We start from the raw sequence: 115,343 nt of genomic DNA on the forward strand, positions 1-115,343 counted from the left end.
GGCCGCCGACCGGCAACACCAATTACTTTGGACATAATCTATAAAGTCGCAGGAGTATACCGGTATTATCCTGTTATTGAAGCCTCATCACACCATAAATGCTAATCACAGGTCTAGGATTAAACGTGCCATTATCAGTGAAACGGTTATTTTCTTTAGTGGTGTTGGCCCTTAAGGTCAGATTTTTAGCTGTTTAGCGAATAAAGGATAAATTGACTTATAAAATATAGGGTTATTAAATTGCACTACCGGGCAACAAAAGGTAAATCTTTGTTTCCTGTTAGTTATCAGAGGTCACCTTGGCAGCCTGGTGCGGGTATTTCCCCATCATTGAGATATCACAATCAACGCAGAGTAATGTGGGGAAATAGCAAACATCATACTATATGTTTAGACATCGACTTAGATAAGTGCGATCAGGGAAGATGGCCGTAGGGTAGACCCGATCCCGCTTGATTGCGGATATGGTCGATGAATTCTTGGCTAAGCGCTACAACATCATAGGCATAGGGTGGGACCCAGCCGATATCAGCGTCAAACCCACAATTGTTGAGTTCAGCAAGGCTATGGTTAAAAGTCGAGCTGTCATCATTAACTTTATCGCCGCCATTAAACGCCTTCATTACCCGACATTCAGCCGTAAGGTCATTAACCAAAAATATATTTTTCTCTGATAAAATACTAGACTGATAACCCAAGCCATAGCTGTATTCGTAGGGATATATAGGATCTGATTTATCTTGCTCAAATAAATTATTATAGAGATGTATGCTGCCGAAACGAACTCGAGGAGTACGCTGGATTATCCGCGTAAAGTAATTATTAAAGAATGTAACGTGCATGGTTCCTGCATCTTGCTCAGCATTACTATCGCTATGACCAATCAAAATAGTTTTGTCATGTAATTCAAAACGGCAGTGAGAAATCGTGACATAGTCAGAGCCGCGTTTAATATCTAACGCGCCATCATGCTGAACAAACTTCCAGCCATCCTTCTCGGTGTATTGATCAATCGTAAAACGGCCATCACTAAACGTGACATGGTCGATCCAGACATGGTGTGAATTAATGATATTTAAACCATCCCATTCAGCATTCCACCCATCACCTTCTTCAAACTGGGGATCGACATCTACTGGGTTCTCAATATAGATGTTATGAACGATAACATTACTGGCATCTTGGATAATGATTGAACCTTCGATAAATTTCGCATTCTCGGTGACACCAATTAACGTGGTATTGGCATTGAGATAAACAATACCACGCTGTTTCTGGTCTGCTTGGTCCTGATAAGGAAGACCTTCACTCACATCAATCAGACCATATACTTGAATTATCTTCGGCCGCTCTCCTGATTCCGATAATGCCCGTCTAAGTTCTGATACCGAAAAAACCAGATAAATATCATCACTGGTGGCTTCGCTGCCTCCGGTAGTTCCTCCGGCTTCAGCGGCCCAGCCTCCGACAGGAGAAATGTTTCTTGCAGCTTGATGAATGACACGTGAATTGATTCTGCTGGTCATAATAACTCCTTTTACATTTGAATATCTTAACAATCCTTCATTGAAATAGAACATAATTTTATTTTAAATAAAACGACGTCTCTGTTGTTTTTGTTAAATCGATAATATGTATTATGAAGTGTTGAATCTTCAGTGTGTTGAGCTTATTTTTTATTGTTATATGGAATGGATGGCTATTTTGCGTTAAAGAAAACGATGAGTTAGGGGGGCAACGACAAAAAGATCTGAATCTATGTTCAATCTTATTAATGTATGAAGGCCAATGTGCATGATGTCGGGTTTCGTCTGATGGTATTGGCATATTCTGCTGTCAGAAATGACGATACCGAGCAAATCAACGGATATTTTGCTCGCCAAATGCAAGAAGGAAAATGAGCTGCGAGGCGGCTCGAAAAAAGCACATTCAATGCGTTATCTGCCGTAATAGCACTCGCTCTCACCTAGGTTTTTTTTACAATTGTGATACATTAAAAAGCTATCTGAGTCTGAGGCTAATGGGCTGACAGCAATGTTCTGGTCGCCGTGATACTGGCCTTATACGACTATTAATACAGACCTGATAATCATATTCACTGATGACGTCAAAAGGGTTCCTATGACACAACAGCCGCAAGCTAAATACCGTCACGATTATAAATCGCCGGATTACACCATTACCGATATCGATTTGGACTTCGCACTGGATGCGCAAAAAACGACGGTAACGGCGGTCAGTAAAGTAAAACGTCAGGTAGCAGATGTGACGCCGTTGATTCTAAATGGTGAGGATCTCACGCTCGTCAGTATCAGTGTTGATGGGCAAGTTTGGCCTCATTATCAGCTACAGGATAACTCGCTGGTCATTGAGCAATTACCCGCACATTTCACACTGACAATCGTCAATGATATTCATCCTGCGACCAACAGTGCACTTGAGGGATTATATCTTTCCGGTGACGCGCTGTGCACCCAGTGTGAAGCTGAAGGTTTCCGCCATATTACTTACTATTTAGACCGTCCTGATGTTTTGGCCCGCTTTACGACCCGCATCGTGGCTGACAAATCTCGTTATCCTTATTTGCTTTCCAATGGTAACCCTGTGGGGCAGGGGGCACTGGAAGATGGTCGTCATTGGATAAAATGGCAAGATCCATTCCCTAAGCCTTGTTATCTGTTTGCTCTGGTTGCCGGTGATTTTGATGTCTTGCGCGATAAGTTCATTACCCGCTCCGGGCGTGAAGTCGCATTAGAGCTTTTTGTTGACCGCGGTAATTTAGATCGTGCCGACTGGGCGATGACGTCGTTGAAGAACTCCATGAAATGGGATGAGACTCGTTTTGGTCTGGAATACGATCTCGACATCTATATGATTGTCGCGGTTGATTTCTTCAATATGGGTGCGATGGAAAATAAAGGCCTGAATGTATTCAACTCTAAATATGTTCTGGCAAAAGCTGAAACAGCAACAGATAAAGATTATCTGAATATTGAAGCGGTTATCGGACATGAATATTTTCATAATTGGACAGGTAATCGAGTCACGTGCCGTGATTGGTTCCAGTTAAGCCTGAAAGAGGGCTTGACGGTATTCCGTGATCAAGAGTTCAGCTCTGATTTAGGTTCACGTTCAGTTAATCGAATTGAGAACGTACGCGTAATGCGTGCCGCACAGTTTGCCGAAGATGCCAGCCCAATGGCCCATGCTATTCGACCAGACAAAGTTATCGAGATGAACAACTTTTACACCCTTACCGTGTATGAGAAGGGTTCAGAAGTTATCCGCATGATGCATACCCTACTGGGTGAACAACAATTCCAGGCCGGTATGCAGCTCTATTTTGAACGCCATGATGGTAGTGCCGCAACGTGCGATGATTTTGTACAAGCAATGGAAGATGCATCGAATGTCGATCTCTCTTTATTCCGTCGCTGGTATAGCCAGTCCGGCACTCCGATTCTGACCATTCGTGATGACTATGATGCTGAGAAGCAGCAGTACCATCTGCACGTCAGCCAGAAAACCTTACCAACCGCTGACCAGCCGGAAAAACTGCCGCTGCATATTCCATTAGATATTGAACTATATGACAGTAACGGTAATGTGATTGCGCTACAGAAAAACGGCTTGCCCGTCCATCATGTCCTGAATGTGACGGAGTCTGAGCAGACATTTACCTTTGATAATGTTGAACATACGCCGATCCCCTCTTTGCTGCGCGAATTCTCCGCCCCAGTCAAACTGGATTATACCTACAGTGATCAGCAGCTCACTTTCCTGATGCAGCATGCGCGTAATGAATTCTCTCGTTGGGATGCTGCCCAGAGCTTGCTGGCAACCTATATCAAACTTAATGTTGCCAAGTATCAGCAGAAACAGCCGCTGAGTTTACCCACTCACGTTGCGGATGCTTTCCGGGCAGTATTACTCGATGAAAATCTTGATCCGGCTCTGGCAGCGCAGATCTTGACCTTACCGTCAGAAAATGAAATAGCAGAGCTGTTTACTACCATTGATCCGCTGGCGATCAGTGCGGTTCATGAGGCTATTACTCGTTGTTTGGCTCAGGCATTGTCTGATGAACTGTTAGCCGTATATGTTGCGAATATGACACCTGTGTATCGTATTGAACACAGTGATATTGCCAAGCGTGCATTGCGTAATACCTGCCTGAATTATCTGGCTTTTGCTGATGAAGATTTTGCTAACAAGCTGGTCTCGTCACAATACCACCAGGCGGATAATATGACTGATTCGCTGGCCGCATTGGCGGCGGCAGTCTCTGCACAATTACCTTGCCGTGATGAGTTGCTTACAGCCTTCGATATGCGTTGGAATCATGATGGTTTGGTTATGGATAAATGGTTTGCACTGCAAGCGACGAGTCCGGCGGCTGATGTTTTGACACAGGTGCGGGCTTTGCTTAAGCATCCGGCATTCAGTTTGAGCAATCCAAATCGCACTCGTGCGTTAGTCGGTAGTTTTGCTTCGGGTAATCCGGCGGCATTCCATGCCAGCGATGGCAGTGGTTATCAATTCCTAGTCGAAATTCTCAGTGATTTGAATACCCGTAACCCGCAGGTGGCTGCACGGCTGATTGAGCCGTTGATTCGCTTGAAACGTTATGATGCTGGCCGTCAGGCTCTAATGCGCCAGGCGCTGGAGCAACTTAAAACGCTAGATAATCTGTCCGGTGATTTATACGAGAAGATAACTAAAGCACTGGCCGCATAATGGCTGAATCAGCCAATAGCGCTGCCCACTAACGTTACCTTCACAGCACAGAGGGCAGCAATGCCCTCTTTTTTATGGTTCTTGACCTACAAATAGTTAACACCTTGTTATCAATATAGTTAAACAAAGAGATTCTTTGCGTGGCTTTACTGAGCAATCGTTTACTTTCCTGATAGATAAATTTACCATTCCCGCGTCTATCCATAGGTTGAAAGCCGGTCAGGAGATCACATGTACTACCCACTCGTCAAAAAAGCACTATTTCAGCTTGATCCAGAACGTGCCCATGAATTCACTTTCCGGCAGTTAAAACGTGTTACTGGCACACCACTCGAATTCCTGGTTCGCCAGTCGGTACCAACCAAACCAGTGAGCTGTATGGGATTGTCATTCAAAAATCCATTAGGTTTGGCGGCGGGGCTGGATAAAGACGGTGAGTGTATTGATGCGCTGGGCGCGATGGGGTTCGGTTTTATCGAAGTGGGTACGGTGACACCCCGGCCACAGTCAGGTAATGATAAGCCAAGGTTGTTTAGGATCGTTGAAGCTGAAGGCTTGATCAACCGGATGGGATTTAATAATCACGGAGTTGATAACTTAATTGAAAATGTCAAAAAATCACATTTTGGCGGAATATTAGGTATTAATATCGGGAAAAATAAAGACACCCCGGTAGAGCAAGGTAAAGAAGATTACTTGATTTGTATGGATAAAATTTATCCTTACGCGGGATATATTGCGATTAATATCTCCTCACCTAATACCCCAGGGTTACGATCTTTGCAGTATGGTGAAGCGTTAGATGATTTGTTGGCAGCAATTAAAAATAAACAAACTGAATTACATCAGCGCCATCATAAATATGTTCCTGTGGCAGTAAAGATCGCGCCGGATCTTACCGAGGAAGAGTTGATCCAAATAGCTGACAGTTTAGTTCGCCATAATATAGATGGCGTTATTGCCACTAATACAACGTTAGATCGCTCTCTCATTCAGGGATTAAATTATTGCGAACAAGCCGGTGGTTTAAGTGGCCGACCATTACAATTACGCAGCACGGAAGTCATTCGTCGCTTATCACAAGAGCTGCAAGGGCGTCTGCCAATTATCGGGGTAGGTGGAATTGATTCGGTTACTGCCGCTCGCGAAAAAATGGCGGCAGGTGCTTCATTGATTCAAATTTATTCCGGCTTTATCTTCCGTGGGCCTGGTTTGATTAAGAATATCATCACTCATATCTAATTATTTAACTTCATTACTGGCCGGGGGGTTTATTTCTTCCTCCGGCTCGTCTATATTTTACTCCGGTAGATTAAATATACAGCGAAAGCCCTATACCTAAATAATGTGAGTTACAGGTAGCCGGTAATCGAATAACAAAGTGGTCGTGAACTGATTTGAACGCGACTTATAGTGGTCTCGTAGAGGCGAGCTCCATGGATGGGCTGAGTAACGAGAGCCGCCAACGCACATGCTGTTTGAAGTATGATGCGGATATATGAAATTAATCCCATTTGATGGGCGAAGAACTCAGTTATTGAGTCAATGATGTTAGCAGCATGGCGGGAAGGAAAAATATGCGAATTAAACCAGATGATAAATGGCGTTGGTATTTTGATACCGAACACGACCGACTGATGTTGGATTTAGCTAATGGTATGATATTTCGCTCGCGTTTCCCGTCTAAAATGCTAACCCCAGATGCTTTCGATGAATCCGCATTCTGTGTCGACGATGCCGCTCTCTATTTTGAATTCGAAGATCAATGTCGCCAAATTAAATTGAGCCATGAACAACGTTCAGAATTAGTGTTAAATGCATTGGTCGCATTTCGTTTCCTAAAACCACTAATGCCTAAAAGTTGGTATTTTGTACAATACCCTAAAGCGCTGATGCCAAAAAATGGTGAGTTGGCGTTAGTTAAAGTATTGGATAGTGGTGAAGATGTTCGCTTGTTAGTGGTTGAGTCGGGTGATTCGGCAAGTTTGTGTTTATTAGCACAATCACAAGTGGTATTAGCTGGACGGCAGATGGTATTAGGTGATGCCATTAAGATAATGAATGACCGTTTGTTGCCCCTTATCATTGCAGAGGTTTATACCGCCCCAGCTTTCGACCGAGCGGTATAATTCCCCTTCATACCGCAGTAAAGTGGTTAGCTGCGTGCAGAGAGTAAGTTTATCGGGATTATCTTATTTACCGCTGAGGGTAATATCCCCTGTGGGAATACAGCTACAACAAAGAATAGTTCCGTCGTTGCCAATGGCACTCTGTTTTAAAGGTGCAACATCGCCATTCACTAATGTAATTCTACAACTGCCACATATCCCAGCCCGGCATGAATAAGGAATGCGGATATTTTGTTGTTCCAATTGTTCCAGCAATACCTGCTGATTATTACCATTAAAGCGAATGCCGTTATATTCAATCGATACCGCTTTGGATTGATCAAGTGGTGCCGCCAGGCTTTCAACTATGGCACCTGCACTGTATGGCCGAGGTGGTTTGGTTGACAGAATTTCTACTTCATCACCTATCCGAATAATACCGCTGTTCCTGGCCACCATATTCTGGCCAAAATCGATATCGCCATTTTCCGCAGTTCGGAATGTCTGTAGTGTTCGTAATGGCTCACCGGCTGGGTGTTTCCGCCCGCGTTCTACGCTGACGGTGGTTAATACACAACGGCTGCATGGCTTAACCAAATCAAAGGTGATATCTCCAACGCGAATCACCTGCCAACTGTCTTCGGCAAATGCACTGGCACCGGTTACGACTAAATTCGGGCGAAACTGTTCTAATTTAATACTGCCAGGGCAGCGTTGCTGTAGTTCTTTAAATGATGCTTCGTTAACGAGCAGGTAAGGGAAGCCATCAGCAAAAGACAGTGGAATCTCTGGCATCGGCTTCACCCTGCGGGTTAACTGTGCACCGAGCCAGCGTAATTGCACTTCACGCTGAAAATAGCCACTGAGCCAGTTGTTGATGGTCTCAGGGGCAATTAGCGCCGTAAAATGATTTCCCCAGACTTCCGTCGGTTCAGCATTGGCTAAAAAATCATTAAAGCGGATACTGGCACTCTCGCCATCGGGCGCCGTGAGATATAAACCGTCCGGCATTAATGCCGGGGTGAACAACACCATCTGCGGATTTTGGCGCGCAGTAATAAAAGTGCCATCCGGTTCGGTAATCATAAATACGCGGTCAAAGGCCAGCCCACTGCTGCTGACTTGAGCATGAGAAAGCTGCAAGCCGCGCATGGATTTCACCGGATGAACGTAGAGTCGGGAGAGGGTAATCACCATTGCCTCCGTGCGAGTATTAAATAAGAAGGAGCAACTTTATGACAAGCTGCTGGGATTAGCTATAATGCGCAACAATTTTCTTTTTGGTGATAGTGCGATATGAACTCTCTGTTTGCCAGCACGGCGCGTGGACTGGAAGAACTGTTAAAAAGCGAACTCGAAGCGCTGGGCGCTCACGACTGTAAAATAGTACAGGGTGGGGTACATTTTCAGGGTGACGATCGACTCATGTACCAAAGCCTGCTGTGGAGCCGCCTGGCTTCGCGCATCTTGTTACCGCTTAACGAATTTAAAGTTTACAGCGATTTGGACTTGTACCTCGGGGTGCAGGCGATCGACTGGCCGTCAATTTTTGGTGTGGATAAAACCTTTGCTGTGCACTTTAGCGGCGTGAATGATGAAATCCGCAACAGCCAGTACGGTGCATTGAAAGTAAAAGATGCCATTGTTGACAGCTTTACCCGTAAGTTGGAGCAGCGCCCAACGGTTGCCAAGCAGCAACCGGATATTCGGGTGAATGTTTTCCTACAACGGGATATGGCCAGTGTGGCATTGGATCTCAGTGGTGAAGGGCTGCATCAGCGCGGCTACCGTGATCTGACCGGTCAGGCTCCCCTGAAAGAAAACCTGGCAGCGGCAATTATCCAGCGTTCTGGCTGGCAGTCAGGTACACCGATGGTCGATCCGATGTGTGGTTCCGGTACATTGCTGATTGAAGCGGCAATGATAGCCTCTGATCGCGCCCCTGGTTTGCATCGCGCCCATTGGGGCTTTACCGCCTGGAGTGCCTTCAACGAAGTGCTATGGCGTGAATTGACCACCGAGGCGCAAGTGCGTGCCCGCAATGGTTTGCAGGAAACCACTTCTCGCTTCTTCGGTTCAGACATCGACAGACGAGTTATCGAAATGGCGCGTGCTAATGCCCGCCGCGCTGGGGTATCAGAGCTGATTAGCTTCAATGCCAATGATGTCAGTAAGTTAGTGAACCCCCTGCCGGAAGGGCCGGTAGGCACGGTTATCAGTAACCCGCCTTACGGTGAGCGGTTGGAAAGCGAGCCGGCATTGATTGCATTGCATAATATGCTCGGTCGCATCATGAAATCGGCATTTGGTGGCTGGCGTTTATCGCTGTTCAGTGCATCACCGGAATTGCTGAGTTGCCTGCAACTGCGGGCGGAACGTGAATTTAAAGCGAAAAATGGCCCGCTGGATTGCGTGCAGAAAAACTATCAGTTAGCGGCGAATCCACAGGGTGCTGCGGGTGTTCAGGTGGCAGAAGATTATGCCAACCGTCTACGTAAAAACGTGAAAAAGCTGGATAAGTGGGCCAAACAGCAGGGTATCGAATGCTACCGTCTGTATGATGCCGATTTGCCTGATTATAATGTGGCCGTCGATCGTTACGGCAGCAAAGTGGTGGTACAGGAATATGCGCCGCCGAAAACGATTGATGCGCAAAAGGCCCGCCAGCGCTTATTTGATGTGATTAATGCCACCCTTGCGGTACTGGATCTCCCATCCAATCAATTGGTATTAAAAACCCGTGAGCGCCAGAAGGGCAAAAACCAATACGAAAAGCTGGCACAAAAAGGTGAATTCCTGCTGGTGAGTGAATATAACGCCAAGCTATGGGTTAACCTGACCGATTACCTCGATACCGGTCTGTTCCTTGATCACCGTATCGCTCGCCAGATGCTAGGTAAAATGAGCCAGGGTAAAGACTTCCTTAACCTGTTTGCCTATACCGGTACGGCCAGTGTTCATGCCGGCTTGGGTGGTGCGCGCAGTACCACGACGGTTGATATGTCGCGTACCTATCTGGAGTGGGCCGAGAAGAATTTGCGGGTGAATGGCTTAACTGGCCAACAACACCGCTTGATTCAGGCTGATTGCCTTTCATGGCTCAGTAACACCGATGAGCAGTTCGATGTGATCTTCATTGATCCACCGACTTTCTCCAACTCCAAGCGTATGGAGACCACCTTTGATGTTCAGCGCGATCACTTAGTGCTGATGAAAGAACTTAAACGGTTACTGCGCCGTAAGGGAACAATCATGTTCTCGAACAATAAGCGCGGTTTCCAGATGGATTTGGACGGGATAAAGGCGTTAGGGCTGGAAGCGAAAGAGATAACAGCTCAGACACAATCAGAAGACTTTGCCCGTAATCGTCAAATCCACAACTGTTGGCTGGTCACCCACAGCCACGAGGAAAAGTAGAAACTATGTCGTTAATTAGCATGTCCGGTGCCTGGCTGTCGTTCAGCGATGCACCTTTATTGGATAATACTGAATTGCATATTGAGGCAAACGAGCGCGTTTGTCTGGTGGGCCGTAATGGCGCAGGTAAATCCACCTTATTGAAAATTTTGAGCAAAGAAGTCGCACTGGATGATGGCCGCATCATTTATGAGCAAGATTTGATTGTGGCGCGTCTGCAACAAGACCCACCACGCAATGTGGCCGGTACCGTGTTTGACTTTGTGGCTGAAGGCGTGCAAGAACAGGCTGAACATTTAAAAGCCTACCACGCAAGCTTGCATCAGGTTGAGTTAGACCCAAGTGAGAAGAACCTCAATCGTCTGGCGGCATTGCAGGAGATTCTGGACCATCAAGGTTTGTGGCAATTAGACAGCCGCATTCAGGAAGTGCTGGTTCAACTTGGTTTATCTGCTGATGCCGAACTTTCATCACTGTCAGGTGGTTGGTTGCGTAAAGCAGCACTAGGCCGTGCGCTGGTAAGCTCGCCGAAAGTGCTGCTGCTGGATGAACCGACCAACCATTTGGACATCGAAACCATTAATTGGCTGGAAGGCTTCCTGAAAGAATTCCAGGGCAGCATCGTGTTTATCTCTCATGACCGTTCCTTTATCCGCGCGATGGCGACCCGTATTGTCGACCTTGATCGTGGCAAATTGGTGTCATGGCCAGGGAATTACGAACTGTATCTTGCCAGCAAAGAAGAAGCACTGCGGGTTGAAGAGCTGCAAAACGCTGAATTTGACCGCAAACTGGCGCAGGAAGAAGTGTGGATACGCCAAGGTATCAAAGCGCGCCGCACCCGTAACGAGGGCCGTGTGCGCGCGCTGAAAGCGCTGCGCATGGAGCGTTCTGAACGCCGTGAAGTGATGGGCACAGCCAAGATGCAAGTCGAAGAGACTGTGCGTTCAGGCAAAATTGTCTTTGATCTGGAGAATGTTAACTATCAGATTGATGGCAAAGTATTAGTGAAAGATTTTACCGCACAAGTACAGCGTGGCGATAAAATCGCGCTGGTGGGCCCAAATGGTTGCGGTAAAACGACATTACTGAAACTGATGCTCGGTCAGCTTAAAGCGGACAGCGGCAAAGTACATTGTGGCACCAAGTTGGAAGTGGCTTATTTTGACCAGCATCGGGCAGAACTTGATCCCGAACGTACGGTGATGGATAACCTGGCAGAAGGTAAGCAAGAAGTGATGGTAAATGGCCGCTCGCGCCATGTACTCGGTTACCTGCAAGACTTCTTGTTCCACCCTAAACGCGCAATGACACCGGTGAAAGCGCTGTCTGGTGGTGAGCGTAATCGCCTGTTATTGGCTAAATTATTCCTTAAGCCTAGCAACTTACTGATTCTCGATGAACCGACCAACGATCTGGATGTGGAAACACTGGAGTTGTTGGAAGAGATGGTTGATAGCTATCAGGGCACAGTGCTGTTGGTAAGCCATGACCGTCAATTCGTTGATAACTCAGTGACTGAATGTTGGATCTTTGAAGGTAATGGCCAGATCAATAGTTTTGTTGGCGGCTATTATGACGCGCATCAGCAACGTGCTGAGGCAAAACCTATCCGTCAGGTAGCGGCTAAAGTTGAAGAAACCAAAACTGCGACACCGGTTAAGAGTAATGCTCCCGCCGCTAAGCGCCCGGGTAAGTTGAGCTATAACTTACAACGTGAGTTGGATCAGTTACCGCAACAGCTAGAAAAACTGGAAAATGAAATCAGTGAGTTACAGGCTGAAGTTGGTCACGCAGATTTTTTCTCCCGCCCGCATGAAGAGACACAACAGGTCTTGAAAGCATTAGCTGATGCTGAACAGGCGTTAGAAGTAGCATTTGGTCGTTGGGAAGAGCTGGAAGCTCAGAAAAACGGTTAAAAATGTGTAACCGCCGTTCTACCAGATGACGTGCAATACGATATTATGTCTATTGTTATAGTAAGTCTCTTGATAGAACGGTGTTCAACAATACCCAATAGATTTCAACGTGCAGGAAGGTAGCTTGCAGCGGCCTGATAGAGGCGAGAACCATGGATGGCGGAGTAACGGAACAGCCAACCATCTGCATGTTGAAAGATGAAGGGATATACAGGCCAGCCGTAAGGACATAGATATTGTATTCTGTTATTGAGCCTAAACACGGCGGGCAGTCAGGGAATGTCATCCTGTGCCGGCAGTGCGACATGTCAGTGGCCTTACCCTCCCTGCCTTATGGCACTAAAGCGGTATGTCCGCGTTGCAAAACCACACTGACTACCAGGTGGGATGAGCCACGCAAGCGCCCTGTGGGGTACGCGGTTAGCGCATTATTTATGCTATTACTGGCTAATATGTTTCCGTTCGTCAACATGCGTGTGGCCGGGATCACCAGCGAAATTACCTTACTCCAAATACCCAGAGTCATGGTGTCAGATAACTATGCCAGCATGGCAACGTTATTTATGGTACTGGTTCAGTTGATACCGGCATTCTGTATGGTAGCCATCATCCTGCTTTGCCTGCGGGTGCGGATGCCAGCCCACTTGAAAGCCGCAATAGCGAAAGCGTTATTCCAATTTAAAAGCTGGTGCATGGTTGAGATCTTCCTCGCCGGTGTGCTGGTGAGCTTTGTCAAACTGATGGCGTATGGCGACATCGGTATTGGCAGCAGTTTTATCCCCTATTGCCTATTTTGTCTGTTACAAGTCCGCGCCTTCCAATGTGTCGATCGTCATTGGATGTGGCAGGATATTGCCCCGGCTCCTGAACTGAAGCTCCCGTTGGTTGCGGGCCGTACTGGTTTGCGTCAGGGGTTGCGATCCTGTTCTTGTTGTACCGCAATTTTGCCGCAATCCCAGGTGCAATGCCCGCGCTGCCATACTCATGGCTATGTTCGTCGTCGCCATAGCTTGCAGTGGACAATGGCCCTATTGATCACCTCGATTCTGCTCTATATTCCGGCTAATTTGATGCCGATTATGATTACCGAAAGTTTGGGGAGTCAAATGGGTTCTACCATTATGGCGGGGGTCATTTTCTTGTGGAGCGAAGGTTCTTATCCGGTGGCGATGGTGATTTTTATCGCCAGTATCATGGTGCCATCGTTAAAAATGTTAGCGATTGCCTGGCTGTGTTGGGATGCAAAAGGTAAAGGTAATAGCGATACTGAACGGATGCATTTCATCTATGAAATCGTGGAATTTGTTGGCCGTTGGTCAATGATCGATGTCTTTGTTATTGCTGTGCTCTCTTCATTAGTCCGTATTGGGCAACTGATGAGTATTTATCCAGCGATTGGTGCACTGCTATTTGCCATGGTAGTGGTTCTGACAATGTTTGCTGCATTAACCTTTGATCCTCGTTTAACCTGGGATCGAATCAGTGAATCAACCCAAAAGGAGCCGCAAGGTGACGGACAATAATCCCAGCCAGAATGTGGCGGAAATTGAAAAAATCAAGCGATGGTCGCCGGTGTGGATCATCCCGATTGTCACTGTGCTGATTGGCGCATGGATTTTGTTTTATCATTTCAGCCACCAGGGGCCACAGGTGGTATTGACCACACTGAATGCCGAAGGTATTGAAGCAGGTAAAACAAAAATAAAAAGTCGTAGTGTGGATGTCGGTATCGTAGAGCAGGTCACGCTGAGTGAGGATCTGAACCATGTTATCGTGCAGGCACGGCTCAGCTCAGGCATGAATACCCTGTTACATGGCGATACCGTCTTCTGGGTGGTGAAGCCGCAGATTGGCCGTGAGGGTGTATCTGGCCTGGGAACACTACTTTCCGGTGCTTACATTGAGCTGCAACCGGGTAGCAAAGGTAAATCATTAAGTGAATTCACCTTATTGGATTCCCCACCGCTGGCCTCACCTGATGCTAAAGGGGTGCGTATCATTCTGGACAGCGAACAGGCTGGGCAGTTGAATGCTGGCGACCCGGTATTGTTCCGTGGCTACCGGGTCGGATCGGTAGAAACCAGCACCTTCGATGCCAAGTCACGCTTAATGCGTTATCAGTTATTTATTGGTGCGCCTTATGACAGTCTGGTCACCAGTAATGTCCGTTTCTGGAAGGACAGTGGTGTAGCGGTCGATCTATCATCACAAGGAATGCGAGTTGAAATGGCATCGCTGGCAACCCTTTTCAGTGGTGGCGTAAGTTTCGATGTGCCTGATGGTTTGGATCTGGGCAAACCGGTCACGGCAGATAAAGCTGAATTCAAACTGTTTGATAATCGCAGCAGCATTCAAAATTCTCTGTTCACTGAACATGAAGATTTCTTGTTGTTCTTCTCCGACTCTGTACGTGGTTTGCAGTCTGGTGCGCCGGTAGAGTTCCGTGGTATTCGTGTGGGTACTGTGGCCGATGTGCCGTTCTTCACCGAAGGTATGAGGCAGCGAGTTGATAATGATTTCCGTATTCCGGTGCTTATTCGCATTGAGCCAGGCCGTTTCCGCGATGATTTAGGCTCGGATACCAACTTTGCGCAAATATTGAAAACAGCCAAAGAACGCGGGCTACGTGCCTCATTGAAATCAGGTAACTTGCTGACGGGGGCGCTGTTTATTGATCTGGATTTCTACCCAGATGCCAAACCGTGGAAAGGGCCGTTGGAAGTGGCGGGCTATCCATTGCTGCCCACAGTCAGTGGTGGTTTAGCGCAAATTCAGCAGAAATTGATGCAAACACTGGATAAGATTAATAGTCTACCTCTGGATCCAATGGTGAATGAAGTCACGAAGACACTGGCTGAAAGTCAGAAAACGATGCGTGAAACTCAGAAAACCTTGGCGGCATTGACCGCAATCACCTCAAGCCCGGCGATGCAGGATCTCCCCAAAGATCTGCAAAAAACCCTGAATGAGTTGAATCGCAGCATGAAAGGCTTCCAGCCAGGTTCACCGGCCTACAACAAGATGGTGGGTGATATGCAACGGTTAGATCAGGTCTTGCGTGAATTACAGCCAGTATTGCGTACGCTGAATGAGAAGAGTAACGCGCTGGTATTTGAAGCGGCAGGAAGTCAGGATCCTCAGCCTAAGAAGGCCAAAAAATGATGAAATGGATGGCAGTTCTCGCAGCGCTGTTACTTAGCGCTTGCAGTAGCGAACCCGGCAAAACCTACTATCAGTTACCGGCACTCAGCGCACCTGCTACGGTCAGTAGTAGTGTTGCTTCAAGGCAATTATGGATTGAACATGTTGGTGTTGCTGATTATCTGGCTGCGACGGGAGTGGTATACCAAACCAATGATGTACAGTATGTCATTGCCAGCAACAACTTGTGGGCCAGTCCACTGGATCAACAGTTGCAGCAAACCTTGGTAACCAATCTGAGTAATGCGCTGCCGGGTTGGTTGGTCTCTTCACAACCACTGGATAGCGATCAGGATGTCCTCAATGTGACTGTAACCGGCTTCCATGGCCGCTATGATGGTCGCGCCGTCATTCGTGGTGTGTGGATACTGAAACATCAGGGACAGTTGATTAAGCAGCCATTCGATCTCGAGCTTAAACAGAGTGAAGACGGCTACGATGCTCTGATCCGAACCTTGGCGCAGGGCTGGCAGCAGGAAGCCAAGGTTATTGCTGCTCAGTTACAAAACGTTAAGTAATATTTTGTTCTAATTTAGTCTAATATCAGTCAAACCCTCTTTCGTTGCTAATGAAAAATTACTGCGAAAGAGGGTTTTTTGTTTAATATCAATATATTGCTTTCAGTTATCCCAAATCAATCACTTAGCAAATTCAGCGGACATAGCTCACAAATATGACATTGGCGTGAATTTTGCGCATTGCTTTTCTGTTTCCTAAGGTCTATCACTTAATTGTGACTGCACATAAAGTGGTCACTGTTTTCTTTCCACCAGACCGAAAGATGAGGGAAACGAGGCATGAAGAGACAGAAAAGAGATCGCCTGGAAAGGGCGTTGTCACGCGGGTATCAAGCAGGTATTTCAGGGCGTTCAAGGGAAATTTGTCCCTATCAAGCTTTAGACGCCAGATCGCATTGGTTAGGAGGTTGGCGACAAGCCATGGAGGACAGGGCTGTGACCGCTTAAGCGGCTCTCTGTCAGACTAAGGGATCACCTCCGCTTTATGCGCATATTGCGGAGGTTTTCATTTTTACTCTTCGTACTTGGTGCCGCAGCGTTGTTGGCTGCATTCGCTCACCCGAATCATTGACTAGTGTCAACTCATCGGGATTCACTCATTTGCCGCCTAGCTGCAACACCAATTACTTTGAGTAATACAGGTGGTACTTGTCGCTGCAGCATTGTTGGCTGCATTCGCTCACCCGAATCATTGACTAGTGTCAACTCATCGGGATTCACTCATTTGCCGCCTAGCTGCAACACCAATTACTTTGAGTAATACAGGTGGTACTTGTCGCTGCAGCATTGTTGGCTGCATTCACTCACCCGAATCATTGACTAGTGTCCAACTCATCGGGATTCACTCATTTGCCGCCTAGCTGCAACACCAATTACTTTGAGTAATACCGGTGGTACTTGTCGCTGCAGCATTGTTGTCTGAATTCGCTCACCCGAATCATTGACTGGCGTCAACTCATCGAGGTCTGACCAAATTATTCAGCCCAGCGTTTTAGCAAGATACTCGCGTTAACCCCGCCAAAACCGAAGCCATTTGACAGTGCATAGGTTATCTCATGGGGGAGAGCTTTACCTGCCACAATATTCAACCCCTTGGCCGCGGCATCCAGATTCTCCAAATTTAGAGTGGCAGGCACGATTTGATCACGCAGTGCCAGTACCGTGAAGATGGTTTCCAATCCGCCAGCCGCCCCCAGCAAATGCCCGGTGGCTGACTTGGTTGAGGTAATGGCTAAGGTATTACCTTCACCAAATAAGTGTTTAATCGCATTGATTTCGCCAAGATCCCCCACCGGAGTTGAGGTTGCATGCGCATTAAGATGCTGAACTTGTTCTGGCTTAATTTTAGCCTGACGCAATGCGATCTTCATTGCGCGATATGCGCCATCACCATCTTCAGCTCCAGAGGTCATATGGTAGGCATCAGCACTGGTACCGTAGCCGACAATCTCAGCTAACGGTTGTGCGCCACGGGCGAGAGCATGTTCCAATTCTTCAATAATCAGTAAACCGGCACCTTCCCCCATCACAAAACCATCGCGAGCACTGTCGAAGGGACGGGAGGCTTTCTCAGGTGTGCTATTAAAACCGGTTGATAGAGCACGAGCTGCAGCAAAACCAGCCAAACTGACCTTATCAATCGCGGCTTCAGCGCCACCACATAAGGCAACATCCGCTTCATCGTTGCGGATCATCCGCACCGCATCACCAATAGCTTGCACTCCCGCCGCACAAGCGGTGACGGGCGCGCCAATTGGCCCTTTAAAATGATGTTTAATAGAAACATGACCCGCAGCCAAATTCACCAAAAATGAAGGTATTGTGAAAGGGGAGAGGCGTTTTGGCCCGCGAGTGTCGGTGGTGCGTACGGCATGGGCAATTGCAGGGAAACCGCCAATACCAGAACCAATCACGGTAGCGGTACGTTCCTGTTTTTCTACATCGTCAGCATGCCAGTCGGCTTGGGTAATAGCTTCATCTGCCGCCGCCATCGCAAACGCAATGAAACGATCCATTTTCTTCTGATCTTTTGGCGCAACAGCTTTATCAGGATCAAAGCCTGCTTCTGAGTCTGCATCAAGTGTAGGCACTTGCCCACCAATCTTAGCTGACAAATCACCGACAATCTCATCCGGCAGAATACGGATGCCGGATTGCCCTGCCAGCAAACGTTGCCAAACAGTTTCGCTACCACAGCCTAACGGGGAAACCACACCCATACCTGTAATTACTACACGGCGCGTATTCATTGTTTTTCCTTTTGAGACTTAATTGAGTGAGACTGTTACCTGGTATCTATTGACTGTTTGCCATGCATCAGTGCCAACCGTTTATTAATTATATCGCTCTTGACGGAGCCTGCCGCAAGAGTGACATCTTGTGCACAAATAGGTTGCCCGGTATTTCTGTCCAGTAAGATAGTTTCTACCGGATTACCTGTACGGCGATCTGCGAGAACTACCGCAGGACCAAGTGGTGCAAAATGCTGATTACCCCACTGGAATAGTGCCGCCATCACTGGGAAAAAATCATTGCCACGCTCAGTCAGTAAATACTCATAGCGGGCAGGACGCGGATTATAGAGCCGCTTTTCAAGGATTCCACTTTCCACCAGATACTTTAGGCGGCGGGTGAGGATAGTGGGTGATAGCTGCAAACTTTGCTGAAATTCATCAAACCGCGTTAACCCCTGAAAGGCATCGCGGATGATTAATATGCTCCACCATTCGCCGACGCGTTCAAGAGAGCGGGCAACCGGGCAAGGCATGTCTTCAAGGCGGGTTCTTTGCATTCCATTCCTCACATCATTATTGTGGCTTTGGCTGAGCGTGGGCTGAAAATTAACATTCAACAGGTGACTACATTTATTGTAGTCACTTGGGTTAAAAAAAATGCCTCGTGGCATCATTATTATGGTGCAGGGGAGTAACTGCCCCTGCACAGGGATAACAGATATTAGAAAGTATTGGTGTCTTTAAACAGACCGACTTTCAAGTCGGTGGCAGTGTAAATCACTTTGCCATCAACCAAAACTTCACCGTCCGCGACACCCATAATTAATTTACGCATAATAACGCGTTTAAAATTAATACGATATGTTACTTTCTTGGCTTCAGGCAGTACCTGACCGGTGAATTTAACTTCACCGACACCCAGCGCGCGACCTTTGCCTTCGCCACCTAACCAGCCAAGATAGAACCCAACCAATTGCCACATAGCATCAAGGCCCAGGCAGCCTGGCATTACAGGATCACCGATAAAGTGGCAACCGAAGAACCATAGATCTGGATTGATATCCAGTTCCGCTTCCACATAACCTTTGCCATAGGTACCGCCGTCTTCTGTCATCTTGACGACACGGTCCATCATTAACATATTGCCTGCTGGCAATGGTGGTCCGCCAGCGCCAAACAGTTCGCCACGGCCTGATGCTTCAAGGTCTTCTTTTGTATAGGATTCGCGTTTATCTACCATGTTCTCAGTAAGCCTTATTTTAGTGAAGTGCGCAGAATAGCGTACACCTGTACGCTGAGCAAGTCCGATCAGCCCTGGTTGAACCAGTTTAGCCAGCGTAATGGCCAAGGCCAACGGTGTCTGTCCTGCGGATTAACCTGTGAGATTCGCTCTTGAATTATACCTAACAGGCTTGGTTGCTGCTCGTCGGCATACACCATGCCTGTCAATAACGGCAGTGCTTCAGCGGCGCTATCAACCGCCCAGAGATGGAACTGACCATTTTGTACCGCCTCAATCACTGCCTGATTCAGGCATAAATGACGGACATTGGTCGTCGGTAGAATCACCCCTTGAGTGCCCGTCAACCCGCGACGCTGACAAGCTTCGAAGAAGCCTTCGATCTTTTCATTTACGCCGCCAATAGGCTGCACATTACCAAACTGATCAACAGAGCCTGTGACCGCAATTTGCTGGTTGATCGGCTGCTGCGAAAGGGCACTGATCAAGGCGCAAAGCTCGGCCAGTGATGCGCTATCACCATCGACCTCACCATAGGATTGCTCAAAAACAATCGAAGCCGAGAAGGGTAGCGGCTGATCAAGTTCCAATTCTGAGATCAAGAATGCTTGCATAATCATCATGCCTTTAGCATGTAGATTACCGCCCAGTTCCGCTTTACGTTCAACGTCAACAAACTCGCCATCACCCAAGTGAACCACACAACTGATACGTGCAGGTTCGCCAAAAGCATAAGGGTGACCTGGGTATTCCAGTACCGACAAACCATTAATCTGACCGACGACTAACCCTTCGGTATCAACCAAAATTTGCCCTAGTTCAATCTCATCTTGCATCCGCTCAGCAAGATAACTATTGCGCCAATCACGGGCATTCAAGGCAATGTCCAGCGCATTGGCTGTAATTGACTCTTCTTCAGCATACAGCGCTGCTTCTGCCAACTGGCCAGTTAGCCATACTGGGCACAGCGGCAGACTGCCCTGATCACCGCTGTAGCGCACTGCCTGACGAAACAGAACTGGCCAGGCATCGGCAGATAAAGATGGCAACTGCTTTTCCTGCAATAACGCATTGATATAGCCACACCATAGGGTCATGCCATCGATATCGACCAGCGGCAGCTCGACTTCGAACTCGCCATAGATAGCCAATTCACCTAACTCGGGTTCCATATCGTGGAAATCGCCAAGGCCCAGACGGTCGCCAACGAGAATCAGGCGCAGATCCAGTGGCATCGAGGGAATGTGTACTGGCAGAGGGCGAGTTTCATCAGGTGACAACCAATCGAAGCGCTGCTGGACAATCATCTGTTTCAGACGCAGCCACATCAGTGGTTGAGCTTGTAATGCCCGTACTGACAGGATCAATATGCCGCCATTAGCCTGATGAACCAAGCCGGGTTGCAGACTGATTTGATCTTTATGCCATCTAACACAACCAAACAGTTGTTCTGGTTCTATCCATTCCTGATAGAGACAGCGTGAATGTGCCGCAAAAGGCTCGTCACCACGTTGTGCCGGCTGCCAGGTCACTAGATTGGTATCAATCTGATAATCGCCACCAAACACGGCAGAGGCTTCAGGTTGCAGCTCTTTAACTGCCTGCGCGATCAATGCCAGATACTCAGTACTCTCCTGTGCTTTAATCAGCATAAAACGCGGTTGAGATTGTGGATGACAAAATAGCGTCATGCCATTCTCTAACCGGGGCTGAATCGCCGAGAAAGAAACCGGCTCCAACTGGGAGGCAGTAGTAAATAACGCTTCATAGGGCGTTGCGTTCGGCAGCATTGACTGCCATTCAAGTCGGTTATTGGTCAAAGTAATAGATGCAATCGTCAAAAAGGGAAAGGGCGATTATACAAGAATAAAGCAGGCTGCATATACGTAGAGTGGCAGTTGGTAGCAAGGAGTAAGACATCGGCAGTATTCCGTACAAAAAACAAACTAATCATAGGCTTTTAGTAGGGTGAAATTCTGCGTAAAACTGTTATGCTTGACTTAAGTTACACGGTCACTAAAGAGCTCACGATGAAATATCAACAACTGGAAAATCTGGAAAGTGGTTGGAAATGGGCGTATTTGGTAAAAAAACACCGTGAAGGTGAAGCCATTACCCGCCACATTGAAAACAGTGCAGCTACAGACGCAGTAGAGCAATTGATGAAACTGGAAAGTGAACCAGTAAAGGTGCTGGAGTGGATTGACACTCATATGAACGTACAACTGGCGACGCGGATGAAGCAGACTATCCGCGCCAGACGTAAGCGCCATTTTAATGCTGAGCATCAGCATACGCGCAAAAAGTCGATCGATCTGGAATTTCTGGTTTGGCAGCGTTTGGCAGCTCTAGCCCGGCGCCGTGGCAATACTCTGTCAGATACAGTGGTGCAGTTAATTGAAGATGCTGAGCGTAAAGAGAAATATGCCAACCAGATGTCATCTTTGAAACAGGACTTACAGGATATTCTCGGTAAAGAGATTTAACCTGTCTTGGTATGAATTAGATAAAAGTTGATATTGATATAGAGCCATTAAGAAAAGAGATGTGGCTTGGTTTGTTATCATTGATGATAAAAAAAACCCCGCAATGCGGGGTTTTTTACGAAAGGAGTAAACTTAAGCCTGTGGCTGAGTTACAACTTCTTTGTAGCCTTTAACTTCGATCTCTACGCGACGATCTGGTGCCAGGCAATTGATCAGAGCAGCACGTGGTTTCACGTTGTCACAGGTGTTACCAGTAACTGGGTTTGCTTGACCTTCACCGCGAGCGGTGATTTTGTCAGCAGGGATACCTTTAGAAACCAGGTAATCACGCACGCTGTCAGCACGACGCTGAGACAGAACTAAGTTCGGTGCTGGTTGACCGATACGGTCAGCGAAGCCCAGAACAACTACAGAACCGTCTTTAGGATCGATAGAGCTCAGTTGTGCATACAGTTGGTCCAGAGCTTGCTGGCCTTCTGGTTTCAGAGTTGCTTTGTTGAAAGCGAACAGCACGTCAGATTTCAGTGTGAAACGCTTAGTGTCAACAACTGGAGCTGGAGCTGGAGCTGGAGCAACTACTGGCGCTACTGCATCTTCCTGACCGAAACGGTAAGAAACACCCAGGCTCAGCATGCCATTGTCTGGACGAGCACCAACGGTAGCTTTATCACCGATGTTGCTAACCCATTGGTATTCCATACGGGTTGCCCAGTTTTTGGTCCATGCATATTCTGCACCCAGCGCTACCAGTGGAGAAACACCGGTGTCATGGTTGCTAGCACGGCTATCAGTAGGAGCATCGTAAGCGCTAGAATCTACGCGCCAAACCAGACCACCCAGACGGGTGTACAGGTCCAAGTCCTGAGCAATTGGGTAGCTCAGTTTAGCAGCCAGCTGTACGCCTTGTGCTTTGAATGCGCCGTTATTTACGTCGCCTTTGTAAGGCATACGGCCAAGCCAGTCGTATCCCATTTCAAAGCCCAGGTATTGGTTTGCTTGGTAACCCAAGAACGCACCAGCACCCAGTTGGTCTTTATGGGTAGGACCGTCGTTGCCAACGTTGCCATAGATACCGCCAGTGCCAGTATCTTGATACTGGGACCAACCCAGTTTACCACCGGTGTACCAGGTGTTATCTTTCGGTGCGGCTTGCGCTACTGTAGCGAAACCAGCCAGTGCCACTGCTAATGCGATAGCTGTCTTTTTCATTTTACGCCTCGTTATCATCCAAATAGGCAATGAGCTTTAAAAAGCTAAGCCCTTGGTTAAAATTCTTCGCCAAGGTTTTAACGCTCCCGTTAATCACGCTGCCAGTATAATTTGGCGTTTTAGAGCAACCTTGGCGATGTAAAGTCTACAACGTGGCGAGAAAGTTACAAGTGTGATGTGATAAACCGCCTGAAAAAAAAGCGAAATAGTGCATTATCTTTAACGATTTAGCGGTAAAAACCCGCGTTTTCTAGACGTTATTTTCTGCTGCAAGCCGCATTCCGACTCGCTTTATGCCGGTTTTACAGGAGTAAGCGCTAAATATTGTAATAATTCATGGGATAAATCCTAAATTTACTTAATGATACAAAGAAGAATGAATTTTTAACGTTGCGCACTGTCCTTGGTTCAGTTTTATGTCATTCAACGGACGCATAACAAACCCATAAGCATTCCCTAACTTTGCTGCCAAACGTAATCTGATTCGATCATTTTCTGACAACTCCGGTAGCCAACCAAGAACGACACTGTAATTTCCCGTCAATAATGCCTTCTCCATTGCATCAACAGTCGACAATGGATTGATTTGCCGTAACTGAACGACTTTATCTATTGGTAAGCCTGAATGCTGTAACCATAAACGACTTAATTTCTGTTGTGGGGCCAGCCATAAAAGCCACCGAGACTGCTTACCAAGTTGTTGCAATAAAGGAAGCAATAACTGAGTTACCGCAGGCTGGTTTTCACTGTACACAAGTTCACTGATAAGGCCACTATCTGTTGGAGCATCAATTCTTTCCGGTGTTTCACGGCTAATAAGAGAATGATAATTAGCATTATAAGGTTTTAGTGATTGAGTACGCATTATGAACCTCGCCTGTAGTGTGCTGTATGCATATACAGTAGTCACTGTTTGTTCGAAGATCAACTAAATTTTTACAAGACGCTTCGCATAATTGTGATGTAAATCCGTGCAAATTCATTTTGTGTTTGGCTAGGTAATCCATATTGCGTATTTTTTAATTGGTTGTTCCTCTTACACTTATTGCAACTGGATAGGGACGTTGGATTGGATTTTTACTAAAGGAGTAGTTATGGAAAACGCATCAGAAAACAAAATCATGCAAGCACAGGATCGTTTCGATTTTTTAGGCAAGATCACAGTTCGTTCGCAATTTGGCGGCTATGGCCTATTGGCGAACGGCATTATGTTTGCGGTGATTTCGGACGGCGAACTGTATTTACGCGCTAATAATAAGATAGAAACGCTATTCCGCAGTCGGGGGATGAGTAACTTTGTCTACGCTAAACGCGGGTTACCGGTATTGCTGCGTTATTATTGGGTAGACTCTGCATTATGGAGTGATGAGTGCACACTGAGTCATTTTGCTACACGCGCTTATCAAGGGGCGAAAGCTGAGATTTTAAGCAAAAAAGGGTCAACAGTTCGTCTGAAAGATTTGCCGAATCTCAGTGCCAGCCTTGAACGACTATTGTGGAAAGCCGGCATCAAGAATGCGGCGGAACTGCGGCGTGAAGGGGCCAAATGCTGTTATCTGAAGTTACGTGCATTAAGGCGCTCACTCGGGGTTAATGTATTATTGGCGCTTGCTGGGGCGATAAGTGGCCACCATTATGCTGTGCTGCCTTTATTGATGCGTAGTGAACTTATTGAATGGTTTGAGATACACATCCGTTCGCCCAACATTACGCAGTTTGAAACAGCATAGCGGGGCCATCGGGAATGGCCCCAATCTTAATTAGTCTGGCTGATGTGCCTATTCAGTTCACTGAGTTCAGGTAACAGTTCAAGCAATAAACCTATTTGTTGTAAAACCAATTGGTCTTTGCTCTCCGGCTCAGGATTACAGTTCTGTAGCCGGGTAGATAAGCTGGCTAGCACCTGGGCCATTTTCGCGCTGTCAGGCTGCTCTTGCTCAAGTGTACCCTCGACATAACAAATCGCATCATTAAGCAGATTCAGGGTGGCGGTGTTGCTCAGTTTCTCTCGATGAGCACCCAGCGCGGATATATAGCTCAGCATCGTGTGATTCAGACAGAGCAATCGGAATGCTGCCTCCTGAGTTTCTTTGTCATTTTTGGGTTCGGCAGACATATTTGAGATCACTGAGGCTAACTCCGCGTCGCAATTATGTGCATCACGGCGGGCTATACGGTAGGGCAGGCTATTATCTTTGCCTTGATAGTATTGCACCAGAATTGCATCCAAATAGCGGCAGTTGGCATTCAGCGTTTTATGAACCACCGCAGGGAGGTGGCGGAACTTCCAATCCGGCCAGATAAAACTCACCGCTACCCAGGCGATGGCACAGCCTAGCAGGGTATCAAATACCCGAGGTGCGGCAACCTCAAATCCTTCCCCTAATAGGTTAAAACAGAGCAAAACCAGCAGGGTAATAAACATCGTTGCATGAGCATACTGAACATTACGGAAAGCAAAAAATAGCACCCCGGTAATGACAATAAGGATGAGTTGCCCCTCAATGGAAGGCACAAAATACAGGATAGGCAAACCAATAAGAATACCCGCTAGCGTGCCAATTATACGCAATGCAAGGCGGCGGCGCGTCGCATTATAGTTAGGTTGGCAGACAAAAAGACTGGTCAGTAGGATCCAATAGCCGTGGCGCATGCCTGTTAGTTGAATAAACGCATAACCGAGACATAGCACCACTGACATGCGAACTGCGTGGCGAAATAGTGCAGATTGTGGGGTGAGATGGCGGCTGATACGCAGCTTGATATCACTCCATCCGGTAATGTGGTCGTCAGACAAACGGCTCTCGGGCTGAGGGCCTTCGGCTAATACTTGTTCGGATTCAATTCCCGCCAATTGGGCATCAATAGCCCGTAAATTTCTCAGTAAGTGGGAAAGGGCTTTAACTTGCGGGATATTCTCGTTTTGCGCGAGTTCTCTGGCCAGTGCCGCATCTAAAAACGTAAAGGCTCGCTCGAAGCGAGGATCATGCTGATACTTTTGTCTCATCAGAATGGATTGCGAAAGTTGCAGGCAGGCTCTGGCTTGCATACTCAGTAAGCGCTGAAAGCGGAATAGCACGTCGCTGTAACGGAATTTCTCTCGTAGAACCTGATATTGGACATGTGACGAGCTGGCGCGTTCATGAATATCTTGTGCGACAAAATAGTAGTGAAGTGTCCGTCTGGTCCCACGCTGGCCCCGATCACCTTTCAAGCGAGTCACCAGTGAGGCTTTGGCCTGATTTAAGGTTGATACCAGTGTGCCGTTGGCCATCGCCACATCAATAAGAGGCTGGTCGACATCAGATTCGATATCAGGATCGAAGAGATTAGCTTTTGCTTCCAAATAGTGAGCAAGCTGCTGGTAGCAACGAGCTAGATTATCCTGCAAGGGGCGGATAGGGAAAATAAGGTGTCCGCACAAGGTCAGTACGTTATACCAAACAGCTCCGAGCAGCAGCAGTAGCGGCTGTTGGTACCAGATATGGTACATCGAGGTACCCAACATGGTGTAGATAGCAATTAGCAATGCGCCAAAGGCAATGGTTGCATAGCGTTGCCCCAAAGCCCCCAGCAGAATAAAACCACAGGTTGAAAAGGTCAGACCGAGGGCAAAAAACCAGGGATAAGGAAATAACAACTCTATCGATGCGGAGGCGACAAAAAAACAGATCAGCGTAATGAATAAATTGCGTAATCGCCCTGTCAGGCGGTCATCAAGATCAGTAAGTGCTGCCGCGACGACACCGAGTGTTAACGGAATTGTCAGTTTGGGCTGACCAATCCACCACGGAACCGCCGTTACTCCCGCCAACGCGATAAAAATACGGGCATGATAAAGCAGGCTACTATTGTAGACATAACGGCGTAAACCAGTGACGAAAGTGAGCACAAAAAACCTCTAAAACTGAAAATTCAGCGTTGCTGATATTGGCGTTGAGCGTTAGCCATTCTCGCTTGCTGTGCCATTTCGACTGAAACGACACGGCGGCCCACGGGCCACAAAGCAATAGCAGCAATTTTAAAATTGGCAATACCGACCGGGATACCAATGATGGTTATGCATTGCACAATCCCTGTGGCGATATGGGATAAACACAGCCACCAACCAAATAAAATGAACCAGACAATATTCAGTAACGAGCCGCCTGCAGTTATCAGAGCATTACTTTTTTCTGGGTATAATTCATTGACATGGATCGCCTCATTGCCATAAGGAAGAAATGATAATTTGGTAATTTCCCAGCAAGAGCGCGTTAATGGTAAGGTAAAAATCAGAACGACACTGACGACTGTGGCGAATAGCCAGCCCAGTGTGGTGAAGAAACCACCTAAAACAAAATTAAGAATATTCAGTACAGTACGCATAGTGATTTATCTGCCTAGCTGAATAAAAAAACCGCAACGCGGATGAGTGATAACAAACGCTAACCATTCTATATGAATAGGGCGGGTTAGTTTCCGTTGTCAACTATCGGATACCTGTTGTTTAAACTCAATTATTTTATTTACACTCCATTGTGTTATTTCAATTCACTTAATACGAGTAATGGCGCGCAGATATGGAACTTAAAGCGACATCTTTTGGCAAGCATTTGGCTCAGCACCCTTACAACCGGGTGCGCTTGCTCAATGCTGGCATCGAAGTATGCGGTGATAAACATCAGTACCTAATTCCTTTTAACCAGTTGGTTAACATTGAATGTAAGCGCGGTATTGTCTGGGGCGAACTGGAATTTGAATTGCCAGACCAACAAGTTGTCCGTTTACATGGCACCGAATGGCAGGAAACTCAACGTTTCTATCAACATTTACTGGGCATCTGGCAGCAATGGAGTGAAGAGATGAGCTTGGTTTGTGTTGAGGTTTTACATAAACAAGTGGAATCAATCAAGCGGATTGAGCAACAGGATAAATGGTTTAAACGCAGTGAGTTAGGACAGGTGCAGCACTCTATTCGCGAGGCTTTCGCCTCATTGCCAATACCGGTGCAGCGGTTGAACGAATTTGAGACCTGTCGTGCAGATTATGAGATCTGTTTGCGCTGGTTGCAGCAAGGTAGTCGCAGTGTAGAACGCCGGAATCAGCAATGGACCAACCGAATGTTGGAAGAGCATCAAGATTTCTTCCAAAGTGTAGAAACCTCCCCTCTGAATGAATCGCAAAGCCGGGCGGTGGTTAATGGCGAAGACTCGGTATTAGTTCTGGCAGGTGCCGGCAGTGGTAAAACATCGGTGCTGGTAGCCCGTGCCGGTTGGTTGTTACGCCGTAATGAAGCATTACCGGAGCAGATTTTACTGCTCGCATTTGGCCGTCAGGCGGCTGATGAGATGAATCATCGCATTAAGCAACGGTTAGCTGTGGATGATATTCAGGCTAAAACCTTCCATGCACTGGCATTGCAGATTATCCAGCAAGGCAGCCGTAAAACACCACTAATCAGTAAATTAGAATCAGACAGCCAGGCCAGAAGATCGTTATTGATTAAGAATTGGCAACAGCAGTGTAGTGAGAAAAAAGCGCAGGCAAAAGGGTGGCGTGAATGGCTAACTGATGAGCTTGAGTGGGAGGTTGATGAGGGTGAGTTTTGGCAAGATAAACGTTTAGCAGCCAGATTGGCGGGGCGGCTGGAGCGTTGGGTAGGGCTGATGCGAATGCACGGTGGTAGTCAAGCCGAAATGATTGAGCAGGCCGATGAAGAAGTGCGTGATCTCTTCCAGAAACGTATACGGTTAATGGCACCGTTATTGAAAGCGTGGAAAACGGCGTTGAAAGAAGAAGGTGCGGTTGATTTCTCCGGCTTGATTCATCAGGCAGTTAACTTACTGGATAAAGGGCGTTTTGTTAGTCCGTGGAAGCATATTTTGGTGGATGAGTTTCAGGATATCTCACCGCAACGCGCTATGCTGCTGGCAGCACTGCGCAAACAAAATAAGCAAACCTGTTTATTTGCGGTGGGTGATGATTGGCAGGCGATTTATCGGTTTAGTGGCGCGCAGCTCTCGCTCACTACAGCTTTTAGCCAGTACTTCGGTGAAGGGGCTGAATGTGCCTTGGATACCATTTACCGCTTTAATGATAGGATCGGTGAAATTGCGAACCGGTTTATTCAGCAAAACCCACATCAATTGAAAAAGCCACTTAACAGCTTGAGTAAAGGTAACAAAAAGTCAGTCATCATTTTACCGGACCAACAGCTTGACACCTTGCTGGATAAATTAAGCGGTTTTGTTAAGGATGATGAGCGCATTTTGATTTTGGCCCGCTATCACCATTTACGGCCTGAGATTTTGCAAAAAGCGGCAACTCGCTGGCCAAAACTGACGATTGATTTTATGACTATTCATGCCAGTAAAGGGCAGCAAGCCGACTATGTGATTATTGCAGGGCTGCATGAAGGTAATGATGGTTTTCCGGCAGTAGCGCGGGAATCAATTGTGGAAGATGTGCTGTTACCGGCACCGGAAGATTTCCCAGATGCGGAGGAGCGGCGTTTATTATATGTCGCAATGACTCGTGCGAAGCACCAGGTCTGGTTACTGCAAGATACAGCAAAACCCTCTATTTTTGTTAAGCAACTTAGCGAGTTAGGTGTTCCTGTTCAGCGTAAACCTTAACGGAGCTATCGCATACATTACGCCCGGTGGTTGTGGCACCGGGCGTAATGCTTATTGCAGTCGCTGTTTTAAGTAATGATCATAATCAGGGATTGCGATGGTAACTTCGCTGCTAAACAAGTTAGAACCAATTAAGAAGTCTGCGGTCGAGCGGTTGGTGGCGACAGGTATATTCCAGACTGTTGCCAGACGTAGTAGGGCTTTCACATCGGGATCATGCGGCACAGCATTCAGTGGGTCCCAGAAGAAAATCAAAATATCGATTTTTTTCTCTGATATCAGCGCACCCACTTCTTGATCTCCCCCCATCGGACCACTTAGTAAACAGTTAACGTCAATGCCGGTGGCTTTTTGTACCAGGTTTCCGGTGGTACCTGTGGCATAAAGTTCGTGCTGGGACAGCAGTTGTTTATTTTCCATAACCCATTCGAGCAGCGATTTTTTGCAGTGATCGTGGGAAACAAGGGCAATATGCTTGCGTACCGCAATAGTGCGGGTAGTCAGTTCCATCAAGATATCCTTCAATAAATGCTAGCGGTTTGCTAACAGATTACTGAAACGGAGATTTTGTGCATAGCGGTAACGCAAAGAAATGCGAGGAAACAAGCATAACCTGATGTTTAAGAACCGCCTTATCGTAAACGGATCATTTGCCCGGTTGCTTTTTAGCCCAGAGTAGGAAGCGTTGTTGAGTTTCGGCGTTGGCTTGCAGGAACCAATATTGCAGCATCTGTTCGGCAACATTTTCCCCTTGCAGGCTGGTGGTATTCTGCGCGGTATTTGTCCCTGCCACGGCAATAGTGGTCCCCGGCACCGCACTCACAGTTGACGGTGGAATGGTGGCAAAAGAGGGAACTGAAGCACTAAATTGGCCAACATTATAACTGGCCATTGCAGTTTCAAGTGTGCTGGCAGTGTTGAGATTGTCCTGATGTAATACATCGTGGCGCACAGATAATGGGCGGCCATTATCTCCAATAAGCTGATATACCGGGTTTTTAGAAAACTTATGCCCATCTCGTTCGGTATCAATGACCGGTAATTTTATGGCGACTGAACGAACATTGCGGGTATTAAACACCACCACTAATGGCGGAGAGGCATACAACACTTTCGGATCGGCTGGCAGTGGTTTAGCCACTTTGAACAGAATTTGATGCTGACCGCTGTTTAATTCCAAGCTATCGGCTCCTTTTAGCAAGGATCCTGACATATTTTTCCCATCGACCACCAACAGGTCAATTTCCGGCGCGAGTTTTAAGGTCGTGGCGATAGCTGAAGCACTACAGCAAACGGCCAAAATCCCTACGACCACCAGACCAAATTTCATGTGCTGCTCCTGAGGGTGATATCCGCGTACATTGTCAGACAGGCTAGATTATGTGTCAAAGTCTTTCCGTTCGCCCACATTTATTTACTTTTTGAAATGATCAGTATAAATATAACGTTTTTATCCTGATGAATTATAAGGATAAAGCCGGCACTCTAACAGTAATTACTGCGACATCTCTTAAACCAAATCAATCTGACCGCATTTATGATCCATTTTCCCCATGATGTACACTTAGAGGATCGCCTAATATTGGTAGTATCCCTCCGGGTGCACATGGATTGGGATATTCTTTTAGCGCATCAGAGGAACTGAAAAATGCACGATAAAGATATTGCTGACATTCTCCAACAGGTAAAAACAATTGCATTAGTCGGGGCGAGTGATAACCCATCGCGGCCAAGTTATGGTGTTATGGCTTATCTGCTACAGCAGGGGTATCAAGTCACGCCTGTTAGCCCTAAATTGGCGGGGAAATCATTATTGGGTCAGCAGGCATATGCAGAACTGGCGGATATTCCTCATGCTATCGATATGGTGGATGTTTTCCGTAATGCCGAGGCTGCATACGGCGTTGCGCAAGATGCTATTGCTATCGGCGCCAAGGTTCTGTGGTTACAAATTGGTGTTATTAATGAGTTGGCGGCTACCTTGGCGGCAGATGCGGGAATAAAGGTGGTGATGGACCGTTGTCCGAAGATTGAAATACCGCGCCTGGGATTAGAAAAACAGTGATACGCGACGTTGCTAATTTTGGCGATAAAAAACCCGGTACTAAGCGCCGGGTTTTATCGATAAATCTCAAGATTTAGTTGCGTAGACGCGGAGCCTGTAGCTGATGGCGGATGGACGCCGCCAGTTCATCCAATGAAGGTTGCTCTGGGTGAGCATCCATATCTTCATAGGTTAGTTGCGCTTCAGCTAGATAGGTGTGTATCGGTTGCCCCTCATCATCCTCAATAACCACGTGATACCAAGGTGACGAACGCAACATAGCGTTGTTTGCAACCTCATCAGGTTCCGGTGGCTCGAGAGAATATTCAGGATCGATATCAATCACTACACCCAAATAGCCGTGTAGGCTGTGGCGGACCTGCTGCCCAATACCAAATTTGCTGGCAATCATGATAACCTCCTGAGAAACATTACTCTGCCTTCTATATGAGGGCAGTGTAGGGCATTTCAAGTCATACTATCCGGCACGCGAACCCTTTCAGGTACAGACCTTCTGGATATGTCGCGATAACCGGGTGATCCGCTGCCTGACGGAACTGTTCTATAAATTGTATATCATGCCCTGCATCTAACGCAGCATCGGCCAAAATTTTCTGGAATAAATCTGTTGGCATCAAACCAGAGCAGGAGAAACTTAACAAGATCCCGCCTGGGCGCAATAATTGTATCGCTAACATATTAATATCTTTGTAGCCACGACACGCACTTGCCAACTGACTTTTGTTCTCCACAAACTTCGGTGGGTCCATAATGATCATGTCAAACTTTTCCCCTTGCGTGCGGTAGTTACGCAGCAATTGGAACACATCATCCCGAATGAATTCGGTTTTGCTCAAATCCAACTGGTTGAGTTCAATGTTTTGTTTGGCTATATCCAGTACAGCTTGTGACGTATCAACGCTGATAACTTGCTTACAATTTCCCATCAGCGCTGCGACAGCAAAGGCACCGGTATAAGAGAAACAGTTCAGAACACGGCGACCATCGGCGTAGTTACGCGCCGCCAGGCGGCTATCGCGCTGATCTAAATAAAATCCTGTTTTATGGCCGTGCTGAATATCAACCAACAGTTGCATGCCGTTTTCGGTTATTGGCAGCAGGTCAGGCGGCATTTCACCACTGATTGTACCTTGCGTCAGAGGTAAGCCTTCTTTTTTACGTACGGAAACATCGGAGCGGTCATAAATAGAGCATTCTGGGTAACAATGTTGTAAGGCACTAACCAGCGTTTCCCGCTGATATTCAGCGCCGGCCGACAGTAACTGCAATACCAGAAAGTTCTGGAAGCGGTCTATGGTGATACCCGGCAGACCATCAGACTCACCGGCGATCAGGCGATAGCCGTTCAAACCATCACGCTTTGCCAGCCAATCACGCCAGCTCTGCGCTTGCTGTAGACGGCGGATGAAGAACTCGCGGTCAATAACTTCATCTTGTTGGAACGTCCAGACTCGTGCCAAAATTTGTGATTCAGGAGAGTAGGCGGCACGGGCCAGCCATTTACCCTGGCTATCAAGGATATCGAGGGTTTCACCGGGCAGGGCACTCCCCTCAAGGCGTTGAACGGCCCCAGAGAAGATCCACGGATGGCGACGAAGTAAGGACTTTTCACGTCCTTTGGCAAGAATCAGGCTTACGGTCATAATTAAGTTGCTGCCAGCTAGGTAAAAAAGAGCAGTATTGTCGGAGTATGAGCCGGAAAATGCAAATTATCACGTAGATGAGGAGTCTATATGCCAAAAGTATGCACTGCCGCCTATGTTTATGGCGTTGTTCAGGGCGTGGGTTTCCGCTATAGCACGCAACGTCAGGCACAAGCGCTGGGTGTGACGGGTTACGCTAAAAATTGTGATGATGGCAGTGTGGAAGTGGTGGCTTACGGCGAGCAACATGCGGTTGAACACCTGCTTGAGTGGATTAAGCAGGGGGGGCCACGCGGTGCGCGGGTGGATCGCCTGCTGACGGAACCTTATCCGAGCACCGCGTTTGAAAAATTTAACATCCGCTATTAACTCACGAGCAGTACCAGAACACAGCTATCCGTCGTTAAATACTGTTATCTGTCGTTAAATACACTTAACGGGTTTGGGTAATCCTGCAATTTTGGTTGCTTGCTTTGCTGGCCCTTTGGGGAATAAACGATACAGATATCGGCTATTACCTTTCTCTTCACCATACTTTTGTGCCATGGCCTTTACCAGCATGCGGATTGCAGGTGATGTATTGAATTCTTGATAAAATGCACGCACAAAGCGCACCACTTCCCAATGTGGTTCAGTGAGTATAATCCCTTCCTGTTCAGCCAGTATGGGCGCTAAAGCCTCGCTCCAGTCCGTGCTATTTTTCAGATAACCTTGTGCATCGGTATCAATAACCTGGCCTTTAAACTCCAACATACAACCTCGGTAATTCAATCAATGAAACGGCCGCTAATTTAGCAAATATTTGCCACTACCCCAAAGAAGTCTCTGCTGTTATTTGGTGAGGTGCCATCTGTGCGAGAGTAAATAAACCGGCTGCTGTACGCCTAATGGCCAGTTAGCATAAGGGATGACGATAAATTCAGCACTCGACAATCAGCTAGCGGATTTTTTGGTCAATTAAGCACAAACAGGCTTTACAAGCGGCAGAGCTCTGTTTATAGTTCGGCTCGTTGCGGAGGGGTGGCCGAGTGGCTGAAGGCAACGGTCTTGAAAACCGTCGACGGGTAACCGTTCGAGAGTTCGAATCTCTCCTCCTCCGCCATCATTTCTCTTTATCCTCTTGTTTTTCCCCCAGTTACTTATCCCAAACAAAATTATTCAGTATGCCGTCTGGTATGCCGTATCCCGTGTGAATCGCCCCATTAGCGAGAATACTGATTAACCATCAACTCAGATTCAGTATGGGAACCGTGGAATGAACGGGTTTTATGGCGAAAAGTACCACCACATATCACTAACGTAATCTCTTTATTGCTGGAAAGTGCCCAGGCAGCCGGCAGATTATTGGTCAGTACCGTTATTCCATCTTGTTTTGCCGGCTCTTGCGCAACATTTAATGTGGTACTGCCACTGTCGAGAATGATGGAATCCCCTGGTTGCACCATTTTTGCAGCCCGGATAGCGATCCGGCATTTGAGATCGATAGCAAATAAAATAGCAATTCGAAATAAATCGAAAGTTATGATGCAAGTGATACTCGCTTGCCTGATTGTGTTGTGGTTGCTGGTTACCTATATCTTGGCGGTTGAAGTGAGTTGTGAAACTGGTAGCCCTTATATTTACGTAGCGAGGAGCTCTAATGGTCTTGGTATACCTACAAAGAGGTATATGATTGACTTTTATGTAAAAATTGATCGATGAGATGCTTTTTTTTTGAGCTGGTTCATAAAAGCGAATACCCACACAAAAATTGTTTGATCTAAAACAAGCATTCTTACTACTACAAATCATTTGCTGCAAATCCTCCTTACTATCTGCCTAACCCACAGGGTGATATCAGTCATGCTTCGCCTCCTGGCTCGCTATTTCTCACCTGATTGCGGGTTTAAAAATAAAAAAACCATCTGGTGCGGGCACTGATAGCGTCCGGTATGGAAAAACACACTGGAGTAAATATTGTGAGCAAATTTATAAGACAGGTGTTGGTAGGGATAATGGCTCTTTTGGCAATAGGCGCGGTATTTTCTTTGTCGGCGGCACCTACGCCGCCGATTGAGGCCCGCAACGATAAATTCGCTGAACAGCATGTTGACCAATTCACCTCATGGCTGAAAACCAAAGAGAGTGGGCCACGAGAAGATGCGCTGGCGGATGACCCCAATTTGGTGATCCTTTGGGCCGGATATCCGTTTGCCAAAGATTATAACAAACCTCGTGGGCACTATTATGCTGTCACTGATGTGCGGGAAACCTTACGTACCGCAGCACCGAAGACCGCAGAGGATGGCCCCTTGCCGATGGCCTGCTGGAGCTGTAAAAGCCCGGATGTTGCCCGCTTGATCAATGAACAAGGTGAAGAAGGGTATTTCAAAGGGACTTGGGCCAGAGGTGGCCCGGAAGTCGTCAATCAGTTGGGGTGTGCCGATTGCCATAATACCGCTTCTGCTGATTTTGCTGCCGGGAAGCCAGCTTTAGTCCTCTCCCGGCCCTATGCTGAGCGTGCTTTGCAATCTATCAATAAACCTTTCGAACATGCCAGCCGCTTGGATCAACAATCCATGGTGTGCAGCCAGTGCCATGTTGAGTACCACTTCGCCGGTAAAGATAAAGCGGTGAAATTCCCATGGGATCAAGGCACGGATGTGGCGTCAATGGAGAAGTATTACGATGAAATCGCTTTCTCCGATTGGGTTCATCCGCTGTCAAAAACCCCGATGTTGAAAGCCCAACATCCTGAGTATGAAACCTGGCGTGCGGGGATCCACGGTAAAAACAATGTCAGTTGTATCGATTGCCATATGCCGAAAATCCAAAATGCGGCAGGTAAGGTGTATACCGACCACCAGATCCGCAACCCGTTTGATAGCTTTGAAACTACCTGTGTTAACTGCCATACCCAGGATAAAAAAACCTTGCAAGATATTGTTGCTGAACGCAAAGCCAGCATTCAGGAGTTAAAACTGAATGTTGAGAAACAACTGGTTCACGCGCATTACGAGGCAAAAGCTGCTTGGGATGCCGGGGCAACCGAGCAAGAAATGCAACCTATTCTGCAAGATATCCGCCATGCCCAATGGCGCTGGGATTATGCCATTGCTTCCCACGGTATTCATATGCATGCACCGGATGTTGGTCTGCGTGTATTGGGGGGCGCGTTGAATAAAGCTGCCGATGCCCGCACCAAACTTGCACGTCTGCTGGCGACAAAAGGGATTAGCCACGAAATTCCGCTGCCGGATATTTCGACCAAACTCAATGCCCAGAAAGCGCTGGGAATGGATATGGATAAGCTGAACCGCGAGAAGCAGGAGTTTCTGCAACAAGTGGTACCAGCCTGGGATGATCAAGCCAGAAAAGCGGGCCGGTTGAGCCAGTAAGAGGCGTTCCGGTGTGACAATACGCTCACCGGATCTATTCCAGAGACAAACGGCCCCAGATTGGGGCCATAGCAAAGGTGGAATAACTATGCGCGTTTTACGTTCATTCGGTTCAGCCGCGCTGCTGGTAGTGTTGATTCTGTGCACGCTGCCCACTCTCGCCACAACACCGAACACGACGGCGAAAATGCCCGCGTTGCGCCATATTGTTGAGCCGCAGCGCAACCCGGATGCTGCTTGCATCCAATGTCATAAAGAACAAAAAGATGAGTTGCATGGCAAACATGCTGGCGCGGTAAATCCGAATACGCAGTTGGCCTTAACCTGTACCAACTGCCATGGGCAGGCATCGGTGCTGCACCGTAATGGTATTAAAGATGTGATGCGTTTTAACCGCGATATGTTTAATGCCGATAAAGCGATGTACAGCGTCTCACAACAAAACAGTGTCTGCATGAGCTGCCATCTGCCGGAGAAATTACGCGAGGCGTTCTGGCCCCATGATGTGCACATGTTGAAGCTTTCTTGTGTCAGTTGTCATCAGTTGCATCCTAAAACCGACCCGATGCATGGCCTTGACGATAAAGGGCGGGTCAAACTCTGTGTTGACTGTCATCGCCGTCAGCAGGAGCTGATATCGAAGGAAACACCATGAATACGAACCGTCGTCACTTTATCGCCAGTATGGGGGCGCTGATTTTCCTGACCGGTTCTGCTGGACGTTCACTGGCACTCAGCGGCACTGTTGATGGCATTCGTTACGGGATGCTACATGATGAAACCCGTTGTATTGGTTGCACGGCCTGTATGGATGCTTGCCGTGAGGTTAATCATGTACCCGCTGGGGTCTCACGGTTAAACATCATCCGTAGCCAACCGGTCGGTGAGTTTCCTGCCGTAAAATATCAGTTCTATCGTCACTCCTGCCAGCATTGCGATAAGGCACCCTGTGTCGATGTGTGCCCAACCGGAGCCTCGTATCGCGATAGCGGGACTGGGATTGTTGATGTCGATCCCGACCTCTGCGTAGGGTGCCAGTACTGTATCGCCGCCTGTCCGTACCGGGTGCGCTTTATCCATCCGGTGACGAAAACTGCCGATAAATGCGATTTTTGTCGGAAAACTAATCTAAAGCAGGGTAAACAGCCCGCCTGTGTCTTGTCGTGCCCAACCAAGGCACTCACCTTTGGCAATTTGGACGACCCTAACAGTGAACTGGTGAAATTATTGCATCAGCGCACTGTGTATCGCGCCAAGTTACATCTTGGGACACAACCGAAATTGTATCGTGTTCCCTTTCAGTATGGGGAGATAACCGGATGAATCCTGAACTGAATACCCCGTTTCACTTTGCCTCGTTAGTGTGGGATTGGCCGATAGCCATCTATCTGTTTTTGATAGGAGTATCGGCGGGCATGGTGGTAGTTAGCCTATTGGTTAAGCAACGGGTTCTGGGCGGTGAGGCGGCGCGCAGTGGGTTAGTTAAATCGACCGCTATGATGGCGCCCTTAGCGGTGATTATGGGGTTGTTTATTTTGATACTGCACCTTACCCGGCCGTGGACTTTCTGGAAGCTGATGTTTTTCTACAGTACCAGCTCGGTGATGTCATTGGGTGTCATGCTGTTTCAAATTTATATGGTGGTGCTGTTGGTCTGGCTGGCGGTGATATTTCGCCACGGGCTGACGGCGTTATTACAGCCTTACCGCAAATTGAATTGGGTTGGCACGGTACTGCATAAACTGGCACCGATTGAACGCAAGTTGGAACCATTGATGATGTTTCTGGCTGTGGCGTTGGGGGCATATACCGGCTTCCTGTTATCGGCCCTGAAGAGTTACCCCTTGTTGAATAATCCGGTATTGCCGGTGTTATTTCTGTTCTCCGGCGTTTCTTCGGGTATTGCCGCCATGGTGTTGTGCGCAGTGACCTTTTTTAAAGAACCCATAGATAGCCCGGCACTGGCATTTGTTCATCGGCTGGAAAAACCGGTGGTGTGGTTGGAGCTATTTCTGCTGCTAGCATTCTTCACCGGGCTGTGGTTCGGCGGTGGTCAGAAAGAAGTCGCGGTCGCTGTCGCGTTGGGCGGTGGTTTTTGGGCCGCGATGTTTTGGTTCTGGGTTATCGGTTGCGGCATGGTGCTGCCATTAGTTTTAAACCGTTTTTGTAGCCATGGAATGCGCCATCGGGTTTCATTTCTAGTGACGGTATCCGGCTTGAGTTTGTTTGGCGTATTGGTTTTACGTTTCTTTATTCTTTATGCCGGTCAGATGACGGTTGTGTGAGGAGGCGAACCGGTGATGGGTGAAAATGTATGGTAGGTGAGTTGGGGCTGTTGTCACTGTTGGTGGCTGCGTCATTGGCGCTGCTGCTCACTGGTGTGCCTATTATTGCTCTCCATGGGCGGCGATTGGCTTTGTTGTATTGGTTACCGTCGTTCAGTTACGCCGTGACCTTATTCATTACATTGGCACTGTTGTTACTGGGTTGGTGCTTTGTTAGCGATGATTTTTCTCTGCTTTATGTAGCACAACACGGTAATAGCCAGCTCCCTCTATTTTATAAGGTTGCGGCAATCTGGGGCGGGCATGAAGGCTCCTTGTTGTTTATGCTGTTTGCTCTGAGCCTGTGGAGTTCCGCGTTGACGCTTTTTCGCCGTCATTTTCCGCTGCGTTTTTTTGCTCGCGCGTTGGCAGTGATGGGGGGGCTACTGCTTATCCTGAGCGTTTTTATCCTCTTTTTCTCCAATCCTTTTGAGCGATTGTTCCCTACGTTGGCGCAGGGGCGTGATTTAAATCCAATGTTGCAGGATCTGGCGCTGATATTTCATCCACCCTTGTTGTATCTGGGGTATAGCGGTTTTGCCGTTAGTTTTGCTTTTGCCGTTTCGGCGTTGCTTGCAGGCCGCAATGGCAACAATAGTGTGCACTACTGCCGTCCCTGGGTATTGGCTGCCTGGAGTTTTCTCACGTTTGGCATTTTGTTGGGGGCATGGTGGGCATACAGCGAATTGGGGTGGGGCGGCTGGTGGTTCTGGGACCCGGTTGAAAATGCGTCATTACTGCCATGGCTCACCGCAACTGCACTGTTACATGTTCTGGCTGTTATTGAGAAACGGGGCTTATATCATCATTGGGGCATTTTGCTGTCGCTGGTGACATTTCAACTCTGCTTGTTAGGCACTTTTATCGTGCGCTCTGGGGTGTTGACCTCAGTTCACGCTTTTGCTGTTGATACGGCGCGCGGTGAGGCTTTACTGGCGCTGTTTGGCATGGTGACGTTGAGTTCATTGACGCTATTTGCCCTGCGGGTGCGGGGCAACAATCGCTCTGCTGCTTTCAACCTCTTCTCACTGGAGTCATTACTGCTGGCGGCAATGGTGCTGCTAAGCATTGCTGCGGTAACCGTATTGATTGGCACATTGTATCCATTAATTGTCAGTGTGCTGGGGTTAGGATCACTGTCTGTTGGTGCGCCCTATTTTAATCAAACCCTGACACCTTTTGTGCTGCTGTTGCTATTGCTGATGGGCATAACGCCGTTTGCCGATTGGCGGCAAAGCCGCAAAATCAATGGCTGGCGTCTTGTCGTACCTGCTGTATTAGCTATCTCCGGTGGGGTGCTCGGTTTAGGTCTATTCGAATCACCGTGGCAGGTGGGGATGCTGATAGGTGTCACTCTGGCCCTCTGGACGTTGTTCGCGCCATTATTTGCGCCAAAGATACGTGGCTATTTATGGTTGATACACGGTGGCGTTGCGGTCAGCCTGCTGGGAATGCTGTTTGCTTCATATTACACCGTCGAGCAGGGGCGACGTATGGCACCAGGCAGTCAGGTCACGCTGGCGGGTTATCAGTTTACCTATCGTCAAACTGAATTAGTGATCGGCCCAAACTATACCAGTGAGCAGGCGCATATTGTGGTCAGCCAGAATGGGCAAGCGTTAACCACATTGTTACCGGAGCGGCGGCACTATACAGCGCGGGGAATGTTGATGATAGAGCCGGCGATAGCCAGTAGCCCCCTGGCCGACTTTTATGTGGTTCTGGGGGATAGTTTGGGCGCGGGGGAGTATAGCGTACGTTTGTCCCATAAACCGATGGTCAGCTGGATTTGGGGGGGCGCACTGATGATGGTAGTTGGTGGTTTATTGGCGCTATGGCGCAGAATCCACCCTGTTAGCGACCTCGCGGGGGATAAATGAAACAACGTTGGCCTTGGTTGATTGTCCCTCTGGTTGCCTTACTGCTGGGCTGCTTGCTTTATAGCGGCTTAACGCGGGATCCGCATCGTATCGAGTTGGCCGAGCAAGACCTGCCGTTTCCCGCTTTTTCTTTATCCGAATTGCAACAGCCCGGGCAGAACATAACGCGAGAGCAACTGTTGGGTAAGGTGACGGTGATTAATGTATGGGCCAGTTGGTGTGCCAGTTGTAAGCAAGAGCTCGCCCTACTGGGGCAGATAGCTGGGACGCTGCATGGTGTGCAGTTCTATGGTCTGAATTACCGCGATGACCGTCAGGCGGCGTTAAATACTCTGCGGCGCTACAGCAATCCTTATCAGAAGAACCTTTATGACCCGCATGGCACATTAGCACTGGCGATGGGGGTATATGGTACACCTGAGACCTGGCTAATTGATGCAAATGGCATTATTCGCCAGCGCTATGCTGGTGAAATGACGACAGAGATATGGCAACAACAGTTTATGCCGCTACTGGCGCAATGGGCGAGGGTGGGAACCCCATGAAAGTTTTATTCCTGATGTTATCACTGGTTTTTTCATCTGGTGTTGCGGCTGATCTGGTGGATACCTATCATTTTAGTTCGCCGCAACATCAGCAACAAGCATTGGCATTGGCGCAGGAGTTGCGTTGTCCCCAATGCCAAAATCAGAACTTGCTGGAGTCGACCTCGCCGATAGCGCAAGACTTGCGATTAGAGGTCTATCAGTTGGTAGAAGCAGGACACAGCTCTCAGGAGATAATGGCCGTAATGACCCAGCGCTATGGGGACTTTGTTCTGTATCGTCCTCCGTTGCGCAGTGCCACACTGGTGCTATGGTTTGGGCCTGGGGTGTTGCTGGTCTGCGTGTTAGGTGGGTTGATTTTTAGGATACGCCGGCAATCTGTCTCAGGTGTGAGAGGGCCGCGATAATGGTGCTATCGATAGGGCTGGCGATACTGGTGCTGTTGGTGGTAGTGAGTTTGTGGTGGCCGTGGCTGGTGCAATATGGTCGGTTGAGCTGGCGCTGGCCGCTGGGCTTCAGCCTGGTGGTGCTGATTCTAATTATGTTGGGATACCGGCAACTGGGCCATTATACCGCCGTGCAGCAAGAGGCTTTGCGGCTACAGGAAGCCCAGCGGTTGAATAATATGCTCGATAAGCAGAGCAGTGATCCCACGCTATCTCGGTTACAACAACGTATTCGTTTGGCTCCCGATAAGGGGGATGGATGGTACAGTTTAGCTCAACATTATTTATATCGTAACGAATTTGAGGATGCATTGATCGCCTTGCAGCAGGCTGAACGTTTGCAGGGGGCCAGTGCCCGCTTTGATGCTGCACGAGCGACGGTGTTCTATTACCGGTCAGGGCAAAAAATGACGGGTGATGTGACGTACTGGTTACAGCAGGCTTTGACTAAAGATCCCATGCAATATACTGCGCTAATGCTGCAAGCCGCTGATAACTTTACCCATGATAGATACGCGCAGGCCATCGCTATTTGGCAGCAGTTATTGGAAAGTGGTAACCCACAGGTTGATCGTGCGGTGATTATCCGTGCTATTACATTAGCTCGGGTGATGCAGCAGGCTGAATGATAGACAAAAAAAACCCTTACCAATCTCATTTGGTAAGGGATGCCAATTCGGCCAACACCAGGGAAAACATTATAACCGTTTATTAATCATACAATTAATTCGGGTTAGTGATATGACTTAAGTCAAGTTTATCAAAATTATATAAATAAGGTTAATGTTTATATGTATTAGGAATCATTTATTAATCGCAAGGAGCATGGATTTACTGCACACATTGATTATTTGTATGATTTTTAAACGATGAGAAGGGGGCGGGGCGATATTATGGCCATCTGAATGTAAATGCATCCAGATGGCTAGGCAGAGCAGGTCTTGTGGGACTAAAAGTCCCCTGGTGTTGGCGAAAATATATTCTTTTTTGACTAACTTTCTTAGCGTCTGTGCGCTAATATATTAGTTCTATAATATCTAAAACTAATTATTTAAAGCAAAAACAGTCTAATAAACATAGGGCTATAATAATAGCTAGCCTTAAGTCTAGTTTGGAAAACTATCCTTTAGTCTAGGTTGTTTATTCATATAATGTTAGCCGGGCGTTTGTGAGGAAACTCTGTAAGTCTATTTTATACACTGATTTCTATTGAAAACAATGTCATAAAATTGTATCGTTGCTCAACATATATAGTAAACTTGGTCTGTTATGATAATTGATTATTTTGACAATGAAAGTATTAATGAAGATATAAAGAACTATATTCAAAGAAGAATAAAAGCTTATGGTGATCTGCGTTATTCCTATTTGGTAATGAATAAGAAAACACCCTTACACCCGACTATTATTTCAAACTATCCAATGGATTGGATACAAACATATAAAAAAAATAACTACCACCTTATCGATCCTGTTATTTTGACGGCAAAAGACAAAGTTGCTCCGTTTGCTTGGGACGATAATTCGGTGATTAATATAAAGTCAACCGACTCAGCCGTATTTAACCTTGCCAGAGAATATAATATCATTAATGGTTATACATTTGTTCTTCATGATAATAATCATAATATGGCAACGCTGAATATTTCTAATGGAAGTGATGATAGCATTTCTTTTGATGAGAGCATTGAGACCAATAAAGAGAAAATTCAAATGCTGCTTATTCTGACTCATGATAAAATGTTGGGTCTTTACCACAAAAATAACAGTAAAAACAATAAGTTGAATGGTGCCGGTGACGAAAGGGAAATCTTTTCGCCTAGAGAGAACGAAATTTTATATTGGGCTAGTGTCGGCAAAACATACTCGGAAATCTCCATAATATTGGGAATAAAAAGAAGTACAGTTAAGTTTCATATTGGTAATGTTGTCAGAAAACTTGGTGTTTTAAATGCCAAGCATGCGATAAGACTTGGCATAGAGTTAAAGTTAATTAAACCTATTTAACTATATCTGGCACCGCTAATGGCCAGGTTTCAAGTATATGAGGTTCAACGTGATGCGTTCTGCGTATCTTCTTTATTAATTGTTGTTGGCTATCAATGTCGACACCCAGATGTAAAAGATAAATAACCTCATTTTTCTCTGACTCACCTTGGTTTAAAACTGTAATATTCCAGCCGGAACGCTTCAGTAATACATACATCCCTCGGCTGACAACAGTCAGTATACCTTTATAATTACGGCTTCTGGCATAATTAACCATTGCTAAAAAAAGTAATACGCTGAGTGCACTATTATTGCCTACCATATCTCTTGCTAGTTTTTTTTCAACAAAGAAACGGCTGGATTCTATAAAACCATCGACCGGAAGGTCAATGTCGGAAAAATAAGGTGCGAATGGCCCTGCCACCATTGTCGGATATTTCATTTCAATAAATCTGACACTGCAAACAATAGTGTCCTCTATTATTCCTAATATATAGTTTGTATTCTCATCATCATATTGGTCGCTTTCTCTGCCATCAGTACAGGTTACTTTCCAATCTAAGCGATCTTTAAATGTTATTTTTCTAAGTGTGAAGATCTCGTCTAACTTTCTTTCAGGCATACTATTAAAGTTTACGTTAAATAGTTTTAACATGATGAAAACCAAAGTTATTTAATTAAACCAGCATCGTACACGATCTCTGTCCGTTAGTGCAAACATTGAACGAGGTTAGACAACGCCATGAATAACTAATGAATGTCAGCATCGTCGTTCAATTATTCTACAAATAGCAAAAAGACAGACAATCTATTTTTGATGGCCACGTGCTATAGATGCGGTACTCGGAGAGTTGATGGATCTTTTTAAGAGAAAAGTGACATCAGACGGGACTTTTCAACAGGAAATAGTTATAACGAAACATCATTTCATTTTTTGATTGAAAAGGATGTTCACGTGGACCGCAGTCCTGCGCTTTTTACCAATAAAAAATTTGTTTTCCTCGTGGCAACCTTCTGTTGCCTTCTTTGGGGCAGTGCCTACCCTGCGATTAAAAATGGTTATGCACTGTTTCATATCGCCCCAGATGACATTCCGAGCAAGATGGTGTTTGCGGGTTATCGCTTTTTATTGGCCGGGTTAGTGCTACTCATTTTTGCTGTTGCCAGTGGTAAAGCTATTGGCCGACTTAACAAGGGCCAATATAGGCAGATTGCCATTTTAGGTCTAACACAGACCACGTTACAGTATGTCTTTTTCTATATTGGGCTGGCATATACTACCGGGGTGAAAGGTTCCATCATGAATGCAACGGGGACATTCTTCAGTGTCTTGTTGGCGCATTATATTTATAAAAATGATCGATTATCATTTAATAAAATCATTGGCTGCGCACTGGGTTTTGCTGGCGTGATGGTGGTGAATTTTGGCGCCGATTTGATGGATTTTAATTTTTCACTGTTAGGTGAGGGAAGTGTGGTACTGGCTGCTTTCATCCTTTCTGCCGCCAGTATTTACGGCAAACGTATTTCACAAACCATGGATACCACGGTGATGACAGGCTACCAACTTGCCATCGGAGGGTTGGTGTTGACGCTTGGCGGTTATCTCTTTGGTGGCCATTTGAGTGACATTGGCTGGCGGGCTTTATTGTTATTGGCCTACCTGGTGCTGTTGTCATCGGCCGCTTTTGCACTCTGGAGCTTGCTACTCAAATATAATCGGGTAGGGATGGTTGCACCGTTCAATTTTCTCATCCCGGTTTCAGGTGCGGTTCTGTCCGCCATTTTCCTCAATGAAAGCATTTTAGAATGGAAGAATGCCCTTGCGCTGGTATTGGTTTGTGCGGGGATCATTTTGGTTAATCGAATAAAACAGAATAAGACAGAATAACGAATAAAGAATAAATAGTGCAAAGTTATCAATGTGGGGGATGTACTAGCCTTAATTGAATTTGAGATATTAGGGCTAATACCAGCAGTTAAATGTATTTTAACAATTTTAGCGTGCAACGATTTTTTCGATGTCGATAGAAAGCAAAGTGGCATTGGTTGGCTATAATAAACATGCACTTGATAAAGATATAAGTATCGTGTCCATTATTTCTTGAAGGTGACCTATGCTACATGTTGACATTCCAAGTCGTGAAGAATTTCTTAGTCTTTCTGATGTACGCTCCGATGCCTGTGTTTCCATCTATCTTGAAACATCACCGTTACATCAACAGTTAGCTGGCAGTAAAATCCAGCTGGGGAACTTAATAAAAGAGGCATTACAACAGCTTGAGGCCGTAAACTTTGATAAACGGCGTCTGGCTTTATTGGAAGAAGAGTTATATTCCGTATTAGAGGATGAGTCATTCTGGGATCTGCATGCTTACAGCCTCGCAATACTTGCGACGCCTGATACTTTGCGAACCTACCGTTTGGCTAATAAACTGCAAGACCAAGTAGAGATCAGTGAGCGTTTCCACCTCAAACCGTTATTACGCGCACTGACATTTCCACACTCCGCTTATATTCTGGCATTATCAGAAAATGAAGTGCGTTTGATTGAGTTTTTTGCCGATGCACCACCCGCTATCGTTTCTGTTCCCAACCTACCTGACAATGTGTTAAATGCAGTAGGTAAAGCTTCATTAAATGCACGTAAGTATGATGGCGTACATGAAAAAGTAAGGCTCGCACAATATACCCGGCAAATAGATAATGCCCTGCGGCCATTATTTGCCCGTCATAACTATCCGCTTATTTTAGTCAGTACTGAACCTTTGACGTCAATTTATCGGGCGACAAATTCATTATCAAATCTGGTGGATGAAACGTTATCTACCAATGCAGAACATCTTAATATTTCGGAACTTGCCACATTAGCGCGCCCGGTATTGGATAATTTCTATCGGGCGCAAATAGAGGGGCTGAAGCCGTTATTTGAACAGCGCGCAGGAGAACGTCGAGTCACTCATGATTTGTCGGATGCGGCACGGGCGGCAACGTTCGGTGCTATTGATTTATTACTGGTTGATATTGAAAGCCAAGTCCCAGGAACTATCAATGATCAGGGTATTATTACTTTTGCGTCAGAAGATGATGCTCTGACATATGGGGTTATCGATGAGATTGCCAGACGTGCATTGGCAACCGGAGCTCGAGTTTTGGCGGTGCGGGAAAGCGATTTAGCCGGTAATCAGTTGAGCGCTATATTGCGTTATCCACTTTAAATTGTCTTAATTAATCAAAACAGGGTCGCATAGGCCCTGTTGCACTTAGCGCTTATTCAGCCAGATATTGGCGCAGTGTATTGAGTAAATGATCGAATACCACGCGGACTCGCTGGGTATTGCGTAGATCTTCATGCATCACCAACCAAAACTCCAGTGGATACGAGAATTCTTGTGCTAACACCCGCACTAACCCAGATTGACGAGCTATGGGTTCATGGCAGGCACCAATGCCCAAACCGCTGCGTATTGCCGCCAACTGTGCCAAATGGCTATCAGTACGTAGGCGGTATTGGTGCGGTTTAAAATCGATTCCCTGTTCACGCAGAACCTGGACATCGTAGGTGTTACGATCCGGACCGATTAACGCGTGAAACGCTAATGCTCCGAGACTCTGCGGCATACCATGGCGCTCAATGTAATCTTCAGTAGCAAACAGCCCAACTTCGCAATAACCCGCCCGTTGCGCAATAACTGGCAACGCTTTGGGGCGTAAGGTTCTTACTGCAATATCGGCTTCCTGGCGGGTTAACCCCTCTATCTTGCTACCCAGACTTAATTCCAGCACCAGCTCAGGATAGTGTAAGCGCAGAGGTTCTAAGCGTTGCGGCAGGATTTCAACGCCAAGTAACTCACTGGTGGCAATGCGCACGGTATCTTTAGCTGACCCAATATCGGCGCAGGCGGCTCGTACAAAAGCGTCGGCAGCGGTGGCCATTTCCAAGGCATGGGGTAACAGTGCCCGCGCTGTTTCCGTTGGGATTAATCCAGTGGACGTGCGGTTAAACAATTTTTGCCCAAGACATTGTTCCAGCGACTCAATATGCCGGCGGGCTGTCGGTTGCGAAACATTCAGACTCCGTGCGGCGGCAGATAAACTGCCTTCACGCATAATGGCCAGAAATGTACGCTGGTTATCCCAATCAGCAGGAGGTAGGTTCATAAAATTGATACTGTCAGATGGTCATAAATAGACAATTTCATTGCGTTCCCCTGTACGGTATCCCTATCACTTATTCATCATAACATCAGGCTTTATCGGTAACGATTTTCACCCCGACCCGACTTACCCGATCCGATTCCATTTCGGCAATCGTCCAGGTCAAGCCATCCCACTCAATCTGATCGCCAATAACAGGCTCTCCACCAAATAAATAGAGGACGAATTGGCCCAATGTTTGCTGTTTATCGATTCCGGGTTCCAGATTAAGGCCATAAATCTGAGAGATATCGTGGAGCTTGGCATCGGCATCAAGAATAAAGTCACCAAAGAAGCGTTCATCCAGTTGGATATTGGGCGACTGACTAAACAGTTTTCCCAATGCTGGCAGGTCGTGTTCCTGACCGATAACACACAAGATGTCACCTTCTTTCAGACGGGTACTGCCGGTGGGGTGCAATAAGTCTTTACCACGAAACAGCGCCGCAATACGTGTCCCTTTAGGCATTTTCAAATCGCGCAGCGCAGCACCGATACACCACTTGTCACAACTCAACTGGTAAATGAACTGTTCCCATTGGTTATTCATATCAATATCTAACCCAATGCGCGAGACCGGTGCTAGTGCTGGAGGCACCACCAATTTAGTTTTACGTGCGGCAAATGACAGGCTGGTACCCTGTAGCAGCAGTGATACCAGCACGACAAAAAAGGCCACATTGAAAAATAAATTCGCGTTGGGAATGCCGGCCATCATCGGGAATACGGCTAGAATAACCGGCACTGCACCGCGTAAACCCACCCAGGAAATAAAGATCCGTTCACGCAGATTAAAGCTTGGGAACGGCAGTAAACCAATGAACACCGACAGTGGTCGGGCGAACAAAATCATCCATAATGAGAGGAGCAGCGCTGGGATCGCTATCGGCAATAGGTCACTTGGATTAAGCAACAGCCCCAACACCAGGAACATCCCGATCTGACTCAGCCATGCCAGCCCATCGAAAGTTTGTAATATACCGGAGCGGTTACGGATAGGGCGGTTACCCAGTAATAGCCCGCAGAGATATACTGCCAGAATACCACTGCCGTTCATGGCCGTTGCCAATGAGAAAACCAGAATCCCACCACTAACTGCCAGCAGGGGATATAAACCATTCGCTAGCTCTATTCGGTTTATAAAGAGCAGCAGTAAACCACCACCGCCTAACCCGATGATAATTCCCAGACCAAACTGTTGGATTAAGTGCACCAGGAACATCCAACTGAGGCTGGTTTCACCTGCGGAGATCATGGCAATCAAGGTAACGGTTAAAAACACCGCCATGGGGTCATTGCTGCCTGATTCTATCTCTAAAGTGGCACTGACGCGCTCGTTGAGGCCTTTACCCCCAAGCAGTGAGAATACCGCAGCGGCATCGGTCGAGCCAATAATCGCACCAATGAGCAGCCCTTGAATAATATCTAAATCGAACAGCCAGGCCGCAGCCAGGCCCGTCAGACCGGCAGTAATCACCACACCGACGGTTGCTAAAGAGAGCGCAGGCCACAGGGCAACACGGAATGATGAGGCTCTAGTGCGCATCCCGCCATCTAGCAGGATAACCGCCAACGCAAGGTTACTGACCAGATACGCCACTGGGTAGTTATCGAAAGCAATCCCGCCAATACCGTCGCCGCCTGCCAGCATACCGATGGCCAGAAAGATAACCAGAATCGGAATACCCAGCTGGGAAGAGAGTGAACTCAGTAAAATACTGGCTCCCACCAGCACTGCGCCGATCAAAAAGAGGCTATTAATTGCGATGGCGTCCAAGGTGGGAGTTCTCCTGATTTAAGGCGAAAATAAATGAATAACAGGCCAAAGTTATAAAAAATTATTATACACAGATTTACCTCATCTAATGCGAAGAGATGACCTAATTCAATGTGTTAAATCAGCATTTCTTTAGTTCATAGCGTTGTGGTACTTACTCACTTGAACCACTGATTTTGTCAGTTCTTTGGAATGGAATCATTTGCAGCTTTGCTGAAATGTAAAAGACGTTAAGTCTATATAATGATTAAAATTATGAGGATAAAAGAGGGGTCGCTCACCTTTAATTGCCCAGCGGGGAATCAAGGGTGAGCGTTGGATAGTAGAACTAGTCGCGTTTGAGTGTTACCAGCGCTCTTCTCAGTGCTTCTGCTGTCGGTGCTTTTTCCTGTTCAGGAAGATTATCGACAGAAAGCTGTGACAGTTCGTTAACTAATACGCTGCGATCTTTTCCGGTGATTGCGCTGTCCAGCGCTCCGCTAAGGCGGCTAACCAAGGCAAACAGGGTAGCGAACTCGGTGACTGCAACAGCATCAGACTTGGGATTATTCTCAGTAGATTCTTGCTTTTTCATCACAATTCCTCTTTTTGTTGTCACTGCAAGTGAAACAAATCCTGATAAGGAATCAACAGGATAGTTGCTCTGAAAGCAGAGCAAGCAGTGAGGCATTAGCCATCCCGCCATCTACATGATGGTTTCACAGTGTAGCCGTTTTATCGCTTAAGCGGTATGCCGATATTCATATCGCTTAGCAATAACATTATTCGTTTGAATAATAATTTGATTACACCGTTTGCTGCTGCGGCTTGCCAGAAAATAAGAATTTCAGCAATGGAATACGGCGATGAATCTCATATAACATGAATGAAATCAGGCAAACAAAGGCCATGCCCACTACAAAGCCAAGGCCATTATTGTCAATTAGCGGTGTAATAAAGGCACCATAAATCAAGGTTAGCGGATGATGCACCAGGTAGATGAAAAGTGAGGCATTAACCAGATAGGTGATACGTGGTGAGGGGTAGTTTAATAACCGGTACCCAATAGAGTAGACCACATTGGTCATGGTCACGCCCATCAATGCCTTGATGATAAGATCCAGCTCAAAGGCAAAAAACTCAGCAGTATTAATATGTTGGTTTATCGAATAGGCGATGAATAACAACACTGAGGCCAAAAATGCACCAGGTGAAAAGGTAAGAAATACCCGTTTGAGTGGCGGATAGATAAAGCTGTAAGCACCCAATAGAAAGAACGGTAGATAAAACAAAGTCTCCATAACAAAGAAATTGAAGACACTATTAAAGAGTATTTCCGGGTTAAGAAGAAATATTATTCTACGAATGACCGCGTAGATTAATACAAAGCCAAACAATGATAGTGAGATTTTTCCTATATTATTCATTTCCTTTATCAACACTGGAACTGACTGTTGGTTATTCTTGATTTTTTTGAACAGATAAAAACAGATTGTCGTCAGCAATGCGAGGGTTAACAAAAACCATAAGTGTGAAACCATTTCCCAAATAGCAATATTTATTTTTTGATAAATTGTAAATGAATTCCAATCTTGTAATTTGGTGGTGTAATTTTTAAGGAGGTAAAATTGTGGCAATGTTATTAATGGGATGGCGGTGAGTAACGGAATAACCACCCGCTCCAGGCGGACCTTAAGCCAGCGCTGGCGCTCATAGCGTTGATATAACATGAACGAAAAATAGCCGGAAATAACAAAGAATACCTGCATGCGAAAGGCGTGAATGAAATCGTTTAGTAAGGTAAATAGATGTGAAGGATGCGTACTATTCACTGCCCAATGATGGTTGGAGTATATAAGAGAAAGATGAAAAGGAATACCGAGTAACATCAAATAGGCGCGGATAGCGTCTAGAAAGTACTCCCGTTGGTTAGTATTTTTTTTCATACTTATTCACTATTTGTTATCGGAATTAGAATAACGCGCCGGTTTTACCCACGGAGTTGTTTTTATAGTAAACGTTTATTGATAACAATATACGTTATTCAATGGATCAGTAAGGCGAGAAACACTACTATAAGGGCTAATGATTTTCCATAGCGTATTTTAGCTGGGCAAGATAGTCTTGTGGCTTAGCCACGGGTTTAAACAATCAACCGTCGGCATAACTCAGGCATTTACGCTAACCTGAATTTATCTGTACGGTATGTGGGATAAACCGTCAATAATTTGGCTGTGATGATTTAAGCACCCGAACAGGGGGAGATGTGCGAGTTAATATTTTTTCAAACGTTAATAGAATGTCTAAAGGGTCACGCGCGAACAGCGTCAGATGGCTGGGGGTAACTCTCTTGCTGTCATTATTCACTTCTCAGGCAATGGCTTTCTCGTTAGATGATGTGGCTAAACAGGCACAGACATTGGCGGGTAAAAGCTTCGAGGCACCAAAAAGTAACCTTCCATCGCAATTTCGCGAAATGAAATTTGCCGACTATCAGCAGATTCAGTTTAACCATGACAAATCGTATTGGACTAAACTGGATACGCCATTTAAGTTAGAGTTCTATCACCAAGGCATGTACTTCGACACACCAGTGCAGATCAACGAAGTTACTGCGACCAGTGTTAAACCCATCAATTATAGCCCTGACTATTTTAACTTTGGTTCGGTCAAGCATGATGCCGAGTCAGTGAAGAACTTAGGTTTTGCTGGTTTTAAAGTGCTTTATCCGATCAATAAAGCGGATAAGAAAGACGAAATCGTAAGTATGCTTGGTGCCAGCTATTTTCGTGTGATTGGTAAAGGTCAGGTTTATGGCCTTTCTGCACGCGGGCTGGCCATTGATACTGCATTGGCCTCTGGCGAGGAGTTCCCACGTTTTCGTGAGTTCTGGATTGAGCGGCCTAAACCAAATGACAAACATCTGGTTATCTATGCTCTGCTGGACTCACCTCGTGCCACCGGTGCTTACCGTTTCGTCATTTATCCGGGGCGCGACACCACTATTGATGTACAGGCCAAAGTCTTCCTGCGCGACAAGGTTGAGAAGCTGGGTATTGCACCATTAACCAGCATGTTCCTGTTTGGGCCAAGCCAGCCGTCAGCAGTGTTGAACTATCGTCCGGCATTACATGATTCCAATGGTCTTTCTATTCATGCGGGTAATGGTGAATGGATTTGGCGACCACTGAATAATCCAAAACACCTGTCGGTCAGCACCTATACGGTGGAAAATCCAAAAGGGTTTGGTTTGCTACAACGGGGTCGTGAATTCTCGCAGTATGAAGATTTAGACGACCGCTACGATTTGCGTCCGAGTGCCTGGGTTGAACCGCGTGGTGATTGGGGCAAAGGTAAAGTTGAGCTGGTGGAAATTCCAACGGCGGATGAAACCAACGACAATATCGTGGCCTTCTGGTCACCAGACGTGTTGCCGGATGCAAAAACATCACTTGATCTGAATTACCGCCTGCACTTCACGCGCGATGAAGAGAAATTGCATTCGCCGGACGTGGCCTATGTCAAACAGACCTTACGTTCAACCGGTGATGTGAAACAGTCGAATCTGATTCGTCAGCCTGATGGCAGTGTGGCATTCCTGGTTGATTTTGTCGGTCCAGTGTTGAAATCACTTGATGAAAATACACCGCTAGCTTCACAGGTCAGTATCGACGACAACGGTGAATTGATCGAGAACAGTGTGCGCTACAACCCGGTTACTAAGGGCTGGCGTTTAACATTGCGGCTGAAAGTTAAGGACGCAAAAAAACCGATAGAAATGCGTGCTGCGCTGGTTAACGGTGATAAAACCCTGACTGAAACCTGGAGCTATCAGCTACCTGCCGATGAATAAGTCAAATCAATCTCCTGTACAGGATTATATTGCGGACTTGCCCCTGACTGCTCAGCAGCAAGGGGCGCTGCGTGATGCTCTACCTGAAGATGTATTACTCGATAGCACCCCTGAAGCGATGCAGCATTTGCATCAGCAACTGGCGGCCAGTGCGCCACCAACGGGAGTTTTTAGCCAGGAAGACAGTGCGTTAGCATCAGTCAATGCCCGTCTGCGTGCGGCGTGGCCGGAGGCCTTGGCGCAAGGGAAACAACTGGAGTCAGATTGCGAAGGGCGCACGGTCATTAATGCGATGCCGCCCATCAAACGCACCAGTATGGCACCGCAGGCATGGCGGACCAATCCGGTGGGGCGTTTTTGGGATTCATTATTGGGTCGTAACCCGGTGTCACGGGCACAAACCCATGAGCAGGCCATCGCCGAGAAGAAATGGCGTAGTGTAGGTTCTCTGCGCCGCTATATTTTGCTGATACTCATTGTGTTGCAAACTACCATTGCGACCAGTTATATGAAGACCATTCTGCCCTACCAGGGGTGGGCGTTAATCGATCCTTTTGAGATCTGGCAACAAAACTGGCAGGTTTCGGTAATGCAATTGCTGCCTTACCTGCTACAAACCGGCATCCTGATTCTGTTTGCCGTGCTGTTTTGTTGGGTCTCTGCCGGATTCTGGACCGCGCTGATGGGCTTCCTGCAATTGCTGATTGGCAAAGATAAATACAGCATATCCTCTACTATCAAAGGAGATGAGGCGCTCAATCCAGCTCACCGGACCGCGCTGATTATGCCAATTTGTAATGAGGACGTGGAGCGGGTATTTGCGGGGCTACGTGCTACTTATGAGTCAGTCGCCGCCACGGGTCAGCTTGAGCACTTCGATATTTATGTGCTGAGTGACAGTTATGACCCCGATATCTGTGTGGCAGAGCAGAAAGCCTGGCTGGAGCTGTGTCGTGATGTCGATGGGCATGGGCGCATTTTCTACCGCCGCCGCCGCCGTCGGGTTAAACGCAAAAGCGGTAATATCGATGACTTCTGCCGCCGTTGGGGCAGTCAGTACAGCTATATGGTGATTCTGGATGCCGATAGCGTGATGAGCGGTGAGTGTTTGACCGGGCTGGTGCGGCTGATGGAAGCCAATCCAAATGCCGGGATTATCCAATCTGCGCCGAAAGCCTCAGGTATGGACACGCTGTATGCCCGTATCCAGCAATTTGCCACGCGAGTCTATGGTCCGCTGTTTACGGCTGGTTTACATTACTGGCAGTTAGGCGAATCCCATTACTGGGGCCACAATGCCATTATTCGGGTTAAGCCTTTTATCGAGCATTGTGCACTGGCACCATTGCCGGGTGAAGGTTCGTTCGCAGGTTCCATTTTGTCGCATGACTTTGTGGAAGCGGCATTAATGCGTCGTGCCGGCTGGGGAGTGTGGATTGCTTATGATTTGCCGGGTAGCTATGAAGAACTGCCACCTAATTTGCTTGATGAACTAAAACGAGACCGCCGTTGGTGCCACGGTAATCTGATGAATTTCAGGTTGTTCCTGGTTAAGGGCATGCATCCGGTTCACCGGGCTGTGTTCCTCACCGGTGTGATGTCATATCTGTCTGCGCCGTTGTGGTTTATGTTCCTGGTGCTGTGTACTGCTTTGCAAGCGGTGCATACCTTGATGGAACCGCAGTATTTCCTGCAACCGCGTCAACTGTTCCCAGTCTGGCCCCAGTGGCGGCCCGAGCTGGCAATTGGCTTGTTCTCCACCACTTTGGTATTACTGTTCTTGCCAAAATTACTCAGCATCATTTTGATCTGGGCAAAAGGGGCGAAAGAGTACGGTGGGGCGCTGCGTCTATTGCTGTCGATGCTGGCTGAAATGTTGTTCTCCGTGTTACTGGCCCCTGTGCGGATGCTGTTCCATACCGTGTTTGTGGTTAGCGCCTTCCTCGGTTGGTCAGTGCAATGGAACTCACCACAACGTGATGATGATGCCACGCCGTGGAGTGAAGCTATGGTTCGTCACGGCTCGCAATTGTTACTGGGTCTGGTTTGGGCCGGTGGCGTGGCCTGGCTGGATCTGCGCTTCTTGTGGTGGTTATCGCCGATTGTATTTTCGTTGATTCTGTCACCGCTAGTCTCTGTGGTTTCCAGCCGTCGGACATTGGGGATGGCCAGTAAACGGGCTAAATTATTTTTGATCCCGGAAGAGTATAATCCACCACGAGAATTGCTGGCGACGGAAGAGTACCTGAAGCTTAACCATCAGCGGGCGCTCAGTAATGGTTTCTTGCATGCGGTGATGAACCCATCGTATAACGCGCTGGCCAGTGCGATGGCGACAGCTCGCCACCATACCCGTGCGATTATCGAGCAGGTGCGTGGCGAGCGGCTGACACTCGCGCTGGAGGCTGGGCCGGATAAATTGGCTAAATTACAGCGTCTGGAATTACTCAGCGACCCGGTATTGATTTCGCGTTTGCACCAGCAAGTCTGGCAGCAGCCGGAGCAGTATCAGATTTGGAACGGGTATTATCGCCAACTCGCGCATAATATAAAGGCGTTTCCAGCAGCGAAGTAACGCTGATATGAAGTAACGGTAATATTGAGTAAAAACGGGCGTACATTATGTATAGCCCGTTTTTTTATTAGTGATAATTCGGTCTGAGCGGTGATAGCGTATTAGTGAATACGGACTAACGCTTTAACACTTTCTATGTTTTACATTAGCCAGATTGAGTCTTAACCGTTGTTTACATGGCGCTATGATAAGCTGTGTATCGCGCTAAACCTGAAGAGTAACTGTGTGAATCCCATCGTTAAACTGACCCATTGCCCTACCAGCATGGCCCGCATTGTTATGCTGGTGATCGGTATTATGTTGTTGTCCGGCTGTGGCAGCATTATCAGCCGCACGGTGCCGGGGCAGGGCCATGGGCATCAATACTATCCTGGCGTGCAATGGGATATGCGTGAGGGACCATGGAAATATGTCACGGTGATAGACGTTCCGCTGTCAATGATAGTTGATACTTTTATGCTGCCAATCGATGCTCGTCATGGTCCTTATGAGTAACATCATTCGTTGGTAGCAAAAATCAGCAGTTGGTAGTGTTGTTGCTGACAAACGAATTCACTGATCGGTGTCATATGTAACCCTTTGACATGGGCTGCTAATGAGTGTGGATTGTCGTTGTTAACAAACGCAGCCCCCACATCAAAGTCATTGCGGGTATAGGTTTTAACGGCGGCAAACAGTTGACTCAATACCCCGTTGCCACGCCAGCGGCTATCAATACATACCGGCCCGTACAGAAATACCCGCAATTGTGCTAATGGCTGGCCTTGATACTGTTGATGGCTCATGGCTTCCAGCATGGCATCAACCACCGGTGGTCGTGGTTGTTTATGCGTGTGGGCCAAACAGACAAAGCCGGCGACTAGCCCATCATCAACTGCAACCAGAACCCCCAAATCCTGATTAATCGAATCCAGTTGCTTTTCATCCATTTGTGACACAATAAAACCCTGCTTTCGCTGCTCTGGACTTAAGTTTTCTGGGGTGTTTTGTCGCTGCAACTCTAATATAGCCGGGTAGTCTGCAGGTTGCGCAGGTCTTATTTTCATGTTTAATCTCTAGGTTCAAATGTGTTATCAGGAGAGAGTCGATGCCATCAAAAGCAGTGAGGTTACCCGATACCCACGTAAGTAAACCGCCGTCAGTATTACCGAAAACCTCGATAATGCGTGTTGCCAGACCCACAGATAATCTTAAATTAATCAGTGAGATGTACTGCCGTGGGCTAGGCTTTAGCCAACTGGGCCATTTTGCTGATCATCAGGGATTTGATGGTGTTATTCTCGGACATCCACATCACACTTACCATTTAGAGTTTACTCATCATCGCGGTGTTCGGGTAGGGGCGGCACCGACGCAGGACAACTTATTAGTATTTTATATACCGGATCAAGCGCAATGGGTTGTGCAGTGCCAGCAGATGGCGGCGGCAGGTTTTCGTAAGGTCACGTCTTATAATCCTTATTGGGATGTCAGCGGCAAAACGTTCGAAGATAGCGATGGTTATCGTGTGGTGTTACAGCAACAGGAATGGCAGTTGTAAAACAAAACCCGCCACAAGGGCGGGTTTGCGTGAACAGTGGTTGCAGTATATGCATCAGGCCGCTTGTTGGCCCTGAGTATTATTCATCAGCCGACGAATCGGTACGATAAGCAATATTAACACTGCCGCACAGATAACCAGTGCAATTGAGCAACGGGCGAACAGTGTCGGCAGCATATCAAGCTGGTCAGCTTTAACATGTCCGCCAATCAGGCCTGCTGCCAGATTACCCAGAGAACTGGCGCAGAACCACAAGCCCATCACCTGGCCGCGCATTCTGTCTGGTGCCAGTAGGGTCATGGTGGCCAAACCGATCGGGCTAAGGCACAATTCACCCAACGTCAGCAGTAAGATACTCATCACCAGCCACAGCGGCGAAACACCGGCACCACCACTGCTAAGCACATGCTGCGCGGCATACATCATCACAGCGAAACCGGCCGCTGCGCATAAAATACCGATGACAAATTTAGTGATACTGCTGGGTTGAATTTTCTTCTTCGCCAGGGCAGGCCAAGCCCAACTGAATACCGGTGCCAACAGAATAATAAACAGCGCATTTATTGATTGGAACCAGACTGTTGGGATCTCAAAGCCCATAACCATACGGTTAGTGTAATCATTGGCAAACAGATTGAATGAGGTTGGTTTCTGCTCGAAGGCTGACCAGAAGAACGCCGCAGACACTAACAGAATGAAGCACACCAATAGGCGAGCGCGATCTTTACGGCTCATATTGGCAAAGGCAAACAGATAAACGAAATAGAGTGTTACTGAGGCCGCAATAACATAGACCAATAAGCTGGCAATCAATACTGGGTTTATCGGGATAACCCCTTGTGATATCAGGGTAATCAGCACCGCCACTAGCACCATAATACCTGCAACCCACTTGCCAACCCCTTGACGCTGATTGGTCGGTTTATTCCAGCTTGAGTCTAGCCCGACCTCTGCGTCATAGCGTTTCATCGCTGGGATAGCAAAACCACGGAAAATAACCAGTGCGACCAGCATACCAATACCGCCGATACCAAAACCCCAGTGCCAGCCGTGGGATCGCAGCAACCAACCTGACAGTAGCGGCGCGATAAATGACCCCATATTGATACCCATATAGAACAGAGAGAAACCACCGTCGCGGCGGGCATCACCTGGCTTATACAGGGTGCCGACCATGACTGAGATACAGGTCTTGAACAGACCGGTACCCAGCACGATAAACACTAAACCGATAAAGAACATGTCATTGCCGAAGAACGCTGATAGCGCAATCGACAGATGACCCAGTGCAATCAGGATAGAACCATACCAGACTGCACGTTGCTGGCCGAGCCAGTTATCAGCCAGCCAGCCACCGGGTAATGCGGCCAGATACATGCTACCGGCAAAAATCCCGACGATAGCGGAGGCTTGCTCACGAGGCAGGCCCATACCACCGTCAAATACAGTGGCGGCCATAAACAGAATTAACAGTGGGCGGATGCCGTAGAACGAGAAACGCTCCCACATTTCAGAAAGAAACAGGCCGCTGAGCGGATAAGGATGGCCAAAGAACGTGCGGCCACCTTCGGAGTTAACAGAGGTTTGCATAAAGTCTTCCCATAGAATCGCCGTTAAAGTCGGGCGAATAAGCCATCATCGAATGTTCACCCCTTTGGCACTACGGCCAGTTATCAGGGTTAACACTCGTTACAGTAGAATTTAACGCAATAATAACGTCATTTTTTGCTGCCTATCGGGGTTATATCGTATTTTTAGATGAAAAGTCGATACACATCGCATTTATCAGGGTTATCTTTCTGACTTTGAGTGCATTTCACTACAAAAGATAGGGACTAAGTTTCATTATTTAATCTTATTATTAATATTATTTATCAATAAGTTAAATCAATAGGTTATGGCTATTTTGACATGAGAGAGTGCTGAAATAAAAAATTTTCGCATAAAAACACAATAAACAGCAACTTGGCGAGGGATTAACGTTTGATGGGGTCTTTGTCAGTGCATCTCAGGAGGATTCGGGCAGAAAAGAGCAGGAATATACGTGCTTTTGTTTAGGGACTTAGGATGGTTTATGCTGGTATCCGGCGGTTGGGTTACCCCTCTAATCTTTAGCTATCTTGCTGTTGTTGAACCTCACGCTGCCGTGCTTTTAAGGGCTGGCGCTGTAAACACCAGTAAGAATAGATCGCGTTAAATAGCACCACCAAGGCAGTTACACAGAATACAGCGCGGAAACCATAGCTGGCAGAAACCGCAGCCCCGAGTAGCGGGCCGCTGACATTACCGACATCACGAAACGATTGGTTATAACTGAAAATCCGGCCAGCCACTTGATTGGTGCAGTTATAAATCAGTAACGTCTGTACCGCTGGGAGCAATGCACCATCCGTTGCCCCCAGCAAGAAGCGCAAAATACCCAATTGCAATGGAGTCTGCACGAAAGCCATCGGGATCAGGATAAGCACTGACAGAGCCAGCATGGCAATCAGAATGCGCTCTGGGCCGATTCTATCACCCAGTTTTCCTAATCTCGGCGCGCTCATCAATGCAGCAACCCCTGGGACTGACGCAATCATGCCGCTGACGAAAGCCAAATTATGAATATCACCGGCCAGTTCGCGCACATACAGCGTCAAGATCGGCGCAATTGAGCCAGTAGCAATCTGGATTATCATGGTGGTGACAAACAGGCTCAGGATTAACTTCGGGTTCTTCAGGGAGTTAAATACTTGCCGCCCGTTAAGCATGTCTTTTTTCAGTACCGGTGCAAACTGCTCCCTGACATACAGCCAGGTTAGAGCAAAACAGAGCAACAACACCGCCGCGGTAATAAAGAATACCGGTCTCAGGCCATAGTTATCCGCTAACAACCCGCCGATCAGTGGCCCGATTAATGCACCGCTCACTCCACCGGTTGAGAGCGTCCCCAAAGCCCAGCCACTCTTGTTGCGCGGTACTTGAGTGGCGATCAGTGCATTGGCATTTGGAATAAAACCACCCAGTAGTCCCAGCAGTGCACGTAATGCCAGAAACTGCCAGATATTCTGTGCCATACCCATTAAAACCATCACGATCCCCATGCCTAACGCTGAGCGTAATAGCATGATTTTCCGCCCTTTACGATCAGCCAGGCTCCCCCAGAAGGGGGCGGCAATGGCAGAAAACAGAAAAGTAATACTGAATACCAGACCGGACCACATATTCAATGACTGGTGACCGCTCACGCCTAACTCCTCCACATACAATGGCAAGAATGGCATGATCAAACTAAATGCAGCACCGGTTAGAAAACAGCCTAACCAGGTGACAAATAGGTTTCTTTTCCAGTTAACAGGTTGTGGCGCCGAGGTCATAAATTACCGATTAAGCAAGTGATTGCTTTGCGTCTCTTTATTCGTCAGTAGGGCGTTTGAAGGGGCGGCAAAGCACGAGAAGCAGATACTTAGCCTGATAAGTATGCGCTCATAGTGCAGCGACATCAATGAGATAAATATTAGTTTTTATAAAATGGAAAGGTGGTTTGAAATGGATGGATATGCTTATTCTATTTGGTAATAACACAGAAGTTGTGGCATTAGCATGATGTTACAGCTGGCACAGAAAACAGGAAAAACCACCCCGCCAAAGGCGAAGTGGTTAGTCTGATATTTGTTATTTAGCGCCAGTGATTAGCGGTAAGCTTCATTTTTAGTCACGGAATAACGGCCACTACCCAGTAGCATGATAGCGACACCACCGAGGAAATACATAGCTTCGTTTTCCAAACCCCAAGCACCGACTTGGGTCAGGGTAAAGAATTTCCCCGTACCGACCATTAATACTGCAACCAGCAGGTTAACGGCGTAAACGAACGCCGCAGGGCGGGTAAACAGACCAAGAATAATCAGGATCGGGGTGACAATTTCGCCGATGTAAACGCCATAGGCGACAAAACTGGGGATGCCTTGCGCCTGTAAAGACGCGGCTATCCAGCTGGTGCCATGCTGAATTTTGGCGACACCATGAAATAACATCAAGACACCGAACGTTAGGCGTAATAATAGTTTGCCGCCGTTAGGATGGTCTGTTAATCGAGTGAACCAGAGATTAAGTGTTGCGAGCATATATATCCTTATTAAAAAAGAAAATAACCGGATAATAACTAAGATTAATTACTCTCAGTATCGTCAGATAAATCTTATTTGCCTAGCGGATAAATCTGACGAAGTGTATCAAAAAAATTGATATAAATTAATTCTCATTACCATTAGCAATATTCTATTTCTGAATAAGTCATGCTATTCATACAATGAAGGCGCGCCTTCTGGCCGGGTCTTAAAACGCCGGTGTAGCCACATATATTGGTCTGTGGCTTGGGCAATCTCTTTTTCGATCACTTTATTCATAAACGCGGCCGCCGCCACTTCATTATCTAACGGGAAGTTCTCTACCGCGGGTTGCAACAGCAGTTGATAACCTTTGCCATTAGGTAAACGACGCGGCGTGAAAGGAATAATTGCCGGTTTACCCATACGTACCAGCAGGTAAGTCCCAGTGGTGGTTGCCGCTTGATCGACAGCGAACAAGGGCACAAATACGCTGCTGCGCGGACCGTAATCATGATCCGGCGCATACCAGATAATTTCGCCTTGTTTTAGGCTGCGGATCATTCCTTTCAGATCTTTGCGGTCTAACATGGCTTTATTTGAACGCATCCGGCCCCAAGTCTGCATCCAGTCCATGGCTTTATTATCATGCGGGCGATAGACACCGATGCCCGGATTGTAGATACCGAAGATGCGGGCACCCAGTTCCAGCGTAAGAAAATGCAAGCCGATCAATAAAACCCCTTTGCCTTCCTCTCGTGCTTGTTGAATGTGTTCTAGACCACTAACGCTACACCAGCGCTCAATGCGCCAGTTCGGCCAAAACCAAGCCATGCCTGTTTCAAATAACCCCATCCCTACTGATTCAAAGTTCTTAACCAGCAGTTCATCGCGTTCAGCCTGTGGCATATCAGGAAAGCACAACTCGAGATTACGCTGTGTTATCCGTTTACGCCGTTTGAGAAAACGCATAGAAAAGCGGCCAAGGGAGGTGCCCAGGACATAGATAACTGGGTAGGGGAGCAACACCAATAGGTAGAGGATACCGAGGCCAAGCCAGGTCAGCCAATAACGAGGGTGTAGCAGTGAGCGTTCAAAAGAAGGAACTTGCATATCTGTTCTCTGCGTTATTGTAATTCAGTCGGACAGTTAACTATTTACTCTTGATAGCGGATATGTGGTTCTTTAGCGAACCTCAATAGGCAGTTGCCGGTCATCCATACCAACGTATTCATCTGTCATTTAAGGTAGCCTATTGTGACATTTTTAGTGGCTTACAGGAAAACAGACCGCACCAAAAAGCCATTTTTATGCCTTTCGGTTGAAGTTCCCGCCGATTAAATCACCTATCTGATGGTTAAATAACCATGATTGAATTTGGCTATTTGAACGGATTCAGTAAGCTGACTAACTCAGCCAGACTGTTAACTGCCATCTTTTCCATCACTTTAGCCCGATGCACTTCTACGGTTCTGACAGACACACAAGCTTTGTCGGCGATATCCCGATTAATCAAACCCTGCATAACCCATTGCGCAATCATCTGTTCCCGTGGCGTCAGCGAGGCATAACGCAGTTGTACCTGTCGGCGGGCTGTCAACTGCTCTGTGTGCTGGAAGCCCTGTTGTAAGGCGGTAATCAGCGGCGCAGTCGCGACTGGTTTTTGTAAGAAATCAACCGCCCCCAGTTTCATCTGCTCAACCGCCTGCGGCACTTCTCCATGGGCGGTAAGGAATATGACGGCCAGCGTGCTGTCTCGCTGGCGCATCTGGTTATAGACTTGCGTACCATCTAGCAGCGGCATACGAATATCGAGCAGTAATACACCAGATTGATATAAATCAGCTTGGGCCAGGAAACGCTCACCGTCATGCCATACCTTCACTTTGTAATCCAGGCTTTCCAGCAAAAAACGGCAAGCGTCGGTGACGGCAATATCGTCATCAAGTAGATGAATCAGTGACAAGAGTAAGCTCCTTGCTTGGGTTAAGTGGCAGTGTCAGGGTAACGCGTAGTCCAATCTTATCATTGGCGGCCATGTGGTTAAGTAGTGCCAGATTTCCGCCCTGGCGACAGATTAATCGCTGGCAAATGACCAGGCCGAGACCGAGGCCATCACTTTTGGTGGAACGGAATGGGGTCAAAGGCTGGTTGAGCTGTTCGGCCGTCAGGCCACCGGCATCATCTTGCAAAATTAATATTGCCACATCGGCTTGCTGATAAGCACTGAACCATAACTGGTGGGCACCGGCCTGCAAACTGTTAGTGATCAGATTACACAAGACCTGATCGAGCAGCGTGGGCGGTAAATGCAGCGCTAATGATGCCTCGATATCAGTATGCAACGTGCAACACGGCGCTGGATTGGTGGCTGCCAGTAACTGCCAGAGGTGATTAACCAAGGCAGGTAATGGTTGGCAGGCGGCAGAGCTGTTCATGGCCGGCTGTTTTCCTGCCCACAGCCGTAAGTTAGCAATGGTATCAGCCCCGCGTCGGGCCTGATGACTGATTTGACTCAAAATGGGCAGTAATGAGTGATCAGCCTGTTCCCGTTGCAGGCGAATAGCGCAGCCATCGGCGTAATGCTGAATAGCGCTGAGCGGCTGATTTAGTTCATGAGCGAATCCCGCGGCCATCTCACCGAGAATACTCAGGCGCTGAGCTTGTTCCAACGCACTTTCCCTAGCCCTAAGTTGCTGGTGAAGTTGCTCCAATTGCTGGCTGCGACGACGCACCAGAAACGCCACCCAGATATGATTGGCCGCGAGCAATAACAGAATCACCGCGATGGCGACGATCAACAGCCGATGTTGTTGTGCCCACTCAAGAGTCTGTTGCCAGAACTGCGGCTGTTGGGGATGTTGATTAATTGAACGTAATAAACTTTCGACCTGACTGGTGGAGGAGGGGGCACCCCATTGTGGTGTTTTGTCCCCATCGGGGCTGAGCAAAATCCGCGTAACATTATCGGCTAATTCATCCGGTACCTGTGATAACGCGGCAAACGACCAATTCGGGTATAACTCGCTGCTGCTCAGGCATGGAATGGCGGTTCTCTTCGCCAATAGCGGCTTAAAGTCAGCGGTATGCGCTAATCCTTCTGCCTGCATATCTTCCAGCAGGCAGGTGGGCACAATAGCCGCGGAGATAGCGCGATCACGCAGTAGATAAATTAACGCATCCACCGGGAAGCCAGAAAAATGCAATTGAAAATCCCGTTCTGGTTGCAGCCCCGCATCGCGTAGCACTTTGTATCCCAACAAGTAACCGCCAAAGGCATCGGGAGAGACGGCACCAACGCGTTTGCCAATCAACCCTTGGGGATTATGGATATCACTGTCAGCGCGTACCAGAATAACACTACCGATCACATTGCGGCTGGTGCTGTCTGGCTCATGATTGGAACGCAAAGAGACCAACCAACGCAGAGGATAGTGGTTATCAATTTGCACATATTGCGCTGGATTGGTCAGCAGAAAATCAACTCGGTTCTGCTGCACCGCACTTTTCATCGCATTTAAATCCAAGGGTAATAACTGAAAGTGCTGCCCAGGCAAGTGCTGATTAAGGCGATCGGCCAACGGTTGCCAATGTGCTTGCGCCTGAGCATCACCGCGTAATGCCAGCACGCCAATGGTCCAATCATTGGCATGGGCGGTTGAAAACCACCAAAACAGCACTATCACCAGCCCTCTGAAACTCATGCATGTTCCTTTTTATGATCCCCGTCGCAGTGCGCAATTGTCCTGGATCAAGTCCTTAAAGGGAATGTGGAAAACCACAATAGGGCTTCTGCTCGTCGATTTCTACAATCCTTGAATTAAGAGCATTGTTATTAAGCAGATGAGAAGAAAAATGGATCAAGGAAAAAGAGCATTTCTACAGCGGCTCGGGGGCTTAACTGCTGGCGCAGCATTGGTACCATTGGCGGATGCGGGCTGGCGGATGGAACCGGCACGCAAACAAGGTGATATCAAACGGCGCTACGCCATGTTGATTGATTTGCGCCGCTGTATTGGTTGCCAGGCATGTACTGTCAGTTGCGCGATTGAAAACCAACTGCCACAAGGCCAGTTCCGTACCACAGTTAATCAGTATCAAATTGCCCTGTCTGGGGCAGAAAGTGTCACCAATGTATTGCTACCCCGCCTGTGTAACCACTGCGATAACCCGCCTTGCGTGCCAGTCTGTCCGGTACAGGCCACTTATCAGCGTCAAGATGGCATTGTGGTGGTCGATAATACCCGTTGTGTTGGTTGTGCATACTGTGTTCAGGCCTGCCCGTATGAAGCTCGTTTTATCAATCACAGTACCCAAACTGCGGACAAGTGTACTTTTTGTGTTCATCGTCTGGATGTTGGATTGCTGCCTGCCTGTGTGGAGTCTTGTGTCGGCGGGGCGCGGATTATCGGTGATTTACGCGATGGCAACAGTATATTGCGCCAAATGCTACTAGAACATGCCGCTGACATTAAAGTGCTGAAACCGGAGCAAGGCACTCACCCTCAAGTGTTTTACCTCGGGCTAAATGACATTTTCACCCGACCATTGCAGGGCCAACCCGCGCTCTGGCAGGAGGTACACCCATGATCCGTGAAATTTTAGCTCGCCCACAAGATATCGCCTGGTTGCCTTGGGCGGTGCAGTATTTCTTTTTTATCGGGCTGGCTTGTAGTGGCGTGTTGTTTGCCTGCTGGCAACGGATGTTCTCTCGCCATCAGCAGAATCCATTGGAGTTTGCTGCACTGATGTTGGCGGTGACTGCGGTGGTGGTTGCGCCATTGGCGCTCAATGCGGACCTACATCAACCGGCCCGCGTCTGGCACTTCTATGCCCACTTTACGCCGTGGTCGTGGATGTCATGGGGATCTCTTTTCTTACCCTTGTTTACCCTGCTGGTGTTGTCCTATTTTCTGGCGCTGACCTACAGCCGATTGCGGGCAAAACCATTAGCGCGATTATTGACAGGATTAGCCGGACTCTGTGCGTTTTCTGCTATCACTATTTTGCTCTATACCGGCCGCGAGGTGTCAATCCTGCGCGCCCAACCCCTGTGGTTTAGTTTATGGTTGCCACTGTTTATCTTCCTGACTGCCTGGCAGACGATCCCGCCTTTACTGGCTACCTGGCTATGGCGTGAGCCGCACTATCAGGTGTCATTGGCGCGCTGGCAACCCATCAATTTAATGATGCTGGCGTTGGTTACTGTGCTGTGGGCCAGTGGTGATAATGCCTCGGCACAGGCTCTGCGCTACTGGGCTATGCATGCCCAGACTTTGGCAGCATTTCCTGTGGTGCTGTGGCTATTGCTTTTGGCAATGGCGCTGTTCAACAGGAAAAAAACCTTATCAAGCGGGATGGTAGTGGCTCAGGCACTGGCAGCCCTGACGTTGTGTTGGTCGGTACGTTGGCTATTGCTGATGCATACTCAAACGTTGCCTAAATACAATGTGTTAACCAATCCCTATTCGTTGCCGCTGGGGAGTGAAGGATTGCTGGCCGTGGTGGGTACATGCGGATTATGGATAGCGGTGATTATTGCTATCCGTGAAGGTGTCAGATGGCTTGAACAACAATTCTCAAGTGAAAAAATAGTCTCAAGTGAAAAAACAGTTTCAGGCGAGAAAACAGTGAAAGGAGAAATGCATCATGGCTAAGTCTACACGGCGTCAATGGTTAAAAGGCAGTTTAGCCTTGGGGGGCGTGGTTGCATTTGCTGCCAGTTATCATGCTGTGGCACGCAAAACATTGGCTGGCCTGATTGATGGTAGTGCCGGAAAGCTTACACTCGATCCTGTTAGTGCCAACGCATTAGCACCAGAAGGACGTATTGGGCAGCAGTGGCAGGCCAATCCGCAACAAGCGGTTTCAATGACACAATGTTTTGGTTGTTGGACCTTGTGTGGCTTACGGGTGCGAGTCGATACCCAGCACAATAAAATCCTGCGCATCGCCGGTAACCCTTATCATCCGTTGTCTCATGACCACCATTTTCCGTATCAGTTACCACTAAGTGAAGCGCTGCAACGTTTAGGTGGAGAGTCAGGCATGGCCAGGCGTTCAACGGCTTGCGCGCGCGGCGCGACGCTATTAGAAGGGGTCGATAGCCCTTATCGTATTACCGAGCCAATGAAGCGCACCGGGCCACGGGGCAGTGGCAAATGGCAGCGTATCAGCTTTGAGCAATTGGTGGCGGAAGTGACCGAAGGCGGTGATCTCTTTGGCGAGGGGCCGGTTGAAGGGTTGCGGGCTATCCGTGACCTGATTACCCCCATTGATACTCAGCAGCCCTCATTGGGGCCGAAAGCCAATCAGTTACTAGTGACTAACGCCGGTGATGATGGGCGCGATGCTTTTATCCGACGTTTTGCTCATCAAGCGTTCGGCACTAAAAATCTCGGTAGCCACGGGGCATATTGTGGTTTGGCGTATCGTGCCGGTTCAGGTGCGTTGATGGGGGATTTAGATAAAAATGCCCATGTTAAGCCTGATTGGGATAACGTCCGTTTTGCCCTATTTTTGGGGACGTCGCCTGCGCAATCTGGCAACCCATTTAAGCGGCAAGGGCGTCAGCTAGCCAATGCTCGCCAGCGTGATGATTTCAATTATGTGGTGGTCGCCCCCGCGCTGCCACTGACAACCACATTGGCTAATCAGCATAACCGCTGGGTTCCGGTGTTGCCGGGGACGGATGCGGCACTGGCAATGGGGATGATTCGTTGGATTATCGAACAGAATCGTTTTAACCACGCTTATTTGTCCGTTCCTGGTGAGGTTGCCATGCAAGCGGCGGGTGAGCGCAGTTGGACCAATGCCAGCCATCTGGTGATAACCACTGAAACCCATCCCTTGGCAGGCCAGTTCCTACGTGCCAGCCAGCTAAGTGGTGAGTCAGTGGCCGAAGCTGAAGAGAGTCCGGTATTAGTGCAAGTGGTTGACGGTACATTGCAGCCTGCTGCATTAGCATTACACGCTCAATTGTTTGTCACGCGCGAGGTCACCTTACATGATGGTCAAATTGTGCAGGTGCAATCAGGTATGGCGTGTTTGCGGCAAGCGGCAGAGCGTTTTACTCTGGAAGAATACAGCCAGCAATGCGGCGTCCCAGCAGAGACGATGGTTGGTTTGGCGAAAGAGTTTACGGCTTACCAGCGTCAGGCTGCGGTTATCTCCCATGGTGGCATGATGGGGGGTAACGGTTTTTATACCACCTGGGCGGTCATGATGCTCAATGCCCTGATTGGTAATTTGAATCTTAAGGGTGGAGTTTCGGTTGGGGGGGGTAAGTTTGATGGTTTTGCTGATGGTCCTCGCTATCAGTTAGCTACTTTCGCTGGAATGATAAAACCAAAAGGCTTACCGCTATCGCGCAGCAAGCAGCCCTATGAACAATCGCAAGAGTATCAGCAAAAGATTCAGCAGGGTCAGCCTGGCTATCCGGCCCGTGGCCCATGGTATCCCTTTGTCGGTGGGCAATTGACCGAACAATTGGCACCGGCATTGGCGGGTTATCCCTATCCGCTTAAGGCATGGATTAGCCATATGACTAATCCGCTGTACGGGGTCGCGGGGCTGCGCAACTTGATTGAGGCGAAACTACAAGATCCACGTCAATTGCCGCTGTTTATTGCCATTGATGCTTTTATGAATGAAACCACCGCATTGGCGGATTATATCGTACCGGATACCCATAATTTTGAGAGTTGGGGATTCAGTGCGCCCTGGGCCGGGGTACTGGTCAAAGCCAGCACTGCCCGCTGGCCCGTGGTGACATCACGTACTGCCCGCACGGCTCAAGGCGAGCCTGTGGCCATGGAGAGCTTCCTGATTGCAGTGGCCAAGGCATTGCAATTACCGGGGTTCGGTGCCAATGCGATGCAGGACAGCCAGGGAAACAATTTGTCGCTGGAGCGGGCCGAGGATTACTATTTACGGGCCGCGGCCAATATTGCTTATGGCGGTGAAAAACCACTGCCACCAGCCTCGGATGAAGAACTGAAATTAACCGGCGTCGATCGCTTATGGCCCGACTTACAACGCAGTCTGCATATTGATGAGCAGCGCCGAGTGGCTTACCTGTTGGCGCGTGGTGGGCGTTTTGCGCCTTATGAGAAAAGTTGGAATGGCGATGCCACCGGGCCGCAGTGGAAAAAGCCACTGCAAATCTGGAACGAAAATGTCGCGCAACATCACCATGCGATAACCGGCGAGCGTTATAGCGGCTGTCCGACTTGGTATCCACCTCGTCTGGCCGATGGTTCCGATGTCTTTACCCATTATCCGGCAACTGACTGGCCTTTGCGCTTGATGTCCTTCAAGTCTCATCTCATGAGCAGTTCTACTGCGATGATTGAGCGCTTACGCGCGGTCAAACCCACCAATTTGGTGGCGATTAATCCAACCGATGCTCAGCGCTACGGGATACAGCACGGTGACAGTGTACGCCTGATGACCCCCGGTGGTCAGATGAAGGTACAGGTAAGTTTATTGGATGGTGTTATGCCTGGTGTGGTTGCTATTGAACATGGTTATGGACATCGCGAGATGGGTGCCAGAACACATTCGTTGGATGGTGTGATCATGGCGTCAGACCCGCGTATCGGTCAGGGGAGCAATCTGAATGACTTGGGGTTTACTGATCCAACGCGAGAAGTCCCCAATACCTGGCTGGATTGGGTCAGTGGTGCCGCGGTTCGGCAAGGGCTACCAGCCAGATTGGAAGTGATTAGCTAGCAGGCTATCAATTTTGACTTAAATCCCTCTCAATTGAAGAGGGATTTTTATTTCTACGTTATGATATTCCCGATGTATAAATGAGTTTCATTCATTCTTATCGGAGAGCCGTCGATGGCAGTAGCAAGACTCAGTGCGGGTTTATTGGTCGTCGGTGGCATATTGGGTTATATGGGGGCTTACTGGCAAACCCTCTCTTTGCTGATTGCTGCCGGAATTGCCTTACTCACTGGGATCGTTCTTTCCGCTTTTACTGATAGTGATTACCGCTAAAGATGTTCCGCAGTAATGTTTCAGGTATTATATGCGCCGCACGGCTGTCCCGTGGTGAAACATCAGTTCTATTGTACAATGAATTAACGTGATTAGCCGTCTAATGAATTACCTAACCCATTGAGCAATAATTAAATTTTTATCAGTAACCTCTTCGAAAGACAGGAACGTACACCATGCCAGTGTTACATAACCGAATTTCTAATGAGGAACTTAAAGCGCGCATGTTGGCTGAAACCGAACCGCGCACCACAGTTTCTTTTTATAAATATTTCACTCTGGAAGATGCCAAAACCTTCCGTGACGACCTCTATAGTCAATTTGTTAAACTCGGCGTGTTTGGTCGGGTTTATGTGGCTAAAGAGGGGATCAATGCACAAATCAGTGTGCCCGCTAATCGTTATGATGAGTTCAAAACCGTGTTGTTTGCCGCACATTCTGCACTAGATCAGGTGCGGCTGAATGTGGCTCATGAAGATGATGGGAAGTCATTCTGGGTGCTGCGCATGAAAGTTCGCGAACGCATTGTGGCGGACGGTATTGATGACGAGAGTTTCGATCCCAGTAATATAGGGCATTATCTGAAGGCCGATCAGGTTAATCAGATGATTGATGATCCCGATACTTTGTTTGTTGATATGCGCAATCACTATGAGTACGAAGTAGGCCATTTCGAAAATGCCATTGAAGTCCCTTCTGATACTTTCCGTGAGCAATTGCCAATGGCGGTTGATATGCTGCAACATGACAAAGAGAAAAATATTGTTATGTATTGCACTGGTGGGATTCGCTGTGAGAAAGCCAGCGCCTATATGCTGCACAATGGCTTCAAAAACGTTTATCACGTTGAGGGCGGTATTATCGAATATGCCCGTAAAGCAAAAGAACAGGGGTTGCCGCTGAAATTTATCGGTAAAAACTTTGTTTTTGATGAGCGGATGGGGGAGCGGATCTCTGATGATGTGATAGCCCACTGCCATCAGTGCGGTACACCTTGCGACACGCATACCAACTGTAAGAATGATGGCTGCCACTTACTATTTATTCAGTGTCCGACCTGTGCGGCAAAGTTTGCTGGTTGCTGTAGTGATATCTGTCAGGAAGAGCTGAAGTTGCCGCAGGAAGAGCAACGCTCCCGGCGTGCTGGGCGCGAAAACGGCATCAAGGTTTTTAATAAATCGAAAGGATTGTTGCAAACTACCATGCACATTCCGATACCAGAAAAGAGCACAGATAAAAAATAGTCGTAGGGTTAACCTACTGGATGTACTATTAAAGTTAGACGTTGTCGGTTATTTTATTCGATAGCGTCTTTTTTATGCCATTTTTAGCGCAATGGCGATTCCAATACAAGGATTGATAATGACAATACCTGGAGTGAGTAGCCAAGGGCTACGGTTAGTCACGATGCTGGCTATGCTGGTGGTGATTATGGCGGGAATTAAAGCGGCATCGCCGATCGTGGTTCCATTCTTGTTGGCTATATTTCTTGCTATCGTATTAAATCCTTTAGTGAAACTGTTGGAGAAAATAAGAATTCCCCGCACCTTAGCTATTGTCTTATTGGTTAGCATTATTATTTTACTCATGGCATTGCTCTTTGGCCGCCTGGGTTCTTCATTAAATGAGTTTGCCCGCTCGTTGCCGCAATATCGTGGCATGATGCTGGAAAAAATGCGCGACCTGCAAGAGTTTGCAATGCGCTTTAATATTGAGTTCTCGGTGGATGACATTATGAAGCATGTCGATCCTAGCACCGCGATGAACTTTGTGACCCGTCTACTGAGCCATCTTTCTGGTGCCATGGCTAGTATGTTCTTGCTGCTGATGACGGTGGTCTTTATGTTGTTTGAAGTGGAACGACTGCCTTATAAAATGCAGTTGATGTTTGATAACCCAGAGCAAGGGAATGCGATTCTCAAGCGTGCACTAAATGGTGTAACTCATTATCTGGTGATCAAGACGATTATTAGCATTGCGACGGGGATTGTTATTTGGTTATTCCTGGCAGCGATGGGGGTCAGATTCGCTTTCCTTTGGGGGCTACTGGCTTTCGTCCTCAATTACATTCCTAATATCGGCTCCGTATTGGCGGCTATCCCACCCATCGTTCAGGCACTGTTGTTTAATGGTTTTGCTGATGCTTTTGCCGTTACCTGCGGGTATATTTTGATTAACCTGATTGGTGGCAATATTATTGATCCACGGATGATGGGGCGTGGTTTGGGTCTATCAACCTTGGTGGTGTTCTTATCCTTGATTTTTTGGGGGTGGCTACTCGGGCCAATTGGTATGCTGCTTTCCGTTCCGTTAACCATTATTGCCAAAATAGTATTAGAGTTAACACCAGCCGGTTATAAAATCGCCGTGTTATTGAGTGATGGCAAACCGGCCAAGGTAGAGTAGTGCAAACTGCGGATATCGTATTTATTGCTGGGCCACAGGTGGGAAGCTATCTGGTGGCCCGGCTAGAAAAGGTAGAGAAAACGCGTTAATAGAAAAAGAAATAAATATCCAGTGCTAACAGAATCAGCCACAAGCAGATATAGAGCAGTAGATGTTCCCGTACATTATTGATAACCATCGATAGCAATTTATTTAACATGCAGGGTGCCTGAGGCTAGAATTATCGCCCATTATAAGGATTTTAACTTTTATAAACAATAAGCTGGCAGGCTAAATTCCTGAGTTACAGCATGATGAAATAAGTCATTTCTTTGGATAATATGGGCATTGTGGTACGAATGGAAAAGATTGATATGTATTGGTGATATTAAGTGAAATGTAACCGATTCTTTAACTGCAAGCGATAACTCACTATATTAATCCGGTTACATTATTTGTTAAGAACAAAAATCACATATACAGAAAATTTACTGAAAGGGAATACTCCCTTTATTGCGACTCTCTATACACCAACGCCTTAGTATAAATATTTAAATACATTGTAAATAAAGCATAATTCCAAACGGTTTCTGACTTTTATTTTTTCGGTAATATGCCGTTTATGCGAATAAACTGTACTGTCACTGATATTTAACTTCCTGGCAATGCGGTAATTGGGCATCTCCATCATCCAGTAGCACATGACTTTATGCTCTTGTGGACTGAATAGGGATGCTGGACAGGGGGGATGTGGCTTACCGATACCCTCACTTGAAAAGTCCGATAGTCTTTGTAACAACTCCGGTAAGCGTTTTTTAGCCAAAATAGAGACAGAATCTGTCAGGGGTATCGGCGTTTCACTAAACGGATATGACGCATCCAGATAAATATAAACTTTAGCCCGCAGGCAACAACTCAAAAATTGTGCTAATAACGGGCAATGTCCACCATAGCGACAATATTGGGTAAGGTTAACAATAATTACCTCAGGATCAAACTCATGAACAGCTAATGTAGCCTGTTCCACCGTAGGAACATCCATTAAATCGAGATATGAAGCGTTATTTAAATAAGTATTTACCCCTGATCGGGTATAAAAACATTCATCGATAATTAATATTTTCATGTGGCATACATCCTTGTCTAACAGCAACCATACCTGGCCGCATACAAGGATAAAGTAATCCCCTGATGCCTAAAACGTCAATTCGGGATTCACGATTGTTTTTAGCGGCTTTTACGAATATAAGACTCTGCTAATTATTAAATTTGCGGCGTTTTATATTAATAATGAGGTGAAAATGAGAGCGAGATATACCGATGACTGAAATAAAAAGAAACAGTCATCGGTAACAATCAAGTGCTGAACTCGCGGGTTACAGCATTACGATTTGGCGAAGCGGGATAGCGAAAAGGCTGAAATATCAATAGGTGAGGGTTTATCTTGTGCGAAGAGTGCAGCGACTTCCCCCAATGCAGTTGCAAACTTAAATCCATGGCCGCTTAAGCCTGTTACCACCATGATATTTTTGTTATCGGGTAATGTATCGATGATAAAATCTTCATCAGGGCTCATGTCATAACTGCATGCCGCGCCGTGCAGGCAGACACCCACTCCCGGTAAGAAGTTACGTAAAAAACCAAATACTTCGGTTCCATCCTCGGCATAACTGCCAAAGGGCTTACGTTGTGCCGCTATTTCAATAGGCTGACCACCATTATGTTTGCCTAGTTTTAACTCGTCATTTTGCGAGGGGAAGCCGTAATAATGGATATTATCCGGTGTCTCGACGGTGAATGCCGGGAAATGATTTCCTTCGCTATAGCGGCCATCGGCATGGTGCCATGAAAACACTTTACGTATGGCGGTCACCGGTAATTCGGGTAACAGCTCTTTGACCCAGGTTCCGGCAGTGACAATCACTTTCTTAGCACTGTAGGTACCATCTATAGTCACGACATCTACACCACCATCCAGCGGTTCGATAGCGGTAACCGGACAATTGAATAAAATACCGCAGCCTGCTTCTGTGACGGCTTTAATCAGCGTTTTAATCGCCAATTCAGAACGTAGATAACCTGATTGTGGTTCGAACACACCAATATAATTATCTGGTACGGTAAATACCGGCCACTTTTCACGGATCTGGGCCGCGTTTAAGGTTTCAACCGGCAAGTTATATTGTTGAGCGCTGTGCTGCGCATTTTGCAGGAAAATAGAGTCATCTGGCCCAAGATTAAGCACGCCACTGGCCTGAAATAATGATTCACCTGTTTGAGCTGATAACTGGTCCCACAATGTTTGGGCACGCAAAACTAAGGGAACATATTTCTCACCTTCGCCATAGGCATGGCGAATGATCCGTGTATCACCATGGTGACTGCCTGCTTGATGAGGCGGCATGGCACTGTCAATCATCAGTACGTTTAAACCAGCTTGTGACGCATAGTAGCCTGCGGCAGAGCCGACCGAACCGCTACCAATGACAATTAGATCATAATCCATATTTTGCATCCCGGGGAATATCGCCACCTGGCTTTTTCAATAGGGTTTGTGCTAGCAATGTGTATTTATCGCGGCAATAACCCGAACGATTTGAATTAAAGGTAGCAACAGTGCTGATAAAAATTAAAACGATAGTAATAGCATGGGACCGAGAGGAGAAAAAGCGCTGTTAGCCATAGAGTGGTGGGAATGGTTAATAAAAAGGCACTAAGTGATATTCACTCGTGCCTTTTTTGGCGAACATTAAACTCGTTTTCTGGTGGAAAAAAATTAATGTTTACGGTGATCGCGATCTTGATATTCCGATGACTCAATTTTAGCAATGCCTGCTTCTAAGATATTTATTAATTGGCGTGCAACATCGGTGGTTAACCAGAGCGTTCTATCAACCAGCGCATCTTCTGGCGGTTGATCCATGGAAGACAGGTAATGAAGACGTATCATCATAGCGTCGTATACATCTACAGTGCTGATATCCCAGCCTACAAGCGGGTGAGTCTGAATAACTTCATCATTTCTGTCCATAAAGACCCCTTATATAGTAGTTACTGACTGGAGTGACTAATGAGGATCAATGCGGCTCATTATCAAGTGAGCTTTTTCAGTATACGCAACCGCCGATAAATTTGGAGATTATCGCAAGATCTTTACAAATTATTTATTTTATGATGATTTCTTAATCAACAATAAATGGGTTAAAAGAAGTCGGTGAGTAAAGAAAGTTTAGACGCTTATATAAAAAAGCCGAGGAGCGACTCCCCGGCAAAACAGCATTACATTGGGTTACTCCGCGTCGAACCAGTCGTCAGCGCTTTCCCATATTTCTTGTAATATTTCAGAGATCAAATCTTTATCTGTTTTGGCACCACCTAAAACGGAAAGATTATTTGCTCCGGCATAACGTATTTGTACTGCGGTGGTGGTGTCCGGGAATTTGGTGTTGAGTCTTTTACTCAATTCATGGGTTAGTGCTTCGATAGCACCTGCGGGTAACGGGTTTTTTTTATCAATACTCACTTCAACACGCATATTTGGCCCTCCGAATATTTATACTGGTTATTTATACAGTACAAATATTCAGGTTGCAAGTGACTGATATAAAAATCGTCGCTGTAAAGGGTTAGCCCCTACAGCGGCGGTTATCAGCTTTTAACTGACCAATTGATAGTCTGACCGGCCAGGAAAGGAATCACAGATTCATCCCCTAATGGGATCTCTTCTGGTTGTTGGAAGGGGGCCTTAACCAATTCAACAACCTCTTCGTTAATCGGCAAGCCATAGAAGCGTGGGCCATTTAATGAACAGAATGCTTCAAGATGCTGTAGCGCATTCATCTCTTCAAACACAGTAGCATAAGCTGGCAGCGCTGATGGTGCGTTGAACACGCCAGCACAGCCACAGGATGACTCCTTACGATGTTTGGTATGGGGAGCGGAATCGGTTCCGAGGAAGAAACGGTCTGAACCACTAGCAACGGCCTGGCGCAATGCTTCTTGATGCGTGCTGCGTTTCAATATTGGCAGACAGAACAAGTGGGGGCGAATACCACCGACCAGCATGTGATTGCGGTTAAACATCAGATGCTGTGGGGTGATAGTTGCACCAAGGAAACGATTGCCTGCCAGCACGTAATCGGCCGCATCTTTGGTGGTTATGTGCTCGAAGACAATTTTCAATTCAGGGAATTGGCGACGTATCGGTTCCAGAATCTGTTCAATAAAGCGCGCTTCGCGATCAAAAATATCAACGGCAGCTTCTGTTACTTCACCGTGGATCAGCAGCGGCATACCTATCTTTTGCATTTGCTCAAACAACGGGTATATCGCCGGGATATCGGATACACCATGATTTGAGTTGGTCGTAGCATTCGCTGGATACAGTTTTGCCGCAGTAAATACGCCTTGTTCAAAGCCGGTGGTCAGTTCTTTGACATCAAGTGTATTGGTCAGATAACAGGTCATCAACGGCGTGAAGTTATGCCCGGCAGGTACTGCGGCTAAAATTCGTTCCCGATAAGCGATAGCACTGGCAACAGTCGTAATTGGTGGAGCCAGATTGGGCATGACAATGGCCCGGGCGAACACCTCGGAGGTATAGGGCAGCACGGTACTGAGCATTTCGTCATCACGTAAGTGAATATGCCAGTCATCCGGGCGGCGAATTTTCAGGGTTTGGGGTTGTGCAGTCATTCAACTAGCTCCGCAGTCATGATGAGATATTGGGGTTTTTATACTGTTTCCGGCGGGGTCTAAGGATAAGCGGAAAGTGCGCAGGATGCATCTGATTGTTAGGGTTAAGTTGAAAACAAGGCAAAAAGGGCATCTTATAGAGGGGCTCGGGATAAAATTGCCCGTTAGGGTGAGCTATTGATTAGCAGTAAAATACGCTAATTGAATGTACAGCATGGGAGAATAACTATGGAAGTCCGTGTCATCGCCAGTTTAGTGGCAAAACCTGAATTTATTGATGCAGTAAAAGAAGCGGTTCATTTGGTAATAGAACCGAGTCGTGAGGAGAAGGGGAATCTGCAATATGATCTCCATGCCGAAAGCGACCAGAAAGGTTCTTTTGTGTTTTTCGAACGCTGGGCATCTGATGATGCATTGGAAAAACATAATAAAACCGAGCACTTCAAAGCGTTTGTCAAAGCTATTGAAGGCAAACTGGAAAACCTCGAAATAAAGAAACTGAAACAGATAGCCTGAGAGTGATCTCTGGTTAAAGATATCACCAATATAAAAAAACCCGCCTGATGGCGGGTTTTGTCTTTGCAATGTCTGGTCGGAATAATATTACATTTATTCGACAGATTGCGGTTTTGTTGCCGGCGCGGTTGCCTGAGTTGCCGCCGCATGGCCACCAGCAGAACCTTTACCTGCAAAATCAAAGGCTGGACGTTCCCACTGACCTTTAGTCGGTGACTCTGGCGCGTAATCCGGTGCCGGTGCTTTGGTCATCGGTGCTGAAGCGTAATGTTTGAACACCACACCTTCAGGGTGAGCGATAGTCGACTGTTGTGGCACAACAGCAACAGGAGCCTCAACCACAACCGTGTCACTGACACTGGCTTCGATAGCGGTTTCTTCAATTAGCGGTTCTTCAATTGTCGATGTTTCAACAACGACTTCGGTCACTGCCTGTGCTTCAGCTACAGCGTCTTCCACCACAGTTTCAGCTACAACCGCATCTTCCGCCGGTGTTTCAACAATAGTTGTTTCAATAATAGTTGTTTCAACAACAGCAGTTTCAGCAACAATGGTTTCTTCCACCACCGCTTCTTCAGCAGTTGTATCCTCAATTACCGTTTCCTGAACCACAGGTTCAGCGGTAGCTTCCGCAACGCCAGTTTCTTCAACGTCGGATACTGCTTCAACCGCTGCGGTAGTTTCAGCTTGCACCACCTCAGCGACAGCTTCAACGGTTGGTTCTACAGCAGTTGGCTCAACGGCAACAGGTTCTACAACCACTGGCACGACAACAGGAGCACGGCCAGGAACGGCTGCGGCTGAAGATGAAGAACCACCTGGTTTATGTTGCGCAGCAGGTGTCGGAGTGACAGTTTCAGTCACGGCGACGACGACAGGTGCGGCAACGACTGGGGCTGCTACAATCACGGCCGGAATATTAACCGGGGTCTCTACTGCTGCAACTGCTATTGGCAATGGTTGTTCAACCGGGTTTTCTACAAAAGCAGGTTCAACTGTTTGAGCTACTGGATAACGGACCCACACTTTGCCTGAAGCCATTTCTGGTGAGGCGAAAGCGCCGGCCAGTGGCATAGCAGATTGTGTCGGGTAACGCTCATCACGATAGCGACGACGACGCTGGCCACTGACGCGCAGATGACGAGGTGAGCGGCGTGAACGACGTGGCATACCATTTTCATTATTGGCATTGCGATCGTGAGTAGCTTCATCATCCGCTTGAACAGTCGTTTGTGGCAGTAATTTCACTTCTTCCTGCACAACTGGCGCTGCAATGCTTGCTAGCGGTGCACTAACAGGATTTTCCTGGGCTGCATTTTCCAGCACATTCAGCTCATCATTGGCAGATTGAATACGGACTTTCTGATTCAATTGGCGGCGTTGACGACGCTGCATAACCTGTTGACGTTCTTCTTGCTCAGGTTGCACCTCTTCGACCACACTGACTGCTGCCACTTCTACTTCTGCTTTGACTTCCTGTGGTGCCTGACGTTTATCTTCCTGACGACGGCGCTGACGATCACCGCGACGCTGTGGTTGCTGCTCGTCACGTGGCGCTTTATCCGTTTCAACAACGTCAGTTTGTGCTTGCGGCGCAGTAGTTTGCGCCACTGGACGCTTGTTGCGACGCTGATCTTCACGACCTTCGCGGTTCGCATTGTCACGACCACTGTTGTCACGGCTATTGCTATCACGGCCACTGTTGTCACGTGTGCTGTTATCACGGCCTTCACGTGGTGTACGGTCGCCTCTCTCTTTGCGGCCATTGTTCTGGCGACGAGGATTACGACGATCATTACGGCGGTTTTCGGTAGTTTCGGTTTTCTCGACCTCTACCGGTTTAACTTCTTCTGCTGATGTGCCGAATATACCTTTTAGGCCACTGAACAAACGGCTAAAGAAGCCAGGCTGTTCTGAGGTAGCAGCAGATGCGGTTACTTGTGGCGCAACGCTTGGTTTAGCACTGACGCTAGCAGGTGCAGCTTCCGGTGGTACTTCGGTTGGCAGAGAGAAAGTCGCCAACGCTGGTTGTTCTGGGCGTTTACGCTCAATCGTTGCTTCTTCTAACGGCTGCGCCATTTCTGCTTCATGCAGTTGTGGTAGCAGGTAGCTGAGAGAAGGAACCTCTTCGCCTTTACGTACCCGAAGAACAGAGTAGTGCGGTGTTTGCATCTGATCGTTTGGCACGATCACCGCACGTACACCACCTTGACGTTTTTCAATGGCATTAACTGATTCACGTTTTTCGTTGAGCAGATACGACGCAATCTGTACTGGTACAATGGCGTGAACTTCATGGGTATTTTCTTTCAGCGCTTCTTCTTCAATCAGACGCAGAATAGAAAGTGACAGTGATTCGTTGTCACGAACGGTACCGGTACCGCTACAGCGTGGGCACACGTGGTGGCTTGACTCACCCAGTGACGGGCTAAGACGCTGACGGGACATCTCCAGCAAGCCGAAGCGAGAGATTCGGCCAATCTGGATACGGGCACGGTCTTGGCGAACGGCATCACGCAGGCGGTTTTCAACTTCACGCTGATGGCGCACTGGTGTCATATCGATGAAGTCGATAACAATCAGGCCACCGAGGTCACGTAAACGTAACTGGCGGGCAATTTCATCAGCGGCTTCAAGGTTGGTGTTAAACGCGGTTTCTTCGATATCGCCACCACGTGTTGCACGCGCGGAGTTGATATCAATTGCCGTCAGGGCTTCGGTGGTATCAATAACGATAGAACCGCCGGAAGGCAGACGTACTTCACGCTGGAACGCTGACTCAATCTGAGACTCAATTTGGTAGTGGCTGAATAAGGGGATTTCACCACTATACAATTTGATTTTGCTACTGAAATCCGGGCGACCCAGAGCGGCGATATGCTCTTTTGCCAGTTCGAGAACTTTAGGGTTATCGATCAGGATCTCGCCGATATCCGGGCGCAAATAATCACGGAAAGCGCGGACAATTACGTTACTTTCCTGATGGATTAAGAATGGCGCAGGGCGACCTTCAGCGGCTTTTTTAATCGCATCCCAATGCTTGAGGCGGAATGACAAGTCCCATTGCAGTGCATCAGCAGATTTGCCAACACCGGCAGTACGGACAATCAGACCCATGCCATCAGGCAATTGCAGGGAGGATAGGGCTTCTTTCAGTTCGGTGCGGTCATCACCCTCAATGCGACGGGAGATACCACCGGCACGTGGGTTGTTCGGCATCAGAACCAAATAACTGCCAGCCAGGCTGATGAAAGTTGTTAGTGCGGCACCTTTATTGCCACGTTCTTCTTTATCAACCTGAACGATAACTTCTTGGCCTTCGCGCAGCACATCTTTGATGTTTGGGCGGCCATGAGAGGAATAATTACTAGGGAAATATTCGCGAGAAATTTCTTTTAGTGGGAGGAAACCATGACGTTCAGCGCCGTAATCAACAAAAGCGGCTTCCAGACTGGGTTCTATTCGGGTGATTTTGCCTTTGTAAATATTCGCTTTTTTCTGTTCATGACCTGGGCTTTCAATATCCAAATCATACAGCCGCTGTCCATCTACAAGGGCAACACGCAACTCTTCTTGCTGAGTTGCGTTAATCAACATTCTTTTCATCTTTAACTTACTCGTTATTTTTACATTGGCGTTAGAACTGCGGGCAAAATAACCTCTATGGCCGGGTAAACCGATGACCCCGAGTCTTCTAGCAAAGCCGTCAACCTCACGGTTGTCGCCTGCATAGGGGCGCATTATTTCGGTAAGCCTGTGTTTCTTTCTGAAAAACAGCGCTTTTATATAAAGGGGCGCTTCTGAATATAAGACAACAGAGCAGACCCACTTGCCGGCCAAGCTGCAACCCGCAGCCCGCTAATTGCTTGATTTCACATTACGTCTTACGCCATTGCTGCGTTTTTGTGTGATCAGGCAAAGTTTATTATTCCACAAGTCTCTTGGTCTAACGAGAATCAACGCAGAATTAGTGACATTATTCCATTGCTGACACTGATATAGCAAGATGACTTTACCTGTCTACGTAAAGATTCTTTTACTGTTTTCACAGCGTTGGCGGCTATCGTTGTCTTATTAAACAATAAATGCGCGCAAACGTTATCTTTAAATAGCCAGACTGACAGTTAAGCACAGAAAAAGGGGTGGCGCTAATTCCTCGGTGTATTTAGAATCGCGCACCATGAAAACGAATAATCCAGTAGTACAATTAATCACCATTTCTGCCGACGAAGCCGGTCAGCGGATCGATAACTTTTTGCTCACTAAATTGAAAGGTGTGCCAAAGAGTATGATCTACCGCATCGTGCGCAAAGGTGAGGTTCGCGTTAATAAAGGGCGCATTAAGCCAGAATATAAACTGGTTGACGGGGATGTGGTCCGGATACCGCCAGTGCGCGTCGCTGAGCGCGAAGAGGTTCAGGTCTCTGCCAAACTTGATAAAGTTGCGGCGTTGGCCGACTGTATTTTATTTGAAGATGACTATCTGTTGGTGTTGAACAAGCCTTCTGGCACGGCGGTTCATGGTGGCAGTGGTTTGAGTTTTGGTGTTATTGAAGCCTTGCGTGCATTGCGCCCCGAAGCCCGCTTCCTTGAATTGGTTCATCGCCTTGACCGTGATACCTCCGGTGTCTTATTGGTAGCGAAAAAACGCTCTGCGCTGCGTTCTTTGCATGAGCAACTGCGGTTAAAAGGGATGCAGAAAGACTATTTGGCATTGGTTCGTGGTCAATGGCAATCTCACTGTAAAGCGGTGCAGGCACCTTTGTTGAAGAATATTATACAAAGTGGCGAGCGAGTGGTGAAAGTCAGCAGCGAGGGCAAACCGTCAGAAACGCGTTTTAAAGTTGAAGAGCGCTTTGAGCATGCAACCTTGGTCAAGGCCAGCCCGATTACTGGTCGTACTCACCAGATCCGCGTACATGCGCTCCATGCGGGTCACCCAATTGCTTTTGATGATCGCTATGGCGACCGTGAATTTGATCAACAATTGCAAGGAACCGGGCTGCATCGTTTATTCCTGCATGCGGCGGCATTACGTTTTGAGCATCCCAATAGCGGTGAAACCATGCGCATTGAAGCGCCACTGGATAATCAGTTACGCCACTGTTTGTTGATATTACGAAAGAAAGCAGCAGAAAAATAAATTGCCGTAATAAATAATTGAAGTAACAGGGTGCAAGTATCAATTGCGCCCTGTTTTGTTATGCAGTATTTACAGGAGCGGATTTACTCCTTGCTCAATCAGCATCTCGGTGAGGGCGATTAACGGCAGACCGATAAGTGTATTTGGGTCGCGGCCTGATAATCTATCAAATAGGGTAATACCCAATCCCTCACTTTTAAAACTGCCGGCACAATCCCATGGTTGCTCTCGCGTCAAATAACCGTCTATTTCTGCTTCACTTAGCGTTCGGAAATAAACGTCAAAAGTTTCGCACAGGCAGTTAATGCTGTTGGTTGCTGTATTCAATAGGGCCAGACCGGTATAAAAAGTGACACATTGTCCACTGGCCTGCTGCAATTGCTTCATTGCGTTTGCATAATTGTGGGGTTTCCCGACGATTAATCCGTCAATGACACAGACCTGATCAGAGCCGATTATCAGATGTTGTGGAAAACTCCCCGCCAGTGCCTGTGCTTTTGCACTCGCCAACCGCTGCACTAGCGCGCTGGCTTCTTCACCTGCCTGTGGGCTTTCATCGGTCTGTGGTGCCGCAGTAACAAAAGGTAATTGCAGCTTTTCCAGCAAAGTCCGACGATATGATGAGGTTGAAGCAAGAACCAGTTGCAGCATAATATTTTCCATAAACCGTAGCGTAATTTAATCAGGCATTTTAAACTGTCTGCCGCTTCGGAAGCGAATATTGGTGAAAGGTGCAGTAAAAAGGCCTTTTTCTTTGACTCTATGTCGTTACAAAGTTAATATGCGCGCCCTATGCAAAAGGTAAAATTACCCCTGACCATTGATGCGGTTCGTACCGCTCAGAAACGTTTAGATTACGCAGGTATCTATTCTCCTGAGCAGGTTACACGTGTAGCCGATTCAGTGGTAAGTGTGGACAGCGATGTCGTGGCCTCATTATCGTTTAATATCGATAATCAGCGCCTGGCGGTTATTACAGGTCACGCGGACGTCGATGTAACATTGATGTGTCAGCGCTGTAGTAACACGTTTGCACAACATGTTCATACAACGTATTGTTTTAGCCCGGTCGTCAATGATGAGCAGGCTGAAGCATTACCGGAAGCGTACGAGCCGATCGAAGTCGACGAATTTGGCGAAGTTGATCTGCTGGCTATGATTGAAGACGAAATTATTCTTTCACTGCCTGTCGTTCCGGTACATGATTCTGAACACTGTGAAGTGTCCGAGGCGGACATGGTATTTGGTAAACTGCCTGAAGAGGTGGAGAAACCGAATCCATTTGCCGTATTAGCCAGTTTAAAGAAAGTAATTAAGGAGTAAGGTCAATGGCCGTACAACAGAACAAACCAACTCGTTCCAAACGTGGCATGCGCCGTTCACACGATGCGCTGACCACTGCCACTCTGTCTGTGGACAAAACTTCCGGTGAAACTCACCTGCGTCACCACATCACAGCCGACGGTTTCTACCGTGGCCGCAAGGTTATCGGCTGAGTAGTACTTGCTAATCTTTAGCAAGGCGATACCTTGACTTGTCTAACCCTAGCGTTAGATGCAATGGGTGGGGATTTCGGTCCCCACGTCACAGTGCCTGCTTCATTGCAGGCACTGGCCTCTAATCCACGGCTTAAACTCCTGCTGGTCGGGAATCCCGACACCATCACTCCGTTACTTGTTAATGCCGATCCTTTGTTGCTGGTGAGGTTACAGGTCATCCCTGCTGAGCATGTTATTGCCAGCGATGCTAAACCCTCACAAGCTATTCGTGCCAGTCGTGGTACCTCGATGCGCATAGCGCTGGAGTTGGTCAAAAACGGGGACGCGGCAGCCTGTGTGAGTGCAGGGAATACAGGAGCCTTGATGGGGCTGGCGAAGATGATGATTAAGCCATTAGATGGAATAGAGCGCCCGGCGTTAATGACTGTCATCCCAAACCAGCAACGCAGCAAGACGGTGGTGCTGGATTTAGGGGCTAACGTTGAATGTGATAGTACAATGTTGGTGCAGTTTGCTGTCATGGGTTCGGTGATGGCAGAAGAAGTTGTCGGTATTACCAACCCGCGTGTTGCTTTGCTCAATATCGGCGAAGAAGAAACCAAGGGGTTAGATAATATCCGCGAAGCCGCCGCAGTATTAAGAAATACACCGGCGATCAACTATATTGGTTATCTGGAAGGCAATGATTTGCTTACGGGTAAGACCGATGTGATGGTTTGTGACGGCTTCGTGGGTAACGTCACTCTAAAGACCATGGAAGGTGTGATAAGAATGTTCTTGTCACTGCTCAAATCATCGGGCGAAGGCAGTAAACAGTCCTGGTGGCTTAAACTCATTGGGCGCTGGCTGCAAAAACGTGTGGCAAAACGGTTCGGTCATTTGAACCCCGACCAGTATAATGGTGCATGTCTGTTAGGATTGCGGGGCATTGTAATCAAGAGTCATGGCGCGGCGAATCAACGTGCATTCGCAGTCGCAATCGAACAGGCGGTGCAGGCGGTGCAGCGGCAAGTCCCTCAACGGATAGCCGCGCGCCTTGAAGCGGTATTACCCAAGAGTGACTGATCGTACATGTATACTAAGATTCTCGGTACGGGGAGTTATCTGCCCGTACAAGTGCGCAGCAATGCTGATTTAGAAAAAATGGTGGATACTTCGGACGAGTGGATTGTCACCCGTACAGGTATTCGTGAGCGGCGTATTGCCGGCCTGGATGAAACAGTCGCAACCATGGGTTTCCATGCGGCTGAAAAAGCACTGGAGATGTCTGGCGTTAGTAAGGACCAGATTGGGCTGATTATTGTTGCTACCACCTCTTCAAGCCATGCTTTCCCAAGCTCGGCCTGTCAGGTACAGCAAATGCTGGGTATTAAAGATGCAGCCTCTTTCGATTTGGCAGCAGCCTGTGCGGGCTTTACCTATGCTCTGAGTGTGGCTGACCAATATGTGAAAAGTGGTGCGGTTAAGCATGCCATCGTGATTGGCTCCGATATGTTATCGCGCGCGCTGGACCCAGAAGACCGCGGTACGATTATTCTGTTTGGTGATGGTGCAGGTGCTGTGGTTTTAGGCGCATCTGAACAGCCTGGCATACTGTCAACCCATTTGCATGCCGACGGCAGCTATGGTCAGTTGCTGGCACTGCCGTACCAAGATCGCCAAAAACAAGAGCAACCAGCCTATGTCACCATGGCCGGTAATGAAGTATTTAAAGTCGCGGTGACTGAGCTTGCCCACATTGTGGATGAGACATTGCAGGCCAACAATCTGGAGCGCAGTGCGCTGGATTGGTTAGTGCCGCATCAGGCTAACCTGCGTATTATTACCGCAACGGCGAAGAAGTTAGGCATGGGGATGGATAGAGTGGTGATAACTCTTGATCGTCATGGCAACACCTCTGCGGCATCTGTCCCTGCGGCGCTGGATGAAGCGGTGCGAGATGGGCGTATTCAACGTGGGCAGTTAGTGCTGCTGGAAGCGTTTGGCGGTGGCTTTACCTGGGGCTCTGCGCTGGTTCGCTTTTGATTTAACAGTACCTTTTTTGATTTAACAGGAAAGCAGAATGTCGAAATTTGCAATGGTATTTCCAGGCCAGGGTTCTCAATCCCTTGGCATGCTGGCCGATTTGGCGGCACAATTTCCGATAGTTGAAGCGACTTTCAGTGAAGCGTCGTCGGTACTGGGTTACTCCCTTTGGCAGCTAGTGCAGCAAGGCCCGGCAGACGAATTGAATAAAACGTGGCAGACACAACCGGCATTGCTGGCGGCATCTGTTGCAATTTGGCGTGTCTGGCAACATCAAGGCGGCAAGCTGCCGACAATGATGGCAGGTCATAGCTTGGGTGAATACTCAGCGCTGGTTTGCGCGGGTGTGATTGATTTCAAACAGGCGATCACTCTGGTTGAATTGCGCGGCAAACTGATGCAAGAAGCGGTACCAGCAGGCACCGGCGCAATGTACGCCATCATAGGTCTGGATAATGAATCCATTGCTAAAGCCTGTGAAGAATCAGCACAAGGTCAGGTTGTTTCGCCTGTCAATTTTAACTCGCCAGGCCAGGTCGTGATTGCCGGCAACAAAGAAGCAGTAGAACGCGCAGGGGTTGCTTGTAAAGCGGCCGGAGCCAAGCGCGCCTTGCCTTTACCGGTCAGTGTGCCATCTCATTGTGCGTTAATGAAGCCGGCGGCTGATAAGTTAGCCGAAGCACTGGAAAACATTGAATTCCAGGCGCCATTGTTCCCGGTTGTCAATAATGTTGATGTGAAAACGGAAGTTTCACCAGACGCTATCCGTAGTGCGCTGGTGCGCCAACTCTACAACCCGGTACGTTGGACTGAGAGTGTTGAATTTATGGCAGCAGAAGGTATTGAGCTGCTGTTAGAAGTTGGGCCAGGTAAAGTCTTGACTGGCTTGACCAAGCGTATCGTGGATACTTTAACCGCAGCACCGGTAAACGATGTTGCTACATTGACCAGCGCGCTTGAAAACTAAGAAAGAGGATAACATGAGCTTCGAAGGAAAAATTGCGCTGGTAACCGGCGCGAGCCGTGGGATTGGCCGTGCGATTGCAGAATTATTGGTCGAACGTGGTGCCCGGGTTATTGGCACTGCGACCAGTGAGAAGGGTGCAGAAGCGATTAGTGCCTATCTGGGTAGCAATGGCAAAGGCTATATGTTGAACGTCGTGGAACCCGCGTCAATCGATGCTGTTTTGACAGCGATTCGTGCGGAATTTGGCGAAGTTGATATTTTAGTGAATAATGCAGGTATTACGCGTGATAACCTGCTGATGCGTATGAAGGATGAAGAGTGGCAAGATATTATTGACACCGATCTGACTTCTGTATTCCGCCTGTCAAAAGCGGTAATGCGCGCTATGATGAAAAAGCGGTTTGGGCGTATCATCACCATCGGGTCTGTGGTTGGGACAATGGGCAATGCGGGGCAGGTTAACTACGCGGCAGCTAAAGCGGGTCTGATCGGTTTTAGCAAGTCTTTGGCGCGTGAGGTTGCTTCACGTGGCATTACTGTCAACGTTGTGGCACCTGGCTTTATTGAGACGGACATGACGACGGCGTTGACAGATGAACAACGCGCAGGCATTTTAGCCCAAGTACCAGCTAACCGGCTTGGGCAAGCTAAAGAAATCGCCAGCGCTGTTGCATTTTTAGCCTCTGACGAGGCCAGCTACATCTCTGGTGAAACGTTACATGTCAATGGCGGCATGTATATGATTTAAAAATCACGAAAGTATTTGCATTATTTGAGGTGAAAACCGCAAAATAGCGTAAAATCGTGGTTTGACCAGCCGAGATTTAGTTGCATCTTTTTCAACATTTTATACACTACGAAAACCATCGCGAAAGCGAGTTTTGATAGGAAATTTAAGAGTATGAGCACTATCGAAGAACGCGTTAAGAAAATCATCGTTGAACAACTGGGTGTTAAAGAAGACGAAGTGAAGAACAGTGCTTCTTTCGTTGAAGATCTTGGCGCGGATTCTCTGGACACCGTTGAGCTGGTAATGGCTCTGGAAGAAGAATTTGATACTGAGATTCCAGACGAAGAAGCAGAGAAAATCACTACTGTTCAGGCAGCTATTGATTTTATCAACGCTAACCAGCAGTAAGCGAACATGCTTTAAGTTTAGATAGTTAGGCGGTCACTCGACCGCCTAAGTTTTTTTTGTCCTAAGTGTTATTTTCCCTCCTTGGAGGACAACCGTGTCTAAGCGTCGAGTTGTTGTGACTGGACTGGGCATGTTGTCTCCTGTCGGTAATACAGTAGAATCCACATGGAACGCTGTTCTTGCCGGGCAGAGTGGCATCAGCCTGATCGACCATTTCGATACTAGTGCCTATGCAACGAAATTTGCTGGCTTAGTAAAAGATTTTAATTGTGAAGAGTTCATTTCGCGTAAAGATGCACGCAAAATGGATGCATTCATACAGTACGGCATTGTTGCTGGCATGCAAGCCATGCAAGACTCAGGGCTTGAAATAACCGAAGCCAATGCTCCTCGTATCGGTGCCGCTATTGGTTCTGGTATTGGTGGGTTGGGTCTGATTGAAGAGAACCACACTGCGCTGGTGAATGGTGGGCCACGTAAAATTAGCCCGTTCTTCGTGCCATCAACCATTGTTAACATGATTGCCGGCCATCTGACCATTATGTGTGGTATGCGTGGGCCGAGCATTTCTATCGCGACTGCCTGTACTTCTGGTGTGCATAACATCGGTCAAGCGGCACGTATCATTGCTTACAATGATGCGGATGTCATGCTGGCAGGTGGCGCTGAAAAAGCCAGTACTCCACTGGGTGTCGGTGGTTTTGGTGCCGCTCGTGCATTGTCTACTCGTAACGATAATCCGCAAGCCGCAAGCCGCCCGTGGGATAAAGACCGTGATGGTTTCGTTCTGGGTGACGGCGCAGGCATGATGGTGCTGGAAGAGTACGAGCACGCGAAGAAACGTGGTGCAAAAATCTATGCTGAAGTTGTTGGGTTTGGGATGAGCAGCGATGCCTATCACATGACCTCTCCACCGGAAGACGGTTCAGGAGCAGCGCTGGCAATGGTGAATGCATTACGTGATGCGGGTGTGACCGCATCTCAAATCGGCTATATCAATGCCCATGGCACATCGACTCCTGCTGGCGACAAAGCCGAAACGCAGGCAGTTAAGTCTGTATTTGGTGAAGATGCCCGCAAAGTGATGGTCAGTTCCACCAAATCCATGACTGGGCACTTGTTAGGTGCAGCCGGTGCGGTTGAGTCTATCTTCACTGTGCTGGCGTTGCGTGATCAAGCTATTCCGCCAACCATTAATCTGGATAACCCGGATGAAGGTTGTGATTTGGATTTTGTTCCGCATGAAGCCCGTCAGGTAAAAGATATGGAGTACACCTTGTGTAACTCCTTCGGCTTCGGTGGCACTAACGGTTCTTTAGTTTTCCGCAAGGTCTAACTTCTGCTGTTAAGCTTCTGCTGCTAAAAAGGCCCGGTTTTCCGGGTCTTTTATTAGGTTAACCCCGCATCACTTAATGGCTCAACGTGAGTGCTGTCACCGCTAACGTCGCGCCACAGTGCCAAGTAAGAAAGAGATAACATCCCGCCATAATCACTGTCTTAATAAGAGATAAATCTGAAAACAGCCATTGACTAAATCTGCTACTGTCGCCATGTACAATTTTTATTTATGTACAGTATATATTTACTGGCAAGGTATATTTAGCAACTGAATGTATGGCAAACAATACCCCTCCCATTTAAAGAGAGTCTGAATGTTCTGGATTAATGGTATAGAGCAAAATTTGATTTCAGCGTCAGACCGCTCAGTGCAGTTTGGTGATGGCTGCTTTACGACGGCAAGGGTATCTCATGGTCGGGTAGTGTGGCTTGATAAACATATACTGCGCCTGCAACAGGCAACCGAACGCTTGTTGATGCCGACAGTAAACTGGAATGCCTTGACTAAGGAAATGGTCGAGGCGGCAAACCATACTGAAGATGGGGTACTGAAAGTGATTATTAGCCGGGGTAGCGGTGGGCGCGGCTACAGCGGTACTGCTTGTCAGCACCCTACGCGCATTATTTCGCTTAGTGATTATCCGGCGCATTATCATAGTTGGCGTGAGCGGGGTATTTCATTGGCATTAAGCCCGGTGACATTAGCTCGCAGCCCATTGCTGGCGGGTGTTAAGCACCTGAATCGCCTTGAACAAGTGTTGATTCGTGCGCATCTTGAGCAGACAGAGGCTGATGAGGCACTGGTGCTTGACACTGCGGGCCTGCTGGTGGAATGCTGTGCGGCTAATTTATTCTGGCGTAAAGGTGGCGCAATATTTACCCCGGACTTAAGCCAGTCGGGTGTTGATGGCATCATGCGCCAGATGATTATTACCTGTCTGGCCGGGCATGGGCAGCAGGTAGCGATTGTGGCGCAGCCACTGGAGGCACTGGCTGATGCGGATGAAATTATCGTGTGCAACGCGCTGATGCCGCTACTGTCTGTGAACCGCGCCGATAAATGGCTTTATCACTCGCGTCAGTTGTTTGATTTCCTGAATCAGTATTGTTGCGATGCATAACTGATGGTCTCAGCAGCATGTTGGTTTTAATGTATAGCGTAGATGACTACCTTTAATTTGAAGATGGCCACCCGATGAAAATAAAAAGCACCCGAGTTGTAATCCTTTTTGCCGCTATCTGTTTGGGATTAGTGCTGTTGGGTTATCAGAAAATACAACACTTTGCGGACCAGCCGCTGGCTATCCAGCAAGAAACCATCTTTAAACTCCCCGCCGGTACGGGGCGGGTCGCATTGGAGAATTTACTGCAACGTGACCACGTGATTAAAAACACCCGTTTGTTCCCCTGGCTGTTACGTATAGAGCCTGAGTTGGCAAAATTTAAGGCGGGGACTTACCGTTTTACCCCTGGCATGACGGTGCGCGGCATGCTGGAATTACTCGCCAGTGGTAAAGAAGCACAATTTACCGTGCGCTTTATTGAGGGCAAGCGGCTACGTGACTGGCTGGATGAGTTGCAGCAGTCGAAATACGTAAAACATGTTTTGGCCGGCAAAAGTGATAGTGAGATTGCGGTGTTACTGGGGTTAAAAGACAGTGATCACCCTGAGGGTTGGCTCTATCCTGATACCTACTCCTATACCGCCGGGACGACTGATCTGGCCTTACTCAAACGTGCCCATGCGAAGATGGAAAAGACGGTTGATGAAATTTGGCAAGGGCGAGAGGAATCTTTACCCTATAAGACACCGGGTGAGCTGGTCACCATGGCATCTATCATCGAAAAAGAAACCGCAGTAAATGAAGAACGCACTAAAGTCGCATCGGTGTTTATTAACCGTCTGCGGATTGGTATGCGCCTGCAAACTGACCCTACAGTCATTTATGGTATGGGTGACAAGTATAATGGCAACATTAGTCGTAAAGACTTAGATACACCAACACCTTATAATACCTATGTGATTTCTGGTTTGCCGCCCACCCCAATAGCCATGCCGGGGCTGGCATCACTGACGGCTGCCGCGCATCCGGCCAAAACCGCCTATCTCTACTTTGTGGCAGATGGTAAGGGCGGGCATACATTTACCACCAATTTAGCCAGTCATAACCAAGCGGTACGGGTCTATCGTCAATCGCTTAAGGATAAAAATGAACAGTAAATTTATCGTTATTGAAGGGCTGGAAGGGGCAGGGAAAACCACCGCCAGAGACACCGTGGTTGCCACGCTGCGCGCCCAAGGGATTAACGATATTGTTTTTACCCGAGAGCCGGGTGGGACACCATTGGCAGAAAAACTGCGTGATTTGATTAAACAAGGTATTGATGGTGAAGTCCTGACAGATAAAGCCGAAGTGCTGATGCTGTATGCCGCGCGAGTACAATTAGTTGAGAATGTAATTAAACCGGCGCTGGCTCGAGGCAGTTGGGTGGTGGGTGATCGCCATGATCTCTCATCTCAGGCGTATCAGGGAGGAGGGCGTGGCATTGATAGCCAACTGATGACGTCACTGCGTGATACCGTATTGGGTGAATTCCGCCCTGATCTAACGCTGTATCTTGATCTGCCGCCTGTGGTCGGTTTAGCACGCGCTCGTGCCCGTGGCGAGTTGGATCGTATTGAACAAGAGTCGCTGGCCTTTTTTGAACGCACGCGGGCACGCTATCTCGAACTGGCCGCCGCTGATAGCAGCATAAAAACCATCGATGCCTCCCAATCTCTTGAGCAAGTGAGCACATCAATCAGCCGGGTACTGACTCAATGGCTGGCCAGCCGGGAAACCGCATAATGAAATGGTATCCGTGGCTTACGGCCCCTTATCGCCAGTTGATAGGGCAGCATACTGCCGGGCGCGGGCACCACGCGTTATTACTCCACTCCTTGCCCGGTAATGGTGAAGAGGCGTTGATTTATGGCCTCAGTCGCTGGCTGATGTGCCAGCAGCGGCAAGGTGAGAAAAGTTGTGGTGAATGCCATAGCTGCCGTTTAATGCTGGCGGGTAACCACCCGGACTGGTATGTACTGGCACCGGAAAAAGGTAAAAGCAGTATTGGGGTCGAATTGGTGCGTCAGCAGATAGATAAGCTCTATTCCCATGCACAACAAGGTGGGGCTAAGGTGGTGTGGTTGCCACACGCCGAACTGTTGACCGATGCGGCGGCAAATGCCTTATTGAAAACCTTGGAAGAGCCACCGGAGAAAACCTATTTCCTGCTGGACTGCCATCAACCCGCCAGTTTGTTAGCTACGCTGCGTAGCCGCTGTTTTTACTGGTATTTAGCCTGCCCAGATACCGCACTCAGTTTGCAATGGCTGCAACGCCAGACTCAAGCAGAACCGGTGACGGCGCTGGCCGCGCTTAAATTGAGTGAGGGCGCACCCTTGGCAGCCGAGCGGTTGTTGCAACCGGAGCGCTGGACTCTACGAACTGCGCTGTGTAGCGCGCTCAGTAGTGCATTGAACAGTTCGGATCTACTGTCATTGTTAGTGCAGTTGAACCATGATGATGCAGCTGAACGCCTCCAATGGCTCTCTTCGCTGCTGCTGGATGCTTTGAAATGGCAACAAGGAGCTGGTGAGTTTGCTGTTAATCAGGATCAATTGTCGCTGGTACAACAGTTGGCACGCGTAGCCACCACACTGGTGTTGCTTCAGTCAACGCAACAACTGGCAAAATGCCGTCATCAATTACTATCTGTCGTCGGTGTCAACCGTGAATTGTTACTCACTGAGTTGTTACTTAACTGGGAAACCGCGTTATCCACCGGCACCTATTCCACCTCACCTTGATTGTACACTCAACGTAATTGGCGTTGCAGCGGCTGGCCGAAGGATGGGCCGAGTAACGAATATAGCGAGCGCCCCTGCGGCTTCAATTATGAAAAGTATGGAAGAGTTTAATATTATGTTGTTAGTAGATTCACACTGCCATCTTGATAGCCTTGATTACCAGACGTTGCACAGCAGCGTCGATGATGTATTAGCCAAAGCAAATGCGCGAGATGTCGGTTTCGTCCTGGCGGTAGCCACTACGTTACCGGGCTTTTCTGCCATGACATCCCTTATTGGCGAACGCCAAAATGTGGCATTTTCATGTGGTGTTCATCCGTTGAATCTCGATGGTGGCTATGATTTCCAGCAACTCAGAAGCCTGGCTGCGGCAGATAATGTGGTGGCAATGGGCGAGACCGGGCTGGATTATTTTTATCAGCAAGATAATATCCCGCTGCAACAAGCCTCTTTCCGTGAACATATTCGTATTGGTCGCGAATTAAACAAACCGGTGATTGTGCATACCCGCGATGCGCGTGAAGATACACTCGCAATTTTGCAGGAAGAGCAGGCGCAGGAGTGTGGTGGTGTTTTACATTGCTTTACAGAAGACAAAGCCACGGCAGCAACGCTATTAGACCTCGGTTTTTATATCTCATTCTCGGGGATTCTCACTTTTCGTAATGCGGAACAACTGCGTGATGTGGCCCGTTATGTTCCGCTGGATCGGATATTAGTAGAAACCGATTCACCTTATCTGGCCCCGGTTCCCCACCGTGGCAAAGAGAATCAACCAGCCTATGTCCGTGATGTTGCAGAGTATATGGCAGTGCTGAAAGGCGTGAGTCTTGAATCACTGGCGCAGGCGACGACTGACAACTTCTGCCGGTTATTTCATCTGGACCCTTCCCGGCTCGCCAGTGAAAATAGTTAGCCTCCTTCATAATACTTTTTTTTAAGCTCGTAATTAATCCCCGGAACGAGTAATGTTCTCACCCGATTTATTGGGTGAGGGCAGGTCTTGTTGACGTTTTTTTACAAAAAATGCGCGATTTGATGCAAATTAAGCGCTTTCTTGAAAGAAACGTGACTGCCATCAAACATTAAGCAGGCTATTTATTTTACTCTTCGTAAAAATTAAAAGGGTGCTTTAGACACCCTTATTCGCAAAGGCTTACTCCCCCCTTTGTAATGCCAATAAACGCGAGAAACAGCAGAAAAGCACTATTACTCAGGAGCACACTCAACTATGTTTAAGAACGCATTTGCAAACCTGCAAAAGGTAGGTAAATCGCTAATGCTACCGGTATCCGTCTTACCCATCGCAGGTATTCTGCTGGGTGTCGGTTCCGCGAATTTTAGCTGGCTACCAACAGTAGTCTCTCACGTAATGGCAGAAGCGGGCGGTTCCGTCTTTGCTAACATGGCATTAATCTTTGCTATTGGCGTTGCACTCGGCTTTACCAATAACGACGGTGTATCCGCGTTGGCGGCAGTTGTTGCTTACGGCATCATGGTGAAAACCATGGCTGTGGTAGCGCCTCTGGTCTTGCATCTGCCAGCAGAAGAAATTGCGGCCAAACATTTAGCCGATACTGGGGTACTGGGCGGGATTATTGCAGGTGCTATAGCCGCCTACATGTTCAACCGCTTCTACCGTATTCAGTTACCTGAATATCTCGGTTTCTTTGCGGGCAAACGCTTTGTTCCGATTATTTCTGGTTTCACCGCTATTTTCGTTGGTGTGATCCTGTCCTTCGTATGGCCACCTATCGGTACTGCGATCCAGACCTTCTCCCAATGGGCGGCTTACCAGAACTCAGTCGTTGCTTTTGGTATCTACGGCGTAGTTGAACGTGCGCTGGTACCATTCGGTCTGCACCATATCTGGAACGTACCATTCCAAATGCAAATTGGTGAATACACCAACGCAGCAGGTCAGGTGTTCCACGGTGACATTCCACGTTACATGGCGGGTGACCCAACTGCCGGTAAACTGTCTGGTGGCTTCCTGTTCAAAATGTACGGTCTGCCAGCCGCTGCGATTGCGATTTGGCATTCAGCCAAGCCGGAAAACCGCGCTAAAGTGGGCGGGATCATGATCTCCGCAGCACTGACCTCATTCCTGACGGGTATCACCGAACCAATTGAATTCTCCTTCATGTTCGTGGCACCAATTTTGTATGTTATCCATGCAATTTTGGCTGGTCTGGCGTTCCCAATCTGTATTCTGCTTGGAATGCGTGACGGTACCAGCTTCTCCCATGGTTTGATTGACTTCATTGTTCTCAGTGGTAACAGTAGCCGTATCTGGCTGTTCCCTCTGGTGGGTATTTGCTACGGTCTGGTGTACTACACTATCTTCCGTGTGCTGATTACCAAACTGGACCTGAAAACACCGGGTCGTGAAGAGACAACCACTGAGCAAACTGTCCAGGGCGGCACAGAAATGTCAGCGGCACTGGTAAATGCGTTTGGTGGTAAAGAGAACATCACTAACCTGGATGCTTGTATTACCCGTCTGCGTGTCAGCGTGGCGGATGTCTCCAAGGTTGACCAACCTGGTCTGAAGCGACTGGGTGCTGCGGGTGTAGTGGTGGCAGGGTCTGGTGTTCAGGCTATCTTCGGGACTAAATCAGATAACCTGAAAACAGATATGGACGAGTATATTCGTAACCATTAATTCAGGTTTGGGGAGTGCAAAGGGGAGGCGAAAGCCTCCCTTTTTTTGTTGGAAAAACGTTACTGTGGTTCTAACCATGTCGTCTGGAAATCAAACCAACCAAGGTTATTCAGATGTGCGCCCTGAGCCTGCGGTGGGGCTTTCAGGCGCATCCAGTGATGGAATAATGGCTGTAACCAGCCGTCAGCTATAACCTCTCTGACTAATTGCTCGGTACTGAGGGACTGGTTACGCCAGTTGTGCAGGTATGTCTGCAAACGCATCTCATCACCACCTACAATAGATTGGCGCAATAGCGGCATACCCAGTAACCATGCCCCGATATTCCACTCTTCTGGAACTGCAAAATTCACCGTCCCCAGCCACAAATCAACATCGGCATCGCCCTTGGCCCAGGTGGCGTAATCAAGCTCTGATACCACTAGCCTAATCCCCTGTGCCGCCAAAATATGCGACATTTCCGTAACCAGCATCGTATATTCTGGGTGTTGGGCATGATAGGCCAAGGTTAACACCGGGCTGTCATCAGCCATTGTCGTCGCGGCGAAAGGAGAACTTTTATCTCCTGAATGCATTGAGTGGAACCATGTCGGTAAAACACTGCTGGCGGGTACCCAGAACGGGCGAATTGGTTCAATCAACCGTTGGGCAACGTTATATGGATTGAGTACCTCTCGCAGCCAACGGCGTTGCTCTATGTGGTGCCAATGGGGTGAGCGGCTGTCACATAACAGAAAATATCCACCCCGTTCCAAAAACATCTCTTGGGTTGAATCTGAAGGTTTACCCGTCAGGCTGGCAGCGAATCCAGCGACATAATCAATATCACTGATACTGGAGCTTAGCCACGTTGCACTCTGAATATGATCAATACTCAGTTGCTCAGCGAGTACAGTTGGCGTTTGCGTATGCTGACGGGCCAGATCAGGGAAGATAAGGACTTCAACTTCATCCAGCAGGCCACGAAAACCAAAATAGTGGTCAAAGGATTTTATCTGCAAATGCCAATCATCATTTTCGGCGACCCGATAAGGGCCGGTGCCTACCGGATGAGACGCAAAATCGGGTCGTGAGGCGTGGTCGCTCGGCAAAATCAGTGCTGCGTGGTGAGTCAGCAATAGCGCAAGCTGCGGGTCGGGTTGATTCAGCTCGATAATGACACTCAGTGGCCCATATGCGCTGACGTATTGAATATGTGAAAATAGCGGCAAGTCAGTACAACGCATCAATGAGTTGACCACATCATAGCTGGAAAGCTCGCGACCATCATGAAACTGTACGCCAGGGCGTAAGTAAAAGCGCCAGTGTAATGGGTCCAACATGCGCCATTGATGGGCTAAATCGGTGGCAACTTGGCCGTTTTCCTCATTTATCCGCGTCAGGCCATTAAAGATCTGCCGAACTAAATGTAATTCAGATCGGCGCAGTGGGGTTCCAGGATAAAGGTTAGCCATGGCGCGGTAGTAGGGAATTCGCAAGGCTTGATAGTCATCACGTATCCGGTACCCCAACTTGGTTCGGAGCAACGGGGTAATAAGCTGCTTATCTTCTCCCAGTAGCGCAATGGCCTCGTTGAAATCGCCTGAATCCAATAACTGTTCCGCTTTTTCAATCAATAGTTGATGAGTGTTCCGCAATAGTTGTAAATGTGAACGGCGACCACGGCCAGCTTCTGACTGCCATATTAACCAGCCAGCCTGTTGCATTTTAACCAGCAATGTCCGCATATGGCGCTTAGTGCAGCTAAGCTTGTCGGCTAATTCTTGCAGTGTAATCGTAACCTGTTGCACCCCAACCACGCCCAATAAGCGTAAATATTGTTGCTCAAGACGTCGACTGACCATAAAAGAGGATCTCTATTGAATGAATCTTAGCAGTTTTTAATATCACCTTTTTAGCCGATAATTTTTAGTACAGCAAGGGCTTATCGCCCACCGTCCTTCGGTATGAAAAGCTTGTACGGGCAGGGCGTAATGACTATTTAAGGTGAGAAGATGACCCGGTATTTAAATAAAGACACCCAAGTGTGTATTTCTCTGGCGGCCAGGCCCAGTAACTTTGGTACCCGTTTTCACAACTTTTTGTACGATGCCTTAGACCTCGATTATCTGTATAAGGCTTTTACCACCACTGATCTTGTTGCCGCCATCGGTGGTGTGCGGGCGCTGGGATTTCGTGGTTGTGCCATCTCAATGCCCTTTAAAGAGACGGTGATTCCGCTGGTGGATGAGATGGACCCATCAGCTAAAGCCATTAACTCAGTAAATACTCTGGTCAATACCGCAGGCTACCTTAAGGCGTACAACACCGACTATATCGCCATCGCCATGTTGCTTGCGACATATCAGGTGTCATCAAAGCAGGTTTTTGCTTTACGTGGCAGTGGTGGCATGGCAAAAGCAGTGGCTTTTGCATTAAAAAATGCAGGTTTTAAGCAGGGTTATATCATTGCGACAAATGAAGTGACAGGTAAGCAGTTAGCGGATCAATCAGGTTATATTTATCGCCCTGATATGCAGGATGTTCGGGCTAATGTGTTGATTAATGCTACGCCGGTGGGGATGTCGGGGGGGAAGGATGCCGATGCTCTGGCATTTACTCAGGGTGAAATAGATAGTGCGGATATCATTTTTGATGTGGTGGCACTGCCGGCAGTCACCCCACTTATCCGTTACGCCAAAGCACAGCAGAAAACCGTTATTACTGGCGCAGAAGTATTTGCTATTCAGGCGGTTGAGCAATTTGTGCTGTATACGGGGATTCGCCCAGAGCCCGCTTTGTTTGAAAAAGCGGCGGCTTATGCCAGAGGCTGATTATTGAGGTTGAAATCAATAGAATTTGTCGCTCATACTACGCATTCTCCGTTTTATAATGATAAAGGAAATGCGTAATGGCCGAAGAAACGATTTTCAGCAAAATTATCCGCCGTGAAATTCCTGCCGACGTGGTCTACCAGGATGAGCTGGTGACGGCGTTTCGTGATATTGCCCCACAGGCACCCACCCATATCTTAATCATTCCCAACATTCTTATTCCAACTGTGAATGATGTCACGGCAGAACATGAAGCCACACTGGGTCGTATGATTACCGTGGCGGCTAAACTTGCACAACAAGAAGGCATTGCCGAAGAGGGTTATCGCCTGATCATCAACTGCAACCAACATGCCGGGCAAGTGGTCTATCATATTCATATGCACCTGGTTGGTGGTCGCTATCTGGGTTCATTGTTGTCACATAAATAATGATGCTGCATCAATAGCGGCATAATGATTGAGTCTAAATGAGGTAAGCCTATGCGCCGTGTTAAGGCGTTTTTATTACCGGTGATGGTGTCGGCGTGTATCGCGACATTATTGGGGTGCAGCAACCCGAAAGGGATTGCAGTAAATAAACAGCAAACCGTGGTAATGGATTCGTCGGTTCTGACGGCAGGTATTTTGGCTTCTCAACCCACAGTATCACTCTCTTCTGGCAATAATGTTGCGCGTTCAGTTATCACGAATAGCCAGAATAAGCCGGTAAGAATCAACTACCGTTTTTATTGGTATGATACCCAGGGCTTAGATGTGCCGCCGCTGGAAGCGCCGCGTTTTATGATGATAGCACCAGGGGACGATGTCACTATTCAGTCAGTTAATAATAATTTTAATGCGCGCAGTGCACGCCTTCATTTATTTTTATAACCGATTGATTTTCACCATTGGAGTAGGGCAATGAAAAGGTATTTATTTGTGGTTTTAGCAGCGCTAGTGCTGACCGGTTGTCCGTCCCGGACGCCTGTCGCACCAACGACACCGCCCGTCACCATTGAACCGGTAACCCCCCCTGTCGTTGAGACACCTCCGCCGGTAGACACCGTGCCGCAGCCACCGAAAGTGCAATCTATCGATTGGGCTATCAGTGTCGAGCCGTTGGTGGCGAAAATGGTGAATAACAACGAAGTGGAGAATGGCAGCATTCTGCTATTGGATAGCGTTAAAAACAACACCAATGGTGCATTGCAAACGGCGAAAGCCACCGCCGCATTACATCAAGTGCTAGCGTCGAATAAAAAGTTTGTCTTGATCTCGCCGCAACAATTAGCCGTTGCTAAGCAAACGCTGGGGCTTTCGGAAGAAGATAGCCTGGGGTCGCGCAGCAAAGCGATTGGTTTGGCCCGCTATGTCGGCGCTCAATATGTGCTGTACAGCGATGTGAGTGGTGATGTGAAGTCGCCAACCATTGAAATGCAATTGATGCAGGCGCAATCAGGCGAAATCATTTGGTCAGGTAATGGCCCGGTTCAGCGCTGATCCCTCTCTGTATGCATTCATTGACAGCATAAATCCGGCGATGAAAATCGCCGATTATCACTTTAGTCCGGTCGCGGGGCTAACCGGTGAAAGCTGGCGTATTACAGCACCCAATATTGACTGGTTGGCACGTCAACAATCACTAGCCAAACGTCAGTTGGGGGTGAACCGGCGGCGGGAACGAAAACTGTTACGACACGTGGCCAATCAGCATTTCTCACCGGCCATTATTGCCGCCGATCAGTACTGGTTAGTGGTTAATTGGCTTGAAGGTGACGTTGTCACTAATGAGCAATTTATTGAATTATCAGATAATGGGGAGTTGCCACAGTTATTGGCCCGTCTGCATCATCTGCCCATCAGCGGCTACCGTTTCGACTTGCGCCGTCAGTTAACCCGCTATGGGCAATTGATTGACTCAACGCGCCGCTCACCTGCCTGGTTGCGCCGCCAACATGACTTTCTGCGCCGCCCGCTACCGCAGCCTATTAAGTTGGCGCCGTTGCATATGGATGTCCATCCCGGCAATGTGTTAATGACCCCAACCGGGCTGAAACTGATTGATTGGGAATATGCTGCCGATGGGGATATCGCATTGGATATTGCGGCGCTGTTTCGCGGCAATAACTGGTTATTGCCACAACAACATGCCTTTTTACAGCACTACTGCGCGAGTGAGCAGGGATACCCTGACATCAAACGCTTATCACAGCAGATACAGCGCTGGTTACCGTGGATTGATTACCTGATGCTGATGTGGTTTGAGGTGCGCTGGCAGCAAACGGGTGATGAGACATTTTTACAATGGGCGTCGCCACTGCGCCAGCGGTTTAATTTATCGTTTTAATTCGTAGCGTTACCCAAAGAAATTGGCGTAGCAGCCAGGCAAATCAACCCCCTGTGGCGGCCCCGTCCGAGGGGTATTTTATTGAATGAAGTGAGGTTGTTGTGGGACCAGTAATGTTAGACGTCGCCAGCTATGAGCTGGATGCTGAAGAGCGTGAGATTTTAAAACACCCACTGGTGGGCGGTCTGATTTTGTTCAGCCGTAACTTTCATGATGCGGAGCAGTTGCGTGAGCTAGTTCGTCAAATCAGGGCGGCCTCTCGTGAGCGTCTGGTGGTGGCCGTTGACCAGGAAGGGGGCCGGGTGCAGCGTTTTCGTGATGGCTTTACTCGCCTGCCTGCGGCCCAGTCGTTTGCCGCTATTAATGATGCAGCTACGGCAGCTAAGCTGGCGCAAGAGGCCGGTTGGCTGATGGCGGCAGAGATGATAGCGATGGATATCGATATCAGTTTTGCGCCAGTACTGGATATCGGCCATGTTAGCGCCGCTATTGGTGAGCGCTCTTTCCACAGCGAGCCACAACAGGCTCTGGCAATGGCGGAATGCTTTATCCGAGGAATGCATAGTGCCGGGATGAAGACCACCGGTAAGCATTTCCCCGGTCATGGTGCGGTCACCGCCGATTCCCATAAGGAGACGCCACATGATAATCGACCACTGGCAGAAATCCGTACTCATGATATGGTTATATTTCGCGAGTTGATCGAGCGGCGACTGCTGGATGCCATCATGCCTGCTCACGTGATTTATACTGAAGCTGATGCGCGCCCGGCCAGCGGCTCGGCGTATTGGCTCCAGCAGATATTGCGTCAGGAATTAGGTTTTGATGGCATTATCTTCTCAGATGATTTATCGATGGAAGGTGCTGCGATAATGGGCAGTTACGCCGAGCGCGGGCAGGCTTCGCTGGATGCCGGTTGCGATATGATTTTGGTGTGTAATAACCGCCAGGGTGCCATCAGCGTGCTAGATAACCTGTCTCCGGTCAAAGCGGATCAGGTTGCGCGCTTGTATCATTCTGGGCAGTTTGAGCGTCAATCATTGATGGGGTCATCACGCTGGCAACAGGCGAATAAGGCATTAACTGCACTCAGCGCACGTTGGGATGCACATAAGAGCCAATTGAAATAAGTTATATACTCTAAATAATTCGAGTTGCAGCGGCCTCAACGAGGTGAGGCTCACGGATGGGCCGAGTAGTTGAGTGTAGCTAACGCACATGCAGCTTGACGTATGACAAGTATAAGTCGCGAGGATAAATATGATTGTCTATTTACATGGTTTTGATTCCAATAGCCCCGGTAATCACGAGAAAGTCCTGCAACTGCAATTTATCGATCCAGATGTGCGTTTTATCAGTTACAGCACCTTGCATCCTCGACATGATATGCAGCATTTACTGAAAGAAGTGGATAAAGCCATTCAGCAGGGCGGTGATGTCAAACCACTGATTTGTGGTGTTGGTTTAGGCGGGTTTTGGGCCGAGCGCATTGGTTTCCTGTGCGGTATTCGACAGGTTGCTTTCAACCCGAATCTGTATCCGCAGGACAATATGGGCGGTAAAATCGACCGCCCAGAAGAGTATGTTGATATCGCCAGCAAGTGTATTAATGACTTTCGCGAGAAAAATCGCGATCGTTGCCTGGTGGTGTTGTCTCGTCATGATGAAATGCTTGATAGCCAGCGAACTGCGGGTGACCTACATCCTTATTATGAAATTGTTTGGGACGAGAAACAAAACCACAAGTTTAAGGATCTTTCACCCCACCTTCAGCGCATTAAAGCCTTTAAAACTCTTGGCTAGCGTAAAGTGACTGCTGAGCCTAAAACTGTCGGTTTGTTAAAGATTGGTTAATTGTAAAGCTTATAACGTTCTGCTAACCGGTTTGGGGAAGGGAGTTTAAATCCTTTATCCAGGCCGTTTTGTTGCTTAAAAACGGCAAAATAAGATTTTTCCTCGCTGCAAATAGAAAAATTCTAAACTGTGACTAAACGCTAACTATTTGAATCCTATTCCAGAAAGATTCCCTATGCTGCCACTTTAATCAAAAAAAGTTGATATATATCAATTTTGGTATGACCAAATAACCCTGCATGATATTCTGGCTACAGATTATTGATTTAGCATCAGCGAACCCTATGTTATCTAAGGATATTATTCTTTTACCCTTAGCTAACAATTGGTTCACATTTAGGGGGTCATTTTGACAACGCCGAAGAAGAAAATCGTTATTATTGGTGGTGGTGCCGGCGGTCTTGAGCTGGCGACGAGTCTGGGCCATAAGCTGGGCCGCAGCAAGAAAGCGGACATCGTTCTGGTTGATCGCAATCACAGTCATCTGTGGAAACCACTGTTACACGAAGTAGCCACTGGTTCTCTTGATGATGGCGTCGATGCATTGAGCTACCTGGCTCATGCGCGTAACCATCACTTTAACTTCCAGTTAGGTTCCTTAACTGACATTAACCGTGAAACCAAAACACTCAGTTTGGCTGAGATTTGCGATGAACACGGTGATGTGCTGGTGACCCAACGTGAATTGACCTATGACATTCTGGTCATGGCCTTAGGCAGTACCTCTAACGATTTTGGTACGCCAGGCGTAAAAGAGAACTGCATTTTCCTTGATAACCCGCATCAGGCACACCGTTTCCATAATGAAATGCTGAACCTGTTCCTGAAATATTCAGCGCAACCGGGTGAAAAAGGGAAAGTTAACATTGCGATCGTCGGTGGGGGGGCTACCGGTGTGGAACTCTCTGCGGAACTGCACAATGCGGTGAAACAACTGCATAGCTACGGTTTTGAGGGCTTGGACAATCAAGCACTGAATGTGACGCTGGTGGAAGCTGGCGAGCGGATTCTACCCGCATTACCCCCGCGCATTTCAGCGGCCGCGCATCAGGAATTGATTAAACTCGGCGTGCGCGTGCTGACCAAAACCATGGTGACCAGTGCGGACGAAAAAGGTCTGAACACCAAAGAGGGTGAGTTCATTAACGCTGACCTGATGGTGTGGGCGGCGGGGATCAAAGCACCGGACTTTATGAAAGATATCGCTGGGCTGGAAACCAACCGTATTAATCAGTTAGTGGTGGAACCAACGCTGCAAACGACGCGTGATGCGAATATCTTTGCTATTGGTGACTGTGCTTCTTGCCCGCAGGCAAGTGGCGGTTTTGTTCCCCCGCGCGCGCAGTCGGCTCACCAGATGGCCAGCCGTTGCTACAGCAATATTCTGGCGTTGCTTAATGAGCAACCGTTGAAGCCGTATATCTATAAAGACCACGGTTCACTGGTTTCTCTGTCGAAGTTCAGCACTGTGGGTAGCCTAATGGGCAACCTGATGCGCGGTTCAATGATGGTCGAAGGGCGTGTTGCTCGTGTGGTGTATATCTCACTGTATCGTATGCACCAGGTGGCATTACATGGTTATACCAAGACTGGCCTGATGATGCTGGTGGGTGGGATTAATCGGGTTATTCGCCCGCGCTTGAAGTTGCACTAATCGTCTTCTCACTTAAACAAACCGCTGCCGTTAGTCAAAGGTGGCGGTTTTTGTTTGCTCAATCTCAGGCACTTAACGTTAAAAATGTTCGCCCGTAATGTGAAATTTGCAGCATAAAATTTCGCGGTCGCAAATACCCACAGTCGGATTCCTCCTAAACATATTCATTTACACCTATTATCTGGGTTTTTAGTCCATTTGTCTTATTGCTAGCTCAAACGACTTTGTGCAGACTCCATGGTGTTTACAGACGGCGAGTCACGCACGCCGTATTCCGCTAATCAGAGACAGCCTTTGGTGTCGGAAACTGTCAGATTTTCTGTTTTTACGCTGGAATTCTGGGGCAGAAGATGCGTGGTAACACTTTCAGGAGGATTTCCTGTGAACAAATCAATGTTAGCAGGCGTGGGTATCGGTATTGCGGCCGCTCTGGGAATTGCCGCAGTTGCGAGTATGAATGTTTTCTCTGGCGCGCCGCAATATGCACAAGTTATTGCGGCGACACCGATTAAAGAAACGGTCAAAACGCCTCGGCAGGAATGTCGTAATGTCACGGTTACTCACCGTAAACCCGTACAAGACGAGAATCAGATTGCGGGCTCAGTGTTGGGTGCGGTTGCTGGTGGGGTTCTGGGACATCAGGTAGGGGGCGGGCGAGGGAAGGATATCGCTACTGTTGCCGGTGCGTTGGCTGGCGGATATGCCGGTAACCGCGTGCAAAGTAATATGCAGGAAGGTGATACCTATACCACCACTCAACAGCGTTGCCAGACTGTCTATGACAAGTCACAAAAAATGCTGGGATATGACGTAACCTACAAAATTGGTGATCAGCAGGGAAAAATTCGTATGGATCGTGATCCAGGTACGCAGATCCCGATCGATAAAAATGGTCAACTAATACTGAACGACCGAGCATAATACAAAATCTGTTGTCCAAGACCTGGTACCAAGAACCCGCGATTTAGTGCTAATTCTGATCGTTTAAACAGAACATGTTTTTGCCGCAAACCCGGCAAAAAATTTAAGCGAGTGGCATTAGCATTAACGCGGGTCTCTCATTGCTGAGAAACCCGCATTAACTCGCTGATTAACCTACCCGATGCTGCGCAAAGGCGGCCAACAACTCACTGATAAATTTCAGTCGCTGTGAACGATCAGTTAAATCTTGCATAAACTTCAGCTTGGTTGGCCCTTCCAGGCGGTATATCTGTGGCTGGCGCTGTAATAGCCCAATCAGATAGACAGGATCGACTTTGTTCTTATCACTAAATTCAATAAAGCCACCGCGCTCATTACCTTCAATTCGTTTGATGCCCAATTTTTGTGCCTGCTGGCGTAACTCTGCGGTGTGCAACAGATAACGTGCTGGGTCGGGCAGTTTGCCAAAACGATCGATTAACTCCACTTTTAGTTCATCAAGTTCCGTCTCATTGCGGGCACTGGCGATACGCTTATAGAATGAAAGTCGAACATTCACATCTGGAATGAAATCTTCTGGCAGCAGCACCGGCATGCGCAATTCAATTTCAGTCTGATTGCTGGTCAAATCTTCCAGAGATGGCTCTCTGCCTTCTTTCAAAGCATCAACCGCGCTTTCCAGCAGCTCCATATAGAGTGAGAAGCCAATGGTGGTCATCTGGCCGCTTTGGTCTTCACCTAACAGTTCACCCGCGCCGCGAATCTCCAGATCATGGGTTGCCAGCGCAAAGCCGGCACCAAGATCTTCCAGTGAGGCAATCGCTTCCAGCCGCTTTTTAGCGTCCGTGGTCATCGCTTTCGGATTCGGCGTCAGTAGGTAAGCATAAGCTTGATGATGTGAACGCCCAACCCGGCCGCGCAATTGGTGTAGCTGCGCCAGGCCAAAGTGATCCGCACGCTCGATGATAATGGTATTGGCGCTAGGAATATCAATACCTGTTTCGATAATGGTGGTACAGACCAAAACGTTGAAGCGCTGATGATGGAAATCATTCATCACCCGCTCCAAATCCCGTTCACGCATCTGGCCGTGACCGATAGCGATACGCGCCTCAGGAACCAGCTCCGCCAGACGTTGTGTGGCTTTCTCAATATTTTCCACGTCGTTGTACAGGTAATAAACTTGCCCACCGCGCAGAACCTCACGCAGGATGGCTTCGCGAATAACCAGGCTGTCGTACTCCCGTACAAAGGTTTTCACTGCCAGGCGCCGCGCCGGTGGGGTGGCAATAATCGACAAGTCGCGCATGCCGCTCATCGCCATATTCAAGGTACGCGGAATCGGTGTGGCTGTTAGGGTCAGAATATCCACATCGGCACGCATCGCTTTGATCCGCTCTTTATGACGAACACCGAAGCGATGCTCTTCATCGACAATCAGCAGGCCGAGATCTTGCCAGCGCAGGTCACTTTGCAGCAACTTATGGGTGCCGATAATGATATCGACTTTACCTTCAGCGGCTTGCTCCAGAATCACTTGCTGCTCTTTGGCACTGCGGAAACGGGACATCATTTCTATCCTGACCGGCCAAGTGGCGAAGCGATCACGGAAGTTATCGAAATGCTGTTGGGCAAGTAGTGTAGTGGGGACCAATACGGCTACTTGCTTATTATTGGCAACTGCGAGGAACGCAGCACGCATTGCCACTTCGGTTTTACCGAAACCAACATCGCCACATACCAGGCGATCCATCGCCAGCGGCCGACACATATCGCTGAGAACCGCATTAATGGCCTGTTCCTGATCTGGCGTGGTTTCAAACGGGAAGCTTTGGCAAAATAACTGGTATTGCTCGCGGTCATGTTTGAATTTAAAACCAGACTTGGCGGCGCGCTGGGCATAGATATCCAGCAGTTCGGCTGCCACGTCTCGCACTTTCTCGGCCGCTTTTTGTCGTGCCCGACCCCAGGCTTCTCCGCCCAGTTTATGCAGTGGCGCATTTTCATCAGCACCGCCGGAATAACGGCTAATCAGATGCAAAGATGAGACTGGCACATACAACTTATCTTCACCGGCGTAGGTCAGTATCAGGTATTCAGCTTTGATGCCGCCAGCTTCGAGCGTGGTTAAGCCCAGATAGCGGCCGACACCATGTTCCAGATGAACCACTGGCTGACCGGGGCGCAGCTCGGCCAGATTGCGGATTAGGGTATCGGTATTGATGGTACGCCGATTATCCTGCCGACGGCGGCTGACGCGCTCGCCAAGTAGGTCACTTTCACAAATCAGCGCTAATTGTTTATCGGTATCGAGGAAGCCGCGTTCACTGGCGCCGATCATCAGATAATGACCGGGAGCCGCCGCTTGTGGTAACGCTGTAATCAGGCTCGGACTGATTTTTATCCGGGCCAACAGGTCTTGTAGCGTTTCTCGTCGGCCTTCGCTTTCGACTGAAAACACGATGCTGCCACTGAATGTTTCGATAAAGCGGCGCAGGTTATCCAGTGGCGCTTTTTGCTGTGCTTGCACAGCCACATCAGGCAGGGGCTGATAGTGCAAATTGGTATTGGCAGCTTTAGTCGGCAGTGGGTCTGTCTTGAACTGCAGCCGAGGCCACTTTTTTAGCTCAGTGAACAGCGAATCAACCCGTAACCAGAGCGTATCGGGTGCCAGCAATGGGCGCATTGGGTCAACACGGCGGCTTTCAAAGCGCTGATTCACATCTAGCCAGAAACGCTCAGCAGAACCTTCCAGATCGCCGGTATTTACCAATAAGGTATTTTCAGGTAAATAACTGAACAGTGAGGGCAACGGTTGGCTAAAGAACAAGGGTTGCCAATATTCGATACCCGCAGGCCAGATGCCTTTACTCACTTGCTGATAGATGTGTTCAGCGTCGCGGCGAACTTCAAATTGTTCACGCCATTGGCTACGGAATAACTCGATTGCGGTTTTGTCTATCGGAAATTCATGCGCAGGCAGGAGGTTTATCTGTTCAACTTCAGACAGCGTGCGCTGCGAATCAACATCAAACACGCGCAGACTGTCAATGTCATCATCAAAGAAATCAATTCGATACGGCTCTTCACTGCCCATCGGATACAAATCAAGCAATGCCCCACGGGTCGCAAACTCACCATGTTCCATTACCTGATCAACACTGCGGTATCCTGCCTGCTCAAGTTGCGCCCGCAGCTTATCGCGCGACAGATGCTGGCCTTTTTTCATCACCAGCGCATGGCCGTGCAGGAATTCATGTGGGCATACGCGCTGCATCAGGGTATTAATCGGGAGAATAATAACACCGCGCTCCATTGCGGGCAGATGATACAAACATGAAAGGCGCGCTGAAATAATATCCTGATGCGGCGAGAAACTGTCGTAAGGCAGTGTTTCCCAATCGGATAGGGTGCTTACTGGGCGGAGTGAGAATTGTTGCACCTCATCACGCAAGCGCAGGGCCGTTTGCATGTCAGGGGTAATTAACATTACCGGGCCATCATGGCGCTCAATGATTTCCGCACATTCCACCGCGCAGGCTGAGCCAGTCAACTGACCTAATTGACGGGTATCACCAGGCCGCTGCGGCAATGAATAACGATATTGTTGGGACATAAGCAGTTAAACAGTCTCTTAGTTTGTATACCCGCCGCCCTTCAAGAGGCAGAGGTGTTGGCTGTCCTTGCTCACCCCAATCACTTAGTTATCTAAGCGCTTGAGTATTAATGAGCCTTCACCCTATGGGCTAGCATAAATGATATCAAAATCAGTTGCTTACCGACTTTTTACTTGGGTGCTGCCTACCGGCATGACCAAGTAACAGGGATAGCGTTAACCCATGTTGCCGTTCAGCAGGACAGTATCAGCACAACAGATGACAAATTATCTCGGCGGCTATCCTAGCACGTGAGGGGGCATAGCCACAGACTGGCACCCTGATTTGGAATAAAAGCCAGAGATATATCCAATAGATCTCAAGGTGCAGGAAGGCGGCAAGCGAGAAAATCCCGATGAGCTTACTAAAGTAAGTGATTCGGGTAAACGAGCGCGGCCAACACACCTGTAACTTGAAATATGAAGGATATAGGCGGTTAATGGTTCCATAAAGGCGTAGTACCCTTTATTATCCTCGATCACTTTGCTTTAGCAACAGGATCTAAACAGATTTCATGTATCAACCTGTCGCACTATTTATTGGCCTGCGTTATATGCGCGGGCGTGCATCTGACCGCTTCGGTCGGTTCGTCTCATGGCTTTCTACTATTGGCATCACGCTTGGCGTGATGGCGCTGATCACGGTACTGTCGGTGATGAATGGTTTTGAGCGTGATTTGCAGAATAATATTTTGGGGCTGATGCCGCAGGCGCTGATTACCACGTCACAAGGCTCTCTTGACCCGAATAAGATCCCTGCCTCTGCACTTAAATCGCTGACTGGCGTTACTGATATTGTGCCGCTAACCACTGCGGATGTGGTGTTGCAGAGTGCCCGCAATCTGGCGGCTGGTGTGATGCTGGGTGTTGATCCCGAGCGTCATGAACCACTGGCTGATTATTTGGTTAACGTGCACCTGAAGGATTTACAGCCGGGGAGCTACAATATTATCCTGGGCGAAAAACTGGCGGGCCAGTTGGGTGTTAAACGTGGTGAAACATTGCGTTTGATGGTCCCTAGCGCCAGTCAGTTCACGCCAATGGGGCGCATTCCTAGCCAGCGGCTGTTTAATATCATTGGAACATTCGCCGCAGACAGCGAGGTTGATGGCTATCAAATGCTGGTTAATCAGCAGGATGCATCACGTCTGATGCGTTATCCGGCTGGCAATATTACCGGCTGGCGTCTATTCCTTGCACAACCTTTGTCTGTTGATAGCCTGAGCCAACAGGCGTTGCCTGAAGGCACGGTATGGAAAGATTGGCGAGAGCGTAAAGGCGAGTTGTTCCAGGCGGTGCGTATGGAAAAAAATATGATGGGGTTGCTACTTAGCCTGATTATTGCCGTCGCAGCCTTTAATATAATTACCTCGTTGGGCCTGTTAGTGATGGAGAAGCAGGGTGAAGTGGCGATTTTGCAAACTCAAGGCTTGAGCCGCCGCCAAATCATGCTGGTCTTTATGGTGCAGGGGGCTACCGCCGGGGTAATTGGCGCATTACTTGGTGCCGGGCTGGGTATTTTACTCGCCAGCCAATTGAACACGATTATCCCGATTCTCGGTTTATTGATTGATGGTGCCACCTTGCCGGTGGAGATTAACCCGGTACAGGTCACCGTGATTGCTCTGTTGGCGATGGCGATTGCCTTGTTGTCCACGCTTTATCCTTCCTGGCGCGCTGCCGCCGCACAACCTGCCGAGGCTTTACGCTATGAGTAACCATCCATTATTACAGTGTTTAGATTTGTGCAAACGCTATCAGGAAGGGCAATTGCACACTGACGTATTGCGTAATGTGTCGTTCACTATCGAAGCTGGTGAGCTGATGGCGATTGTCGGCAGTTCCGGTTCAGGTAAAAGTACCTTATTGCATCTGTTGGGTGGTCTGGATTCCCCAACCTCCGGCGAGGTTATTTATCAGGGCCGTTCACTGAATCAGCTCTCTTCCACCGCGAAAGCGGAATTACGTAACCGAGAGTTAGGTTTTATCTATCAATTCCACCATTTACTGCCTGATTTTACCGCATTGGAGAATGTCGCAATGCCACTGTTAATCGGTGGAGCCAAACCCGCAGAGGCGCAGGATAAAGCCCGGGCGATGTTGACCGCGGTAGGGTTGGAAAAACGGAGCAAACATCGGCCGTCTGAGTTGTCTGGTGGTGAGCGTCAGCGGGTGGCGATTGCCCGTTCGCTGGTGAACAACCCGTCACTGGTTTTGGCAGATGAACCGACCGGTAACCTGGACCAACGTAATGCTGACAGCATCTTTAATCTGTTAGGTGAATTGAATGTTCGCCAGGGGACGGCATTTTTAGTGGTAACCCACGATTTGCAGTTAGCAAAACGTATGAGCCGCCAGTTGGAAATGCGCGATGGCCAGCTACAGCAGCACTTGACACTGGTGGGGGCTGAGTAATGGGTGTGTCGCCACTTTCACTTTTAATCGGCTTACGGTTTAGCCGTGGCCGCCGTCGTGGCGGTATGGTGTCATTAATTTCAGTGATATCTACCTTGGGTATCGCCTTGGGTGTTGCAGTATTGATCGTGGGTCTAAGTGCGATGAATGGCTTCGAACGTGAGCTGAAAGATCGCATTTTGGCCGTGGTACCACACGGCGAAATTGCGGTGGTTAATCAGCCGTTCAGTGGCTGGCCGCAAACCCTGCAACGTATTGAAAAAGTGCCTGGTATCGTAGCGGGCGCCCCCTATATCAATTTCACCGGTCTGATTGAAAATGCCACACAACTGCGTGCAGTACAGGTTAAAGGTGTTGATCCGCAGGCAGAACAGCGTCTTAGCGCATTACCCAGCTTTGTGCTTGATCATGCTTGGGATAATTTCAAAGCGGGTCAGCAGCAGATTATTTTAGGTAAAGGTCTGGCTGACGCATTAGGTGTGAAGCAGGGGTCATGGCTGACAGTAATGATCCCGAATAGTGATCCTGAAATGAAACTGCTGCAACCTAAGCGTATTCGCTTACAGGTCGCCGGTGTTTTTCAACTCAGTGGTCAGTTGGATCACAGTCTGGCACTGGTCCCTTTAGCTGATGCCCAGCAATACTTGGAAATGGGTGACAGTGTCACTGGTATAGCCATCAAGGTCAATGATGTATACAACGCCAACAAACTGGTGCGAAGTGCCGGTGAAGTGAGCAATGCATATGTTTATATCAGCAGTTGGATTGGCACTTATGGCTATATGTACCGCGATATCCAGATGATTCGTACCATCATGTATTTGGCCATGGTGCTGGTGATAGGTGTTGCCAGTTTTAATATTGTGTCCACCCTGGTTATGGCTGTTAAAGATAAAAGTAGCGATATAGCCGTGTTACGCACATTAGGGGCCAAAGATGGTCTGATCCGTGCAATCTTTATCTGGTATGGCTTACTGGCCGGGTTTATCGGCAGTATCAGCGGGGTGATAGTGGGGGTAATTGTCTCAATGCAATTGACCAACATTATCCGTGGGCTGGAGCGGCTGATTGGCCATCAATTCTTGTCTGGCGATATCTATTTCATTGATTTCCTGCCGTCAGAATTGCACTGGTTTGATGTAGCCTGCGTATTAGCCACCGCGCTGGTGCTGAGTTTAATTGCCAGTTGGTATCCTGCACGTCGCGCAAGTCGTATTGATCCGGCTCGGGTATTAAGCGGGCAATAATTCCCCCCGTTATACTTCAAGCCGCATATGCGTTGGCTGCTTTCGTTTACCCCCAGTCACTTGCTTCAGTAAGCGCCTGGGGACTTACTCAGTTGCCGTCTTCCTACCGCTCGAATTATTTAGGGTATATAAGGACAATTCTATGTATTACGGTTTTGATATGGGCGGCACCAAGATTGAGTTAGGCGTTTTTGATGCCAATCTGCAACGAATCTGGCATAAACGAGTCCCAACGCCCCGTGAAGATTATCAACAGTTACTGCAAACTTTGCGTGATTTAACGCTGGAAGCTGATGCATATTGTGGTGTTAAAGGCAGTGTGGGTATTGGTATTCCTGGTTTACCCAATGCCGATGATGGCACAGTATTTACGGCCAATGTGCCATCGGCCATGGGGCAATTATTGCAGGGTGATCTTTCCCGCCTGATTGAGCGTGAAGTTCGAATCGATAACGATGCTAACTGTTTTGCGCTGTCCGAAGCGTGGGATCCTGAATTTCGCACTTATCCAACAGTTCTGGGGCTAATTCTTGGCACCGGTGTTGGCGGTGGCCTGATTGTTAATGGCAGTATTGTTAGCGGGCGGAATCATATTACCGGCGAATTCGGCCACTTTCGGTTACCGGTAGATGCGTTGGATATTTTAGGCGCAGATATTCCGCGCGTACCCTGTGGTTGCGGCCATAACGGTTGCATAGAGAATTATATCTCAGGGCGTGGTTTTGAATGGATGTATAAGCACTTTAACCAACAATCGCTGCCCGCCACTGAGATTATCGCCAACTATAATACTGGCGAGCCCAAAGCAGTAGCCCATATTGAGCGCTTTATGGATGTGCTGGCGGTATGTTTGGGTAATCTATTGACGATGCTTGATCCACATCTGGTTGTCATTGGTGGCGGGCTATCTAATTTTGACAAGATTTATCAGGAACTACCAAAACGCTTACCCCAGCATTTATTGCGAGTGGCCCGATTGCCACGCATTGAAAAAGCGCGTTATGGTGATGCGGGCGGCGTTCGTGGCGCTGCGTTTCTGCATTTGAGTGAATAATAGTCGTCACAAGCTATAGAGTCGTCACAAACAATAACGATATCCAATATAGAGGCAAAAGTTATGCGTATTCGCCATCGGCTATGTCGGTTTCGCAAGAATAAGCATTTGCGGCATCAACGTTTTCGCTCCCGTATCTTTCATCGGGACAGTGCTGCTACAGCAGAAATGAAGAAACCGTTTGTGGTGGTGCTTACTGGTGCGGGGATTT

At 48.0% G+C, this 115,343-nt stretch carries 103 protein-coding genes and 1 tRNA gene (1 of these 104 cut by a window edge); 66 read left to right on the forward strand and 38 right to left on the reverse strand.

Annotated elements, in window-relative coordinates; all coding sequences use genetic code 11:
• Positions 1 to 416: 416 nt before the first annotated feature.
• The gene (locus tag V1953_RS07825) at positions 417 to 1,526 is read right to left on the reverse strand and encodes a pectate lyase family protein (protein WP_372569310.1); all 1,110 of its coding nucleotides are present in this window, start codon (positions 1,524 to 1,526) and stop codon (positions 417 to 419) included.
• A gap of 595 nt (positions 1,527 to 2,121) precedes the next feature.
• On the opposite strand from V1953_RS07825, the gene pepN reads away from it, so the two are divergent.
• The 3 genes from pepN to V1953_RS07840 all read left to right on the forward strand — a co-directional run bounded on the left by pepN (position 2,122) and on the right by V1953_RS07840 (position 6,866).
• Positions 2,122 to 4,737: an aminopeptidase N gene (gene pepN / locus V1953_RS07830; RefSeq protein WP_420073601.1), complete on the forward strand. Its 2,616-nt coding sequence runs from the start codon at positions 2,122 to 2,124 to the stop codon at positions 4,735 to 4,737.
• 231 nt (positions 4,738 to 4,968) lie between these two features.
• Positions 4,969 to 5,979, forward strand: a complete 1,011-nt coding sequence (gene pyrD, locus V1953_RS07835) for a quinone-dependent dihydroorotate dehydrogenase (protein ID WP_005184626.1) — start codon at positions 4,969 to 4,971, stop codon at positions 5,977 to 5,979.
• Positions 5,980 to 6,314: 335 nt separating this feature from the next.
• Positions 6,315 to 6,866: a cell division protein ZapC gene (locus V1953_RS07840; RefSeq protein WP_083158459.1), complete on the forward strand. Its 552-nt coding sequence runs from the start codon at positions 6,315 to 6,317 to the stop codon at positions 6,864 to 6,866.
• Between the two features lie 63 nt (positions 6,867 to 6,929).
• Here V1953_RS07840 and V1953_RS07845 read toward each other — a convergent pair whose 3' ends face one another.
• Positions 6,930 to 8,042, reverse strand: coding sequence for a YcbX family protein (locus V1953_RS07845; RefSeq protein ID WP_420073600.1), 1,113 nt, complete (start codon positions 8,040 to 8,042; stop codon positions 6,930 to 6,932).
• Positions 8,043 to 8,141: 99 nt separating this feature from the next.
• Here V1953_RS07845 and rlmKL point away from each other — a divergent pair, with 99 nt between their 5' ends.
• From rlmKL to rmf, 6 genes are all read left to right on the forward strand, one after another.
• Entirely contained in the window at positions 8,142 to 10,262 is a 2,121-nt protein-coding gene (gene rlmKL, locus V1953_RS07850) for a bifunctional 23S rRNA (guanine(2069)-N(7))-methyltransferase RlmK/23S rRNA (guanine(2445)-N(2))-methyltransferase RlmL (protein ID WP_083158461.1), read from the forward strand.
• 5 nt (positions 10,263 to 10,267) lie between these two features.
• The gene (locus V1953_RS07855) at positions 10,268 to 12,181 is read left to right on the forward strand and encodes an ABC transporter ATP-binding protein (RefSeq protein WP_372569308.1); all 1,914 of its coding nucleotides are present in this window, start codon (positions 10,268 to 10,270) and stop codon (positions 12,179 to 12,181) included.
• 236 nt (positions 12,182 to 12,417) lie between these two features.
• On the forward strand, positions 12,418 to 13,704 hold the full coding sequence (pqiA, locus tag V1953_RS07860; RefSeq protein ID WP_420073599.1) for a membrane integrity-associated transporter subunit PqiA: 1,287 nt from the start codon (positions 12,418 to 12,420) through the stop codon (positions 13,702 to 13,704).
• Entirely contained in the window at positions 13,691 to 15,343 is a 1,653-nt protein-coding gene (pqiB, locus tag V1953_RS07865) for an intermembrane transport protein PqiB (RefSeq protein ID WP_193784634.1), read from the forward strand. Before pqiA ends, pqiB begins: the two co-directional genes overlap by 14 nt.
• Positions 15,340 to 15,900 (forward strand): membrane integrity-associated transporter subunit PqiC, encoded by a 561-nt coding sequence (gene pqiC / locus V1953_RS07870; protein WP_083158464.1) that lies wholly within the window; start codon positions 15,340 to 15,342, stop codon positions 15,898 to 15,900. Before pqiB ends, pqiC begins: the two co-directional genes overlap by 4 nt.
• Before the next feature lie 279 nt (positions 15,901 to 16,179).
• Positions 16,180 to 16,347 (forward strand): ribosome modulation factor, encoded by a 168-nt coding sequence (rmf, locus tag V1953_RS07875; protein ID WP_005170911.1) that lies wholly within the window; start codon positions 16,180 to 16,182, stop codon positions 16,345 to 16,347.
• Positions 16,348 to 16,874: 527 nt separating this feature from the next.
• On the opposite strand, the gene fabF (V1953_RS07880) is transcribed toward rmf, so the two are convergent.
• From fabF (V1953_RS07880) to V1953_RS07895, 4 genes are all read right to left on the reverse strand, one after another.
• Positions 16,875 to 18,149: a beta-ketoacyl-ACP synthase II gene (fabF, locus tag V1953_RS07880; RefSeq protein ID WP_083158465.1), complete on the reverse strand. Its 1,275-nt coding sequence runs from the start codon at positions 18,147 to 18,149 to the stop codon at positions 16,875 to 16,877.
• Between the two features lie 35 nt (positions 18,150 to 18,184).
• Complete coding sequence (locus tag V1953_RS07885) at positions 18,185 to 18,691, reverse strand: winged helix-turn-helix transcriptional regulator (RefSeq protein WP_083158466.1); 507 nt, start codon at positions 18,689 to 18,691, stop codon at positions 18,185 to 18,187.
• Positions 18,692 to 18,855: 164 nt separating this feature from the next.
• Positions 18,856 to 19,374, reverse strand: coding sequence for a bifunctional 3-hydroxydecanoyl-ACP dehydratase/trans-2-decenoyl-ACP isomerase (gene fabA / locus V1953_RS07890; protein ID WP_083158467.1), 519 nt, complete (start codon positions 19,372 to 19,374; stop codon positions 18,856 to 18,858).
• A 68-nt stretch (positions 19,375 to 19,442) separates the two neighbouring features.
• Positions 19,443 to 21,194 (reverse strand): AAA family ATPase, encoded by a 1,752-nt coding sequence (locus V1953_RS07895; protein WP_193784635.1) that lies wholly within the window; start codon positions 21,192 to 21,194, stop codon positions 19,443 to 19,445.
• Positions 21,195 to 21,404: 210 nt separating this feature from the next.
• Between V1953_RS07895 and matP the strand changes: the two genes are divergently transcribed.
• A complete protein-coding gene (gene matP / locus V1953_RS07900) occupies positions 21,405 to 21,860 on the forward strand; it encodes a macrodomain Ter protein MatP (protein ID WP_083158469.1) in 456 nt (151 codons plus the stop codon).
• Between the two features lie 132 nt (positions 21,861 to 21,992).
• On the opposite strand, the gene ompA is transcribed toward matP, so the two are convergent.
• Together ompA and sulA are read right to left on the reverse strand one after the other, a co-directional pair.
• Positions 21,993 to 23,069 carry a porin OmpA gene (gene ompA, locus V1953_RS07905; protein WP_083158470.1) on the reverse strand — a complete coding sequence of 359 codons (1,077 nt, stop codon included), beginning with the start codon at positions 23,067 to 23,069 and terminating at the stop codon, positions 21,993 to 21,995.
• Between the two features lie 358 nt (positions 23,070 to 23,427).
• Positions 23,428 to 23,934 carry an SOS-induced cell division inhibitor SulA gene (sulA, locus tag V1953_RS07910; RefSeq protein ID WP_442850814.1) on the reverse strand — a complete coding sequence of 169 codons (507 nt, stop codon included), beginning with the start codon at positions 23,932 to 23,934 and terminating at the stop codon, positions 23,428 to 23,430.
• Positions 23,935 to 24,163: 229 nt separating this feature from the next.
• Between sulA and V1953_RS07915 the strand changes: the two genes are divergently transcribed.
• Positions 24,164 to 24,799 (forward strand): TfoX/Sxy family DNA transformation protein, encoded by a 636-nt coding sequence (locus V1953_RS07915; RefSeq protein ID WP_442820787.1) that lies wholly within the window; start codon positions 24,164 to 24,166, stop codon positions 24,797 to 24,799.
• A 26-nt stretch (positions 24,800 to 24,825) separates the two neighbouring features.
• On the opposite strand, the gene yccS is transcribed toward V1953_RS07915, so the two are convergent.
• Together yccS and V1953_RS07925 are read right to left on the reverse strand one after the other, a co-directional pair.
• Positions 24,826 to 26,961 (reverse strand): YccS family putative transporter, encoded by a 2,136-nt coding sequence (yccS, locus tag V1953_RS07920; RefSeq protein ID WP_083158473.1) that lies wholly within the window; start codon positions 26,959 to 26,961, stop codon positions 24,826 to 24,828.
• Positions 26,962 to 26,984: 23 nt separating this feature from the next.
• A complete protein-coding gene (locus V1953_RS07925) occupies positions 26,985 to 27,437 on the reverse strand; it encodes a YccF domain-containing protein (protein ID WP_083158474.1) in 453 nt (150 codons plus the stop codon).
• Between the two features lie 194 nt (positions 27,438 to 27,631).
• Between V1953_RS07925 and helD the strand changes: the two genes are divergently transcribed.
• Positions 27,632 to 29,686, forward strand: a complete 2,055-nt coding sequence (helD, locus tag V1953_RS07930) for a DNA helicase IV (RefSeq protein WP_442850815.1) — start codon at positions 27,632 to 27,634, stop codon at positions 29,684 to 29,686.
• A gap of 51 nt (positions 29,687 to 29,737) precedes the next feature.
• Here the strand turns inward: helD and V1953_RS07935 are convergent, their stop codons facing one another.
• On the reverse strand, positions 29,738 to 30,196 hold the full coding sequence (locus tag V1953_RS07935) for a methylglyoxal synthase (protein WP_083158476.1): 459 nt from the start codon (positions 30,194 to 30,196) through the stop codon (positions 29,738 to 29,740).
• Positions 30,197 to 30,332: 136 nt separating this feature from the next.
• Positions 30,333 to 31,016 carry a DUF2057 family protein gene (locus V1953_RS07940; RefSeq protein WP_193784636.1) on the reverse strand — a complete coding sequence of 228 codons (684 nt, stop codon included), beginning with the start codon at positions 31,014 to 31,016 and terminating at the stop codon, positions 30,333 to 30,335.
• A 318-nt stretch (positions 31,017 to 31,334) separates the two neighbouring features.
• Between V1953_RS07940 and V1953_RS07945 the strand changes: the two genes are divergently transcribed.
• A complete protein-coding gene (locus V1953_RS07945; RefSeq protein WP_083158477.1) occupies positions 31,335 to 31,751 on the forward strand; it encodes a CoA-binding protein in 417 nt (138 codons plus the stop codon).
• Positions 31,752 to 31,824: 73 nt separating this feature from the next.
• Here the strand turns inward: V1953_RS07945 and hspQ are convergent, their stop codons facing one another.
• On the reverse strand, positions 31,825 to 32,142 hold the full coding sequence (hspQ, locus tag V1953_RS07950; RefSeq protein ID WP_083158478.1) for a heat shock protein HspQ: 318 nt from the start codon (positions 32,140 to 32,142) through the stop codon (positions 31,825 to 31,827).
• 61 nt (positions 32,143 to 32,203) lie between these two features.
• Complete coding sequence (gene rlmI, locus V1953_RS07955) at positions 32,204 to 33,394, reverse strand: 23S rRNA (cytosine(1962)-C(5))-methyltransferase RlmI (protein ID WP_083158479.1); 1,191 nt, start codon at positions 33,392 to 33,394, stop codon at positions 32,204 to 32,206.
• A 90-nt stretch (positions 33,395 to 33,484) separates the two neighbouring features.
• On the opposite strand from rlmI, the gene yccX reads away from it, so the two are divergent.
• The gene (gene yccX / locus V1953_RS07960) at positions 33,485 to 33,763 is read left to right on the forward strand and encodes an acylphosphatase (protein WP_083158480.1); all 279 of its coding nucleotides are present in this window, start codon (positions 33,485 to 33,487) and stop codon (positions 33,761 to 33,763) included.
• Positions 33,764 to 33,817: 54 nt separating this feature from the next.
• Here yccX and tusE read toward each other — a convergent pair whose 3' ends face one another.
• Positions 33,818 to 34,147, reverse strand: a complete 330-nt coding sequence (tusE, locus tag V1953_RS07965) for a sulfurtransferase TusE (protein ID WP_083158481.1) — start codon at positions 34,145 to 34,147, stop codon at positions 33,818 to 33,820.
• Positions 34,148 to 34,408: 261 nt separating this feature from the next.
• Between tusE and V1953_RS07970 the strand changes: the two genes are divergently transcribed.
• Positions 34,409 to 34,496: transfer RNA gene (locus tag V1953_RS07970), tRNA-Ser, on the forward strand.
• A 100-nt stretch (positions 34,497 to 34,596) separates the two neighbouring features.
• On the opposite strand, the gene V1953_RS07975 is transcribed toward V1953_RS07970, so the two are convergent.
• Positions 34,597 to 34,944: a hypothetical protein gene (locus V1953_RS07975; RefSeq protein WP_442821433.1), complete on the reverse strand. Its 348-nt coding sequence runs from the start codon at positions 34,942 to 34,944 to the stop codon at positions 34,597 to 34,599.
• A 444-nt stretch (positions 34,945 to 35,388) separates the two neighbouring features.
• Here V1953_RS07975 and nrfA point away from each other — a divergent pair, with 444 nt between their 5' ends.
• From nrfA to V1953_RS08020, 9 genes are all read left to right on the forward strand, one after another.
• Complete coding sequence (nrfA, locus tag V1953_RS07980) at positions 35,389 to 36,771, forward strand: ammonia-forming nitrite reductase cytochrome c552 subunit (protein WP_083158483.1); 1,383 nt, start codon at positions 35,389 to 35,391, stop codon at positions 36,769 to 36,771.
• An 88-nt stretch (positions 36,772 to 36,859) separates the two neighbouring features.
• On the forward strand, positions 36,860 to 37,426 hold the full coding sequence (nrfB, locus tag V1953_RS07985) for a cytochrome c nitrite reductase pentaheme subunit (RefSeq protein ID WP_083158484.1): 567 nt from the start codon (positions 36,860 to 36,862) through the stop codon (positions 37,424 to 37,426).
• On the forward strand, positions 37,423 to 38,094 hold the full coding sequence (nrfC, locus tag V1953_RS07990) for a cytochrome c nitrite reductase Fe-S protein (protein WP_442850816.1): 672 nt from the start codon (positions 37,423 to 37,425) through the stop codon (positions 38,092 to 38,094). Before nrfB ends, nrfC begins: the two co-directional genes overlap by 4 nt.
• A complete protein-coding gene (gene nrfD / locus V1953_RS07995; protein ID WP_083158486.1) occupies positions 38,091 to 39,056 on the forward strand; it encodes a cytochrome c nitrite reductase subunit NrfD in 966 nt (321 codons plus the stop codon). The genes nrfC and nrfD overlap by 4 nt, the downstream gene beginning before the upstream one ends.
• A 29-nt stretch (positions 39,057 to 39,085) precedes the next feature.
• Positions 39,086 to 40,975, forward strand: coding sequence for a heme lyase CcmF/NrfE family subunit (locus V1953_RS08000; RefSeq protein WP_442850817.1), 1,890 nt, complete (start codon positions 39,086 to 39,088; stop codon positions 40,973 to 40,975).
• The gene (locus V1953_RS08005) at positions 40,972 to 41,520 is read left to right on the forward strand and encodes a DsbE family thiol:disulfide interchange protein (RefSeq protein ID WP_083158487.1); all 549 of its coding nucleotides are present in this window, start codon (positions 40,972 to 40,974) and stop codon (positions 41,518 to 41,520) included. Before V1953_RS08000 ends, V1953_RS08005 begins: the two co-directional genes overlap by 4 nt.
• On the forward strand, positions 41,517 to 41,927 hold the full coding sequence (nrfF, locus tag V1953_RS08010) for a heme lyase NrfEFG subunit NrfF (RefSeq protein WP_083158488.1): 411 nt from the start codon (positions 41,517 to 41,519) through the stop codon (positions 41,925 to 41,927). Before V1953_RS08005 ends, nrfF begins: the two co-directional genes overlap by 4 nt.
• On the forward strand, positions 41,927 to 42,595 hold the full coding sequence (locus V1953_RS08015; RefSeq protein ID WP_083158489.1) for a TPR domain-containing protein: 669 nt from the start codon (positions 41,927 to 41,929) through the stop codon (positions 42,593 to 42,595). The genes nrfF and V1953_RS08015 overlap by 1 nt, the downstream gene beginning before the upstream one ends.
• Positions 42,596 to 43,235: 640 nt before the next feature.
• On the forward strand, positions 43,236 to 43,973 hold the full coding sequence (locus V1953_RS08020) for a helix-turn-helix transcriptional regulator (protein ID WP_083158490.1): 738 nt from the start codon (positions 43,236 to 43,238) through the stop codon (positions 43,971 to 43,973).
• On the opposite strand, the gene V1953_RS08025 is transcribed toward V1953_RS08020, so the two are convergent.
• Positions 43,966 to 44,610, reverse strand: coding sequence for an acyl-homoserine-lactone synthase (locus V1953_RS08025; protein ID WP_193784637.1), 645 nt, complete (start codon positions 44,608 to 44,610; stop codon positions 43,966 to 43,968). The two genes, V1953_RS08020 and V1953_RS08025, sit on opposite strands and share 8 nt — an antisense overlap.
• 300 nt (positions 44,611 to 44,910) lie before the next feature.
• Between V1953_RS08025 and V1953_RS08030 the strand changes: the two genes are divergently transcribed.
• Both V1953_RS08030 and V1953_RS08035 read left to right on the forward strand, forming a co-directional pair.
• On the forward strand, positions 44,911 to 45,846 hold the full coding sequence (locus tag V1953_RS08030) for a DMT family transporter (RefSeq protein WP_372559297.1): 936 nt from the start codon (positions 44,911 to 44,913) through the stop codon (positions 45,844 to 45,846).
• Between the two features lie 226 nt (positions 45,847 to 46,072).
• Entirely contained in the window at positions 46,073 to 47,173 is a 1,101-nt protein-coding gene (locus V1953_RS08035; RefSeq protein WP_083158492.1) for a baeRF11 domain-containing protein, read from the forward strand.
• A gap of 52 nt (positions 47,174 to 47,225) precedes the next feature.
• Here V1953_RS08035 and V1953_RS08040 read toward each other — a convergent pair whose 3' ends face one another.
• The 4 genes from V1953_RS08040 to mdoC all read right to left on the reverse strand — a co-directional run bounded on the left by V1953_RS08040 (position 47,226) and on the right by mdoC (position 51,854).
• Positions 47,226 to 48,116 carry a LysR family transcriptional regulator gene (locus V1953_RS08040; protein ID WP_372569301.1) on the reverse strand — a complete coding sequence of 297 codons (891 nt, stop codon included), beginning with the start codon at positions 48,114 to 48,116 and terminating at the stop codon, positions 47,226 to 47,228.
• Between the two features lie 85 nt (positions 48,117 to 48,201).
• Positions 48,202 to 49,929, reverse strand: a complete 1,728-nt coding sequence (locus tag V1953_RS08045) for a potassium/proton antiporter (protein ID WP_442850818.1) — start codon at positions 49,927 to 49,929, stop codon at positions 48,202 to 48,204.
• Positions 49,930 to 50,257: 328 nt separating this feature from the next.
• Complete coding sequence (locus V1953_RS08050; protein ID WP_193784638.1) at positions 50,258 to 50,503, reverse strand: hypothetical protein; 246 nt, start codon at positions 50,501 to 50,503, stop codon at positions 50,258 to 50,260.
• 211 nt (positions 50,504 to 50,714) lie between these two features.
• Entirely contained in the window at positions 50,715 to 51,854 is a 1,140-nt protein-coding gene (gene mdoC, locus V1953_RS08055; RefSeq protein WP_083158496.1) for a glucans biosynthesis protein MdoC, read from the reverse strand.
• Between the two features lie 353 nt (positions 51,855 to 52,207).
• On the opposite strand from mdoC, the gene V1953_RS08060 reads away from it, so the two are divergent.
• The 3 genes from V1953_RS08060 to V1953_RS08070 all read left to right on the forward strand — a co-directional run bounded on the left by V1953_RS08060 (position 52,208) and on the right by V1953_RS08070 (position 56,831).
• The gene (locus V1953_RS08060) at positions 52,208 to 53,761 is read left to right on the forward strand and encodes a glucan biosynthesis protein G (RefSeq protein ID WP_083158497.1); all 1,554 of its coding nucleotides are present in this window, start codon (positions 52,208 to 52,210) and stop codon (positions 53,759 to 53,761) included.
• Positions 53,754 to 56,336 (forward strand): glucans biosynthesis glucosyltransferase MdoH, encoded by a 2,583-nt coding sequence (mdoH, locus tag V1953_RS08065; protein ID WP_442850819.1) that lies wholly within the window; start codon positions 53,754 to 53,756, stop codon positions 56,334 to 56,336. The genes V1953_RS08060 and mdoH overlap by 8 nt, the downstream gene beginning before the upstream one ends.
• 264 nt (positions 56,337 to 56,600) lie before the next feature.
• Positions 56,601 to 56,831: a YceK/YidQ family lipoprotein gene (locus tag V1953_RS08070; protein WP_083163564.1), complete on the forward strand. Its 231-nt coding sequence runs from the start codon at positions 56,601 to 56,603 to the stop codon at positions 56,829 to 56,831.
• A gap of 2 nt (positions 56,832 to 56,833) precedes the next feature.
• On the opposite strand, the gene V1953_RS08075 is transcribed toward V1953_RS08070, so the two are convergent.
• Positions 56,834 to 57,382, reverse strand: coding sequence for a GNAT family N-acetyltransferase (locus V1953_RS08075; protein WP_442850820.1), 549 nt, complete (start codon positions 57,380 to 57,382; stop codon positions 56,834 to 56,836).
• Between the two features lie 116 nt (positions 57,383 to 57,498).
• Between V1953_RS08075 and V1953_RS08080 the strand changes: the two genes are divergently transcribed.
• The gene (locus V1953_RS08080; protein WP_442851308.1) at positions 57,499 to 57,876 is read left to right on the forward strand and encodes a VOC family protein; all 378 of its coding nucleotides are present in this window, start codon (positions 57,499 to 57,501) and stop codon (positions 57,874 to 57,876) included.
• A 54-nt stretch (positions 57,877 to 57,930) separates the two neighbouring features.
• Here V1953_RS08080 and V1953_RS08085 read toward each other — a convergent pair whose 3' ends face one another.
• From V1953_RS08085 to ttrS, 6 genes are all read right to left on the reverse strand, one after another.
• A complete protein-coding gene (locus V1953_RS08085; RefSeq protein ID WP_083158501.1) occupies positions 57,931 to 59,466 on the reverse strand; it encodes a peptide MFS transporter in 1,536 nt (511 codons plus the stop codon).
• Positions 59,467 to 59,987: 521 nt separating this feature from the next.
• Complete coding sequence (gene mdtG, locus V1953_RS08090) at positions 59,988 to 61,232, reverse strand: multidrug efflux MFS transporter MdtG (protein ID WP_083158502.1); 1,245 nt, start codon at positions 61,230 to 61,232, stop codon at positions 59,988 to 59,990.
• Between the two features lie 315 nt (positions 61,233 to 61,547).
• A complete protein-coding gene (locus tag V1953_RS08095; RefSeq protein WP_083158503.1) occupies positions 61,548 to 61,982 on the reverse strand; it encodes a DoxX family protein in 435 nt (144 codons plus the stop codon).
• A 174-nt stretch (positions 61,983 to 62,156) separates the two neighbouring features.
• Complete coding sequence (locus tag V1953_RS08100) at positions 62,157 to 63,077, reverse strand: Kdo(2)-lipid IV(A) acyltransferase (protein ID WP_083158504.1); 921 nt, start codon at positions 63,075 to 63,077, stop codon at positions 62,157 to 62,159.
• A gap of 268 nt (positions 63,078 to 63,345) precedes the next feature.
• On the reverse strand, positions 63,346 to 63,930 hold the full coding sequence (ttrR, locus tag V1953_RS08105; RefSeq protein ID WP_372569296.1) for a tetrathionate respiration response regulator TtrR: 585 nt from the start codon (positions 63,928 to 63,930) through the stop codon (positions 63,346 to 63,348).
• Positions 63,908 to 65,668, reverse strand: coding sequence for a tetrathionate respiration histidine kinase TtrS (gene ttrS, locus V1953_RS08110; RefSeq protein ID WP_442850821.1), 1,761 nt, complete (start codon positions 65,666 to 65,668; stop codon positions 63,908 to 63,910). Before ttrS ends, ttrR begins: the two co-directional genes overlap by 23 nt.
• Positions 65,669 to 65,819: 151 nt before the next feature.
• Here ttrS and ttrB point away from each other — a divergent pair, with 151 nt between their 5' ends.
• From ttrB to V1953_RS08140, 6 genes are all read left to right on the forward strand, one after another.
• On the forward strand, positions 65,820 to 66,554 hold the full coding sequence (gene ttrB, locus V1953_RS08115) for a tetrathionate reductase subunit TtrB (protein WP_083158507.1): 735 nt from the start codon (positions 65,820 to 65,822) through the stop codon (positions 66,552 to 66,554).
• Positions 66,551 to 67,621 carry a tetrathionate reductase subunit TtrC gene (ttrC, locus tag V1953_RS08120; protein ID WP_083158508.1) on the forward strand — a complete coding sequence of 357 codons (1,071 nt, stop codon included), beginning with the start codon at positions 66,551 to 66,553 and terminating at the stop codon, positions 67,619 to 67,621. Before ttrB ends, ttrC begins: the two co-directional genes overlap by 4 nt.
• Positions 67,614 to 70,697 carry a tetrathionate reductase subunit TtrA gene (gene ttrA, locus V1953_RS08125; RefSeq protein WP_442850822.1) on the forward strand — a complete coding sequence of 1,028 codons (3,084 nt, stop codon included), beginning with the start codon at positions 67,614 to 67,616 and terminating at the stop codon, positions 70,695 to 70,697. The genes ttrC and ttrA overlap by 8 nt, the downstream gene beginning before the upstream one ends.
• Positions 70,698 to 70,811: 114 nt before the next feature.
• Positions 70,812 to 70,970, forward strand: coding sequence for a hypothetical protein (locus tag V1953_RS08130; protein ID WP_193784639.1), 159 nt, complete (start codon positions 70,812 to 70,814; stop codon positions 70,968 to 70,970).
• Between the two features lie 176 nt (positions 70,971 to 71,146).
• On the forward strand, positions 71,147 to 72,214 hold the full coding sequence (gene trhO / locus V1953_RS08135) for an oxygen-dependent tRNA uridine(34) hydroxylase TrhO (protein ID WP_442850823.1): 1,068 nt from the start codon (positions 71,147 to 71,149) through the stop codon (positions 72,212 to 72,214).
• Positions 72,215 to 72,332: 118 nt separating this feature from the next.
• Complete coding sequence (locus V1953_RS08140) at positions 72,333 to 73,376, forward strand: AI-2E family transporter (RefSeq protein WP_083158511.1); 1,044 nt, start codon at positions 72,333 to 72,335, stop codon at positions 73,374 to 73,376.
• Between the two features lie 85 nt (positions 73,377 to 73,461).
• Here the strand turns inward: V1953_RS08140 and V1953_RS08145 are convergent, their stop codons facing one another.
• The 6 genes from V1953_RS08145 to pyrC all read right to left on the reverse strand — a co-directional run bounded on the left by V1953_RS08145 (position 73,462) and on the right by pyrC (position 78,050).
• Positions 73,462 to 73,575 carry a DUF2770 family protein gene (locus tag V1953_RS08145; RefSeq protein ID WP_005183270.1) on the reverse strand — a complete coding sequence of 38 codons (114 nt, stop codon included), beginning with the start codon at positions 73,573 to 73,575 and terminating at the stop codon, positions 73,462 to 73,464.
• Between the two features lie 318 nt (positions 73,576 to 73,893).
• Positions 73,894 to 74,481 (reverse strand): helix-turn-helix transcriptional regulator, encoded by a 588-nt coding sequence (locus tag V1953_RS08150; protein WP_083158512.1) that lies wholly within the window; start codon positions 74,479 to 74,481, stop codon positions 73,894 to 73,896.
• A 258-nt stretch (positions 74,482 to 74,739) separates the two neighbouring features.
• Positions 74,740 to 75,861 (reverse strand): N-methyl-L-tryptophan oxidase, encoded by a 1,122-nt coding sequence (gene solA, locus V1953_RS08155; protein ID WP_442850824.1) that lies wholly within the window; start codon positions 75,859 to 75,861, stop codon positions 74,740 to 74,742.
• A gap of 270 nt (positions 75,862 to 76,131) precedes the next feature.
• The gene (gene bssS, locus V1953_RS08160) at positions 76,132 to 76,386 is read right to left on the reverse strand and encodes a biofilm formation regulator BssS (RefSeq protein ID WP_083158513.1); all 255 of its coding nucleotides are present in this window, start codon (positions 76,384 to 76,386) and stop codon (positions 76,132 to 76,134) included.
• A gap of 258 nt (positions 76,387 to 76,644) precedes the next feature.
• Positions 76,645 to 76,890 carry a DNA damage-inducible protein I gene (gene dinI, locus V1953_RS08165; protein ID WP_083158514.1) on the reverse strand — a complete coding sequence of 82 codons (246 nt, stop codon included), beginning with the start codon at positions 76,888 to 76,890 and terminating at the stop codon, positions 76,645 to 76,647.
• A 113-nt stretch (positions 76,891 to 77,003) separates the two neighbouring features.
• Positions 77,004 to 78,050, reverse strand: a complete 1,047-nt coding sequence (gene pyrC / locus V1953_RS08170) for a dihydroorotase (RefSeq protein ID WP_083158515.1) — start codon at positions 78,048 to 78,050, stop codon at positions 77,004 to 77,006.
• A gap of 228 nt (positions 78,051 to 78,278) precedes the next feature.
• Between pyrC and V1953_RS08175 the strand changes: the two genes are divergently transcribed.
• The gene (locus V1953_RS08175) at positions 78,279 to 78,566 is read left to right on the forward strand and encodes a putative quinol monooxygenase (RefSeq protein WP_083158516.1); all 288 of its coding nucleotides are present in this window, start codon (positions 78,279 to 78,281) and stop codon (positions 78,564 to 78,566) included.
• Positions 78,567 to 78,659: 93 nt separating this feature from the next.
• On the opposite strand, the gene rne is transcribed toward V1953_RS08175, so the two are convergent.
• Positions 78,660 to 82,172 (reverse strand): ribonuclease E, encoded by a 3,513-nt coding sequence (rne, locus tag V1953_RS08180; RefSeq protein ID WP_442850825.1) that lies wholly within the window; start codon positions 82,170 to 82,172, stop codon positions 78,660 to 78,662.
• 574 nt (positions 82,173 to 82,746) lie between these two features.
• On the opposite strand from rne, the gene rluC reads away from it, so the two are divergent.
• Entirely contained in the window at positions 82,747 to 83,709 is a 963-nt protein-coding gene (gene rluC / locus V1953_RS08185; protein ID WP_083163572.1) for a 23S rRNA pseudouridine(955/2504/2580) synthase RluC, read from the forward strand.
• A gap of 69 nt (positions 83,710 to 83,778) precedes the next feature.
• Here rluC and V1953_RS08190 read toward each other — a convergent pair whose 3' ends face one another.
• Positions 83,779 to 84,360: a Maf family protein gene (locus tag V1953_RS08190; RefSeq protein WP_083158517.1), complete on the reverse strand. Its 582-nt coding sequence runs from the start codon at positions 84,358 to 84,360 to the stop codon at positions 83,779 to 83,781.
• A gap of 141 nt (positions 84,361 to 84,501) precedes the next feature.
• Between V1953_RS08190 and yceD the strand changes: the two genes are divergently transcribed.
• From yceD to ptsG, 14 genes are all read left to right on the forward strand, one after another.
• Positions 84,502 to 85,032, forward strand: a complete 531-nt coding sequence (gene yceD / locus V1953_RS08195) for a 23S rRNA accumulation protein YceD (RefSeq protein ID WP_083158518.1) — start codon at positions 84,502 to 84,504, stop codon at positions 85,030 to 85,032.
• 5 nt (positions 85,033 to 85,037) lie between these two features.
• Positions 85,038 to 85,205: a 50S ribosomal protein L32 gene (rpmF, locus tag V1953_RS08200; RefSeq protein WP_002210931.1), complete on the forward strand. Its 168-nt coding sequence runs from the start codon at positions 85,038 to 85,040 to the stop codon at positions 85,203 to 85,205.
• 33 nt (positions 85,206 to 85,238) lie between these two features.
• Positions 85,239 to 86,273, forward strand: coding sequence for a phosphate acyltransferase PlsX (plsX, locus tag V1953_RS08205; RefSeq protein WP_083158519.1), 1,035 nt, complete (start codon positions 85,239 to 85,241; stop codon positions 86,271 to 86,273).
• A 6-nt stretch (positions 86,274 to 86,279) separates the two neighbouring features.
• Positions 86,280 to 87,233: a beta-ketoacyl-ACP synthase III gene (locus V1953_RS08210; RefSeq protein WP_083158520.1), complete on the forward strand. Its 954-nt coding sequence runs from the start codon at positions 86,280 to 86,282 to the stop codon at positions 87,231 to 87,233.
• Positions 87,234 to 87,270: 37 nt separating this feature from the next.
• The gene (gene fabD / locus V1953_RS08215) at positions 87,271 to 88,200 is read left to right on the forward strand and encodes an ACP S-malonyltransferase (protein ID WP_083158521.1); all 930 of its coding nucleotides are present in this window, start codon (positions 87,271 to 87,273) and stop codon (positions 88,198 to 88,200) included.
• Between the two features lie 13 nt (positions 88,201 to 88,213).
• On the forward strand, positions 88,214 to 88,948 hold the full coding sequence (gene fabG, locus V1953_RS08220) for a 3-oxoacyl-ACP reductase FabG (protein ID WP_083158522.1): 735 nt from the start codon (positions 88,214 to 88,216) through the stop codon (positions 88,946 to 88,948).
• A gap of 153 nt (positions 88,949 to 89,101) precedes the next feature.
• Positions 89,102 to 89,338 carry an acyl carrier protein gene (gene acpP / locus V1953_RS08225; protein WP_002220787.1) on the forward strand — a complete coding sequence of 79 codons (237 nt, stop codon included), beginning with the start codon at positions 89,102 to 89,104 and terminating at the stop codon, positions 89,336 to 89,338.
• Positions 89,339 to 89,432: 94 nt separating this feature from the next.
• Positions 89,433 to 90,674, forward strand: a complete 1,242-nt coding sequence (fabF, locus tag V1953_RS08230) for a beta-ketoacyl-ACP synthase II (protein WP_372569288.1) — start codon at positions 89,433 to 89,435, stop codon at positions 90,672 to 90,674.
• 316 nt (positions 90,675 to 90,990) lie between these two features.
• Positions 90,991 to 91,797 (forward strand): aminodeoxychorismate lyase, encoded by an 807-nt coding sequence (gene pabC, locus V1953_RS08235; protein ID WP_372569287.1) that lies wholly within the window; start codon positions 90,991 to 90,993, stop codon positions 91,795 to 91,797.
• A 74-nt stretch (positions 91,798 to 91,871) separates the two neighbouring features.
• Positions 91,872 to 92,897, forward strand: a complete 1,026-nt coding sequence (gene mltG, locus V1953_RS08240; protein ID WP_083158525.1) for an endolytic transglycosylase MltG — start codon at positions 91,872 to 91,874, stop codon at positions 92,895 to 92,897.
• The gene (gene tmk / locus V1953_RS08245; protein ID WP_083158526.1) at positions 92,887 to 93,525 is read left to right on the forward strand and encodes a dTMP kinase; all 639 of its coding nucleotides are present in this window, start codon (positions 92,887 to 92,889) and stop codon (positions 93,523 to 93,525) included. Before mltG ends, tmk begins: the two co-directional genes overlap by 11 nt.
• On the forward strand, positions 93,525 to 94,526 hold the full coding sequence (gene holB / locus V1953_RS08250) for a DNA polymerase III subunit delta' (protein ID WP_083158527.1): 1,002 nt from the start codon (positions 93,525 to 93,527) through the stop codon (positions 94,524 to 94,526). Before tmk ends, holB begins: the two co-directional genes overlap by 1 nt.
• 115 nt (positions 94,527 to 94,641) lie before the next feature.
• Complete coding sequence (locus tag V1953_RS08255) at positions 94,642 to 95,442, forward strand: metal-dependent hydrolase (RefSeq protein WP_083163574.1); 801 nt, start codon at positions 94,642 to 94,644, stop codon at positions 95,440 to 95,442.
• Between the two features lie 315 nt (positions 95,443 to 95,757).
• Complete coding sequence (ptsG, locus tag V1953_RS08260; RefSeq protein ID WP_083158528.1) at positions 95,758 to 97,191, forward strand: PTS glucose transporter subunit IIBC; 1,434 nt, start codon at positions 95,758 to 95,760, stop codon at positions 97,189 to 97,191.
• A 59-nt stretch (positions 97,192 to 97,250) separates the two neighbouring features.
• On the opposite strand, the gene V1953_RS08265 is transcribed toward ptsG, so the two are convergent.
• Positions 97,251 to 99,035 (reverse strand): SgrR family transcriptional regulator, encoded by a 1,785-nt coding sequence (locus V1953_RS08265; protein ID WP_442850826.1) that lies wholly within the window; start codon positions 99,033 to 99,035, stop codon positions 97,251 to 97,253.
• Between the two features lie 150 nt (positions 99,036 to 99,185).
• Here V1953_RS08265 and V1953_RS08270 point away from each other — a divergent pair, with 150 nt between their 5' ends.
• From V1953_RS08270 to V1953_RS08310, 9 genes are all read left to right on the forward strand, one after another.
• On the forward strand, positions 99,186 to 100,004 hold the full coding sequence (locus V1953_RS08270; protein WP_083158530.1) for a shikimate 5-dehydrogenase: 819 nt from the start codon (positions 99,186 to 99,188) through the stop codon (positions 100,002 to 100,004).
• Between the two features lie 77 nt (positions 100,005 to 100,081).
• Positions 100,082 to 100,435 carry a purine nucleoside phosphoramidase gene (gene hinT, locus V1953_RS08275; protein ID WP_083158531.1) on the forward strand — a complete coding sequence of 118 codons (354 nt, stop codon included), beginning with the start codon at positions 100,082 to 100,084 and terminating at the stop codon, positions 100,433 to 100,435.
• Between the two features lie 51 nt (positions 100,436 to 100,486).
• A complete protein-coding gene (locus V1953_RS08280; protein ID WP_083158532.1) occupies positions 100,487 to 100,876 on the forward strand; it encodes a YcfL family protein in 390 nt (129 codons plus the stop codon).
• Positions 100,877 to 100,906: 30 nt separating this feature from the next.
• On the forward strand, positions 100,907 to 101,485 hold the full coding sequence (gene lpoB / locus V1953_RS08285; protein ID WP_442850827.1) for a penicillin-binding protein activator LpoB: 579 nt from the start codon (positions 100,907 to 100,909) through the stop codon (positions 101,483 to 101,485).
• Positions 101,486 to 101,525: 40 nt separating this feature from the next.
• Positions 101,526 to 102,332, forward strand: coding sequence for a thiamine kinase (gene thiK, locus V1953_RS08290; protein ID WP_420072956.1), 807 nt, complete (start codon positions 101,526 to 101,528; stop codon positions 102,330 to 102,332).
• Positions 102,333 to 102,445: 113 nt separating this feature from the next.
• On the forward strand, positions 102,446 to 103,462 hold the full coding sequence (gene nagZ / locus V1953_RS08295) for a beta-N-acetylhexosaminidase (protein WP_193784640.1): 1,017 nt from the start codon (positions 102,446 to 102,448) through the stop codon (positions 103,460 to 103,462).
• 130 nt (positions 103,463 to 103,592) lie between these two features.
• Positions 103,593 to 104,135, forward strand: a complete 543-nt coding sequence (gene ycfP, locus V1953_RS08300; protein WP_083158536.1) for an alpha/beta hydrolase YcfP — start codon at positions 103,593 to 103,595, stop codon at positions 104,133 to 104,135.
• 400 nt (positions 104,136 to 104,535) lie between these two features.
• On the forward strand, positions 104,536 to 105,840 hold the full coding sequence (locus V1953_RS08305) for an NAD(P)/FAD-dependent oxidoreductase (RefSeq protein WP_083158537.1): 1,305 nt from the start codon (positions 104,536 to 104,538) through the stop codon (positions 105,838 to 105,840).
• A 381-nt stretch (positions 105,841 to 106,221) separates the two neighbouring features.
• Positions 106,222 to 106,761, forward strand: coding sequence for a glycine zipper 2TM domain-containing protein (locus V1953_RS08310; RefSeq protein WP_005183154.1), 540 nt, complete (start codon positions 106,222 to 106,224; stop codon positions 106,759 to 106,761).
• Positions 106,762 to 106,930: 169 nt separating this feature from the next.
• Here the strand turns inward: V1953_RS08310 and mfd are convergent, their stop codons facing one another.
• The gene (mfd, locus tag V1953_RS08315) at positions 106,931 to 110,377 is read right to left on the reverse strand and encodes a transcription-repair coupling factor (protein ID WP_372569285.1); all 3,447 of its coding nucleotides are present in this window, start codon (positions 110,375 to 110,377) and stop codon (positions 106,931 to 106,933) included.
• 554 nt (positions 110,378 to 110,931) lie between these two features.
• Between mfd and lolC the strand changes: the two genes are divergently transcribed.
• The 5 genes from lolC to cobB all read left to right on the forward strand — a co-directional run.
• Positions 110,932 to 112,134, forward strand: a complete 1,203-nt coding sequence (lolC, locus tag V1953_RS08320; protein ID WP_083158540.1) for a lipoprotein-releasing ABC transporter permease subunit LolC — start codon at positions 110,932 to 110,934, stop codon at positions 112,132 to 112,134.
• A complete protein-coding gene (gene lolD, locus V1953_RS08325; protein ID WP_083158541.1) occupies positions 112,127 to 112,831 on the forward strand; it encodes a lipoprotein-releasing ABC transporter ATP-binding protein LolD in 705 nt (234 codons plus the stop codon). The genes lolC and lolD overlap by 8 nt, the downstream gene beginning before the upstream one ends.
• Positions 112,831 to 114,078, forward strand: a complete 1,248-nt coding sequence (lolE, locus tag V1953_RS08330) for a lipoprotein-releasing ABC transporter permease subunit LolE (RefSeq protein ID WP_442850828.1) — start codon at positions 112,831 to 112,833, stop codon at positions 114,076 to 114,078. Before lolD ends, lolE begins: the two co-directional genes overlap by 1 nt.
• Positions 114,079 to 114,220: 142 nt before the next feature.
• A complete protein-coding gene (nagK, locus tag V1953_RS08335; protein WP_083158543.1) occupies positions 114,221 to 115,132 on the forward strand; it encodes an N-acetylglucosamine kinase in 912 nt (303 codons plus the stop codon).
• 63 nt (positions 115,133 to 115,195) lie between these two features.
• A protein-coding gene (gene cobB / locus V1953_RS08340; protein ID WP_083158544.1) for a Sir2 family NAD+-dependent deacetylase crosses the window boundary here: on the forward strand, positions 115,196 to 115,343 show its start. 698 nt of this gene lie beyond the right edge of the window; only the first 148 of its 846 coding nucleotides appear in the window; it begins with the start codon at positions 115,196 to 115,198; its stop codon lies beyond the right edge, outside the window.

It is taken from the genome of Yersinia sp. 2541 StPb PI (genome assembly GCF_052217145.1).
Classification (GTDB): Bacteria; Pseudomonadota; Gammaproteobacteria; order Enterobacterales; family Enterobacteriaceae; genus Yersinia; species Yersinia enterocolitica_E.

Bases quoted from the DNA above. Each gene is read 5' to 3' on its own strand.
- V1953_RS07940 (WP_193784636.1), bottom strand. From the start codon at position 31,016: ATGAAATTTGGTCTGGTGGTCGTAGGGATTTTGGCCGTTTGCTGTAGT.
- ttrB (WP_083158507.1), top strand. From the start codon at position 65,820: ATGGATCAAGGAAAAAGAGCATTTCTACAGCGGCTCGGGGGCTTAACT.
- bssS (WP_083158513.1), bottom strand. From the start codon at position 76,386: ATGGACAGAAATGATGAAGTTATTCAGACTCACCCGCTTGTAGGCTGG.
- V1953_RS07925 (WP_083158474.1), bottom strand. From the start codon at position 27,437: ATGCGTACTGTACTGAATATTCTTAATTTTGTTTTAGGTGGTTTCTTC.
- fabA (WP_083158467.1), bottom strand. From the start codon at position 19,374: ATGGTAGATAAACGCGAATCCTATACAAAAGAAGACCTTGAAGCATCA.
- lolD (WP_083158541.1), top strand. From the start codon at position 112,127: ATGAGTAACCATCCATTATTACAGTGTTTAGATTTGTGCAAACGCTAT.
- rlmI (WP_083158479.1), bottom strand. From the start codon at position 33,394: ATGACCGTAAGCCTGATTCTTGCCAAAGGACGTGAAAAGTCCTTACTT.
- V1953_RS08080 (WP_442851308.1), top strand. From the start codon at position 57,499: ATGCGTGTTGCCAGACCCACAGATAATCTTAAATTAATCAGTGAGATG.
- V1953_RS08175 (WP_083158516.1), top strand. From the start codon at position 78,279: ATGGAAGTCCGTGTCATCGCCAGTTTAGTGGCAAAACCTGAATTTATT.
- V1953_RS08130 (WP_193784639.1), top strand. From the start codon at position 70,812: ATGGCAGTAGCAAGACTCAGTGCGGGTTTATTGGTCGTCGGTGGCATA.
- V1953_RS08015 (WP_083158489.1), top strand. From the start codon at position 41,927: ATGGTGCTATCGATAGGGCTGGCGATACTGGTGCTGTTGGTGGTAGTG.
- solA (WP_442850824.1), bottom strand. From the start codon at position 75,861: ATGGATTATGATCTAATTGTCATTGGTAGCGGTTCGGTCGGCTCTGCC.
- ycfP (WP_083158536.1), top strand. From the start codon at position 103,593: ATGATTGTCTATTTACATGGTTTTGATTCCAATAGCCCCGGTAATCAC.
- yceD (WP_083158518.1), top strand. From the start codon at position 84,502: ATGCAAAAGGTAAAATTACCCCTGACCATTGATGCGGTTCGTACCGCT.
- V1953_RS07915 (WP_442820787.1), top strand. From the start codon at position 24,164: ATGGAAAACGCATCAGAAAACAAAATCATGCAAGCACAGGATCGTTTC.
- ttrA (WP_442850822.1), top strand. From the start codon at position 67,614: ATGGCTAAGTCTACACGGCGTCAATGGTTAAAAGGCAGTTTAGCCTTG.
- hspQ (WP_083158478.1), bottom strand. From the start codon at position 32,142: ATGATTGCCAGCAAATTTGGTATTGGGCAGCAGGTCCGCCACAGCCTA.
- V1953_RS08210 (WP_083158520.1), top strand. From the start codon at position 86,280: ATGTATACTAAGATTCTCGGTACGGGGAGTTATCTGCCCGTACAAGTG.
- rne (WP_442850825.1), bottom strand. From the start codon at position 82,172: ATGAAAAGAATGTTGATTAACGCAACTCAGCAAGAAGAGTTGCGTGTT.
- nrfD (WP_083158486.1), top strand. From the start codon at position 38,091: ATGAATCCTGAACTGAATACCCCGTTTCACTTTGCCTCGTTAGTGTGG.
- ptsG (WP_083158528.1), top strand. From the start codon at position 95,758: ATGTTTAAGAACGCATTTGCAAACCTGCAAAAGGTAGGTAAATCGCTA.
- hinT (WP_083158531.1), top strand. From the start codon at position 100,082: ATGGCCGAAGAAACGATTTTCAGCAAAATTATCCGCCGTGAAATTCCT.
- ompA (WP_083158470.1), bottom strand. From the start codon at position 23,069: ATGAAAAAGACAGCTATCGCATTAGCAGTGGCACTGGCTGGTTTCGCT.
- V1953_RS08050 (WP_193784638.1), bottom strand. From the start codon at position 50,503: ATGAAAAAGCAAGAATCTACTGAGAATAATCCCAAGTCTGATGCTGTT.
- pabC (WP_372569287.1), top strand. From the start codon at position 90,991: ATGTTCTGGATTAATGGTATAGAGCAAAATTTGATTTCAGCGTCAGAC.
- fabF (WP_083158465.1), bottom strand. From the start codon at position 18,149: ATGAATACGCGCCGTGTAGTAATTACAGGTATGGGTGTGGTTTCCCCG.
- V1953_RS08070 (WP_083163564.1), top strand. From the start codon at position 56,601: ATGGCCCGCATTGTTATGCTGGTGATCGGTATTATGTTGTTGTCCGGC.
- lpoB (WP_442850827.1), top strand. From the start codon at position 100,907: ATGAAAAGGTATTTATTTGTGGTTTTAGCAGCGCTAGTGCTGACCGGT.
- V1953_RS07885 (WP_083158466.1), bottom strand. From the start codon at position 18,691: ATGCAAAGAACCCGCCTTGAAGACATGCCTTGCCCGGTTGCCCGCTCT.
- matP (WP_083158469.1), top strand. From the start codon at position 21,405: ATGAAATATCAACAACTGGAAAATCTGGAAAGTGGTTGGAAATGGGCG.
- V1953_RS08140 (WP_083158511.1), top strand. From the start codon at position 72,333: ATGACAATACCTGGAGTGAGTAGCCAAGGGCTACGGTTAGTCACGATG.
- nrfB (WP_083158484.1), top strand. From the start codon at position 36,860: ATGCGCGTTTTACGTTCATTCGGTTCAGCCGCGCTGCTGGTAGTGTTG.
- mltG (WP_083158525.1), top strand. From the start codon at position 91,872: ATGAAAATAAAAAGCACCCGAGTTGTAATCCTTTTTGCCGCTATCTGT.
- V1953_RS08145 (WP_005183270.1), bottom strand. From the start codon at position 73,575: ATGTTAAATAAATTGCTATCGATGGTTATCAATAATGTACGGGAACAT.
- V1953_RS08005 (WP_083158487.1), top strand. From the start codon at position 40,972: ATGAAACAACGTTGGCCTTGGTTGATTGTCCCTCTGGTTGCCTTACTG.
- lolC (WP_083158540.1), top strand. From the start codon at position 110,932: ATGTATCAACCTGTCGCACTATTTATTGGCCTGCGTTATATGCGCGGG.
- rpmF (WP_002210931.1), top strand. From the start codon at position 85,038: ATGGCCGTACAACAGAACAAACCAACTCGTTCCAAACGTGGCATGCGC.
- pqiC (WP_083158464.1), top strand. From the start codon at position 15,340: ATGATGAAATGGATGGCAGTTCTCGCAGCGCTGTTACTTAGCGCTTGC.
- V1953_RS08085 (WP_083158501.1), bottom strand. From the start codon at position 59,466: ATGCAAACCTCTGTTAACTCCGAAGGTGGCCGCACGTTCTTTGGCCAT.
- nrfA (WP_083158483.1), top strand. From the start codon at position 35,389: ATGGCTCTTTTGGCAATAGGCGCGGTATTTTCTTTGTCGGCGGCACCT.
- V1953_RS07935 (WP_083158476.1), bottom strand. From the start codon at position 30,196: ATGGAACTGACTACCCGCACTATTGCGGTACGCAAGCATATTGCCCTT.
- thiK (WP_420072956.1), top strand. From the start codon at position 101,526: ATGAAAATCGCCGATTATCACTTTAGTCCGGTCGCGGGGCTAACCGGT.
- V1953_RS07825 (WP_372569310.1), bottom strand. From the start codon at position 1,526: ATGACCAGCAGAATCAATTCACGTGTCATTCATCAAGCTGCAAGAAAC.
- V1953_RS08265 (WP_442850826.1), bottom strand. From the start codon at position 99,035: ATGGTCAGTCGACGTCTTGAGCAACAATATTTACGCTTATTGGGCGTG.
- mdoC (WP_083158496.1), bottom strand. From the start codon at position 51,854: ATGAAAAAAAATACTAACCAACGGGAGTACTTTCTAGACGCTATCCGC.
- V1953_RS08000 (WP_442850817.1), top strand. From the start codon at position 39,086: ATGGTAGGTGAGTTGGGGCTGTTGTCACTGTTGGTGGCTGCGTCATTG.
- pepN (WP_420073601.1), top strand. From the start codon at position 2,122: ATGACACAACAGCCGCAAGCTAAATACCGTCACGATTATAAATCGCCG.
- fabD (WP_083158521.1), top strand. From the start codon at position 87,271: ATGTCGAAATTTGCAATGGTATTTCCAGGCCAGGGTTCTCAATCCCTT.
- acpP (WP_002220787.1), top strand. From the start codon at position 89,102: ATGAGCACTATCGAAGAACGCGTTAAGAAAATCATCGTTGAACAACTG.
- holB (WP_083158527.1), top strand. From the start codon at position 93,525: ATGAAATGGTATCCGTGGCTTACGGCCCCTTATCGCCAGTTGATAGGG.
- trhO (WP_442850823.1), top strand. From the start codon at position 71,147: ATGCCAGTGTTACATAACCGAATTTCTAATGAGGAACTTAAAGCGCGC.
- pyrD (WP_005184626.1), top strand. From the start codon at position 4,969: ATGTACTACCCACTCGTCAAAAAAGCACTATTTCAGCTTGATCCAGAA.
- V1953_RS08095 (WP_083158503.1), bottom strand. From the start codon at position 61,982: ATGCTCGCAACACTTAATCTCTGGTTCACTCGATTAACAGACCATCCT.
- V1953_RS08190 (WP_083158517.1), bottom strand. From the start codon at position 84,360: ATGCTGCAACTGGTTCTTGCTTCAACCTCATCATATCGTCGGACTTTG.
- pyrC (WP_083158515.1), bottom strand. From the start codon at position 78,050: ATGACTGCACAACCCCAAACCCTGAAAATTCGCCGCCCGGATGACTGG.
- V1953_RS07845 (WP_420073600.1), bottom strand. From the start codon at position 8,042: ATGGTGATTACCCTCTCCCGACTCTACGTTCATCCGGTGAAATCCATG.
- nrfF (WP_083158488.1), top strand. From the start codon at position 41,517: ATGAAAGTTTTATTCCTGATGTTATCACTGGTTTTTTCATCTGGTGTT.
- mdoH (WP_442850819.1), top strand. From the start codon at position 53,754: ATGAATAAGTCAAATCAATCTCCTGTACAGGATTATATTGCGGACTTG.
- V1953_RS08075 (WP_442850820.1), bottom strand. From the start codon at position 57,382: ATGAAAATAAGACCTGCGCAACCTGCAGACTACCCGGCTATATTAGAG.
- mdtG (WP_083158502.1), bottom strand. From the start codon at position 61,232: ATGACCTCGGCGCCACAACCTGTTAACTGGAAAAGAAACCTATTTGTC.
- tmk (WP_083158526.1), top strand. From the start codon at position 92,887: ATGAACAGTAAATTTATCGTTATTGAAGGGCTGGAAGGGGCAGGGAAA.
- rmf (WP_005170911.1), top strand. From the start codon at position 16,180: ATGAAGAGACAGAAAAGAGATCGCCTGGAAAGGGCGTTGTCACGCGGG.
- V1953_RS07840 (WP_083158459.1), top strand. From the start codon at position 6,315: ATGCGAATTAAACCAGATGATAAATGGCGTTGGTATTTTGATACCGAA.
- V1953_RS08100 (WP_083158504.1), bottom strand. From the start codon at position 63,077: ATGCAAGTTCCTTCTTTTGAACGCTCACTGCTACACCCTCGTTATTGG.
- ttrC (WP_083158508.1), top strand. From the start codon at position 66,551: ATGATCCGTGAAATTTTAGCTCGCCCACAAGATATCGCCTGGTTGCCT.
- nrfC (WP_442850816.1), top strand. From the start codon at position 37,423: ATGAATACGAACCGTCGTCACTTTATCGCCAGTATGGGGGCGCTGATT.
- lolE (WP_442850828.1), top strand. From the start codon at position 112,831: ATGGGTGTGTCGCCACTTTCACTTTTAATCGGCTTACGGTTTAGCCGT.
- V1953_RS08020 (WP_083158490.1), top strand. From the start codon at position 43,236: ATGATAATTGATTATTTTGACAATGAAAGTATTAATGAAGATATAAAG.
- dinI (WP_083158514.1), bottom strand. From the start codon at position 76,890: ATGCGTGTTGAAGTGAGTATTGATAAAAAAAACCCGTTACCCGCAGGT.
- tusE (WP_083158481.1), bottom strand. From the start codon at position 34,147: ATGTTGGAGTTTAAAGGCCAGGTTATTGATACCGATGCACAAGGTTAT.
- V1953_RS08255 (WP_083163574.1), top strand. From the start codon at position 94,642: ATGTTGTTAGTAGATTCACACTGCCATCTTGATAGCCTTGATTACCAG.
- rluC (WP_083163572.1), top strand. From the start codon at position 82,747: ATGAAAACGAATAATCCAGTAGTACAATTAATCACCATTTCTGCCGAC.
- V1953_RS08040 (WP_372569301.1), bottom strand. From the start codon at position 48,116: ATGAACCTACCTCCTGCTGATTGGGATAACCAGCGTACATTTCTGGCC.
- V1953_RS08060 (WP_083158497.1), top strand. From the start codon at position 52,208: ATGTCTAAAGGGTCACGCGCGAACAGCGTCAGATGGCTGGGGGTAACT.
- nagZ (WP_193784640.1), top strand. From the start codon at position 102,446: ATGTTAGACGTCGCCAGCTATGAGCTGGATGCTGAAGAGCGTGAGATT.
- V1953_RS08280 (WP_083158532.1), top strand. From the start codon at position 100,487: ATGCGCCGTGTTAAGGCGTTTTTATTACCGGTGATGGTGTCGGCGTGT.
- V1953_RS08270 (WP_083158530.1), top strand. From the start codon at position 99,186: ATGACCCGGTATTTAAATAAAGACACCCAAGTGTGTATTTCTCTGGCG.
- sulA (WP_442850814.1), bottom strand. From the start codon at position 23,934: ATGCGTACTCAATCACTAAAACCTTATAATGCTAATTATCATTCTCTT.
- mfd (WP_372569285.1), bottom strand. From the start codon at position 110,377: ATGTCCCAACAATATCGTTATTCATTGCCGCAGCGGCCTGGTGATACC.
- yccX (WP_083158480.1), top strand. From the start codon at position 33,485: ATGCCAAAAGTATGCACTGCCGCCTATGTTTATGGCGTTGTTCAGGGC.
- V1953_RS08025 (WP_193784637.1), bottom strand. From the start codon at position 44,610: ATGTTAAAACTATTTAACGTAAACTTTAATAGTATGCCTGAAAGAAAG.
- rlmKL (WP_083158461.1), top strand. From the start codon at position 8,142: ATGAACTCTCTGTTTGCCAGCACGGCGCGTGGACTGGAAGAACTGTTA.
- fabG (WP_083158522.1), top strand. From the start codon at position 88,214: ATGAGCTTCGAAGGAAAAATTGCGCTGGTAACCGGCGCGAGCCGTGGG.
- ttrS (WP_442850821.1), bottom strand. From the start codon at position 65,668: ATGAGTTTCAGAGGGCTGGTGATAGTGCTGTTTTGGTGGTTTTCAACC.
- V1953_RS08035 (WP_083158492.1), top strand. From the start codon at position 46,073: ATGCTACATGTTGACATTCCAAGTCGTGAAGAATTTCTTAGTCTTTCT.
- V1953_RS08150 (WP_083158512.1), bottom strand. From the start codon at position 74,481: ATGAAAATATTAATTATCGATGAATGTTTTTATACCCGATCAGGGGTA.
- V1953_RS07855 (WP_372569308.1), top strand. From the start codon at position 10,268: ATGTCGTTAATTAGCATGTCCGGTGCCTGGCTGTCGTTCAGCGATGCA.
- helD (WP_442850815.1), top strand. From the start codon at position 27,632: ATGGAACTTAAAGCGACATCTTTTGGCAAGCATTTGGCTCAGCACCCT.
- V1953_RS07945 (WP_083158477.1), top strand. From the start codon at position 31,335: ATGCACGATAAAGATATTGCTGACATTCTCCAACAGGTAAAAACAATT.
- nagK (WP_083158543.1), top strand. From the start codon at position 114,221: ATGTATTACGGTTTTGATATGGGCGGCACCAAGATTGAGTTAGGCGTT.